Genomic DNA, 115,343 nt, shown 5'->3' on the forward strand with positions numbered 1-115,343 from the left:
CCCGGCACCCGGGTCAGCTCCACCGCTCGACGACGGAACTCCGGTGGCTTGGCAGCAGGCATCCCAGACTCCTCTCCGAGACGATCATCGCCTCAGCTCAGGTGTCCGGAAAAGCGGGTCAGGCTCCGACCCTCCAGTACCGCACGCCGCGCCCGCTGCTCATCATCTCGACGACCCATCACCACACCTCCACTCCCCAAAGCACCACCGCCCCCTCCCCGTGGACACCCAGCGCCACCCAACCTTCGCCGACGCTCGCGGCCGAAGTGCCGACCACCAGAACCATCCGACGACCCCGATCCCCAAAACGCCATCCACTGCACACCTCATGCATTCCGGGTCGTACCCGCCAGCGCGGCGGCGTCCACCGGGCGCCGGCGAGGTGCCTTTGGGCGGTGTGACCATGAGCCTGCACAAGCTCACCGCGGGCACCGGGTACACGTACCTGACCCGGCAGGTCGCCGCGCACGACCGCGCTCCCACCGCACGGGCCTCGCTCGCCTCGTACTACACCGAGCGCGGCGAGACCCCAGGCCGGTGGGTGGGCTCCGGGCTGGCCGGGATCGACGGGCTGCAAGTCGGGGACGAGGTCACCGAGGAGCAGATGCGGGCCCTGTTCGGGGCCGGGCTGCATCCCCTGGCGGCGGAGCGTTCCACCCGCCTTGAGGGCCCCGACCTGACCGGTCCGGCCCTGCGCGCCGCCACCCGGCTCGGGACCCCCTACAAGGTCTACACCCACGACACCCCGCACTTCCTCGTCGAGGTCGCCCGCCGCGTCGAGGAGCACGCGGCGACGCTCGGACACCCGCGTGACTACCCGGTGGACGCCGACACCAAGGCCGCCATCCGCAGCGCCGTGGCAGCCGAGATGTTCGCCGCCGAGCACGGCCGAGTGCCCTCCGGCGCACGGGAGCTCGCCGCGGCGGTCGCCCGCTACTCACGCCCCCGCACGCGGGCGGTGGCCGGATTCGACCTCACCTTCTCCCCCGTCAAGTCGGTCTCCGCCCTCTGGGCGCTCGCACCACCGGACGTCGCGGCGCAGGTCGAACAGGCGCATCACGACGCCGTCCGCGACGCCCTGAACTACCTCGAAGAGCAGGCCGTCTTCACCCGGGAAGGGGCCGACGGCGTCCGGCAGGTCGAGACCACCGGGCTGGTCGCGGCCGCCTTCACGCACCGGGACTCACGCGCCGGCGACCCCGACCTGCACACCCATGTCGCCGTCGCCAACAAGGTGCAGGCCCGCGGGTCCGGGTCGTGGCTGGCCATCGACGGGCGGATCCTCTACAAGGCGCACGTCTCCGCGTCGGAGACCTACAACACTGCCCTCGAAGCCCACTTGCGGCGCCGGCTCGGTGTCCGCTTCGCCGCCCGTCCCGGCCCCGGCGCAGACACTCGCCCGGTGCGGGAGATCGTCGGCATCGACCCGGCCCTCCTGGCCCGGTGGTCCAGCCGCCGGCAGCTCATCGACACCCGCCGAGAGGCGCTCGCGACGACCTTCCAGCACGACCACGGCCGCCCCCCAACGACCGTCGAGGCGCTGCACCTCGCCCAGCAGGCAACCCTCGAGACCCGCGAGGACAAGCACCCGCCCTGCACGCTCGACGAGCAGCGCACCGCGTGGCGGCGAGAGGCTGACGCCGTCCTCGGGGAGCACCGGGTCGACGCGATGGTCCGGGCCGCGGTGGCCCGGGACCGTGGACGCGGCGCCCCGCCGCCGGACCGGGTCTGGGTCGAGCGGACCGGGAAGTCGGTCCTCAACGAGCTGCAGTCGCGACGCTCGACCTGGCAGGTCTGGCACGTGCGGGCCGAGGCCCAGCGGCAGGTCCGCGCCCTCCACCTCGATCCGCACCTCCTCCAGAGTGTCGTCTCGCTCGTGACCGACACCGCGCTCGCCTGCTCGGTACGCATCACGCCCGACAGTGACGGGATCCCAGAGCCTCAAGTCCTGCGCCGCACCGACGGCAGCAGCGTCTACGAGGTGGCCGGCGAGACCCTCTTCACCAGCTCGGCGATCCTTGCCGCCGAGGAGCGGATCATCACCGCAGCCGGGGTCGCAGACCGTCCCGTCTGCAGCGAGGAGGCGATCTCGCTGATCCTGCTGGAGCACGCCGCCAACGGCGCCGCCCTCAACCCAGGACAGGCGGCCCTGGTGCGGAGCATGGCCAACTCTGGCGCTCGCATCCAGCTCGCCCTCGCCCCGGCCGGCGCCGGGAAGACCACCGCCATGCGGGCCCTCACGTCGGCCTGGACCGAGGGCGGCGGCACCGTGCTGGGACTGGCCCCCTCCGCCGCCGCCGCGTCGGTCCTGCGCGAAAGCACGGGAGCCCCCACCGACACCCTCGCCAAGCTGGCGTGGTCGCTCACCCACGAGGCCGACCGCCCCGCGTGGGTCGAGAACATCGGCCCCAAGACCTTGGTCATCGTCGACGAGGCCGCGATGGCCGACACCCTCACCCTCGACACCGTCATCACCCACGTCCTCGAGCGCGGCGGTCAGGTCCGTCTGATCGGCGACACCCGCCAGCTTTCCGCCATCGGCGCCGGCGGCATCCTGCGCGACATCGCCGACGTCCACGGCGCTGTGCACCTGCATCAGCTCATGCGCTTCACCGACCCCGCCGAAGGCCTCGCCTCGCTCAGCCTGCGCGACGGACGCCCCGAGGCGCTCGGCTTCTACCTCGACCACCACCGCGTCCACGTGGGCGACACCGGCGCCATCACCGAGGCCGCGTTCCTCGCCTGGGCAACCGACCGCTCGGCGGGACGGGACAGCCTCATGCTCGCGCCCACCCGCGAGCTCGTTGCGGCCCTCAACGAGCGCGCGCAGACGCATCACCTCGGCAACGTCCCGCGCGCTGGGGGCATCCCCTTGGCCGACGGTGCCTACGGTCACGTCGGGGACGTCGTCATCACCCGACGCAACGCCCGACGCCTCGCCCTCTCCAGCACCGACTGGGTCAAGAACGGCGACCGCTGGAACATCGTGGCCATCGCGGACGACGGGTCAGTCACCGTCCGGCACATTCGTTCCCACCACCCGGTCACGCTGCCCCCGGCCTACGTCCACGACAGTGTCGAGCTTGGGTACGCCGCCACCACCCACGCCGCCCAAGGCCTCTCCGTAGACACCGTCCACGGCCTCGCCACCGGCACCGAGAGCCGCCAGCAGCTCTACACGCTCCTGACTCGGGGCGCCGACGCCAACCACCTCTACCTCCAGCTCGCCGGAGACGGAGACCCCCACAGCACCATCCGACCAGACGCCATCCACCCACCCACCGCCACCGAGGTCCTCGAGTCAATCCTCGCCCGCGACGACGCCCCCTGCTCCGCGACGACCCTGCGCCGTGTCGCCGCCACGCCCGAATCGCAACTCCACGCGGCCGTCACGCGATACACCGACGCCCTCCACGTCGCGGCCAGCCACCACCTCGGCCGGTCCGCGATAGCGCAGCTCGACCGTGACGCCGATCGGCTCGTCCCCGGAATCCTCGACGAGGCCGCCTGGCCCAGCCTGCGCTCCCATCTCACCCTGATGGCCGTGGTCGGCACCGCACCAGCTGACGCACTTGCCGAGGCCATCGGCCAGCGGGATCTCGACAGCGCCTCCGACCGGGCCGCCGTCCTCACCTGGCGCCTCGACGACTGGCGGCTGCGGCTGAGCGGTCCGGGACCCCTCCCCTGGCTCCCCCCGGTCCCGTCCGCCCTGGAGGCGGACGGCGACTGGGGTGGCTATCTATGTGCACGTGGTGACCTGGTCCGTGCCTTGGCAGCACTTGTCCAGGACGTGCCAGCAACGGGACCACCTCCAGACTGGTGGCCGGCGGGGACGCGCGTCGAGCCCGATCTCCTGCAAGCAATCACGCTGTGGCGTGCGGCTCAGGGCGTGCCCGAGCACGACCTCCGACCCACCGGACCACCCATGCCGGTCAAGGCGGCCGCCCTGTGGCAGAACACGCTCGAGGCCCGGCTCGGCACCCGCTCTCCCGCCTTGGCTGAATGGGGTGACTTGTTGCGGAGGCTGGCTCCCAGAGCCTGCGGGGACTCCTTCACCCCTTTGCTCGCCCAACGGCTTGCGGCGGTGCACCGCTTTGGCTTGGACACCCTCAGCTTGCTCACGACCGCTGTCCTCGCGCCCCTGCCTGACAACCACGCCGCCGCCGCTCTCTGGTGGCGGATCAGCCGCCACCTCTCGCCCTCCGTCGCCCACCATGTCGAGAACACCCTGCCCGTCAGCACCGACTGGACGCAGTGGCTGACACGCGTCACCCCGTCACCCGACGGTGAGCCCTTCATCTCCAGCCCCTGGTGGCCTTCCCTCCTCACGCTCCTCGACGAGGCCACCGCTCGCGGCACCCGCTCCGCCGAGCTCGAGCAGCTCTGTGCTGACGCCCAACTGGTCGAACCCGAGGTCGACCCTTGCCAAGCCCTGGTCTGGCGCCTCAGCCTGTTGTCCGATCCACCCCCCACCGACGACCGACCACGGCCAGAGGACTTCGCCGACGACGAGGCCGAGCGTGAGCACCCCGGCCAGACCCCTCGCGGCGACCCGGCCCCCGAGACGCCCTCCTTCGACGAGCTGCAGACCCGCCTGACGGCGGCCGTCCTGGTTCGCCGCGCGACGGAACCGCTCCCTCGCGACGACCACGAGATCGAGCAGATGGTTCGACAGGCCGCCGCGTGGGACGACGCGCCCTTCACCCGGGTCCGCGCCGCAGCGCTCAACGCCCAGGCGCGCGACTACTACGCCAGCCTCCTCAACACTGCCTGGGCCGGGCCGTACCTACGAGAGCGTCTCCGTCTAGAGACCCCACCGCCGGGCGCCGGCTACGCGCCACCCGGCTGGACGCATCTCACGCGACGCTTGACTGACCTGGGCGCTACTCCGGACGAGCTCATCGCCATCGGCCTCAGCTGCCGAACCCAGAGCGGCGGTCTCGTCGACCGGTTCCGCGACCGACTCATCTTCCCCGTCACCGACGACGGCGTCGTGCTCGGCTTCGTCGCGCGCCGTCACCCCGAGGCTGATCACCACCGCGGGCCGAAGTACCTCAACACGTCGAGCACAGTCTTGTTCGACAAGGGCTGTGTGCTTTACGGGATGGACCGGACTATCTCTCGAGCGGGAGCCATCCCCGTCGTGGTCGAAGGGCCTCTGGACGCGGAGGCGATCACCGCGGCAGGGGCAGGCCGCTACCGTGGCGTGGCTGTCATGGGAACGGCCCTCACGCCGACCCAGGCTCGTCTCATCGCCAGCCTGCACGCGAGCCCAGTCGTCGCGTTCGACCATGACGCTGCCGGCCGCGCAGCGACGGAGCGGACATTCTGGCTGCTCGCAGCGCGTGGCGCGATGCCACGAGAGGTGTCATTGCCTCAAGGAGCAGACCCGGCCTCTTTCGTTCACGACCAGGGACCAGTGGCTCTGGCCGAGCTCCTCTCGAGAAGCACCCCCATCGCCGACCGCCTCACCCATGAACTCCTCAACCGTGATGACCCAGCGGCTTGGGCTGCCGCGTGCCGCGTGATCACGGCTGACGACCCGGCGGTGTGGACCGAGCGGGCACAGCAAGCACACCGGCACGGCACGCTTCCCCCGATCGAGGTCCTCCGCTCGCTGGTCGAGGCGGCTGAGGCTTGGAATGATCAGATCGCATCCGGACGCCCGTGGACTCCGAACACCACCACGCAAAATTGGGCGCGGAGGGCCACCGCACGTCCACTTGGCCAGAGAGCCGAAACTTCAGCGACGGCGCCTCGGTGGCGATAGGACCGCGGCGTCAGAGCTGACGGGCACAGACGGCTGGTCTCCGGATGATCGTCGTGCTGCGCGCGGGGAACGTCACCCCTCCCCGCGGACAACGGCGTCGACAAGGCCGCGTCGGACGAGGTCGAGCACCACTGCGAGGTCAGCCGAGCAGGCGCCTCATGGTGGCGATCTCCTGCTGGGGCTTGGTGATGGCCTCGGCGAGGGCACGCACCTCGGCGTTTTTGGTGCTGCTGAGGACGCCCTGGGCCATGGTGAGGGCGCCCTGGTGGTGGGCGATCATCATCGTGAGCCACCGGCGGTCGAAGTTGATGCCGGTGGCGGTCCGACACTCCTCCCGGGCGCTAACCTTTGCGCATGCACGCAAACATCGAACCTCCGGTCTGGGGTGAGGACGTGGTCACCCTCGCCGTCGAGGTCCTGCGGATGCTCGCCGACCCCACCCGCCTGCAGCTGGCCGGGCTGCTGCTCGACGAGGAGCGCTCGGTCAGCGAGCTCGCCGAGGCCCTCGAGCGTCCGGTCCCCGCGGTCTCCCAGCACCTCGCCAAGCTGCGCATGGCCCGTCTGGTCACCTCGCGTCGGCAGGGCCAGACCGTGCTCTACCGGGTCGAGAACGGTCACGTGCGCCAGCTCGTCGTCGACACCGTCGGGCACGTCGAGCACCTGCTCGAGAACGTGCCCGCCCACCACCGCAGCGAGGGAGGAGCGCGATGAGCCACACCACGCGCACCGTCGCCGCCGGCCACGGCCACGACCACGACCACGACCACGGTGGCTCGCCGGTGGGCCGGCTGCGGCACGCCGTCTCCGAGCTGCTCGGGGGTCACTCGCACGACGCGGCCGACCGCATCGACGACGCGGTGCAGGGCACCACCGCCGGCCGTCGGGCCCTGTGGGTCAGCCTCGCCGGCCTCCTCGTCACCGCGGCGCTGCAGGGCGTCGTGGTCGCCTGGTCGGGGTCGGTGGCGCTGCTCGGTGACACCCTGCACAACCTCGTCGACGCCGGCACCGCCGTCCCCCTGCTGTTCGCCTTCGCCCTCGCCGCCCGCGGCCGTTCGGACCGGATGACCCACGGGTGGGGTCGCGCCGAGGACCTCGCCGGCCTCGTGGTCGTCGTGATGATCGCCCTGTCCGGCGTCCTCGTCGCGTGGGAGAGCATCACGCGGTTGCTCGACCCGCGTCCCGTCGACCACCTCTGGGCCGTCGCCGCCGCGTCGGTCGTCGGCTTCGTCGGCAACGAGTGGGTCGCGCGCTACCGCATCCGCATCGGACGTCAGATCGGGTCCGCGGCCCTGGTCGCCGACGGCCTGCACGCGCGCACCGACGGCTTCACCTCGCTCGCGGTGCTCGTCGGCGCCGGCGGCGTCGCCGCGGGCTGGGACTGGGCCGACCCGGTCGTCGGCCTGCTCATCACCGCCGCCATCGTCGGCGTGCTGCGCTCGGCCGCCCGGTCCGTCGGCGCCCGGCTCGTCGACGCCGTCGACCCGGACCTCGCCCGCCGCGCTCGCGTCTCCGCCGCGGGCGTCGACGAGGTCCACGGCGTGGACGACGTCCGGCTGCGCTGGTCGGGGCACGCCCTCCTCGTCGACGCCTCGGTGACCGTGGACGCCACGACACGGCTCGACGTGGCCGACGCCGTCGCCGCCCACGTCGAGGAGCACCTGCGGGCCGACCTGCCCCACGTCGGTGCGGTCATGGTCCGGGTGCGCGGACAGGCGTCCCCAGCCCTCTGAGGCATGGTCCGCTCCTGGCGCTACGACGCCGTCGCCCGCCCGCCCTCGAAGGGGGCGGTTGCTGATGCCGAGCTGACCGCCACGATCCAGCGGGTGCACCTTGACTCTCGCGGCTCGTACGGCGCCCTGAGGGCGCACGCAAGGTGCGCCCGGGGCTCGGCCTCGCATGCGGCCCAAGTGCGTGGCCGGCTGATGCGTCAGGCCGGACTGGTCGGGGTGTGTCATGGCTGCACGCGTGGGCACCGCCCGGTACCGGCCACGCACGGGGACCTAGTGCAGCCGGTGTTTACGGCGGGTGGCCCAGATCGGGTGTGGTTCACCGACGTCACCCAGCACAGAGCGAGCGACGGGTGGGTGTACTGCTGCGCGGTGATCGACGCCCGTAGCCGGCGGGTCGGGAGCTGGTCGATCCCCGACAACACTCGCGCCGAGCTGGTCGTTGGCTCCTTGGAGGTGGCCGACTGGCAACGCTGGCCCGCGCCGGGCACGATCCTGCACGCCGACCGCGGATCCCGGCACGCCTCGTGGTTTTCGACCATCGCCAGCGCGACGCCGGCCTCCTCGGGTCGATGTGCAGGGCCGCCTCCAGAGTGGACAGCGCCCTGATCGAGTCGCTCTGGTCCACCACGCACCGCGAGCTCCTCGACCGCCGCGACTGGCCCTCACGGGTCGAACTTGCTGCCGCGATCTGCGGTTGGCCTGATGCAACGCCACTGACGACACTCTCGCTCGGCTACTGGTCCTCGCACGGGTACGAAGCCGTTGATACCACCGCCATCACCGCACCATGGTCACCGGGCCGAATTTGTCCGGGCACCATGAACAGGCTCCGGCCCGGGCGCGTTGACTCAGACGCCCCTAGGCTCCCCTGTGACTGCGGCGAGGGGCGAGCCAGGCACCCTTTTCCCGCCGATGTCACGAGCCGTGACGTGATGTTCAGTTCCATGAGCGTTGCCCGCGTCTCACCGATCATTGATCCATCTCGGGCGGCGTTGGCACGAACAGGGTGAACCGCGTGGGGGCTCGGTCCGACAGCACGAGACGCGCCTGGGCGGCCGACGCCATGGTCCGTGCCATCGAGAGGCCCACGCCGGATCCGGACCCCGTCGTGACCCCCCGCTCAAAGGGATCGCGCACGGCCACGTCCACCTCCCCCTCGTCGAGGACGTCCACGGCGAGCGCCCCGGCGACAGCGCGGGCGACGAGGCGCACCCGGCCGCGTCCGTGCGTGAGGGCGTTCTCGAGCAGCACGTCGACGACGTGGCCCACCGTCCGACCGGCGACCGGGACGGCGGCGACGTCGTCCGCGACCTCGGACTCGAGCCGTCGGCCGCGCTCGGCGAGGGGACCACGCCAGCGGTCCTCGGCGGCGGCGACCACCGCGCCTAGGGGCTCCGTCGGCGCGGCCGGGCCGGCCGTCGAGGCACCTGCCCGTGCGGCGTGGAGGACGTCGGCGACGGTGTCCTGCAGATGGGCGATGTCGGCTCGTGACTGCCGGACCCACTCACGGGTGACGGTTCCGGGGTCGGCCTCGGCGGCCTCGAGCCGCAGACCCAGTCGGGCCAGTGGGGTCCGCAACTGGTGGGAGGCGTCGGCGCTGAACCGACGCTCCCGATCGAGGACCTCGCTCAACGCGTCGACCATCGTGTTCTGGGCCGTGGCCAGCCCGTCGAGCTCGAGGACGTCGCTCCGCCGGGCCCGGACTCCGAGGTCGCCCTCTCCGATCCGGACGGCCGTGGCGGTGAGCTCCTCGAGGGGACGGACGAGCCGGCGCGACTGCCGCCGGGCGACCGCGACCCCGACCGTCAGGGCGAGCACCGCACCGGCCGTGAGCAGGCCCCAGGCGAGGGCCACCTGACGCCACACCTCCCCCCTCGACTCGCTCGCCTCCACGACGGCGACCACGCGCTCGTCACTGACGACAGGGACCGCGGCGACGACGCGGTCACCCTCCGGACCTCGGGTCGGGGTGCCGCGCAGCGCGGCGGTCACAGCGGTCCCGCCGCTCGTGGGGCCGTCCCCCGCGGTCCGCCGCCCGTCGGTCCCGTACACGGCGAGGGTCGTTACCTCGTCGGTCGGCGGCAGCTCGACCGGGTCGGTGGGGTCGGAGGTCACGGCCCGGGTGGCGGCGAGCGCCGTGACCTGCAGCTCTGCGAGCTCGCGCTCGAGGAGCAGTGACCGGCTGACAACCGCCAAGGGCACCGCGAAGAGGGTCATCGCGACGACCGCCGCGACGACGGCGACCCTCGTGACGCGTCTGCGCATGGCGCCCATCCTCGCGCGTCCGGGCCTTCCGAGCCCCCTCGTCCACGCCGTCCGCGAGGTTTTGCCGTCCTCTAACCCGCCTCGGAGGTTCGCTTCACCGAGCCCTCTCTAGCGTCGAGAACACGCCCGGCACAAGGGAACCCACCGACCGAGGAGAGCAGTCGTGAACACCCCCCTCCCCCGCACCACCACCCGCCGCCGCCTCGCCGCAGGACTCTCGATCCTCGCCCTCGGCACGGCCGTCCTCGCCGGTTGCGGCGCCGGCTCGTCCGCCGGCGCCTCCGGCGGGTCCGGGTCGGGCGGATCCGCCTCCGGCCCCGACCCCGTCGCGACGGAGGTGAACCCCCCCGGCGACATCCCGGACAACCAAGCCTTCGTGGCCTACCAGGTCCCGGGCTCGTCGGTGAGCGTCAAGGTCCCCGAGGGCTGGTCGCAGTCCGGGTCCGGGCAGGACACGACCTTCACCGACAAGCTCAACAGCGTCGAGATCGCCGTGTCCTCGGCCGCGTCCGCGCCGACGGTCGACTCGGTCAAGTCCTCCGACGTCGCGTCCCTGAAGTCCTCCACGTCCAACTTCGAGCTCCGGAAGGTCGAGACCGTCACGCGCAAGGCCGGCGACGCCGTGCTCCTCACCTACAAAGCCGACTCCAAGCCCGACTTAGTGACGAACAAGGTCGTGCGGGACGCCGTCGAGCGGTACACGTTCTACCGGAACGGCACCCGCGTCGACCTGACCCTCAGCGGGCCGGAGAACGCCGACAACGTCGACCCGTGGCGTATCGTCAGCGACTCGGTGACGCTGTGATGACCGCGGTCGCCACGCCGGCCCGTCCGGCCGACCCCGAGACCGCGGGTCCGGCCCTACGCGCCGACCACCTCTACCGGTTCTACCGGGCCGGCGAGGAGGAGACCCTGGCGCTTCAGGGCGTCACCTTCGAGGTCGCCGCTGGCGAGGTCGTCGCCGTCGTCGGCCCCTCCGGGTCCGGCAAGTCGACCCTCCTCGCCTGCCTCGCCGGTCTCGACGACCCGTCGGGAGGCACCGTCTCGGTCGCCGGGACCCGGATGAGCCACCGCCCCGAGCACGAACGGGCCGCCCTGCGCGCCGACCGGGTCGGAGTGCTTCTGCAGTCCGGCAACCTCGTGCCGCACCTCACCGTAACCGGCAACATCGAGCTCGCCCAGGCGGCCGCCTCCCCCGGACGCGACCTGCCCACAATCGCCGATCTCGTGGGGTCCGTCGGGCTCCAGGGCCGAGCGGGGGCACTACCGCGCGAGCTCTCCGGAGGCGAACAGGCCCGGGCGGGCCTCGCCGTGGCCCTCGCGAACGCGCCGGCTGCCCTCCTCGCCGATGAGCCGACGGGCGAGCTCGACGGCACCACCGAGGAGCGCGTCCTCGCCCTGCTCCGCCGCACCGCGGACGACGGCACCGCGGTCCTGCTCGTGACCCACAGCGAGGCCGCCGCGCACCTCGCCGACCGGGTCGTCACGCTCGAGGACGGGCGGGTGGCGTCATGACCCTGCCCGCCGCCCCCGCCCGTCCTCGTCCCACCGACTCCCTCGCGGTGGCCCGCTGCCGCGACGCCGCCCGCACCTACGGTCGCGGCCCGTCCGCCGTCGTCGCCGTCCACGGCGCAACCGCGGACCTGGACCCCGGAGACCGGGTCGCCCTCGTCGGCCCGTCCGGCTCCGGGAAGTCGACCCTCCTGCACCTCCTGGCCGGGCTGGAGCGCCCGACCTCGGGAACCGTGGAGTGGCCGGCGCTCGAGGCCCGGGACGGACAGCCGGATACGCCGTCAGTCCCGGGTGTGGCCGTCGTCTTCCAGGGGCCGAGCCTCGTCCCGACACTCGACGTCCTGGAGAACGTCCTCGTCCCGCTCCAGCTCAACGGCGTGCCCGACGCGCTGGCCGTTGAGCGCGCCCGGGCCGCCCTCGACGCCGTCGACGTGGGTGACCTCGCCGCGCGGCTGCCCGAGGAGCTGTCCGGCGGCCAGGCCCAGCGCGTCGCCGTCGCCCGAGCGCTCGCCACCGAGCCGCGGGCAATCCTCGCCGACGAGCCGACCGGCCAGCTCGACGCGAGCACCGGCCGCCACGTCGTCGACGCCCTCCTCGCCGCCGCTGACCGGGCCGGTGCAGCCCTGCTCGTCACCACCCACGACCATCGCGTCGCCGACCGATTCCGGACCCGCTGGGTCATGGAGGAGGGCCGACTGCGCACCGACCCCACGACGGGAGCCACCCGATGAGACGCCGCCTCTCCTTCCTCTGGCTCGGCGGGCTCGTCCGCCACCGCGCCCTGCTCCTCGCGGCCACCGCGAGCGGGATCGCTCTCGCCGTCTCACTCGTCACCGTGCTCGGCGCGTTCCTCACGACCTCGCAGGCCACGATGACGCAGCGGGCCCGCGCCAGCGTGGCCGCCGACTGGCAGGTCGAGGTCCAGCGGGGCGGCGACGCCGCCGCCGTGCACGAACAGCTCGTGCACACCCCCGGCGACGCCGCGGTCTCGGCCGTCCACCTCGGCCAGAGCACCGGGTTCGGGTCGACGACCGGGGGGTCATCGCAGACGACCGGCCCCGGCGTCGTCCTCGGGCTTGGACCCGACTACCGGTCCACCTTCCCCGACCAGGTCCGGCAGCTGGCCGGCAGCCCGTACGGTGTCCAGCTCGCCCAGCAGACCGCAGCGAACCTCAAGGTCGCACCCGGCGACACCGTGAGCATCGGGATCCAGGGCGGGAAGCCGGTCACCGTGACGGTCGCGGGGGTCGTCGACCTGCCGCAGGCCAACTCGCTCTTCCAGCGGGTCGGCGCGCCCCCGCAGTCCCAGCCCGTGGCACCACCGGACAACGTTCTGCTCCTGCCCGACGCCCGGTTCTCGCAGGTCTTCGGACCCGTCCCGGGCCAGGTGACCACCCAGTTCCACGTCCGCCGCGACGCGCCGCTGCCGAACGACCCCGCGGGGGCGTACACCAAGGACTCCGGTGCGGCCCGCAACGTCGAGGCGGCCTCCGCCGGCGCCGCGCTCGTCGGCGACAACCTCGGCGCGGCGCTCGACGGCGCCCGCGGGGACGCCGCCTACGCCCGGATGCTCTTCCTCTTCCTCGGCCTGCCCGGGGTGCTCCTCTCGGCGATGCTCACCGTCGCCGTCGTCGGGGCGGGCGCCGCCCGCCGTCGCTCCGAGCAGGCACTCCTGCGGACCCGCGGCGTCGCCCAGCGGGCCGTCGTCCGGCTCGCCGCCGCCGAGACGGCGCTCGTCGCCGTCGCCGGGAGCGCGGTCGGGATCCTCGGGGCGACCGTCCTGTCACGGACGGCCCTCGGGGCCGCCGTCACCGGGAGCGCCGGCACCCTCGCCGTCTGGGCCGGGGTCGCCACCGTCGTCGGGCTGCTCATCGCGGTCGGCTCGACCCTCGTGCCCGTGTGGCGCGACCTCCGGTCCGGCCGGGTCCTCGAGACCCGCCGCGAGTCACCGGCCGTCGGGTCCGTGCGGCTGCCCTGGTGGCTCCGTTCCGGGCTCGACGTCATCCTCCTCGTCCTGGCGGGCGTCGTCTTCTGGGCCTCGTCCGGCAACAACTACAGCCTCGTCCTCGCCCCCGAGGGCGTGCCGACCATCTCGGTGTCGTACTGGGCCTTCCTCGGCCCGGCGCTGCTCTGGCTCGGCGCCGCCGGCCTGCTCACCCGGGTCGTCCTGCTCGGTCTCCGGCACGGCCGGCCCGTCCTGGAGCGCGCCCTGCGTCCGGTCTCCGGGCGGCTCGCGGCCGCCGGCTCGGCGAGCATGTCGCGGCGCCGTCCGGCCCTCGCCCGGGCCGTCGTCCTCCTCGCCCTCGCCCTGTCGTTCGCCGCGTCGACCGCGACGTTCAACGCGACGTACGCGCAGCAGGCGGAGGTCGACGCCCTCCTGACGAACGGGGCCGACGTGACGGTCACGCTGCCCGCCGGTGCGAAGGCCGCGCCGGGCCTGGACGGCGAGCTCGCCGCGATCCCCGGGGTGAAGACGGTCGAGGGCATGCAGCACCGGTTCGCCTACGTCGGCGCCGACCTGCAGGACCTCTACGGGGTCCACCCGGACTCGATCGCGTCGGTGACCGCGCTGCAGGACGCCTACTTCACCGGCGGTACCGCGGCCGAGGTGCTGCACCGGATCCAGTCCCAGCCGGACTCGATCGTCGTCAGCGCCGAGACCGTCAAGGACTACCAGCTGCATCTCGGGGACACCCTCAAGCTGCGGCTGCCCGACCCGAACGGTGGCGCGGCCAAGACGGTGCCCTTCCGGTACGCCGGCATCGTCAACGAGTTCCCGACGGCGCCGAAGGACAGCTTTTTCGTCGCCAACGCCGACTACGTCGCGAAGGCGACGGGCAACGCCTCGGTCAACACCTACCTCGTCGACACCGGCGGGTCGAACCAGCAGGCGGTCGCGGCGCAGGCGAAGGGCCTCGTCGGGACGGACGCCACCGTCACCGACATCACCCAGGCCCGCGGCCAGGTCGGGTCCAGCCTCACCTCGGTGAGCCTCGACGGCCTGACCCGGATCGAGCTGGCCTACGCGATCGTCCTGTCCGTCGCGGCCGGCGCGCTCGTCCTCGGCCTCGGCATCGCCGAACGCCGCCGCAGCTTCGCAATCCTCTCCGTCCTCGGGGCGAAGCGGCGCCAGCTGTCCGGGCTCGTCGCCGGCGAGGGCGCGTTCCTCGTCACCGCCGGGATCCTCGGTGGTGGCGCCATCGGGGCGGGCCTGTCGGCGATGCTCGTCAAGGTCCTCACCGGGGTCTTCGACCCGCCGCCCTCGAGCGTGGCCGTCCCCGGCCTCTACCTCATCGGAACCGCCCTCGCGGTCACAGCTGCCGTCGCCGCCGTGGCCGGGGTCGGCGCCCGCGGCACGACCCGCCGACCGGCGGTCGAGGAGCTGAGGGAGCTGTGACCGCCACGCTGCCCGAGGGGCTTTCCTACCCTGGAGGCATGGTGCCCATGTACAACGACGACTGCCCCGACGTCCTCATCGTCGAGGACGACGAGGAGATCGGCCGCCAGGTCACCGACGGCCTGCGGGCCGCCGGCCACCCGACCCGGTGGAGCCGGACCGGACACGGCGGCATCGAGGAGGCCCGGCGGCGGCCGCCTCGGGTCGTCCTCCTCGACCTCGGCCTCCCCGACATCGACGGTGTCGACGTCGCCCGCCGGCTGCGGGCCGAGCACCCTGCGATGCTCGTCGTCGTCCTCACCGCCCGCAGCGACGACATGGACGTCGTCATCGGGCTCGACGCCGGCGCCGACGACTACCTCACGAAGCCGTTCTCGATGACGGTCCTGCTGGCCCGGTTGCGAGCGCACCTGCGCTCGCAACCGGCGCCCGCCGCCACGGCCGGGGCCAAACTGACGGTCGGACCCTTGCGAGTCGACGCGGCCGCCCGTCGCTGCGCCCTCGGCGACGTTGAGGTCGAGCTCCGCGCCAAGGAGCTCGACCTTCTCATCGCCCTCGCCTCGCGCGCCGGGTCCGCCGTCTCCCGCGAGAACCTCATGGCCGAGGTCTGGGACGAGAACTGGTTCGGATCCACGAAAACGCTCGACGTGACGATGGCAGCCCTCCGTCAGCGCCTCACGGCCGCCGCGGTTGCGGCCCGGGTGGCAGCGCCAGCAATCACGACCCTTCGCGGGCACGGGTACCGGCTCGAGCAGGCGGAAGTGCCAGAGGCGCTTCGGCTGGAGCGCTCGCCCATCACGGGCATGAGCGATCCCGGCTCGACGTCGATCTAGCCGGTCCCGGCGGTGACACCTCTCGGGCACTTGCCTGGACGACGCAAGCTCAGGTCTGCGGCACGCTCTTGCGCCCTGAGGCCACCCCAGACCCCCTCGTCGATGTCATGGTCGAGGGCGTAGTCGAGGCAATCCCGCCACACGGGGCACCCGAAGCACACTGCCTTGGCACGCTGGATGGCCGACGCCCGGTCACGGGATCGACCCTGCGGATGAAAGATCGCGGGGTCGTGCCCGGTGCACGCCGCCCGCTCCGCCCAGTGCAGCGGGTCTGGTCGGGATGCCGTGGGATCGAGAGCCCGCGGTGGTGACGCGGCACCGCCACGGGGCGCCGGCGCGTTCCCTCGCGGCGGGTCGGAGGGTCCCCACGGCGAGCCGTCGGACCTCGGTGGTGACGCGTGCAAGGCGCTCGGCCTCCCTTCGACTCCGGGGCTTCTGATGCGCTCATCGTGACCCGCGGAGGCTGAACAGGACCTGAGGGGCCGCCTGCTGCGGCGCTCACTGGCCCGGACGCATGTCCTCGCCCTCTGCGCCGGGAGGCTCGGGGCCGCCGGTGACGCGGTCGAGCACGTGGTGGAAGCGACGGACGTAGCGGTGGTCGAACCGGGCGGCCCGCTCTCTCGCGCGATCGGTCCGCGCCTGTGGGTACCGACCGGCCCACCACGAACCGGGTCGAGCGAGCCGGATCGCACCAATGACGGCGACAGGCGGAAGAAACACCCCGACCAGCGCGGTGCGGTACTTGCCCTTGGCGGCACAGACGAGCACCGCCGCCGTGGTGACGGCCACCAGGACCGACCCGGACCACCGCACCGTGAACTCGGTGTCATCGAGAGCGTCGACACCGAGTGGGTTGAGCCCTACCAGCAGCGCGAGCAGGCACACCACGGCAAGCCCGACCACGTGCGCCGAGGTCCGTCCCTGCTGCGTCCAGTACACGTCGTCGAGGTGGAGGATGTCCGCGAACTCGTCGAGGACCAGGCTCGACCCGGATCCGATGAGCGCAGCGGACACGAGGATCAGGCCGGGGTCCAGCGGGACCAGGGCCATGATCGCTCCGCTGATGAGGAGGCCGAGACCGGGCACGGCGTGGTGGACGTGAAGGCCCTCGGCGGTGACGGCGTTGCGCAACGAGCCGCGGCCGCTGCGGATGAGTCGGGTCAGGACGCGCACGAGGAGGTAGGTGGTGACGAAGGCGGCGAGACAGACCAGAAGTGGGAGCTTCCCGGGGATCAGAATGACCTCCCTCCACCAGTTGCTCACGAGGGGCCGCCCCTCGTCCCGGGCGCGGCGGGCCGGTCGAGTGCGCCCGAGCCAAGGGCGGTGTCGAGCACGGCGCGGGCCAGGAGGTCGTGCCCATCGGCGTCCGGGTGGTCCCCATCGTCCTGAAGGTCATCGGTCGGGTCTCGAGTGCCGTCAGGGCCGTCGAAGACGCCTCTTGTGTCCACGTACAGCGCCGCGTGGCGCCGGGCGACCCCGGAGATGACCGCGTCCACCGCCTCCGTCAGTCTGGCGCTGGCCGCGGTGAAGCCCGGTCCGCGCGCTGCCGCGACGGCTCCGTCGACGGAGACGTTCCAGTAGCCGATCAGGAGCACCAAGGGGTGTCGAGGAGACGCCATGGCCATCTGGGTGACCTGGTCCAGGTTCGCGCTCAACCGCTCGAGGTCGGCGCCCCAGCAGTCCTGCACCGCTGCCCGCTGGCACGACGGTGCGTCGAGCAGGTCGAGGTCGACGTCGTTCGCCCCGACCTGGACCAGCACGACATCGCTCGCGGCGAGATCCACGGCTGCCGAGTCGAGGACCGCGGCGACGACGTCCTCGCTGGTTGCGCCAGCGGCTGCGTCGTTGCGCACCGCCACCGCGCGGGAGGTGCGGGCCGCGAGGAGGTCGGCGAAGGTCTGAACGTAACCGGCGCAGTCGCAGCCGTAGCCGCTGGGAACGGAGTCACCGAGGGCCGTGACGGTCAACCGTGACGAGGCGGGAGCGCCGGCCGGGACCGTCGAGGCAGGCGCGCACCCGGCCGCCAGGGACGCGGCCGCGAGGACGAGCAACGGTCCGCGCCGCCGCGGCACTCGCGCGCTCTCAGGCATGGAATCCCGGCAGCGTCGCACCGAGCCAGGACATCGCCTGCGGGATGAGCGGCTGCCAGACCGCGTTGCGGTGGCCGCCACGGGGGAGCACTGCGGCCGTGACGTGGGTCGGGGGTCGCGCGGCGGCGAGGAACTGTGCCGAGCTGGGGTAGGAGAGCCGGTCCTCGCGGGAGGTCGCCATCCAGATGGAGACGGCCGCCGGCGTGCGCTTCGCGGCAGCGACGAGGTCGTAACCGCGCAGGTCGACCCCGGCCGGTGGAGCCGCCGAGCCGAAGTCGGGCCGGAAGTAGCCCTGGAGGACGATGGCGGCGCCGAAGACGTCCGGGTGTCGCATGGCGGCGGAGGCGGCGCACCACCCACCGAAGGAGTACCCCACTGCGGCCCAGGAACCGCGGTCGGTTCGCACCGGGAAGTGCTGAAGCACCCACCGGGGAAGGTCGCGGGTCAGCCAGGTCTCCACGTTGGGCGTCCCCGTGGCGGTGTCGACACACTCGGTGTCGAGCCCGCGAGGGACGTTGATCTGAGGGATGACGAGGATGCTGGGTGCCAGCAGCCGGCGCGAGGTGGCCTGGTCCTGTGCGTCCCCAAGGCCAGCGTTGAGGTAGGACTGCGGGCTGGAGGGGTAGCCGTGGAGACCGAGGACGACTGGGTACCTGCGGGGGGAGGCCGGGTCGTAGCCGACCGGCAGCTGCACGAGGACCTCGGCCGCTCCGGGCTGGGAGGGGGAGGTGACGCTGTAGCGCTGCAGCCGCTGACCGGGTCGCGGGAGCGGTGGTGGGATGGCGGTCGAGGCGCTGACGCCGAGGCCCGGTCCGCTCACAGGCCCGGCCAGCGCCGCCTTCGCGGTACCGACCGAGATGGTCTTGGCCGGCGCCGTCCCTCCGAAGAGGTCGGCCCAGGAGGTGTAGAACAGGAAGTGGTTGTTAAGGATCGTGCCGGTCAGGGCAAGAGTCAGGAATGCCACTAGCAGGGTCCGCACCGCTCGGACCGCGATCCGTTCGCCTGTGGTGGCGAGCGCGGGCCTGTCCAGCACTGACAGGACGGCTACGGCGAGCAGCAGCACGCCCAGGATCGTGGGCAGCGCGGGGCCGGTCAGGGACATCACTGCTCCTGGGTCTCGAGGGCGCGGCTCGCGGACGGCCGGACGAGGGGGAAGGCGAGCACAGAACGGATGGGCGTGTTGGTCAGCAACATCACGAGTCGGTCCATGCCGATGCCGAGACCGCCGGCGGGTGGCATGCCGAGTTCGAGGGCGTGCAGGAAGTCGGTGTCGAGCTGCATGGCCTCGGGGTCACCGGCGGCGGCGCGCCGCGACTGCTCGGTGAGCCTCTCCCGCTGGTCGACCGGGTCGGTGAGCTCGCTGTAGGCGGTGGCGACCTCCATCCCGGCGATGACCAGGTCCCAACGCTCGACCAGCCCCGGGGTCTGACGGTGCGGCCTGGTCAGCGGCGAGGTCTCCTGCGGGAAGTCGACGAAGAACGTGGGTGTGGTGGTGACCGGCTCGACAAGGTCGGCGTAGAGGTCCTCGATCATGGCGCCGGCCCCCGCGGCGGGTGCGAGCTCGATCCCGTGCAGCGCGCCCAGCCGACGAAGCTCCGCAGTCGGGGTGCTCAGGTCCACCGGCGCATCGAGGGCGGAGCTGACGGCTTCGAGGACGGGCACGACCGCCCAAGGGCCCGAGACGTCCATGAGGTTAACCCCGTCCAGGCCCCGTCGCAGCTGCCCGGGCTCGGGGCGGGGGATGACCTCGGCCCCGTGTACCGCGGTCGCCGCCTGCCGGACGAGGCGCTCGGTGAGCAGACGCATCTCGGTGTAGTCCGCGTGGGGGCGGTATGCCTCCAAAGCGGTGAACTCCGGGTTGTGGGTGGCGTCGGCTCCCTCGTTGCGGAAGTTCCGGCCGATCTCGAACACCGGGCCCATCCCGCCGACCAGGAGCCGCTTGAGGTACAGCTCGGGCGCGATCCGCAGGGAGAGCTCCATCCCGTAGGCGTTGCTCCACGTTTGAAAGGGCCGGGCGCTGGCGCCCCCGTGGACGGCCTGCAGGATCGGGGTGTCGACCTCAAGGTACCCCTCCGCCAGCAGACAGCCGCGCACGGCGCCCACCACGGCAGAACGTTGCCGCAGGAGAACCTGCTGCTCTGGATGGACCAGCAGGTCGGCGGAACGGTCCCGCACCCGCGCCTGTGGGGCATCCAGGCCGGTGAACGAGACAGGGCGCAGCGCCTTGGCCTCCGTGCGCCACTGCCCGGCGATGATGGAGCGGGTCCCGGTGCGCGACAGCCCGAGGGCTCCCCTGACCCGGACCAGGTCACCGACGTCGACAAGGGTCCGGAAGGCCCGACGAGAGGGCGGCCCGACGTGATCGTCGTCGAGCAGGACCTGGGCCCGCGCACCGCCGTCGGTCACCGTGGCGAACACCACTGCGCCGTGGTCCCGGATCGACTCGACCCGGGCGACCACCTCCACCGCCCGTCCGTCGGCCCACGCCAGGCCGAGCCCGGCCACAGTGTCCGATGGCTCACCCACTCCCACGGGGAACGGGTCGAGTCCGGCAGAACGCATCGCCGTCATCGCCGCGCGCCGGTTGCGTTCCTGTTGGCTGAGGCGCCGCCGGCCCGCGTCGGTGCCCGGCAGCACCTCCATCTCACGCACTCGGGCGAGGTGCTCGGCATCGAGAGGCCCGCTGCTCGGGGCGTTCCGCCAGGTCGGCACGAACCCTTCGGCGACCCCGCCGGCGAGCAGCACCTGGGGGAGAGCAGCGGGCTCGTCGTAGCAGTAGAAGCGAGGCACCCACGCCGGGTCGAACCGTCGGTTGAAGCGGTACAGCCGCTCCAGCTGCCAGAACCGGTCGAGCCGCGCGAGCAGCCAGGCCAGGCCGCGCAGGAAGGACCCGGCGGCCACCTGCTCGGCGCCCTCGAAGGTGTCGCGGAACATGCAGAAGTTCAGCGACACCCTCCGCACTCCGAGCTCCCGCGCGTTGGCCATCAGGTCGCTGACGAGCAGTTCGGTGACCCCGTTGGGCGCGCCGGGGTCGCGGCGCATGACGTCGAGGGACAGACCCGAGGTCCCCCACGGGAGGTAGGCAAGGAGACCGACGGGCCGCCCGTCGCGGTCCCGGGCCACCGAGTGCAGGATCCGGGCGTCGGCCGGGTCCGACGAGCGGTTGAGCGCCATCGAGAACCCACGGTCGGGTTCGCCGCCGCGCCAGGACTCGGCGTACGAGGCCAGCTCGGCGAGGGCCTCGGGCGCCAGATCACACTGGCGCACGTGGGTCACGGTGAGCCCGGTGCCACGCGCGTGGCGCGCCGCCCGCGTGACCTCCTTGAGGGCTGCCGCGGAGGGGTCCCATCTGCCGACCTCGAGGATCGCCTCGTCGCCCATCCGGCCGACCTTGAGGCCGGCGGCGGCGTAGGCCCGCGCCCCCCGCTCGCTGGCGCTGATCACCCCGGGGGTGAGTCCTCGGTCTCGGCATCCGCCGAGCCAGGCGCGCACGGCGCCGTCCCAGGAGTCGGGGTCGCCCACCGGGTCCGCGGCGGCCAGGGAGACGCCAGCCACGACCCGATGGGTCAGGGCCGCCTTCTGGTCACCCGAGAAGGTGACCTCCCGGTCGCGCCGCGTGGCGAGGTAGCCCAGCGAGTCGTGGCCGCCGTGTTCGCGCAGCAGCCGGCGGACGGCGACCTCAGTCTCGGGCCGCCAGGGTGTGCGGCGGAGGCTGGGGCGCAGTAACACCACGGCGGAGGCGAGCAGGGTCAGGGCAGCCAGTGCCGCCGTGGTGTGCACGAGCCATGGCGCTGTGCCCGACACCCCGGGGCGCGAGATGCCGGCGATCGCCGCGAGCACGGCACGCGTCACCGAGGCGGGGGTTGCGCCGTCGGCCTCGGTGGCCTCCACCAGGCCTGACGTGACCAGGACCGTAACAGCAGCACCGCCGCCCGCCGTGACGAGGGCCGCCGGGACGTGGCGTAGCCGCAGACGTCCCGTGAACCTGCCCCTGAGCCGCCACAGCCAGGCCAGGGCGATGGTGCCGGTGATGATGGCCAGGACGTCGAGGACCCTGCCGAGACCACCGCGCGACTGCCACAGCTCCACCCACCCTCCGGTCGGTCGGGGAAGGAGCGCCACCAGACCGACGGCGATCCCGACGACCTGGAAGGCGGCGGCGGCCAAGAGCCCGGCCCGCTTGCGGGCCAGCAGCGCCCGTGTGGTCAGCAGCAGGACCACCACGGACAGCAGGGTCGGTGCGACCGGGACGTTGACCAGGGCGAAGAGCCGCTCGACGGCCGACGGTCGCACGTCCTTGGTGACGAAGAGCACGAGGACGGTCGCACAGACGGTGGCCAGGGCCCAGGCCGAGGTGAGCAGCCGCGCGGCGGCAGGTGAGGCGAACCGTGCCGACTCGGGTGCGGGTGCGTCCCGACAGGGTGTACCTCCAAAGGTCATGGCTCGACAATCGCAGAAGACGGCCGCTGGGTCAGCGCGGCAGGGCGGCGACTCATCCGGCGTACACACCGACCCCGACGAGGGTCGCCCAGGCGGCTCCGGCGAGAAGGAGCGTGCGGTCGGTCATAAGGTCGCGCTCCGGAGCCTCCCCGCCGCCGTTGGCCACGAGGAGGCCGTAGCGCAGGAGGGCCACGAGGAAGGGACCGACCGACCCGGCGAGGGCCGGCACGAAGACGTCGGTGCCGACGTCCTGGAAGGCCCACATCGCGTAGGCGAGGAGGGCCCCCGTCAGGGCGACTCCGACGACCTGGTTGAGCCACTCCCGGGGGTACTGGGCAAGGACCGTCCGAGTCGTCCCGATCAGTTCCCGAGCGGCCTCGGCAGCTCGCTTGGCGGCCACGAGGTAGAGGGCGCCGAACAGGGAGACCAGGAGGAACCAGCTGGAGACCGTGACCTCGGTAGCGGTGGCGCCGGCTAGGGCACGCAGGACGAAGCCGGTGGCCACGACCACGATGTCGAGGACCGCCACGTGCTTGAGCTTCAGGGCGTAGCCGGCCGAGAGGGCGAGATAGGTGAGCACGACCACCAGGGTGGCCCAACCGGTGGCACCGGCCAGCACAGCGGAGAGGGTCGCGGCCAGGGCGGCGGTGGTCAAGGCGGTGCGTGGAGCGATGCGTCCGCTGGCCACGGGGCGCATCCGCTTGGTGGGGTGCTCGCGGTCGGCGGTGGCGTCGACGACGTCGTTCACGGCGTAGACCGAAGCCGAGGCCGCGGTAAACGCGAGGACGGCGACGAGGCTGCGCGCGACGCTGCCGCCTTGGTCGAGAACCCCGCCCGCGGCGGGCGCAGCGATCACGAGCAGGTTCTTGGGCCACTGCATCGGGCGGATGAGCCGCAGCAGGTCCATCGGTCGTCCGCGGACGTGGGCGGGTGCCGGATCGGCCGCGGTCGTGCTGAGGGTCGGGAAGGCCATGGCGGTCACCGCTGCGTGAGGTAGAAGTAGTCGCGCTGGTCCGGCACCAGGTAGCGATCGGGCGCGAGCGTCATGCTGGTGAGCAGCCGCCGCCCGGACCCAGCGGTGGCTTCCGCCGGAGTGGGGAAGACGTTGAAACCCACCATCGGGCTGTGGATGTCAAGCTCCATCCCGGTGACGATCCCCGCCTGCGCCATGGCGCGGGCGAGCACGTCGAGGGTGAGCCCCCTGCCCGCGACGTACACCAGGTCCCCGCCGGGCGTGGTGCCGATCCCCGATCGCCACGTGTACTGGAACTGGTTGCGACCGGTGCCGTAGAGGCCTTGGTTGTTGGTCGCGAGACCGTCCACCGGGCGCCCGCCGATGACCACCAGGTGGAGGTTCTGGCGCACCGCGAGGACCCGGGGGCTCATGGAGACGTCGACGTTCCATGCGCCGACCCGTGCCCGACCGTCGCGGTCGATGACCAGGGACGCGTACCCGTCGCGCAGGGGTAGGTACTCCCTCCCGTCGAGGTACCAGCCGCCTCCGGTGTCCCGCATCTTGAAGCCGGCATTGAACACCGCGACCAGCCGTGGTCGGAGGCTTGCCGGCACCTGGGCCAGCGGGGTGGCGAAAGCGCCCGGTGACGGTTCGCGGGTGCCGGGCCCCAGCGCGATGCGGTCGACGGCGCCGGGGGCGAGGGCAGCCGCGACGGTCACGGGCGGGTGTGCCGGGTCTGGACGGAACCACGTCGTCCACAGCGCGACTCGACCGCTTCCCGTCGAGCGCGCCGGTGCCCACCGTCCTTCTCCGGTGATCGGGGCCAGCACGGGGCGGACCGGGGCGGGGGCGCCAGATGCCGTCGCGGCCGGGTCGATGCTCGTGAGCCGGTCCTGTGGCCCGCCCCGCGTCGGGGGTGGGTTGCGGCTGTAGAGCCAGGTCTCGACCCGGTCGACGACCGGGCCGCCACCGTGGTCGCGCACCCACTCGACCGCGCGTACCGACATCGGCGCGTTTCCGGGGTAGGTCATCGCCCGTGCGAACGAGATGCCGGGAAGCAGGAGGATCATGACCAGCACCATGGCGACACGGAGCAGACGCCCCCGCCGGGTGGGAGCAGACCCCCGCCTCGTCCGCGCCAAGGACCTCGAGGCAATCATCGCAGGGCCTTCGGCAGCATGACCGGTGGGAGGACGGATAAGGCGGTGGTCAACGGAGCGAGAACGGCCGGTGACCACACCACCGGCCGCGAGGAGGCGACGGCGGCCCGGACCCGCTCCCCGACGTAGTCCGGTCCCGTGGTCAGCGGCACCGGTGGCAGCCCTCGGGTCATCCTCGTGCGGACTCGTCCGGGTCGCACCACCACGCAGCGGACGCCGCGACCCCTGACCTTACGGTCCAGGCCGCGAACCAGGGTGTCGAGCGCCTGCTTGGCCGCGGCGTAGCCGAGGATGTCGGATCGGGGGTGCACGGCAGCCGCTGAGGTGATGACGACGAGCGTTCCGTGGCCTCGGGCCGCCAGCTCCTCGGCCGCCGCGTTGGCCACCAGCGCCGGACCCACGAGGTTCACGAGGAGCACGCGCGCCAGGTCCGGTTCGACCCCGAGCCTGACCGGAGATGGTGGTCGGGTAGGCGCGGTGGGCATCGCGCCGACGGCCACGACGACGCAGTCGAGCTCGCCGACCGCGTCGTGCGCCCGGCGCATCAGGTCCGCCACGAGCTGCTCCCCGTCTGCCGCGTCGTAGTCGAGCGCGTGCACGTCATGACCGGCGGCCGTCAGGTGGCAGGCTGCGTCGGCGCGTCGGGGGCTGGGGCGACCGGCCAGGACCACCCGCCCGGGCTGCGGCCCGAGCAGGGCGCGGACCACCGCGTATCCGATGTCCGAGGAGGCGCCGACGAGCAGCACCGAGGCGAGGTGGGGAGGCGTCATGGCGTGGCCTTTCGTCGTCGGGGAGTCGCGGAGTCAGGGAGTCAGTCGGAGCCGTCGGGAGAGGTCGGAGGCGAAGCGGTGCCCGGGGTCCATCGCCTCCCGGACCCGCATCCAGGCGCCGTGCTGGGGGTACATGGCCCGGAACGTCTCGGCGGGAAGGCGCCGGTCTTTGGCGAGATAGACGCGCCCACCGGCCTCGACCACGACTCGGTCCAGGTCCCTCAGGGCGTGCTCGAGACCGGGCCAGCGGGTCGGAAGGTCGAGGGCCAGGGTCCAGCCATCTATGGCGAAGCCCAGCAATGCCGGGTCTGCCGGGCCGAGCCGCTTCAGGACCGCGAGGGCGGGGAGGAGGCCGTGGTGACGCAGGAGCGTCAGGCCGTCCTCGATCGCGTCGACGCTGCCGGTGGGCACCGCGAACTGGTACTGGGTGAGCCCACGTGCGCCGAACAGTCGGGGCCAGTGCTCGGCCCGGCGCATGGGCATCAGGGCCTCGGCGGGGCCGAGCTGCCGGCCTGACCGCACCGGCGCACGCCAGCGCAGCTCGGATGCACAACGGATGGACCCGCTGCCGATGAGTCCGGGGCCCGGCAAGGGCTTCCGCGCCCGCACCCGATCCCATGGAGCGGTGCGCGGCAATTGGAGGTGGCTACTGGGGTAGCCGGAGTTCTCGGGCGGCATGTCCGGCGAGGGGAGCTCGGTGACATCGACCAGGCCGCGTCCATCTGGGCTCGTGGGGTCGAGCCAGGCCACGACGTGCACGTCGCCGCTGCCCCGATGGCTGGCATCGACCAGCCCCATCAGGTCCACCAGGCTCGCCGCTCGGTGGCGCTGTGTGCAGGCGGGACCGGTGCCCACACGGCGCAACCGCAGGGCGACGTCCAGGATCGGGCCGGTTAGGCCGAGGCCCCCGACCGTGGCCCAGAACGGATCGGGGTCGCTGTCCGGCCGCAGCTCGCGCGGGCGCAGGTCTCCGTCGAGGACGGTCAGGTGCTCCACGTGGCGACCGATGGACCCCGCGGCCGGGTGGTTCTTGCCGTGGATGTCAGCGGCCACCGCTCCCCCGAGCGACACAGCCCCGGTGCCCGGGATCACGGGCAGCACCCATCCGTGGGGGAGGACGATCGCCAACAGCTCATCGAGGGTGATGCCGGACTGCGCGATGACCCGTCCCTCCACGGCGTCGAAGCGGATCAGCCGGTTCCGCTCCGTCATCAGGACAGTCGTTGACCCCGCACTCGACGCAGCGTCACCGTACGAGGAACCGCATCCACGAAACGCAGCGGAACTCGTTGCAGGCGAGCGAAACACCTCGGTCAGCGCGATAACGGAGGCGGGCGTCGCGACGTCGGTCAGCGATGAGTTCGCACGACCCCACCCCGTCAGCCTGACGGGGTTCGGGCGTCCGGTGCCGTCGGGATGCAGGCTCATGTCATGACGGTAGGCAGGCGCGCCTGAGCCGGACCTGAATGGACGTGTCGCCGGTCGAGCAGGAGCGCGTCGGGGAGGCGGATTCCTCGTGCCGCAGTGGAAGGGCTCGTTCCTGAAGGAGGGCTCAGGCCTGCTCAGCGACCGCGCAGCCGACGGGATGCATGGTCGATGCAGCCCCACCGACCGCGGTGGGCGAACCGAAAGGCAGTGATCTCCATGCGACGCACTCCCACCCCCAAGGTCCTCTGGACCGCGGCCGTGGCCGGCACCGTCCTCCTCCTCGGCAGCACCGGCGCGGCCATGGCGGCGGCGGCGACCCCCGCCGCGGCACCGGCCACGGGCACGACCGCCACGGTGCAGTCCGGTCCAGCCAAGACCGGAGCCCCGGCCGTGGACACCCCGACGCCCGGCGACGTGGCCGACTCCACGGCGGACACCCCCACCCCCGGTGACAAGCCCGACGGCGCCAAGGACACCGAGACCCACGACGGCGCCAAGGACACCGAGACCCACGACGGCGCCAAGGACACCGAGACCCACGACGGCGCCAAGGACACCGAGACCCACGACGGCGCCAAGGACACCGACAACGTCCAGCAGGGCGACCAGAACGGTCCGGAGCAGCCCGACACCGCGACCAACGGCTGACCGGGAGGGAACTCCGGTGCTCCAGGCGCTGCGGCAGGGTGGGGTGGAACCAACGGGTTCCACCCCACCTCCGCTCGCGCCGAGCCTCGCGGAGGATCGCGATCGTGCTCTGCTGACATGGACGGCGGTTTTCGCCGGCCTCTACCTCGTCCTCGTCCTCCTTCCCACAGGTCGATGGCTGGACCAGCGCGCGTTGGACGCCCTGCGCGGATTTCCAGGTCTGGCGGCACCGGCGTGGTCCCTCCTCGGGGCCCTGACCGTGACCAGCGCAGCGGCCGCGTGGGGCTCCCTCGTCGCCTGGCCCAGCATCCGGGCGCGCCGATGGGCCGCCCGGGGCCTTCGGGAAGGTGGGGCGGTGCTTGGCGCGGCCGTGTCTGCGGAGGTCCTCAAGCACACCCTGCCGCACACGGTCGACGGAGCCAGCCATCTGACCCGGGTTGGGTACGGCGGATTCCCCAGCGGTCACGCCACACTGGCCATGGCCTTCGCACTGGCCTGGCCATCCGTGCTCAGCGCCTCGTGGGGACGCCAGGTCAGAGTCCCGCTTCTCGCGTGGGCCCTGCTCACCGCCGTCGCCACGGTCCCCGCAGGCTGGCACCGCCCCGGGGAAGCCGCAGCCGGCATGGTTCTAGCCGTCATCTGGCACCTGGCGCTGCAGCCCCGAAGATCCCTTCTTCGCCCGTCCCGACGAACACCTAGCCTTCGTCCTCATCGTGAGGCGCTGCTCCCGAGGTGCGTGCCATCGACTCTTCGAGGCGGCGACGGCGGGGCTGCCTCGGGAGGATGTCCTTCCTCGGCGCCCCACGGGACCCGGCAACGTCTGGTCCGTGATCTGGCCAAAGGCCGACGCCGACGTCTCGGACGTGCGACCGCCCGGCTCGATGGACAGACAGTCCCCCCAGCGCCCTCATGAGAGATCCTCACGGCGGCCACCGCCCGGCCGTAGCCGTAGCGCCGGCACGCATGCTCGTCCTAGCCGCCTGCAGAGCGAGACCCGGGTGTCCGCTCTGGGGACGACCGCGAGAACATCGGTGAAGTCGGAGCCTGGAACGCCGACTTGGCGAGCGTGAGACGATTACCCGGGCGCTCTGCGCAGCCGAGCTGCCCCACCCGAGAAAGTTCGTCGCAGAGGCGAAGAGCACAGGCCTAGACCGTGGACAATCGACAGCGAACCTGTCTCCCGCGCGTGACGACGTCTGTTCCCCCTGGCGCGTTAAGTGTTGATCTTGGGGTGGCTGGTCGCGACATCGTCCCCTGGCATCCAGCCGAGCGAGGGCGACTCACGGATTCTCAGATCCTTGGCGATCGTCACATCAAAGCAGCTCCCTGTCGGGTCAGTTCGAGCGCCCGTCGCCGAGACTCCAAAACTTCACTGAAGGCATGTCGGATCCCCACCGCGATAGTCTCCGGCTCGGCTCACATGACCCGGACGAAGGGTCATACGTTCCCCTCCTGTCGGGGGTACGCCGCCGTTCCGTGCGGCGACTTCGGCGCTCACCTCGGCCACATCTACGGTCCTCTCAAGGTGCAGGAGCGAACAACAGCGGCCGAGATAGGGCGAAGGAGAACGACATCACGTGAGCGACGACCCCGGTGTGGCCCGGCTACGCAGGCGGTAACCCATGCCGCGGACCGTCTCGATAGAGGTGCGGCCGAAGGCCGTGTCCAGTTTCTTGCGCAGATATCCGACGTACACCTCCACGATGTTCTCGCTCCCGTCGAAGGCGGGGTCCCACACGTTGTCGAGGATCTCGGCTTTGGACAGGACCTGGTCCGGGTGGCGCATCAGATAGCTGAGCAGCGCGTACTGCTTCGCGGTGAGCGACACCGTCTCCCCACGGCACGTGACATGGCGAAGGACAGGGTCGAGGACGATGTCGCCGACCACCAGGGTGACGGGTCGCTCCGGCGCGCCCCGTCGCGCCAGGGCCCGAAGCCGGGCGACGAGGACGATGAAGTGGAAGGGCTTGGTCAGGTAGTCGTCCGCCCCGAGGTCGAAGGCGTCGGTCTGGTCGTACTCGCCGTCCTTGGCCGTGAGCATCAGCACGGGGGTCCAGATCTTCAGCTCACGCAGCCTGGCGAGCACCTCGTAACCGTTACGGCCGGGCAGCATGATGTCGAGCACGATCGCGTCGTACGGGTTTTCGGTGGCGTACCACTGTCCGGTGACGCCGTCATGCGCCACCTCGACGACCATCCCCTCGCCGACCAGCCCTCGCCTGATCGACTCCGCCAGTGTCGGCTCGTCCTCGACGACCAAGACGCGCATCATGCCTCCCGTTCTTCGTGGGCGACCATCGCGGAGCGACTAGGCGACCGGAGGGTGACGAGGACGGCCCCGACCGCTGTCGCGGCCAGGACGGCCAAGCCCGTACCGAAGCCGGCGAGGACGTCCGTCATCCAGTGATAGCCAAGGTAGATCCGACTCAGGCCGACGGCGCTGCTTGCGCCGATCCATCCGAGGGCGATGGCGGTCCGGTTCGCGACAGAGGTCGTCCGGGACCAGGCGATCGCCGCGACCAGTCCGAAGAACACGGTTGCGTTGAGGGTGTGGCCGGAGGGAAACGCGAAGGAGGAGTCGACCGGGCCAAGCACGGTGCCGGCCGGGGGGCGCACGCGGCCGGTGATGTCCTTGAGGGCGAGGGTCAGTGCGGCCGACGCGGTCATCGCTCCGGCAACCATCGCCGCGACGCGCCACCTGCGTTGTCGCAGGCCGACCCACAGCACCAGGGCCAGCGAGAGGACTCCCAGGCCTACGGTGCTGCCGATGAAGGTGAACGCCTCGGCCAGCGGGGTGACCACGCTGCTTCGCCCACCGACCATCTCCGCGGTCACAGCCGGGTCGTAGGCGGCGAGATCGCCCCCCTCGCGCACACCTTCGGCCAGTTCGGCGACCCCGAGCGTGGCCGTGGCAAGCACCAAGGAGGGCACCACCAGGCGCCACGACCGGCGGTCGAGAGCGGTTGCCACGGCCGAGTTCGTCGCTCCCGGCGCACGCCGCCGCACCTTGGCCGCCGCCACCGCACTGATCAGCAAGGCCACCGTCACCACTGCCCCCACCATGGAGAAGTTCCCCAGAACCTGCTGCGCGGCCACGACGGACCCTCCTGCGGCATAACCGATCCCGACAACCGTGGCCACCCACAGAATGCCGCCAACCGCGTTCGCCGCAAAAAAGCGGCGGTAGGGCATCTCGGTCATCCCCGCGACGGCGGGAACCAAGGCTCGGAGCACGCCCACCCAGCGCCCGAGGACAACTGCCCAGGCGCCGCGGGACCTCACGTACCGATGCGCCCGAGCCCACCGCTCGGGCCCGACCCACCGGCCGGCCCGGCTGCCCTCGATCGTGGGTCCGAAGCGACGCCCGATGGCGTATCCGAACGAGTCCCCACCGACGGCTGCCGCGGCCCCCAAAGCCAGGATGACCGGCAGCGAGACGTTGCCCCGCGCGGCCAGCACACCTGCTACGAGCATCGCCGTCTCGCCCGGGACCACGAGGCCCACGAAGGCTGCCGCCTCAAGGAAGACCAGCAGCGAGATGCCCAGGTAGACCCAGGGCCCCTGCAGGCTGAGCAGCCCCGAAAGGACCCCGTTCACGACCCACACCATAGGAGGCTTGCGGCCGAACCGGCTCGGGGGAGGAAGTCGCTCATGTCCTGATCATGTCGGCGTCAACCTGAGCCGAACCTGAGTCACGCGGACATCTCATCACCCGGGCCATACGCGCCGACGTCCAGCAGCCCCGCAGAGACCACCTGAACTAGTCCTGGAGTTCCGGTCAGGATACGGTGGCGCTCGAGAGCCGATGCGGCCACGATGATGTCGTGATCTCCGAGCGTCGGGCCGGGTGGCGCTGGGCGTCTTGGTCGATGCGCCGTCGCGTGGTCACCGCCTCGGCGATCGGTCTCACCCTCCTGTTCGCGTTGTCGGTCGCGGCCTTCACCCTCACCCTCGACTCCCTGTTGACCCAAGCCGCGCAGGGTGCTGCCCGCACACAGGCGGCGCAGCTCGCAGCCGTGATCCAGGCGGGCGAGTACACCCCCCAGGCTGCCGTCACCCAGCTGCCGGCCCAGGGCTCGATTATCCAGGCGCGCGACGCTGCAGGTGTCATCCTGGCCAGTTCGGACCCGTCGGTGTCCACGACCCCCCTCTCGACCGGAATCCCCCCAGTGGGAAAGGTGATCGAGGCCGAGGTCGACCGCCTCGGCGACGAGATCGAGCCGTTCGTGGTCGTGTCTCGGCGGGCGGCCATCCGGTCCGGCGCTCCGGTGGTCATCTCGGTCGCGGTCCCGCTGGCTGTGGAGTCCCGAACCCTGGGCCTGGCCACCTTCATGCTGTCCGCCGGCTCAGCCGTGATCGTCGCAGTGATGCTCCTGGTCATCGGCAAGGTTGTCACGACGGCACTTCGACCGGTGGCCACCATCACTGCCGAGGTGGGAGCCATCACGGCCGCGCGGACCGCCGAGCGGGTGACGGTCCCACCCTCTGCCGACGAGGTCGCCACCTTGGCACAGACGATGAACGACATGCTCGACCGGCTCTCCCGGGCAGACGCGGTGACGCGCAGGTTCGTCTCCGACGCCTCACATGAGCTGCGGAGTCCGCTGGCCACACTGCGCGCTCACATCGAGACCGCGCCGCCGGGTCCGGACGGAGCGGTGGTGGACCGAGAGCTGTTGGTGGCGGAGGTCGAGCGCCTGCACCGCCTGGTCGCCGACCTCCTGGTGCTGGCCCGTGCCGATGACCACGGGCTCCACCTACGCCTGGACGAAGTCGACGTCGACGACTTGGTGGACCAAGAGGTCCGCAGGCTGCGCGCCATTTCCTCCTCGCCCGTCTTTGCGACCGTGGTCGCGGCACAGGTTCGCGGAGACATCGGACGCCTCGAACAGGTGCTGCGCAACCTCACCGACAATGCCATCCGCCACTCCACCGGATGGGTGCGAGTGTCGATGGACCTCGACGAGCCGGGATGGGTGCGCGTCCACGTCGACAACGCCGGACGCCCGGTCCCGATGGACCTCCGCGAGGCGGTCTTCGACCGGTTCCGCCGCCTCGATGACGCCAGAACCCGCGACGCGGGTGGGAGCGGTCTCGGGCTGTCGATCGCGGCGACCTTCGCATCGGCACACGGCGGAACGGTCAGTGCCGGTGAGACCGCCGACGGTGACTGCCGCTTCAGCCTGCGGCTTCCTCGGCTGGACTGACCGGGCCGCCAACTCAGGGCCGTACTGCGCTGGACCTCGAAGCATCACAGAGTAGGGCGTGAACTTCAGGTTCGCAGCACGGCCGATGCCTCGCCGCAGCCGAGGTCGCGGCCTCGACCCTGCGCTGGTGCGGGAGGGCTCAAGCGGGCCCTGAACGAGCGGTCGAGCAGAATGCCGCTCCCGCGGCGTCGAACTTGTCCAACCAACGGTGCGAACGTGACGCGAGATGCCCATCGGCTTTACGACGTGGTCCTCCGCCCGAGCTCGTCGGCACCGCACCATGACACGACGAAATCATGGACGCTGAGACGGGCATTCGCGTGGGCCACGAGAACCTCCCGGCGGCGTAGGACCTCGATACCCCAACACCTCACCTAGAGGATTTGTCGTCGTCGACGCCCCGCGTCACCAACCTCCTGTCCGGCGACAGCCAGATCCTCGTCCGCTTCAACCCTCATGAAGGCCAAGCCCGTCGGAGACCCGCCGGATCATCGGCCCGACAACCGGTCGACCGTCAGAGTGGGCCTAAGTCGGGGCTAATTTGGCCCCGTTCCACTGGGAGCATGACGACCACCACCACACCGTCGGGGCGCGCCGCCTCGCTCTCACCGTTTCTCAACAAGGTCCCGGCCATCACCGCCACCTTCTGGGTGATTAAGGTCCTCTCGACCACGATCGGCGAGACCTTCGCTGACTACCTCGCCGTGCAGGTCGGCCTCGGCACGGCGGTGACCGACGGTGCCATGGTGACCGTCCTCGCCGTCACCATGGTCGCGCAGCTGCGCAGCCGCCGGTACACCCCGTGGCTCTACTGGCTGACCGTCGTCCTGGTCAGCATCGTCGGCACCCAGATCACCGACTTCTTCACCGACCAGCTGGGCGTCAGCCTCTACGTCAGCACCGCCGTGTTCGCTGTCGTCCTGACCGCCGTCTTCGCCATCTGGTGGGCCCAGGAGCGCACCCTGGCCATCACCGCCATCGACACCCCGCGGCGTGAGCGGTTCTACTGGGGCGCCATCCTGGTGACCTTCGCGCTCGGCACCGCCGGCGGCGACCTCGCCACCGAGGCGCTCTCCCTCGGGTTCCGCACCGGCGCAGTGATCTTCGCCGGTCTCATCGCGCTGGTCTGGGCGGCCCGACGCGTCGGGTTGGGTGCTGTCCCCGCCTTCTGGATCGCCTACGTCCTGACCCGACCGCTGGGGGCCTCGCTCGGAGACCTGCTCACCCAGGACCGCAGCTACGGCGGCCTCGGGCTGGGCGCGAGCACGACCAGCCTCCTCTTCCTCGCCGTCATCGTCGTCCTGGTGGCTCGCGAACAGGTCAACGTCGCCCGACACGGCGTGCGGGCCAAGGGCGAGAGCCACCCCGTCAGCGCCGTCCGCGACCTCACGTGGGCCGCCGGCGGCGCGGTGGTGGTCGCGCTTGCCGCGGCCGTCCTCACCCCGTCCGTGGCGACCGCGACCGGCACGACCACCGCCACCCGGCCGGCCACGAACCGGCCGGCGATCGAGACCGACACGACCTCGCCCCTGGGTGACCTCACCCCATTCGCGGTCATCGTCGACGACGTCGCCTCCTCCGCCTCCCGGGGTGACCTCGCCGGCGCCACCACCCGCGTCAAGGACCTCGAGGTCGCCTGGGACGACGCCGAGGCCGCGATCAAACCTGCCTCACCCGACGACTGGCATTCGATGGATTCGGCGATCGACGAGACCCTGACCGCGCTGCGGGCCGCGACGCCGACCCAGCAGGCCGACAGCGCGGCGCTCGCCCATCTGCAGCAGGTCATCGGCACACTGGAGCAGAAGAAGTAGCCCGAGAGAGAGGCAGCGCCGACCATGCGGGTCCTGCTCGTCGAGGACGACCCCATGGTCGGCGCTGCCCTCGTCGGCCGACTCGAGGACGAGGCCTACGCCGTCGACTGGGTGCGAGACGCCTCGGACGCCCTGGTCAGCACACGCACGCACCGCTACGACGTCGTGCTGCTCGACCTGGGCCTGCCCGACCGAGACGGGACCCAGCTCCTGCGCGACCTGCGCCGCTCGGGCCAGGCCGTCCCGGTCATCGTCGTCACCGCCCGCGACGACACCGGCACCCGGGTCAGCAGCCTCGACGGCGGAGCGGACGACTACGTGAGCAAGCCGTTCGAGCCCGCCGAGTTGCTCGCCAGGATGCGGGCGGTCCTGCGCCGGGGGTCTGACTCGACCGAGGCGCTCCTGCGCGCCGCCCCGGTCACCCTCGATGTCGCCCGCCACGTCGCCGTGCTCCCCGACGGTCGTGAAGTGCCCCTCGCCCGACGGGAGTTCGCCGTACTGCGTGCCCTGATGACCCGGCCCGGCACCATCCTCTCCCGCGAGGAGCTCGAGCACCGTGTCTACGGGTGGGGTCGCGAGGTCGAGTCCAACGCCGTCGAGTACGCCATCCACGGCCTGCGCGGCAAGCTGGGCGCCGAGACGATCCGCAACGTCCGCGGCGTCGGCTGGACCGTCCCCCCGGAACAGACCCGCTCGTGAGGCAGGCCTCGCTCTGGGCCCGGCTGTCGTGGGTTCTCGTGATCACCGCCTTGCTCGTGGCCGGTGTCGCCGGTGTGTGGTCCTACCAGGCGGCCTCGGCCCGGGCCCGCGACCTGCAGGACGACGTCCTCACCCAGGTGGCGAGCCTGGCCGCCTCCGCCGGACCGGGCCGGCTCACCACCGACACCGCACCGTTGACCAGCACCGTCGCGGACATCGACGTCGGCCCGCTCGCCGACGCGGGGCTCCCCGTGGACGCCTCCGCGGGGCTGCGCACCGTGACGCTCGACGGCGTGGTCGTCCGTGCGGCGGTCGCGCGCGGCCGCGGGGGCACGGCCGTCGTCGCCTCTCAGCCCGTGGCGGCCCGCGACCGGATCGCCCGCGACGCCGCCCTGTCCGCCGTCCTCCCCCTCCTGATCCTCATCCCGTTGATGACCGGCGCGATCATCGTGGCCGTGCGACGGGTTCTCGCTCCCGTCGGTGAGCTCGCCGACGAGGTCAGCAACCGGCCGGTCGCCGACCTGCGGCCGGTCGACGAGACCCGCGCGCCCACCGAGCTGCGCGGGTTCATCGCCGCCCTCAACGGCCAGACCCATCGCGCCGCGGAGGCCGTGGCGCACGAACGCCGTTTCATCGCCCAGGCCGCGCACGAGCTACGCACCCCCCTCACCGCCATGACCGTGCAGCTGGAACGAGCCCGTCACGCGCCGACGCCCCCTGCGGTGGAGGACCGGCTGGCCGACCTCGATGCCGGGATGATTCGCACGCGTCACCTGGTCGAGCAGCTGCTGGCCCTGGCCCGCGCCCAGGCGGACGACGACACTCCCGAGCGGACAGAGCCCTTCGAGGCAGTCCTGCGAGCCGTCGTCGCCGACGTCCTGCCGGCCGCCGACGCCGCCGGGGTGGAGATCTCGCTCGACCCGGGGTCCGACGACCACGCGAGCGTCCACTCCACCAGCACCGCGTCCGTCCTGCGTAACCTCCTCGACAACGCCGTGGCCCACGCCCGCGCCGGGGGGCTCGTCGTCGTCGCGACGCGGCGGGACAAGGGCCATCTCGTCGTCACGATCGACGACGCCGGTCCGGGCATCGACGACACCGAGGCGGTCGTGGCTCCCTTCGTGCGCGGCTTGGGCGCCGGGCCCGGAGGCAGCGGACTCGGTCTCGCGATCGTCACCGAACAGCTCCACCGGCACGGCGGCGCCCTCAGCCTCGGTCCGACGCCCCGGTTCCCCACGGGGACAAGGGCACAGATCCGCCTGCCGCTCGCGTCACAGGAGGTCTGAGTCGCGAATCAGGGTCAGGACAGGTCGTCGACGACGCGGGCTGCCGGCGTCCACGAGGGCCGGCGGTGACGCAGGAGGTCCACCGCGACGACGGTGAGGGCGAGTACCCCCATCCCCAGGACCAGACCGGCCACGACGTCGGTCGCCCAGTGGTAGCCCAGGTAGATCCGGCTCGCGCCCACCGCCACGCTGCCGAGCACCCACCCGCCCAGCGCGAAAGCCCGCACCCACCACGAGGACCAGCGCAGGACGACCAGGCCGGCCACGAGGCCGAGGAAGACGGTCGTGCCGACCGTGTGCCCGGACGGGAACGCCGGTGACGGGTCCGGCGGACCGTACACCGCCCACGCCGCCGGACGGACCCGGCCGACGAGGTCCTTGACCCCCACGATGAGGCCAGCCGTCACGGCCATCGACGCCGTCAGCACGGCGGCGAGCACGCGGTCCTTCCACTGTGTCCAGACCCAGAAGACCAGCACGGCCGCGAAGATCCCGAGGCACACCTCGCTCCCGAGGAGCGCCAGCACGTCCGCGACCACGTTGAGGACGCTGTCCCGCAGGGCTGGGACACGCTGCTCGACCACCGGGTCGATGACGCTCAGGTCACCCCTCTCCAGCACGCCGTCCACGAGCTGCGCGAACAGCCCGACCGAGACCAGCGCGAGCAACGCGCCGCCCGCGACCGCGGGACGACGCCACGCCGTCCTCCACCACGATCGTTCGGGCCTTCTCGACCTGCCTCCGTCCACGTCCATGCCGCCACCGTTCCTGTCCTGCCTGTGCCCGGGCTGTGGATCGCCCCTGCGGCCCGTGTGCTCCGCCGATCTGCGCATGGGCTCATTCAGGACCGGTCACCTCACCCGTCTCGAGGTCGACCAGGTCGCCGTCCACGAGCCGCAGCCGGTCACCCGGCGCCCACACCGATGACTGAGCCGGTGCCGCGTCCCTGCGGAACGCCGCCACCCGACGGCGGCGGTGGACGTCGCTGCTGTGGCGGACATGCCGCCCAGCGGACGGCCACGGCTGGTGCCCACTGTCGCAGTGGGACTTCACACGCTCACGCAGGCGATCACTGAACGCCGGCAGGGCGTACCGGTGCCAGTCCTCAAGCGCGTCCGAGGTGTGGGCCATCCCGGCCCGGCGGCGCTGATCGGCCAGCACGGCGAGATCGTGGACGAGGTGCGGGTGCTCGACCCAGCACTCCGGGATCAGCCCCGAGGGGTCCCACGTGTACTCGTGGTTGATCCATGTGACGACGGCGTCGAGCCACAGCCACACCTCGAGACGAAGGTCGGGATGCGAGCACGTGGACGGGTCCCAGGGTCGTGGCAGTCGGCGTAGGTCACCCAGGGCCCGGACCTGCTCCGGGGTGCCGGACGCCGCGATGTGCAGCTCCCAGTACGCATGCTCCACGAGACGTCCGGGCCGGGGGAAGCCCTGGACGACCTCGAAGCGCCCTTCGCGGCAAGCCTCATCCACGGTCGCTCCCCTGCGGTTCGTCCGGGGCACCCAGCCCTAGCGTCCGGGCTCGCGCGACGGACGCCGCCGTCCGCGCCGACAGCGGCAGCGTCGCGGCGTCAGCGCCGGCCATGGCCGCCCGCGCCTGTCGCCGCATGGTCAGCAGCGAGTCCCCGCGGGCCCCGTCGGTACAACGACGCAGCCGGGCGATCAGTGGCCTGCCCTGCTCGGCGATGACCAGGGCCTGACCCGGCGGCAGCTGCCGGATCTCCGGGCCGGTGAGGATGGGGATGTCCTCCCCGCTGACCGACCGCGAGGCACCAGCCGAGCTCCAGGTGGTGCGGGCCACCCGCACCCGTCCCAACAGATCCGATGCCTCCTGGTTGAAGCCGGCATCCTTGGACCCGCCGAACAGGACGAGCACGTTGGTCAGCCCGAGGACGGACCGTGCGGCGTGCTCCCCGAACACCTGCGTCAGCTGGGCCCGCGTCTGGGCCGCCCAGATGAACGAGACCCCGAGGGCTCGCTCGTTGGCCATGCGGGTCTGCAGAGTGGGCAGCGGTGTCGTCGAGGGCAGCTCGTCGAGACAGGCCAGCATCGGCGGACACAGCCGACCCCACGGTGACGTGTGGGCGAGCTCGAGGGCGGTGTCGAGCACATGCTCGGCGACCGCCGTCATCAACGGCGACGCGGAGTCGTAGGGACTGTCGCGACCCAGAAGGTAGATCGTGCCGCCGCGGGAGATGAGGTCCGCGATGTCCGTCGTGGGCCTGCCCGGGCCGGGGGTGCAACGGCGGCGGGCCCCTTCCTGGAAGAACAAGGTCAGCGCCTGCTGCACCGTAGTCGTCGTGTTGCCGGCGGTGCGTTCGTCGCCACGCAGTGCGCCGTGGAGCAGCCCGCGCCAGAATTGCGCGGCGTCGGGGTGGCCCCCCAGGATCTCCAGCGGTTCTGTCGCAGCCGCCGGCTGGGCCACCCAGCGCAGGACGTCGTCGAGGGTGCGCCCGGTCAGGGCGGCCGCATGCAGGTAGGCCTGGATGACCTTGGCCGCCTCCGCCGCATAGAAGCGCGCCGCGTCGTCGCCGTGGCCGCGCTCGCCCGCGGACCCGACGGTGCCGGCGGTGAACGCCTTCGCCCGACGCTCGGCGACGACAGGGTCGACGCACCCAGCCACCGGGTCCCACACCAGTTCGGGCGCACCGGGGACGAGACCGAACGGGTCGAGAACGGCGCACGGGCGGCCGTGGTGCGAACGCGGGGTGATGGTCAGGAGCAGGTCATCCGGTTTGGTCAACGTCACCAGCGCCGCTCCGGGCGCGCCGAGCAGGGCGGGGGTCAGCAGGTCCAACGTCTTGCCTGAGCCTTGCGGCCCGATCACCCCGGTGGTGCGATCCCACGGCACCCACAGCTCGCCGCCTCGCGGCTGGTGGGAACGACCCAGCCGCCACCCCACCTGCTCCGGGTCGAACCTGCTCATCGCCTCCCCCTGCGCGGGCGGAGGTCAGGGCGCACTAACGGCGCCGTGGCCCGCAGGTGCCGCAGGCCGAGCAGCCGCTCCATCTCGGCCCGGCTGGCCATCCCCTGGACCCGTCCGGGTCCCCACCGGCGCAGCAGGGACAGCGCGCTCCACAGCAGGCCGGCGCAGGTAAGGCTCTCGCAGAGCACGATCCAGGCATACAGGGCAGTCCGGGAGGCAGCGGGGCCCGGGGGCAGGCCTGCGCGGGCATCCCCGGCAAGCAGCGCCGGCAGGCTCGTGAACAGCCCCTCGCGTGGGGTGAACGCCCACTCCCCGACGGACGTCCCGTTGGCCAGGGCGCGACCGGCATGGACGGCGAGGACGAGCAGCACGGACACCGTCGTCAGGGCCGCGGCGGGGATCTCCCAGGTCCACGGGTACGGCGTGCTGCGGCGGCTGGTCTGCATGGTCCTTCTTCGTTCAGCGGGGTGCCCGACGGCGGTCGGTGGCTCGAGCGGATGCTTGGCTGACCTGACCGCGTGCGCGCTCTTGGCTCGCGGCCAGCCGCCCAGGGTCGCCACTGCGGCGGAGCGGTTCGGTGAGCACGTCGAGGTGCCCGCCGGCGTGCGCGTGGCGGCGCACGAGCAGGTGGTGCGCGTGATCCGTCAGCTCCTCGTCGAGGTGCCGTGGATCGGGTGGGCACTCCCAGTGGGCGGCGAGCTCCGCCAGGAGGTCCGGACGGCGCAGCGCGAGGAGCTCGACGCGGTGTCGCAGCGGTCCGAGCTCGTACTCCAGGCGGTGGGCGGCCACGAAGGGCGAGAGGGTGTGGGCGCTCGCGTGTCGGACCGCTGCCCCGAGGTCTCGGTTGACCAGGGCGATGACGCTCGGCTCGATGCTGTCGGGGGTGGTCACGGCGCTCCTCCTGCCGTCGTCGGGATCGGGCTGGCGCACACGGGTACCGAGCCGGATGTGGCGACCTCGTAGGCGTGGGCATAGAAGAGGACGTCGGCGACGTACCAGTCGGCGTGGTTGTAGGCGAACAGCGCCCGACGGACCCCGGCCGCGCCCTCGTTGGCACCTGACCGGGAGAGGTAGTGGGCCGCCGAGTGCACGCTGTCCGCGTCGTCGTCGATCACGGCGCGGCCGTCGCCGTCACCGTCGACTCCGTACGCCCTCCACGTGGCCGGCATGAACTGCATCAACCCGCGCGCTCCGGCGCTCGAGGTGGCCTTGACTGCTCCGTGCCGGGTCTCCTCCATCCCGATCCCCGCGAGCAGCGTCCACGGCAGGCCGTAGCGCTTCCCCGCGGCGACGTACAGGGCCCTCACCCGCGCGGGGATCGGTGCCGCTGGGACGGTGACGGACTGCAGCCGGACACCGGTCGCTGGAGGCCGGCCCCTGGTTCCGGTGGTTGCCGGACGTTTCGACGTAGTGGGAGCCGCGGTGACTGTCCCGTCCAGCGGTGCGCCGTGCGCGGCCATGAAGGGCACGGGGTCGACGGGCACTCCTCGCTCCTGGATCTCGAAGTGCAGGTGGACCCCGGTCGAGGTGCCCGTCGACCCCTCGAGCCCCAGCTGTTGACCAGCGCTCACGCGCACTCCGGGCCGCAGGCCCGGTGCGATGCGCGCGAGATGCCCGTAACGGCTCATGACGCCGTCGCCGTGGGCGAGGTCGACGCTCAAACCGACACCCGGCCGCCAGACCGCAGCCGTCACCGTGCCGGCGTGGGAGGCCACGACGGGACCAGGGCTGGGCACGCTGGCCAGGTCCACCCCGGAGTGCAGTCGCCACACGTGCTCGATCGGGTGCAGGCGCATCCCGAACGGGCTCGTGCGCACGTAGCGCTGGGTGAACGGTGCCCGCCACGCACCGGACGTCGAGCCGGCCGTGGGGCAGTCGGGCGAGTCCGCGGCGGCGGGGATGGCGACCGCACTGAGCAGCAAGGCGGCGTCCAGGGGGACCGCGGCGACGGGGGCGGTGACGAGGGCGACGGCGAGCATCACGGCGGTCGCGGGGCGGGGTGCACTCATGTCGGCTCCGCTCTCACGCGGCGCCGGTGATGGCGTCGTTGGTGAAGGTCAGCTGGGCCTCGAGCGGGTGCAGGACGGTCTGCACCTTGTAGTGCCGCTCCCCCACCCGCCACAGGGCCCGTCCCTTGCCCTGCATGGCCCAGCGGGTCACGACGTCGCGGGCCATCGGTGGTAGCCCGAGCAGGGTCTCCAGCTCGTCGGCGACACCGGCGTCCTGCCCGTGCAGGATGGTCGTGTCGGCGAGGTGGAGCAGGTCCTTGGCGATCGTCACGGCCTGTGAGCCGGCCGCGCCGACCGAGAGCAGGTCGGCCGGCTTGTGCGCATTGGCCCACTGGATGTCGCCGCTGCTGCGGGAGAGGCGCAGGTCGGCGTCGAAGGACTTCACCGCGTCCGGGCCGAGCCGCATCTGCTTCCACACCTCGTCCCGGACGGTGATCCGCAGCTCACCGGGTCGGGCCAGCTCGCGCAGGCCCCGTCCCCACGAGGACAGGCAGGTCAGGGCGATCCCGACGGCCTCGTCACCCAGGGGCAGCAGCCGCGACAGGGAGAGCGAGGCCAGCGGTGCGTCCCAGTCCAGGCGGATCGTCGTGGGGGCGTCGAACAGTCCCGCCAGGGCTCCGTCGACCAGCTGGCCGAGGGCGTCACGCAGCAGCCTCGTCTCATCCAGTAGCTGGCGGGCGCTGCCGTAGCGGCAGTCGGTCACGAGGGTGTCGCTGGGGTTGGCCAGCAGGTGCCAGAGGGCGGGGATCGTGGTCTCGCGCAGGCGGCTCGCGGCGCTGGCGTGACCGGTCAGCTCGCGCAGGGCCGTCTTGACGACCTGCTCCTCGACCGGCCCGAACGGGACGGGGTTCGCACCGACCCGCTGCGAGCAGACCAGCCCCCGCAGCAGGGTGAGCCAGCGGCCGAAGACGACACCGGCGCGGGCGTCGGCCTCGGCCCGCGAGAGCCGCTCCCACCCGGTCGCGAGCGGTCCGAAGTCCAGCGGGTTGATCCGGGCCGGCAGGCCCGGGCCGACCGCGATGGGGGTGACACCGAGGGCGCGCGCCAGCGGCTCGTACTCGTCCTTGGGGTCTCCGAGGATCAGCGCCTTGTAGCCGAAGTCGAGCATCCGCAGCAGGAACGCCTTGGTCGTCGCCGACTTGCCCCGGCCGGGCTTGCCGAAGCAGATGACGTTGGGGTTGGTCACGCCGACGTCGTCGCGCAGGACCCAGCCGAGCGGGTCGGCGTAGAAGGCGCCTCCCGCCAGGACGTCGATCCCGATCTGGGCCCCCGTGGGCGGCAGTCCGGGGGCCGCGACGAACGGCCACAGGGCGGGAGCCTGGTCGGAGGTCATCCGCCACGCCGACAGGGGCGGGTGGGGCGAGCCGACCCAGCCGCCATTGGCGCGGTGGGGTCCGCGCAAGGGAGACGGCTCGAACAGGCGGCCGGGACGGGTCACGGGTGCCGGCTCATCGACCGGCGGGAGCTCGTGGCCGAAGTCCGACAGCAACTGGGAGACGTCCCGCCCCGGGCTGTGGCGCAGGCGGCTCATCGTGCCCACCCAGACGTGCTCTCGCGGCGAGCCTGTTCGGTCACGGTCGTGGCGCCGGGGCGTGTCGCCCCGTGCGCGGCCTCGTCGAGGGCGCGGGCGTCGTCCGGGCGCCCTTCTCGGCGCAGGACGTCTGCGCTGGCTCGGCACGCCGTCGCCCAGCGCTCGAGCGCCCGGCGCCCGTCCCCGTAGCGGTGGGGGAAGTCGGCCATGTCAGACCCTCCCCCGGGTGAGGGAGACCCCGAGCGGAATCGTGGCCGCGGCGAACGCCGCGTCCTGCGAGAGGTCCATCCGCAGCGGCGCGAAGCCCGCGGCCCGGATCGAGGCGTCCAAGCGGCGTCCGTGCTCGGTGATCCGTGCGGACTTCGGCGCCGTCACGCAGACCAAAGCGTACGCGCGCACGAGGGCGTGGCCGCGGGCGAGCTTTCCGTCGAGGTTCCTCACCCGGGCCGTGTCGTGGGCCGACCGGGCGGACTGGCGCATTCGGGCTCGTGAGCGCAGCCCGTCGGCCATGTCCGCGCTCCACTCGCTGGAGGCGGTCTGCCGGTTCGCGGCCCGGGCGGCCGTGATCGGGTAGGCCACGAGGATGGAGCGGCGCTCCCCCGCCCCGGGAACCAGGACGGGTGCCAACGAGCCCATCAGGGCGCCGCGGACCGGCAGCAGCAGGGTGGCGGTGATCGAGTTCCACGCGTCGTGGCTGTAGTGACGCACCGCGCTGTCGGCTCCCGACGGTCCGGCCAGCGCCCACGGCACCTGCGCGCTCTCGCCGGAGTCCTCCGTCCGCAGGGCGTCGATGATCCCCGCGCGGTCACCGGGGGCGAACGCGGTCCGGCAGACCACGGCCAGCTCGGGAGAGGTCAGCCACGCCACGTCCGTCATCCCGAGACCGCCGCGCAGGTGGGTCTCGACCTCGGCCAGCACGCCGAGCAGGACCTGCGCGCGCCCTTCCAGGCCGCCCCCCGCCTCCCGGGCGGCCTTGCCCAGACGCGCCTCGGGGACCAGGACCGTCACGAAGCTCTCGGTGCGGACAGCAGCCGCGCTCAGGGCCGCCTGCAGCTCGTCGTTGACCCGCCGTGCCGCAGGCGGCGCCGCCGAGGAGCGGTGCCGGGCGGTCCAGCCGTCACGCTCCGCGCCGTCCTCGGGCACCGTGCGCACCATGAGCTGGATCTCGTCGACCAGCTCGGTGGCGCGGGCGGCGTCCAGCAGTGCCGTCAACCCGACGCCGTACAGGTCGCGCTGCGCCGGCTCGCTCAGCCCGATCCCCGGATGGACGACCGCGGCCGTCACCGCCCACGTTCGGGTGGCGTGGTGCTGGATCAGGGCCACGCGCCGACCCGACGGCCCCGCCGGCGGAGCCTCGTGCACGCGCGTCCCGGCCAGGACGCCCGGCAGGTCCGGTGTGGCGGCGGGGCCGGCCGCTCCCCGCGCGGCCTCCGCGGTGAACCGGCTCCAGCCGGTGGCCGTCCCGACGGCGTGCGCAGCCGCGGCCAGCAGCCACCCGGCGCTCGAGCGGCCCCGCACCGGGGTGACGACGAGCAGGGCCATCAGGGCCCAGGCCGCCAACAGGGCTCCCGCCGGTGCCCACCGACCGAGCGAGACCTCCCGCAGCGCCGGGAGCAGCCCGAGCGTCACGGTGGCCAGCTGCCACCCGGTCAGGCCGAAGAAGAACCCGAGGCGGGCCCGGGAGTAGTCACGGTAGGTGGTGGCATCCATGGGCGGTCTGTCCTCTCTCGTGCCTCAGGCGGGGATGACCGGGACGGCCCCGGCGGCCGCCCCCGCCTCGCCCATCCCGCCGGCGGCGCCGGGACCCGCGGGGCCTCCCGCCAGTGGTGACGTCGTCTCGGGGGCGGCGTCGGGCTTCGACCCGCGGGTGTCGGGGAAGGCGTGGACAGGCGGCCGGCTCTCGCGGGCGCCGCCGCGGGGGCCGGTGTCCGGGACGTAGGTGTTATGGCCCACCCCCATCTGGTTGGTCGCGTCGGCACCGATCGCGGCGGCCGTGGCGCCGAGCCCCGCGGCGGCGCCGACGGCCGACCCGGCCGTGGCGCCGATGACGCCACCGACCGTGCCGAGGAACCCGGTGGCCGACTGGGTGAAACGGGTCGTCGTCGCGGCCTCGCCCGCGCCCTCCCCCAGCGAGCGGCCGCTCCCGTCGTCGGCCGCAGCCGACCCGGACCCCGCCGCGGCCTGGTCGTCCCCGGAGCGCGTCCCGCCAAGACGGAGTCCGCCCAGTCCGCCGGCGCTCGTGACGCCGGCGCGCAACGCCGCGCCGGAGCTGGTGCCCGGGTCGACGAACGCGAGCAGCTTGAACAGGGCCAGCGGCGCCACTGTCGAGATGAGCAGCAGCAGGACCCCCGGCACGGCCGACCCGACGGCCGCCGAAAGTGACCTCGTCTGACCGGTGACGACGTGGGTGGAGAGCTGGGTGCCCGCGCCGAGGACCAGGGCCATCAGGGGCGGGGTCAGGGCGGCGGCGTGGGTCCAGCGGACGGTCTTCCAGAACCAGGCGTGGCCGACCTCGGAGACCAGCCCCGCCGCCGCGATCGGCGCCGTGACGGTGAGGATGACCAGGGCGGCGCCGCGCGAGAGCAGGACGACGAGGTGGCCGATCGCGGCGAGCAGCACCAGGACACCGAGGACCCCCAGCACCGTCGCGAGCGTGGCGTCGCCCAGGTCCTCCACCCGGACGTGGCCCCACGGCTGCCATGCCGTCCACGAGTCCACGCCCATGCTCGCCCGCATCACCGCCGACGTCAGGCCAGAGCAGGCCAGCAGCAGCGCCACCACGTAGGTCACCCAGCAGGCCCACACCATGACGAACTGGCCGGTCCCCATGAGCAGCCGCGCGAGGGAGCGTCCGTCCCGCCGCACCGCGGCCGCCCCGGTCTGCACCGCGATGAGCACGACGACGAGCGTGAGGGCAACCCAGGCGGTCAGCCGGTAGGTCGAGGCCAGCGGGCCGGACTCGGACAGGTCGGGGGTGAGGAACTCGTCCAGCAGGCCGAGGACGAGGCGCAGCAGCCACAGGCCGGCGTTCCAGATCCCCAGCATCGCCACCGTCCACGCGTCCGCCACGACCTTCCCGGCGGCGTTGCCCAGTGCGGTGAACGGTCCGGTCAGGTCACCCCACCCGTCAGTCGGAGCCATCGCGGCCTCCCGCGTCGGTGGTGCCCCAGTCCCGCCACCCGGCCTGCGCCGCCGCCCTCGTGCCGGGCACGACGTTCGGCACACGGGGCGGCTGCGTGCCGGGGGCGATCTGCCAGCGCCCGTCGACCCAGGCCATCCGCTCGCAGTGGCCGTCGGTAACCGCGGCCGTGGTCACGAGCGTGGCCTCGACGCGCAGCAGGACGCAGGCCAGCGTCCAGTCCGCGCCATCGACGCCCGCGACCTGCCCGGCAAGCGGGGTGACGGTGACCGTGGCCGGCCGTCCCGCGGCGGAGCTCGTCGCGGTCGCGGCCAGGAAGTCCTCGACGTTGACGGACATCACCCAGTCGGTGCCCGCCGGTGCCCCGGCCAGGGCCCACCGGGCGTGCACCCGGCTCACCGTCTCGGCGGTCATCGCCGTCAGCACGGTCACGTCGATCGCCGCCAGCTGCCCGACCGCGCCGGCCGGCGTGTGCGGGTACCCCGTCGGGACGCCGGCCGGGCCGAGCCCGGTCGGTGACGGCACCGCCAGCGCTGCGCCGCCCAGGCCCTGGCTGACGGGTGGGCCGCCCACGGGAGGGCGGGCCGTCAGCGGTGTCGCCGCCATCCGGTCCCGCACCGACGAGCCCCCGGCGGCGCCGGCCTCCACCGCGTCGCTCCTGACGGGCATCGGGCTGCGGGCGTCGGTGACGACGCCCCACAGCGCGTAGCCGAGTCCGACGACGAGCAGGAGCGCCGTCACGCACGCGGCGGCGAGGGCCGTGCCGACGCGGCGGCGGCTCCACGCGATGGTCGACCCCGGCATCACACACACCCCGACCCGGTCATGGCCCGCACGATCCCCGGCAGGACGAGGTAGCCGATCACCGCGACGAAGACCACGACGATGCCCACCACACTGGCCTTCGACGCGTGGGGCATCCCGAACACCCGTCCCGCGACCGCCCCGCCGATGCCGACGACCACGCCGAGGACGAAGAGCATCCCCACCGCCCACAGCACGTACCCCATCAGCTGGTCGGCGTACTGCTGGGCTCCGGGCGGCGCCTGGGGGCAGATCCGGGCCGGGAGCGTGTGCAGGACCCCAGCAGGTTGGGACGTGCTCACGGCTGCGTCCCCTCGAGTCGGAGGGAGCGCAAGACCTCGCCTCCGGAACGGACCAGACGAGCCGGCAGGGGACGGGAGTCCACCCCCCGGGCCAGCAGCCGTGCGTCCCACGGCAGCGTGACCACGCGTTCCGGACCGACGCCGTGCGCCCGCAGCACCTGCCGCAGCAGCATGGCCACCTCGCGTGGACGACGGTTCCGGCCGAGCAGGACGACGAAGGCTCTCGAGCGCGCCACCGACCGCAGGACGGCGTCGAGGCGGCGCGCGCCGGGGACGGAGGCCGGAGCGACGACGACCAGCGGTCCCGGCCCGTTGAGCAGCGGGGTCAGCCACGAGCGTCCCTCGCGGACGGCGCCCGCATCCCAGCCGACGTCCAGCACGAGGAGCTCGCCCTGGTGGCCCACCGGAGGGGTCGGGACGCCGTCGACGGCATGCACCGGGCCGGCCGGGCGCAGCAGTGTGACCTCGCCCCGCGCACCCCTGACCCAGCTGCCGTCCCGTCCGTGCTCCGCCGTGGCCGCCGACGTCAACCGGGACCGTGCGGGGTCGCCGCACTCGATGAGCGTGGCCCGCCCCGCCGCGGTGGCGATGGCCAGCGCGGTCGTCGACGAGCCGCACCCGGCGCAGGCCCCGAGGACCGGGAGCACCACACCGGCGGGCTGCCAGGACTCGACCCGCGTGGGCCGCCCGGGACGGAACTGACCGGAGAGCAGACCCCGGTAGGCGCGTTGCAGCTCGGCCACGCTGACCGGGCGAACAGGTGCGGTGACGGTCATGACGACCTCACCTGGGCAGTGGCGCCGGCCAGCGCGTCCAAGGCCCTGCCCGCGCGCCGGCGGACCTGCCGGTCGGAGAGGTGGAGCTGGTCGGCGAGGACGCGTCCGGCCCGCCGCGTGACCAGGCCGGCCCGCCCGCGAGTGCAGTCACCGGGGCGGCTCTGCGCGGCCAGGCCCAGCAGCAGCATCCGGTCGCCGTCGCTGATCACGCGGCGCGCCGTCGCCGCGTCCAGCACCGCCCGCAGCTCGCGCTCCGGGGTCGGCTCGCGGCCGGGTGCCGGCAGGGCGCTCCACGCCGGGTCGAACGGATCCATGACGCTCGCGGTGGCCCACGTCCGGTCCGTCGGCGTGGCCAGGCCGAGGTCGCGGCGGACCGCCAGCCGGACCCGGGCCAGGAGGTTGGCGGCGACCTTGTGGGTCGCCGTGAGCGGCAGTGTCCGCACCTCGATCCACAGCTGCGCCGCGACCAGCTCGTCGATGGTCGGCGACACGTGCCGCAGGCTGCGCGCCACGTTGACCGCTCCCGGCAGCAGCGCCCACGCGAGCACCGCCGCGGCCGGCAGCTCGTCCGCCCCGGCACGACTGCCGAGGCGGCCCAAGGCGCAGACGACGTCGTTGCGGGGGACGAAGTCCAGGGCGCGCATCCACTCGTGGAAGCCCTCCAGGGGCGGCGCCGCCGCGAGCGGCGGATGCGCGCGGGCCCACTCCCCCCAGCGCTCGCTGGCGATCTGCAGCAGGTCGGCGTCGAGGCTGTGCAGCCCCAGCTGGGTGGCGACGCTCATCGCTCGCTCCTTCCGTCGGTCATCGACGGCGACACCGTGGCGAGACTGCGTCTCCGACCTCGTACGCGGAACGTCGAACGGGAGGAGAGAGGAGCGCTCAGCGGCCCAGGTACACGGCCGTTGACCTGCACAGACGCTCGTACCTGAATTCGCGACAGATCATCGACCGCTCACCCCCACGGGGCGCACATCCCCGCGCCGGCACGGGATCCAGCGGATGCCCTTGGGGTCGACAGGCGCCGCCTCACTCCGTCCCTGGCGAGCGTTCCCCTCGACCGTGGACCTCGCCGGGGCCTCACCGGTGGTGGTGCCAGACTGCCCACGCACCCTCACCACAGCCCCCCGCTCAGCCGCTTAAGGAGACCCTGATGGCTCGCCGCACCGTGACGATCCTCTCCGACGACCTCGACGGGAAGGAGACCGGTGACATCCAGACCGTCTCCTTCGCCTACAACGGCACCTCCTACGAAATCGACCTGTCGAAGAAGAACCGGAAGTCCTTCGACCAGGCCCTGGCGCTCTACCTCGACGCGGCCCGCAAGGCCCCCGCACAGCGAGGCAGCCGTCGCTCCTCGACGCGAGCCGCGACCGTCACCAGCGCGGACCGCGAATGGCTGCGCGCCAACGGCTTCCCCGATCTGAAGGACCGTGGCCGCCTCTCGCAGGCCGCGACGCAAGCCCTCGCCGAGCGCTGAGGAGCGCGGCCACCCTGAGCTCAGCTCGCGGCGCTGCCCCGCCCCGTCCAGCCGCGTCGGCCCAGCACCTCATCCGTCCGCTCGGGTAGGTCGGCCGGGACCTCCTCCTCGCCCACATCGACGACCGCGGAGAGGTACGCCGCCCGGGTCCGGGCATCGCCGCGGGCGTCCGCCGCTGCCGCCAGATCGAGCAGCGGGATGTGCTCGTCCGGGGCGGCGAGGTGCGCGGTGCGTGCCGCCTCCTCCGCCACCTCGAGGTCGCCCTCCTGCAGGGCGCGCGTGGCCACCACGTGCGCGACGTCGACCACCGCGCACGTCAGGTGCTGGTCCAGGCGGTCGCCGTCGTAGAGCCAGCTCCATGCTCCCGGGCGGAGCCGACTGAACGGCTCGCCGGTCACCAGCTGCAGGGCGCGCACGAGGTCGGTGATGCCGTCGGCGCCTCGCGCCTGGCCTCGGGCACGCAGGCGGCGGAAGAGGTCGGCGTCGACGAGCACGTCCTGCACCTCGTAGACCGGCACCCCACGGGCGTGAGCGGAAGGGGCCAGCCGCGCGTCGGGCAGGTGCGGCTCCCGGGTGCGCGGGTTGGTCCCCAGCCAGTCGCGCACGATCCCGGCGTAGACCCGGGCCTTGGTCGCCGAGACCGAGAAGGTGTCCGCCAGCTCCTCCGGCGTCGCGCCGTGCGGGCGGGTGGCGAGGAAGGTCAGCACCGAGGTCATGTACGCCTTGCGCTCGCTCAGGGCCCGCCCGCGCGTGCGTGCCCGGACCGGGCCGAGCAGGGTCAACCGCGGCAGCGGGCAGTCGTCGGCGAACCACGCGGCCAGGTCGTCCTCGAGATCAGGGTCGGCCTCGGTCACCCGGGTTGTGGTCTCGGGTGGCACCCCGGGAGCCAGAGCGTCCAGGTCCTCGGACTGGGCGGCGCCGACCTCCAGGTAGGCCGCGTCCTGTTCGGGTAGCACGGTGCTCGCCTCGGCGCCCTCCCGCCCGGTCACGAGCTCGGCACGCAGGGCACCGGCGGTGTCGGTGAGCGAGCGCCAGCCGTCGGTGACCGTTTCGTCGGTCGGGACGGGTGCGTCGTTTAGACCCTTGCCGGCGGCCAGGAGCGCTGCACACCCCTGGGCCTCGTCGGGCGTCAGGCCCACCGCGACCAAGTCGAGGCCGGCACCGGGGACGAGGACTCGCCCCGTGTCGGTCAACTCGATGCTCACGCGCGCCCGGGCCTCGCACGACGGGCCGACCAGCACCAGCGAGGTCGCGGTCGCACCGGTGTTCTGCTCCAACAGCTCCCAGAGGACCGTGGCGTCCTGCGGCGGGACTGCGTCGTAGGCCACGAGCGCGAGACGCGCCGACCACGCCTCGGGCCCGACCACCCGCGCGCGGGCGGTCGCGCCGTCGAGCCCCTCCCTCTGGGCGCGGTCCGCGGTCGTCACGGCGTGCGCGATGTTCTCCTGCAGGGCGTCGGTGGCTTCAGAGGGTCGGGCACGCAACCGGTCGGGGTTGAGGGCGATGATCTCTTCCGCGATGCCCACGCAGTCCATCCGGACGGTCTCCGACCACGGGTTGCAGGCGATCTCGGCGGCGAGGTAGCGGGCGTAGTCGGCGGCGTAGAGCGGGTCGCCAGTCAGGGCGATCGTGAGGTCCTCGAGGTTGTACAGCCAGAGGGCGCCGGCCTCGCTCGTGCCGACGGTGACCAGGAGCGGGTAGGGCGCGGGCTGGTCCGGGCGCAGGTCGCCGACGTCCGAGGGCACACGCCCGGCCGGGAACCGCCACCGGATGGCTCCTTGCGCGTCCTGCCAGGGTGGCGGGAGCTCGCAGGGGGCGTCGAGGTGCAGCACCGTCCCCCCACTGTCGAGCTCCACGGCGGCCAGGGCCGGCATCGTCGCCCCCCGGTCGACCTGGCTGCTCGCGAGGTGCCTCAGGAGCAGGTCGAGCGCCTCGACGTCGACCTGCTGCGCCGGGCCGAGCGTCGCCAACGTCTTCTCGACCGGGACCAGCTCAGCCGGGGGCGGCGTCAGCGTCCGGCCCGGGCGGCGGTGCCGTGACTGCGCAGCGTGACGCCGGCGGCGGAGGATCCAGAGAGACCCGGCGAGCAGCCCTCCCCCGCTCAGGCCGGCCAGCAGCCACGGTGGTCTCGTCCCCTCGCCGATCTGGGGCGTGCGGTCGTGAGCCGCTGACCGCGCGAGGCCCGACGTGGCGATAGGGGCTGGGGACGTCGTGGGCCCGAGTTCGGATCCACGGGCAGAGGGTGATTCGGCCACGCCGGTGTCGGACGGCTGCTCGTCGGGCGTCGTGGGTTGCGCGGTCGGGGGGTTCCCGGGCGCGTCCTGCGTCTGGCGTGGCGACCCGTGCGACCGAGACTCGGTGGAGGGCAGGGTCAGGACCCAGCCGGGCCGGATGAGGTCCGGGTCCTGCAGTCGCTCGCCGTCCGGCTGGATCGTCGCAGCCGACGCATCGTAGATGCCCGGCCAGCGCTCGCTGTCGCCGAGCAGGTCCTGCGCGATGCTCGAGAGGCTCTCGCCGGGTCGCACCCGGTGACTCGCGGAGTCCCGGACGACTCCTTCGTCGGAGGGCAGGTGCAGGACTGTGCCTGTCCACAGCGTGTGGTCCGGTCCGTGGGTCCGTCCTGGGTTGAGCGCCTCGATCTCGATCCACCGCGCGCCGTCCCCCAGCTCGGTCTCGGCGATCGACCACAGGGACTCGCCGCGGGCGACCGTGTGCGAGTGGGTCTCTCCCTCGGGCTGGAGGGCACCGGCGGACTTTGTCGACGAGGGTGCCCCCGTGGCGGCGGTCGTCGTCACGGGGTCGAGCACGCCTGCAGTGACGGCGCTGCCGGGTGCGGCGGCTACCGTCCCCGGGCTGGTGGCGATGAGCAGGACGACAGCGCCGACGAGGCTGTGCGCCACGGACTGTGGCAGGCCCAGCCCCGGGAGCGAGGGCACCCGGGTGTCGCGGACGCGGGCTGCGACCTCGAGGACGATGCTCAGGGTGAGCACGACCCACGCCGCCCACGCCACCACCCCGAAGGCCGTCAACGCGAGCGCTCCGCTGTCGGGCGCGGAGAGGAACGTTTCGACGCTGTCCAAGTCGGTAACGGGCAGCGCGGATGGGACGGCGCCCACGGCGACCAGCGCCATCGGGAGGCCGCCGACCGCGGCGAGGATGCCGAGCGCGGCGAGGAGACCCACCCCCCGCGATGCTGCTCTGGTCTGATGGTGAGTGCTCATCGCTCGACTCCTTCCACGGACCGGGTGACCCGGGCGGTGCCCCGGCCGGACACGGGTAGCTGGTCCAGGCCGACGATGCCGAGGAAGAGGGTGCGGTAGGTGTCCCTGGCCTCGACGCGGATCGTCGTCCCGTCGGTGACCCGCACCGTGCCGGTGACCCCCGCCGCGGACAGGACGGTCCGAGCGGCTCGCGCCGCGCGGGTCGTGTCGGTCCTGACCGTGGCGCCGCGGACGGCAGCGGCGGTGTCGAGCTGCTCCCCGCCGGCGCGGGCTGCCTGTGCGGCGACGGCGCGCAGCTGTTGCTGGGCGCGGACCTGCCCACCGAGGTCGACCGCCAGGCCGACGAGGATGACCATGGCGACGCTCAGGGTGGCCAACCAGATGCTCACCGAGCCCTCCTCGGCCCGTGCACGCCGGGTCATCGCCGCTCCCGGAAGGTGTCGATCGGCGAGCGGGCCGTCGCGGTGACCGTGCGGGAGCCAGGGATGCCCGGGACGGCCAGATCCGCCAGTGGGACGCGGCAAGACACGGTGACCGTGACCGTCGCGGGCGTGCCGGGGCGGGAGCGGAACCCTATGGTGTCGGCGGTGACGCGGGGTGCGCCGCACTCCAGGTGCTGGCTGGCGACGGACGAGACTGCGGCGGAGGTCGCTGCCCGGTCGGCGCTGGTCTGGGTGCGGGCGATGGACGCGGCCCGCGCCGCGTCGGACGCGGCGGACTGAACCGTTTGGTGCGCGATGGCCAGGCGCCCTCCGACGATGACGAGCCCGACGAACAACATGAACGCCGGGACCCCGACGGCGGCCTCGAGCGTGGCCGACCCCCGGTCCCTCGCCGTCCTCGACCTCGTAGTCATGAGGTGATCCGCTCGACGGGCAGGGACGCGGACTGCGTGACCCGCGGATGCCAGCCGGGGATGACGGTGAGAGAGAGGCCTGTCACCGTCACGGTCGAGGTGGTCGGGCTCCGGTGGCCGTGCACGGTGCTGCGGCTCATGGCGTCACCGGCCGTGTCCGCGAGGAAGTCTCGTGCCGCCCGGACCCCCGCCCTGACGGTGCCGCGTTCCGCGCTCGTGGCGCGAGCGCCCTCCTGCGCGGCGGCCAGCGCCAACGTGCGGGCGTGGTACACCAGCGCCGCCTGCAGCCCGAGGAACATCACGGCGAACAGGGCGGGCATGAGCACGACCATCTGGACCGAGGTGGACCCTCGCTCGAGACGGCGCAGGCGCTCGCGCCGGTGGGTGGTCACGGGGGCTACTTGATCTTGGCGGCCTCGGAGGTGACGTAGCCCTTGATGGCGACGACGACGATCCCGACGATCGCGATCAGGGCGACGGCCCAGAGGACCTGCTCGATGGTGACCGAGCCGCGCTCGGGGCGGCGGTCTCGGGCGCGGAGGGTCTCGACGGCGTGGAGGCCGAGGAGGTGAAGGGTGACGGCGAGTCGTGTCATGGGAGGTTCCTTTGCGGACTGGAGGGGTCGGACTGGTCGACGGTGGCGGGGTCAGGAGGGTCCTCCCATCACGCGCAGCAGGGCGGGGGCGACGAGGATCGCGAGGAAGATGACGCCGAGCAGGCTCATGGGGATGGTCATGCGTTCGGCGACCTCGTTGGCGGCGGCCTTCTCCGCGGTCAGCAGGGCGGTGCGCAGGCCGGCGGCGCGGGCGCGGAGGTTGGTGTAGACCTGCGAGCCCTCCTCCCCGGACAGGCGCATGATGTCGGCGAGGTCGTCCAGCTCGGGCAGGCCCAGCTCGGCGGCGAGGGCGTGCAGGGCCTCCCACGGCGTCAGCCCGGACCAGCGGGTGCGGGCGAGCTCCTCGGCGAGCCGGGCGAAGACCCACGAGTCGCCGACGGCGGCGGCGGACTCCATCGCTTGGCGGGGTCCGGCGCCGGCCAGTCGTTCGAGCGCCACGAGGTCGATGTAGGCGCTCAGGGCGCGGGTGAACTCCGTGCGGGCGCGGCGGGCGTCGTCGTGGACGTTGTAGTTGGGCAGCCAGAACATCACGGCGGCCAGCGCGAGGCTGGCGGCGGCCGGGACGTAGACGGGCAGGCCGGCGCCGAGGGTGTTGAACAGGACCGTCAGGGTCGGCGGGATCGCCAGCGCGAGCAGCGCGAAGGTCACCTTCTCGCCGTAGAAGCGGGAGACCGGTCGCCGCAGGAGGGCCAGGTCTCGGGTCGGGACGGGCCCCCACACCCGGCTCGGCAGGGCGGTCATCCCCCACCGGCCCAGGCGGTCGGTCAGGTCGGCGGCGTCGGGGTGCGCGGCGGCGGGCGGGGTGCGCAGGTGCTGGTGGGGTGAGAGCCGGTCGAGGGCGTCGCGCAGGTCGGGGTGAATCGGGGTCAGGGCCCAGAGCAGTCCCGCCACGCCGAGCCCGGTCAGGCAGCCGGCCGCGACCACCAGCTGGAGCGTGGTGGGGCTCGTCATGGCTGCTCCGCGGTGGCGGGTCGCCCGACGAAGCGGGCCGGCGGGGTGCCGGTGGCCATCCGGCGCATCCACACCAGGGTGCTCACGTACAGCGCCAGCAGTGCGACGAGCAGCAGCTGCCCGGGGCCGGAGCGGTAGGGGGCGACGTACTCGCCGGTGACGGCCAGCACCGTCAGGACGCCGATGGTGATGAGAGTGACCCAGCGGGCCGTCGCCCGCGGTTTGGCGCGGTCGGCCTCGACCTCGCGGCGGGCGCGGACGTCGGCGGCGACGGACTCCGCGAGCGCGTCGAGCACGCTCGCCAGCCCGGCGCCGCGGCGCCGGGCGGCCAGCAGCAGGTTGGCGGCGATGACGTCCCCGGTCGCGTCGTCGAGATCGTCGGCCAAGGCCCGGATCGCGTGCTCGGTGCTCCACCGCGCCCGCAGGCGGGAGGCGAGTCGGGTGATCTCCGGTCTGATCGGTTCGGGCGCGGAACGCAGGGTCGCGACGAGGGCCTGCTCCAAACCGGCGCCGGAGGTCAGGACCCCGGCCAAGGACCGGGTCCACTCCTCCATCGCCTCCAGGCGGGCGATGGACGTCCCCACGGTGGGCGCGGACAGCAGGACCGGGAGGCCGGCGAGCGCCGCCGGCGCGACGAGGAGCGCGACCCACCACCCGGCCACCACGGCCACGACCATCCCGACGGCCAGACCCGCGCCGGCGAGCAGCAGGGTGCGTCGACTCACCTGCGGCGCCCGGTCGCGCCGCCGTCGCCGTGCGGGACGTGGGAGCGGGATCGACCGTCGCAGGCCGGCGACCACCCCGAGCAGCCCGGCGACGACCAAGGCTCCGGCGAGGGCGGGCACGACGGGGGTCACGGCGTCACCGTGCCGCTCCGGTAGAACCCCTCGAGGTCGAAGCCGTAGGAGGCCAGGTCGCGGTAGTCGTCGTCGAGGACGTATGGCGTCGCCTCGCGCTGCCCGGGCAGGGTGCGGAAGGCGTGCTGAATGGCAAAGCCGGTGCCCTGCTCGCCGGGGGTGAGGGTGGCGACCTCCGAGACCCAACGGCGGCGCTGCCACGCGCCGTCCGGGCTCGGGGTGGTCTCCAGGTGCACGTAGACGACGACGTCGATCGCGGCCGCGATCGCGCGGACGGCGTAGTCGTGCGTGACGTGCGGCCCGGCCTCCATCGCGCACGTGACGAGCTTGGCGATCGCGCCCTCCGCGGAGCGGGCGTGCGTGGTCGAGATGGAACCGGCCCCGGACTCCATCGCCTTGAGCATCGCGAGGATCTCGTGGCCGCGGACCTCGCCGACGATCTGACGGGAGAGGTTGAAGCGGAAGGAGTCGAACAGGGCCTCCGCGAGGGTGAACTCGCCAGCGGCCCGGCCGTCGGCGCCGCGCTCCCCCGACCCGGGTCGAGCCTCCCACGCAACGACGATCGGGTGCACGTCCGGCAGCTCGTGCAGGTGCAGCTCGTACTCGGTCTCGAAGGTGCCGATGGCCTCGTGCGGTGGAATCTCCGCGCACAGGGCTCGGACCAAGGTGGTCTTGCCGGCGCCCTGAGCCCCCGCGACGACGACCGAGCGGCGCGCCTTGACGGCAGCCGAGAGGAACGACGCCGTCACCGGTGACATCGCGCCGAGCCCGACGAGATCGGCCAACGTGACGCGGCGCAGCCGGTGCCGCCGGATCACGACCGAGGGGCGAGGGGTGACCCACGCCGCCGCCGCCAGGCGGGCCCCGCCATCCAGGCGCAGGTGCAGCCGCGGCTGCGCCTCGGAGAACGGTCGTGCGTTCGCCTCGCTGCGCGAGGCGAGGAAGACCAGGAAGTCGATCAGCTCGGCGTCGCTGTCCGCCACCGGCGGACCGGCCACGAGCCGCCCGTCGGTCAGCTCGAGCGTCACCCGGTCGTGGCCGGTGATGAGGATGTTCTCCACCGTGTCGTCGTCCACCAGCGGCTGCAGCCTGCCCAACCCGAACAGCGCGTTCTCGACCGCCCTGGCCATGAGCGTCCGCTCGGCGCCGGACCAGGCTGGTGTTCCGGCCGTCACCCGCTCGGCGGTCTCCGCCTCGAGCAGGTCCTCGATGATGGCCCGCCCGCTCTCGCGTTGCGCGCTCCCGTCGAGGTGAGTTTGGTTCTGACCGAGTGTGGCCGCCAACCGGTCTGACGCCTGCTGGCGCAGCGCCGCGACGACGCCCCAGTCGAGCTCCCCGGTGAAGGGCGCCGGCGAGGGGTGCGAGGCCACCAGCGAGACCGGGATAGTCGCCGCGGCCTGCCTTCCCCGCTGCGCGAGCGAGAAGGCGCCACGGACCCGCCCGGCGTGAGGGAAAACTTGCGCGGTGGGGGCGAACAGGGGCAGGTCGCTCGGGTCCTGGCCCGTCGCCTCGTGCGGTTCCGCGCTCATGCTCGGCTCCTGGTGAGCGCCCCTGCGCTCGCTGCTTGGCCTGTCAGGTCGTCCTTTGCGCGGGCGGCACTGGCGCGGAGGCTCTCGCCCGCTCGTTGCAGCGATCTCACATAGCCGGACGTCTCGAACCGAGAGGGACGCGGCTCACCTCGGGAGAAGACAGCTGCTGCCTTCTCGTCCCACGCCACCGACGCGGTCACAGGGTGCTCCAGCACGTTCGCGATCTCACGGGCCGAGTAGGGCCGCCCCTCCCCCACTGCCATCAAGGACAGTGCCCGCGCATCGCCTCGCGCCTCGAACTGACCGGCCAAGGTCGAGCACCACGATCTCGCCGCGGCCAACGCGACCAGGTCGGTGCGCAGGACCAGGAGACACCCATCCGCGGCCGCCAGCAGAGGCTCGGGCGAACCGGCCAGACCCAGGCGTCCCGCGTCCACGATGACGTCCTGACCGAGCGCATCCATGCGCCCCAGGGACGACGCCAGCGGCTCCCACAGGGAAGTGAGCGCCCGGGCCTGCCTGTGCGCGCGCGTCCCCGCCACAATCGACACCCTCGATCCCGGCACATTCATTGCGACTGCGGGGATGGCGTCGTCCAACCCGGAGGGATGCAGCTCGAGCGCGAGATCGACGAGCGACGCCGTCGGCTGCACCTGACCTCGGAAGTGCCCGGCCAGCAGAGCCGACCCACCGGTGGGGTCGGCCTCCACCAGCAGCACCGGTCGCGGCCACGTCATCGCCAGCCCGAGTGCCGTCGTGGTCACTCCCGGGGACCCCGCGGCCGAGCAAAGGACGAAGACGCTCATCAACGCTCCCGAGAGTCGAGCACCACGGCGACGTTGCCGGTCGACGCACGCGCCGCCAGCGTCGCGGCATCGGCCTGCGGGACAGCGACCGTCACAATGCGCATCCCCGTCACGTCATCCGCGTCCACCGACACGACCGTGGCCGGCGTCACCGGTGGCGGCCCGTCTGACACATCACCCTGCTCACCGGGCGTCGCGACGACCCGCACCGCGTCACCCGGCTGGAGGGGCTCGCCCGGCATCGACGTCGTCGGCAGCCCGATCCCCACCAACGACATCCCGGCGGCCGGAAGCACGGCCGCTGCCACCTGGGTGCGTGACACCAACGTCCCCGCAGCGATGTCCGCCGTGGCACGCTGCCCGACGATCGCCGCGATGTCGCTCGCCGGCACCGGTCGCAGCGCCGGGTCTGCGTTGATGCTGACGGTCATCAGGTTTCCCTCGGAGATCACCGCCCCCCGCTGCACGTTGGTCCTCGCCGCGAGCACGCTCACCGTCGAGCTGGTCGCTGACCATGCCCATGCCGCCAAGAGGCCGCCGAGGCAGACGAGCGCGAAGGACGCCGCCGCGAGGAGCGGCCGTCGCCGAGCCTTCGACCCGCTCGCGATCTGGACCGGCACAACGTCGTCGCGCACAGTGAGAGGAGAAGTGTCGGCCCGCTGCGGGTCGGCGGTCGTGGTCATGGCGACCCCTTTGCCTTCGAGCTGGGTGTTACTGGTTGAGAACCTGCACCTCACCGATCGTGATGGTGGTGCTGTCGGAGAACTGCAGGGGGATGGTGCCGCTCTGCCCCAGACCCGCCCAGTCGACGTGCCAGTACGAGGTGGCGCGCACCGTGTAGCGGCCCTGTCGGTCGTAGCGGTAGCCGCACGTCGGGCTGTCGTCATCGCCGAACGAGTCCCGGTAGGCGGTCCCAGGTGTCCGGCACACCACGACCTGACCGTCCCCCATGGACCAGACGACCTTGTCCACTTGCGCGGTGGCCGTCACGGAATACGCCCCGACGGCGGCGGTCTTCGTCACCGGACCCCAGGTCTCAGCGTCCTGGCTCGCGTTCCACATCCAGACGGGCAGCCCGACGAGCCCAATGGAGCCTGGCCGGCTCTCCGGGACGATCCCGATCGATACAGCACGCAGATTCATCGTGCGTACCGCTCTCGTCACCAGAACTTTCGGATCCGGTGGCGCTCCATTCGGCGGTTCCGCAAGCCAGACGAGGTAGACGACCCCCACCAAGCGAGGATCGAGCGAGCGAGTGCACTCGAAGATCTGACCATCCGTGTGTCCAGCCCAGGCTGGGTCGTCCATTGGCGGCTGCGGCGACGCGGCTCGGCAATACGCCTGCTCCGACTGTGACCACCAACCATCACTGCTCTGACAGGGCACCTTCTTCACCTGATCTGCCAACGCGTAGGTACAAGGGGACCCCTTGGGAGACGGCGATGCTCCAGTCTCATGTCCCGGGCCGCTCGGCTGTCCAGGCCCTTCGATGACGATCAAGCACTCCCCACTCCCCGGATCTGGGGTAGACCCCGGGGGACATGAAATGGGGGCTCCCTGCGCAGCCGCAGGGACAATGGCCAAGCCTGCGAACGCGAGCGCAGCTAGGCAAGCGGCTCTCACTCCACCACTCAGCACGACGACCCCTTGAGAGTGTCCCGGACCACAACGTAGGTCCCTGAGGATGCCTTCACCGAGTACGAGAAGCGCTGCTTGTCAAGGCGATTCGGATTCACTTGCGAACGTCCGAGATCGTCCAAGAAATCGATGCTGCTGACATCCACGCAGGCGGAGACCACGTAGGAACCGTCCGTCGGGCCATCAACCCGAAACTCCCCCAGCGTTGCGGATCCCGTTTGGTGCCACCCCTTCTCTCTGTAGGTGAGTAAGGCGACTCTCCGTTGCTCGAACGCTTGGTCGCTCGCCACTTCTCTGAGCTGGTCGATGGACCGAGCGGGGTTCGCAGCCAAGTCATCGAGCAGGGCCCAATAACGCACGATCGCCTCAGAGGCGAGCCGTTGAGCGGTGGGGGTCCCAGTCTCCGACGGTGGCGGCGATGACGTCGACGGCGTGCTCGGAACCGTGCTGCTGATGGGAGCAAATGTTGAGGGCGCCGGGCTAGCAGTGCCACTTTCGCAAGCCGTCATTCCCAAAGACATGAGCGCGACGCCAGCCACGCTGACCGCGCTTCGAGCACCAACCTTGATCCATGCCATCGGCCCCTCCGACGTGCTACCGCCTCATTGCTGGGGTGGTCCCATCACGATGGCACGAATAGGGCGCGCCGTCACTGCCTGCCGAGGCCTGTGGATAACTCGTTTAGGGGTGCACAGGGATCGCCGCATGGCACGGTGACCGCTACAGGGTGCTGCGAGCGCTGGTGACTCCTCTCCAGCGCTGGCTCGCGACGCCACCCAATGGTCTGACGAGTAGATGGAGGTTGGTGACATCAAGCGCGATTGCTCATCAACGGGGTCCCCGTACTCAACCGAGGGCCTAGTCTCGTCCGTTGCTCACTACGAGTAGGTGTCACTTGGCCCCTGCGGCCGCCCCACTCCGCCCACTGTGGGCTAGAGGCTAAGCCGTGCGGACAGAAGAGGAGTCGCTGCTCTCAACCGACCATCCCAGACACCACTCACCACTCAGACAGTCACTCCAGCGAAATCAACGGTCGGCTTAGGTGGCCGAAACGCGGTGTCCTCTAAGTAGCGAAGGGTGAGCTGATTCTCACTGCCAACAAGCCATTTTCGGACTGTGATTCCTCGTTCGCCCGCGGTAAGCCCCGCGTACGCTGCGATCCTGAGATGATGGGTCGTTGGAGAGGTCCGGACGGCCTCTCGGAGCGCAAGCCGGCAAGCGTCCGCGTCCCATGTTGAGAGTCTCTGTGCAGCCAACGCGAAGAGCGGCAGCGAACTCCGACCGTCTGCCAGCACTGATGTGAAGTAGTCCCTTGTTGCCTTGCGCGGAGGTCGACCACGTGACCGAAGTGCCGTGCCAAAGTTCGCGATCGCCCATGGATACATGGCCCAAGGCGACGCAGCGTAGTCGAGGAACCAGTCCTGATAGTCGGATACGCCAACGGAGTCGCGAAATAGGCGCGCGAGATGATCGGCGCCGTGAGGCATTCTGTGCGCGCGATCCAAGAATTCTGGCACTTTGGCGAACTTTGAGTAAGAGCGCATACGCGTAGTGGCGAATCGCAGGGTTGTTCGGTCGGTCTTTTCTGGCCCTGCGAGAATCTCGTCCAGGAGCTGGTTGAGTCGTGACGAATCCTTCTTTCGTTTACGACGCTGGCTGCCGGTCTTCATGTTGATGATCAACATCTCGAGGCTCAGTTCCCCGTCGATTGCACTGTGCTCCATCTCCAACGCCTTTTCGACTGCTTCGTTGCCTTCAAGCAGTTGAGTCTTATTCGCGTTGAGGTTGAGACCGAGACTCGCCGCCTCGGATTGCAATTCCACCTGCGCCTGGCGAAGGGCACCGGCGTCTGCTCCAAAAAGCCACATATCGTCCATCCAACGTGCCCAAGAAGAACTTCCAGGGGTTCCCTTCTTTGGCTTCTCAACCACGCGGGAGTGGCCATGCAGAATCAAATCGAGGTCTTGGAGAAAGAAATTGGCAAGCACGGCCGAGGCGCTCGATCTCTGCGGAATGCCCGATCGCCCAGATCCGCCCTCCCAAGAGACCAGAAAATTGATCAAGCGCTCCAGCGGAATGCCGCCAGGCAAGACGTTTGCCAACGCGTCAGCGAGTTGCGAAACGGGTATGCTCGCAAAGCAAGAGGTTATGTCACTCAGAAGAAGGGTCTCATACTTATCTGCCGAGCCCAGCAGATGCGAGCGAAAGCGGTCCCACTCGTCGCCATTGCGTTCATAATATCCACTGACAGGCTCGCTAGGATGCAAGCGCCAACCGAAAACATGACGGTCCAGTCCACCGATCAGCCGAGAACTGAAGAAGTCGACTAGCACGCTGTAGGCGACCCGGTCTAGCACATCCAAGACCATGGCTGGGCGGGCGGCGAAGTTCTCTTTTGGCACATCGACGCGCGCTACCGGTGATACGCCACTCGCGCTGAGGCAGTCAAACAGTAGCCGTGGCTGCTTCGCCAGGTAGCGGTATTCAGGCCATCCCCAGGGGTCTCTATGCCAATCGCCTATTGCCTCACCCTCAAGGTTGCTAAGCGTTCGGGGAAGGTCGAGCATGTTGGCCCAATCGGGGCCACGTTGCGCCATGGCTCAACGGTACCCGAGGACTCGGAGCGATCGAAGTGCGTTGGCCCACGGATAGTCAGCTCTTTACTCATGGGCGGTCACTAAGCGGGAGAAGGAAGACATTGAGCAAATGGCTAGTCCTCGAAGCCACGCGGCGCATGGGAACTTCGGCAAGCTGAGTCGTGAACGCACCCGCCTCATCGAGCAGCAAGTCAACCTCCTACTAGAACGCCTCGCTGAAAGGTTCGACGGCCCACGGAGCCTGACCCGCTTTTCCGGACACCTGAGCTGAGGCGATGATCGTCTCGGAGAGGAGTCTGGGATGCCTGCTGCCAAGCCACCGGAGTTCCGGCGTCGAGCGGTGGAGCTGACCCGGGTGCCGGGTGCGTCGGTCGCGACGATCGCCAAGGACCTGGGGATCAGTGAGTCGTGCCTGCGCCGCTGGATGGCCAAGGACGACGTCGACGCCGGTCGCCGCGAGGGCCTGACCTCGAGCGAGCACGAGGAGCTGGTCCGGTTGCGGCGGGAGAACCGCCGCCAGGCGATGGAGATCGAGATCCTCAAGCGCGCCTCGGCCTACTTCGCGCAGGAGAACGTGCTGCCCCCCAAAATGAGCGCCCCGCTGGTCCGTGAGCTGGCCGCTGATGGGTACCCCGTCGCGGTGACCTGCGAGGTGCTGGGCATCGCCCGCTCCAGCTACTACGAGGCCGTGGCCCGGCCGCCCTCGAAGAGGGCGGTGGCTGACGCTGAGCTGGCCGTCACGATCGAGCGGGTGCACACAGACTCCCGGGGGACCTACGGCGCCCCGCGGGTGCACGCCGAGCTCAAGCTCGGGCTCGGCATCGCGTGCGGACGCAAACGCGTGGCCAGGCTGATGCGCCGGGCCGGCTTGGCCGGGGTGTGTCACCGCCGCAAGCGCGGGCAGCGCCCTGCGCCGGCCACCCACGAGGACCTGGTGCAGCGGGTGTTCACCGCTGACGCCCCGGATCGGGTGTGGTTCACCGACTCCGTCGCTAACGCTCCTCCCAAGCCCAGCACCGCGCCAGCGACGGCTGGGTGAACTGCTGCGCGGTGATCGACGCCTACTCCCGGCGGGTCGTGGGCTGGTCGATCGCCGAACACATCCGCACCGAGCTCGTCGTCGATGCCCTAGAGATGGCCCGCTGGCAACGCCGCCCGACACCGGGCACGATCCTGCACGCTGACCGCGGCTCCCAGTACACCTCGTGGGTCTTCGGCCACCGGCTGCGCGACGCCGGCCTCCTCGGGTCGATGGGCCGGGTCGCCTCCAGCGTGGACAACGCCCTGATCGAGTCGTTCTGGTCCACCATGCAACGCGAGCTCCTCGGCCGACGCACCTGGCCCTCACGCGTGGAGCTGGCCGCGGCGATCTTCGAGTGGATCGAGGGCTGGTACAACCCCCGCCGCCGGCACTCCACCCTCGGATACCTGTCCCCGCACGAGTACGAAGCCCTTCACACCGCCGCCATCACCGCGGCATGATCACCACACCGAAACTGTCCGGGAAACCGGGTCAGGCTCCCGCCCTCCGAAGCCCAATGTGAGTTGGTGTACTCAAGCATCAAGGTCGGCGAGTGGGTGAGGAGCACCGTATGCGTGACGATGATCTCGGCAATGCGGATGAGCAAGCGGCCGAAGACACAGCAGATCGATCGGTCGGAACGCTGGAGTTGTTCTTCGACCTGGTCTTCGTCTACGCGATGTCGCAGGTCACTGTCCTGATGCTCGCGGACATCTCCTGGGCGGGGTTCGGCCGCGGGATCCTGGCGCTCGCTGCTGTGTGGTGGGCGTGGGCCTGCTACGCCTGGCTGACGAACACCTCCGACCACGACGGACCCGGGCCTCGCCTGCTGCTCTTTCTCGCCATGGCGGCCATGCTGATGGCCGCAGTCGCGCTGCCGCAGGCGTTCGGCGCGCGGGCGCTGGTCTTTGCGCTTGCATTCCTGGCGGTCCGACTGATCCACGTCGTGCTGCTGGCTCTTGACGTGCGGGGCGAGGCGGACGTGGGTTCGGCCGCGCTGCGACTAGTCCCCACCCTACTCGCCGGCCCGGCAGTGCTGGTGGCCGCGGCGTTCTTCGACACGCCAGCACGAGAGTTGCTGTGGATCGTGGGCGCGGTGATGGATCTGTCGGGGCCGGTCCTGGTCGGGACCACCGGTTGGAGCGTGACACCTGCCTACTTCGTGGAGCGGCACGGGCTGATCATCATCATCGCGCTGGGTGAGGCGATCGTCGGGGTAGGCGCTGGCGCCGAAGCCGCTCTTCCGCGCCCGAGTGTTGTGGCGGCCGTCCTCCTTGCCGTGCTGATCGCGGCGGGTCTGTGGTGGTCCTACTTCGGTTATCTGCGCGGCGGTGCCGAACGACGGCTGCGCGGCACCAAGGATCGGGAGCGGTCAAGGCTCGCGCGCGACTCCTACAGCTACCTGCATCTGCCGCTCGTGGTCGGGGTGGTGTTCTTCGCTCTCGGGGTGCACGAAGCAGTCGCGGCACCGGGGGAACCACTCCCCTTGTTGCCGGCCGTCGCCCTGGCCGCCGGCGTCGCGATGTTCTACGTCGGCGACGTCGCCTACCGATGGCGCGACCACCACCAGCTCGCCACCGGTCGCCTGGTGGCCGCAGTGGGGGCTGCTTCGCTGATCCCGGTCGCGGTGGTGGCGCCTGCCTTGGCGGCGCTCGCCGGGCTAACCCTGATCTGCTTGCTGCACACCAGCTGGGAACTCTGGCACCACCCGGCGATCGGTCCGGTCGACCACTCCTGATCGTCCAGTGCCATCGCCGTGCAGACTCTCGCAACTACGGCTTGGGACTACCTCACCGGACGGCGTTTCGCAGGGGCTCGCCGACGGAGGCACGGCGCAGTCGCCACGCGCGTGTCGCCAGGTGGAGGTTGAGTTGTGCCTCGACGTTGTTGAGGTCGTGGCCCGAGATCTCGGTGATGCGGCTGATTCGGTAGCGCAGTGTGTTGCGGTGAATGGTGAGCGTCCTTGACGTGTCTGCGTACTTGCCCCCGTGGTCAAGGTAGGCCGCTAGCGTGGGGACGAGCTCGGTGCCGTGGCGACGGTCGTATCCCAATAGGTCGCCAAGCCAGTCCCTGATGAGGCGCTCGACTTCCTCAGCGTTGCCGTCGAGGGCGAGCAGCCGGTCTACTCCCAAGTCGGCGTAGGCGATGAAGCCATACGGATTGTGGGACTGCTGACGAGCCCTGAGTGCTCGTTGGGCTTGCTCATACGCACGTGGGATCTGTACCGGCGAGTTGGCCGGCTCCCCCTTGGCGATCACACCGTTGGTGTCGCCGTAGGCGCGCGACAAGTCGTTGAACAAGCGGCCCATGTCGACACCTCGGTGGGCGAGGGCGACGACCAGTCCCCGGTTCCGCACGACCAAGCAGGGCAGTCGCTGACGAGCCATGGCCATCCGGAGGTGATCGACGTCGCGGTCGTGCCCGAGGTGACCCCGCTCGGAGGACCATGCGCACACGATCAGGTCGTGCGGAACGCCGAGGTCGTGGCCCTGAGCGGATGCCCGGTCCACGGCAACGTCGGCCGGGAGCCCTTCAAGAAGGTCGTCGAGGAGGTCTCGACTCAGTCGGTTCTCCAGTTCACTCATCGCTGCGGCCTTTGCCCTCAGCAGCCCCAGTGCGACGCCCGCGTACCGCAGAGCGAATGATGCGTCGTCTCGGTCTTTGTCCGATGGCACCTCCAGTTCGATCGTGCCGAGTTCGGGGCGTCCGCCGATGACCTCCTCGAGCGAGGTTCGCTCGAGGACCGGTTGGTATGGGCCGGCAACCGTGATCCGGGTCGTCTCGTGCCCGAATCTGTCCCTCAGCACGACAGCGGAGCCAGTGAGCCGACTGAGTGAGGTGGCCACGTCGAGCTCAGTCCCGGTCGTCGATAGTCGGGCGAACTCCTCGAGCACCCCCTCACGGTGCCGCAGCGCCGCGACGGTGCGCGCCATCCCGTTATTGGCTGCATCGAGTTCGTGGGCGCGTCGGCGGTGGCGCTCGTGCACCTGCGCGTCCGCGAGCGCCGTCCCGAGGAGATCGCCCAACCGTTCGATGACGAACAGTTGTTCGGGGTCGAGCCGGGCGAAGCTGCGAAGGACCAGCTGGCCCGGAGCGCCGTTCAAGACCGCCACAGCCGTCGTCGACGTCCAAGAGTCGCCGTCGTCCTGCACGAATACACGTTCACCGGTTGAGGGGCTCGGTTCCGCCGGCTTCGTCGGCTCCCCGGGGGGCATGGTGATCCACTCCCGGTCCCGCTGGAAGGTGACGTGAACCAACTGGCAGCCGGTCACCGACTCGACCTCACGCTTCAAGACGTTGATGACCTCGTCCACGTCGTGACGTTGCATCATCGCCATGGACATCACCAGCAGCCCATCGAGGCCGGTGAGGGCACGCCGCAGATCCAGCTCGCCGGTTGGCACAACGGTTCCGGTTGTGGCGGGCTCGCAGGCGGTCATCTCTTGATCCCTGGCCGGCCCGCCCGGGATCCCCCCGTGCCGCAGGGACCCCACAGGTCGTCGCGCTGAGCGGCGACGCCTCCGTACATGCAGCACGGATGCGTCCCGGGATCCAGTCCGAGTCCGTGTGAGCTCATCGGTCCTCATCAACTCTCCGGGGCAGCGTTCCGCTCACCGTACCCCTTGCCCAGCGCACCCACCCGCGGGGAGTTGTGCACTCGAACCAAACCATGCCCCGGGACTTGGCCTGGTGCGCCCATGACGTTCTGGTGGTCGGCGACGAGTGTGGACTGGTCGGAGTTGCCGACACAACGATTGGAGAATCGCTATGAAGGCTGTCGTCTATCAGGGACCCAAAGATGTTGCGGTCACGGACGTTCCGGACGCCGAGATCGAACGGCCCACCGATGTGCTGGTCAAGGTCACAACGACCAACATCTGCGGCTCGGACCTGCACATGTACGAGGGGCGGACCTCCTTCGAGAAGGGCCGGACGTTCGGCCACGAAAACATGGGAGAGGTGGTGGAGATCGGCAAGGGAGTGGAGAAGATCAAGGTGGGCGACCGGGTCGTGCTGCCCTTCAACATCTCGTGCGGGTTCTGCAAGAACTGCGAGCGCGGGCTCACGAACTACTGCCTGACGACGCAACCTGACCCGTCGGTCGCCGGTGCGGCCTACGGCTTCGCCGAAATGGGCCCCTACGGCGGGGGGCAGGCAGAGCTTCTCCGGGTGCCCTTCGGCGACCACAACGCGCTGCGCCTGGGTGAAGACGCGCAGGACAAGGAGAACGACTACGTCATGCTCTCCGACATCTTCCCCACCGGCTACCACGCCACCGAGATGGCCGGCGTGATCCCGGGCGACAGCGTCGTGATCGCCGGGGCCGGCCCCGTGGGACTGATGGCCGCCCTGTCCGCGACCATCAAGGGCGCCGCGAAGGTAATGGTGGTCGATCGCCACCCCGACCGGCTCGCGTTGGCCGAGCAGATCGGAGCGATCGCCATCGACGACTCCAAGGTCGACCCCGTACAGGCTGTGCTGGACGAGACCATGGGGCTCGGGGCCGACCGTGGCTGCGAGTGTGTCGGCTACCAGGCCCACGACCCTGAGGGAAACGAAGACCCGGCTGCCACCTTGAACATGCTCATCAACTCGGTCCGGTTCACCGGCGGGATCGGCACCGTCGGCGTGTTCGTCCCCGAGGACCCGGGGGCCAAGGGCGAATTGGCCAAGCAGGGCAAGGCGGCCATCGACTTCGGCACCCACTGGTTCAAGGGACAGACCATGGGCAACGGTCAGTGCCCGGTCAAGAGGTACAACCGCCGGCTGCGAGACCTCATCGCGGCTGACAAGGCGAAGCCGTCCTGGATCGTCTCCCACGAGATCTCGCTGGATCAGGCCGCCGACGCCTACAGGAACTTCGACTCCAGGTCCGAGGGTTGGACCAAGGTCGTCATCAAGCCCGGCATGTCGAACGGCAAGAAGGCAAACTGATATGGCAGCAGATCTTCAGGGCAAGAGGGTCGCGATCCTCGCCACCGACGGCGTCGAACGCGTTGAGCTCGAGCAACCCCGCGAAGTACTGGACCGCGCGGGCGCTCAGACCGAGGTCCTCTCGATCCACGACGGCGAGATCAAGGCCCGTAAGAACGACCTGGATGAAGCGGGCGCGTTCACCGTCGACGGGCTGGTCGCCGACGCCTCGGTGGGCGACTACGACGCCCTGCTGCTTCCCGGCGGCACGGTTAACCCCGACCAGCTCCGGGTCGACGAGGGCGCCGTTTCCTTCGTCCGCGACTTCGTCGAGAGCGGCAAGCCAGTGGCGGCGATCTGTCACGGGCCGTGGACGTTGATCGAGGCCGGCGTGGCCGCGGGTCGCACCCTGACGTCGTACCCGAGCATTCGCACCGACCTGCGCAACGCCGGCGCCGACGTCGTCGACCAGGACGTGGTGATCGACAAGAATCTCATCACCAGCCGCTCGCCGGAGGACCTCCCGGCGTTCTCCGAGGCAATAGTGTCCCAACTCGCGGGCACCACGATGAAGGAAGAGGAGAAGTCATGAGTGTGACCAAGGGATTGCTGGTCAGGTTTGACGCGTTGCCCGGCAAGGAGGATGACGTGAAGGAGTTCCTTGACAGCGGCCGTGCGCTTGTCGAGGACGAGCAGGCGACCACCGCGTGGTTCGCGATCCGCCTCGGGCCGACCTCGTTCGGGATCTTCGACGTGTTCCCCGATGACGCCGGACGTGACGCCCACCTGTCCGGCCCTGTTGCGGTCGCTCTCGGCGAGCAGACCGGCACGTTGTTCTCCGAACCGACGATCGAGAAGCTCGACGTACTGGGCTCCAAACTCCCCGCCTGACACCACAGACCGGGAGCTGGCCCAGACAGGAGGGGTCGCTGCACGCGGTGACTTCGGGCTTACACAGCCCGCTGACGTCGTGGCAGCGGCCCCTTCTGCTGCGTCCTATCGCAAAGCACCAACAGATCGAGGAACCGCGACGACAGGAACTGACGACAGCGTTGCCACGACACGTTCACCCGAGGTACCGATCTGGCCTTTGGTAGACGCTGTTCAACGTCTCGGTCACTGCTGCACCGTGACACGCGCGAACCTCGCAGGCCGGGTGATGGGCGACGTTACAGAGTTGCGCGCTGTGGCCGATGAGGGGTCCGGCCGAATAACCGCGCCGTTACTGAGGTGACGCGGAAGTTGGCTTGGAACGCGGCCATATCCGCGTCCTGCGTGAGTTCGCGCGTCATCACCGTGACGACGCGGAAGGGACTGCTGAAGGTTCGGTTGACACCATGACCTGCCCCCCGGTTTGGTTTCCAGTCGTGGTGGTGAGTCGAGGGCCTGACTGGAAGGCTCCGACAGTGCCTCGTCCCTACCCTCCGGAGTTCCGCGCGCGAGCGGTCGCGCTGGTCCGATCCGGCATGCAGGTCAAGCAGACCGCCTACGAGCTCGGCATCAGCGCCGGTTGCCTGCACGAGTGGCTCAAGCAGGACCGGATCGACCGCGGCGAGATCACGGGCGTCCCGACGAGCGAGTCCGCCGAGCTGCGCGCGGCTCGGAAGAGGATCCGCGAGCTGGAGCGCGAGCTGGCGATCATCCGACAAGCAGCAACGTTCCTGGCGGAGGACAAGGCCCACCCAAAAGGATTCACCCGGTGATCGACCGACTGGCCGACGCCGGGGTCCCCGGCGACAACAGCTGCACCGTCCTCGGAGTCTCCCGGCAGGGCTACTACCGGTACAAGCGCCGCGCCCTGTCCAAGACCGCGCTGCGCCGCCAATGGCTCACCGGCCTGATCCGAGAGATCCACATCGCCTGCCGCGGCACCTACGGCTACCGGCGGGTGCACGCCGAGCTGACCATGGCGATGGAGGTCCAGGTCAGCTCGCGCCTGGTCTCGGTCCTGATGACCCAGGCCGGCATCCACGGTCTCCCAGGCCCTGCCCGGGTCGAGCGCCTGCGCGGGGTCGTCACCTCCGATGATCTGGTCAACCGCAAGTTTCACCGGCTGCGACCCAACGAGCTGTGGGTCACCGACACCACCGAACACCCCACGCGAGAAGGCAAGGTCTACTTCGCCGCGGTCCTGGACGCCTTCAGCCGCCGGATCGTCGGCTGGTCCATTGACTCCCGCCAGCACACCACCCTGGTCATCAACGCCCTCGACATGGCCGTCCGCAACCGCCGCCCCGGACCCGGCGGCATCGTCCACGCCGACCACGGAGTCCAGTTCACCTCGTGGGCCTTCGGCGAGACGATCCGCTTAGCGGGCCTCATGCCCTCCTTCGGCAGCGTCGGCGACGGCCTCGACAACGCCATGATGGAGTCGTTCTGGTCCTCGATGCAGACCTAGCTGCTCAACCGCAAGAAGTGGACGACCCGCCTCGAGCTCTCGAACGCGATCTTCGAGTACATCGAGATCTTCTACAACCGCCAGCGACGGCACTCCGCCCTCGGCTACCGCACCCCGATCGAGCACGAACTACTCTCCGAGAAGACACCCCAACCCGCCTGAGACTCACCACCGAATCTGGAAACCAGGCTGTAGGGCAGGTCAAAGTGTCAACCAGACCTTCAGCAGTCCGATGTGCGTCATTCGTCGTGTGTCCCGTTCCCTGGGGACGCTCACTTTCGTGTCTCGTTCGTGGGTGAGGGGAGATCGAGCACGCGGGATCGGCGCAGCCGCCAGACGAGGTAGGCCGTACCGAGTCGCGGCTTGCCGAAACCGTCGAAGGGGTCGAAGCCGAGCAGGGCGGAGATGGTCTCGATGCGGGTCTGTATCGTGCTGTGGTGCACGCCCGCCAGCCGCGCCGCCTGACGCACGGACTGCGAGTGGATGACCGCCTCGATCGTCGCGACCCCCACCCGTGGACCTCGAGCTCGGCCAGTCGGTCGGCGTCAGGCTGGGCGCTCGCCGCCGGGGCGTCGGCGAGCAGGCCGACCAGGCCGCCGTACTCGTCGGCGTGGACCGTCGGGACACGTGGCGGGTCGCACAGACGGAGAGCCACGAAGGCGGTGCGGAACGAGTGATGGAGGTCCTGCGGTGTGGTGGCGACCCCTACCCCCACCGGGCTCGCCTTGAGTGTCTCGTCGACGGGCTGCGCAGGGACGATGACGGCGTGGATCGGCCCGTGGACGGTGGGCACGACGTCCTCGGGGCCGTGGGGGTGCCGCTCCCAGACGGCGAACAGGGGTGCCGTGACGAGCCGGTAGAGGCGGCTTGCGCCGAGCCCGAGGGCCCCGGCGGCCGCCATGCGTTCGTCGACCGGGGTGTCCCCGTCGACGAGGCGTCCGAGGTCTCGTCGGTGGTCGGACCCGGTTCGACTGCGGCCGTGTCGGATCCGCACTGCGAGGGCGAGCCGTTCCACGATGATCGCGTCGTTGGGCAGGGCGTCACCGACGCGCTCGAGCCAGACGGAGAGTCCGTCCGCGGTGGTGGCCGTCGCGGGGACGGGTGCGGTCGTGTCGCGGAGGACCTCGCCTCGGGGGTTCACTCGCAGAGAGCGAACCGGTTGGTCCTGGTGGAAGCCGGCCACGCAGCCCGCGAGCGATGCGGCGGCCGACAGCAGGGCGCGGGTGTTGACGTTCCCGACGACCAGCTCGTCGAAGCAGGCGATGACGCGCAGGCCGAGGCTGGCGCTGGGGTCGAGTCGGGCGATGCGGCCGAGGAGCTCTTGCACGTCGTCCCCCCTCAGTCCGCGAGGATGGTCTCGAGCCAGGTGTTGCGGGCCTTGATCATGCTCTGGCCCACCGCGGTGTGGGGCGCGAAGATGTCGCACGCGTGGAACGCACCGGACCAGACGTGCAGTTCGGCGTCGCCTCCTGCCCTCCACAGGGCGTCGGCGTAGGCGATCGCCTCGTCGCGGAAGACTTCCGCTGCCCCGACGTCGATGAAGGCCGGCGGAAGACCACGCAGGTCCTCGGCACGCGACGGGGCCGCGTACGGGGAGACGGCCTCGGTTCCACAGGTGTCCCCGAGCAGTGCCCGCCACCCCGTCTGGTTGCTGACCCGGTCCCACACCCCGACCCCGTCGAACTGGTGCATCGACGTCGTGATGCCGCGGTCGTCGAGCATCGGGTAGTCCAGGACCTGCCCGACCAAGGGTGGGCCGCCACGGTCACGTGCTGCCAAGGCCATGCCGGCGGCCAGTCCGCCACCGGCGCTCGCGCCGGCCACGACCAGCCGGTCCGGCCGGATGCCGAGGGCGTCCGCGTGGCTGGCGGTCCATTCCAGGGCCGCGTACATGTCTTCGCGGGGATAGGGGTCGGGGAACTCCGGAGCCAGGCGGTACTCGACCGTCACGAGGATGGCGCCCATCCGGTCCACCCAGTCGAGGACGAGGTCGATGCCGCTGAACCGGTCACCGAACATCAGCCCGCCGGAGTGCGCGTACACCACCGCGGGCCGTGGGCCGTCCTGGCCCGGTGGGCGCAGGACCGACACCTCGAGGGGGGCCCCGAGGTGCCCCGGGGCGACGTGCTCCTCACACGCGATGCCACGGTCGCGCAGAACGTCGTCCATCGGGGGCGAGGCATAGGAGACGCGCATGAAGTCGATGAGATCGGCGGTGATCGTCGGAGGGAACATGCCGCCGACGACGGCCAGCCCGGCGCGCAGCTCGGCGTCGAACTCGGGGCGCAGCACCGGGGCCACGGTCATCGCCACCTCCTGGTTCACGAGGGCGTCCGCGGTGCGGTGATGCCCGGTTCTCGCACGGTAGCCGCGGCGAGCAGCACTGGCCAGCGTTCCTGGCGGTCTCGTGGTGGCGCCACCGCCAGGTGGCGGGTTGGCGGCGCCGGACTGCTGACGTCCGTCGGTTTCCAGCCGGACGACGGTGGGGCAGCGTCATCCGTGACCGGACGCAACGGCGCGGACGGCCTGAACGAGGAGGGTCGCGATGACGAGGAGCATCAACGGCGAGGCGATCGACGCGGTGCTGGCGGCGGCGGTAGAGCGAGGTGCGGTCCCGCACGTCGCGGCCATCGTGGCGGACGCCGACGGGGTGTTCTACGAGGGAGGAGCGGGGGTCCGCATCCAGGGCGAGTCCGAGGACCCGGTGACGACATCGACCCAGTTCCGGATCATGTCCATGACGAAGATGGTCGCGACGACCTGCGCCCTGCAGCAGAAGGAACGCGGCGAGCTCGACTTCGCCGCTCCCATCGAGGAGTACGTCCCGGAGTGGGCCGACGTCCAGGTGCTCGACGGGTGGGACGGCGACACCCCCCGACTGCGGGCACCCGCGACGAAGGCGACGGTGCACCAGCTCGTCACCCACACCACGGGCCTGGGCTACTGGTTCTGGAACGAGGACCTGGTCCGGTTCGAGGCCGCCACCGGCACACCCAACGTCGTCCCCGGATCCATGGACGCCTTTAAGGCGCCCCTGACGACGGACCCCGGGACGGCGTTCGTCTACGGCATCAACACCGACTGGCTCGGACGGGTCGTCGAGGCGGTCGCCGGCGCGACGCTCGACGTCGTCGTCAAGGAACACGTCACCGAACCGCTCGGCATGCACGACACGATGTTCCGGCTAGACGCCGGCCGCACCGAGAACCTCGTGACGGTCCACGTGCCAGGAGACGGCGGCTGGACCTCCGCCGGCGAGATCCTCAACCAAGAACCGGACTGGTGGGCCGGTGGCCACGGCCTCTACTCGACGCCGCGGGACTACATCCGCTTCGAGCGGGCCCTGCTGCGCGGCGGGGAGCTCGACGGCACCCGAATCCTCCGCCCGGAGACGGTCGATGACGCCTTCCGCAGCCAGATCGGTGACATCCCGTTCCCCGAGGAGATCCCGACCGCCGATCCGGCCACCACCGACACCCTCCACGTCGGACCGGGCTGGACCTGGGGCTACGGACTCATGATCAACACCCAGGACGTGCCGGGGCGGCGCCGGGCAGGAAGCGGCGCCTGGGCCGGGCTGTTCAACACTCACTTCTGGGTCGACCGGACGACGGGCATCTGCGCCTCGATCTACACCAACTCCCTGCCCTTCATCACCGAGAACGACGCCTGGCGCACCTACGGCGAGTTCGAGGAAGCGGTGTACGCGGCGCTCTGACATCCAGCGACGCGCGCCGGCTCCCGGAGAACCCGTCGGGAGCCGGCGTGGCACTCGCGTCTGAAGCCTGGGCTCGATGTCGCCATCAATGGAGACAGCCGTGCCGATGCCTCGCGCACGACGGCGCCGCAGCCAGTACTCATCGGGATAAGCGCGCGGTTCGGCACGTGCCCCACTTCGCCGCGAGCCGACCTGCCTCACCGCGTCGCGGCCGGATACGAGGCGCGAACCGCGTGGGGTAGGCGGGGCCCTCCCCGGCGGCTTATGCGGGGTCGACGCAGTCCAGCTGTCTACCTCTGACGCCACCCGCCAAGATTTGGGCGTTCGGAGACCAAGGTGGCGAGAACCCGGGGGCCTCCTTCTCCAATCGTAAGAGGCCTGCGGTTGTCGTAGATCAGCCCACTGCGAGTTTGAGCTTGCCTTCTTGATCTCCGGCAAATGTCTGATACGACAACGTCCCGCCCAATCCAGTCTCGTCAAAAACATAGAGCGCGATCGCCTTGGTCCCGCCCTCAATCTCAGAGGGCGCGACCCAGCCAGACGCGGTGCGGCGCAGGCCGTCCTGGGCGACGTAGGCAGGCGCTTGGTCGACGGTCGCGTTACGACTGGCCGAGACCTCGACGACGACGTACAAGTTGCCATCACTCTGAGCGCTCGCTCCGAGGAGCGTTAGTTTCTGTCCCAAGCCTTTGCCGGTCGTTACCTTCGTTGCGATCGTCTGGTTCAGTGGCTTCCGGCCGACCCAGGTGAGGATCTTTCCGTTCTGGTCGTACTCGAACTTGGTCCACGTCGTCACCGTCCTGGTGCCTTCGACGAGCGAAATGACGCGCTTGACCTCGTTAGGCGCGGCAGTCGTTGCAGGGGCCGTGGGCAGTTCGACGCCATTGACCTTGTGTGCCTTAATGAAGGCTTGGTGGTAGTCGAGGTACCGGGCTGCGGTGCTCTTGGGCGACACGTAGGTACGGGCAGTCCCGTAATCGTCCTCGAGCACGGCGTTCACGAACGCGACCGTGTCACTCCAAGTCTCGTCCGGGGCCGCCGCAGCCTTCGCGGACGAAGCGCTCGGGCTGGCCGAGACCGTCACTGTCGCCGCGGGCGCGCTCGCACTTGGCCCGCTACAACTCGTGCTGGCGAGCATCAGTGTCATGCCGACGCCGAGAACGATGAGTCTGTGCATGTTTCCCCCTCACGCCCGATGCTATGCCGTCCCCGAGGCGGATGTGGCGATTTCCGCCTCGCGAGGGCGACCCCTGCATAACGCTGCCACCAGCGCGACGATCGGATGCTGCAGCAACTGAGATGCAAAGCGACGATGAATGGCCGCTCATCGACCGGCGCAGACGGAAGGATGCAGAGCCTTACAAGAGCTATCCACCTGCGGTGTCGGTGGGAACTGCAATTTTCAGACCATGACCGAGATTGCGTACATGGTGCGGGAAGACTGGGCCCAGCGAGGCACCGCCATGAGGGAGAGCAGCGACCGCGTCCGTTCGTGGCTCGGGGCCGCTCGACCCGCGTGGGTGGTCGGCAAGCCAGAGAAATTCGACGACAAGCTGCGCAGCGCCGACCGCGAAACATCCGTGTATATCAGCGGTGAACGTGCCCCGCGACCCGTTATCGATTTCTCCCAACTTGAGAAAATCTCGTCGCACGCTCATGCACCCCAGATCGCCGCAGTCGCGCTGCATCCATACGAAGAGGAGGACTGTGAGGCGCTTCGAACAGTCGTTGCCCGGGAAGCAGATCGGTAAGGTTTACGTGCAGATCTGGGCACGCAACGACATGGTCCGCCATTGGCTGGAAGGCATCTGCGCCACCGACCTGCACCATCCAGCGCCGTCCACGCCCCCAGACCCTCTGCATCGTGCGGCCTGCGAGTTGATAGTCAACGAGGAGTACAACGGTCTCTCCACGGGCAACGGCAAAGCCACCCTTGTCCAGCTAGTTCGGTTCATTGAGGTCGAGAGGTACGCGGCAGACATCGACGTTTGGCTCCGCGCCTACTTTGCCGCCGGGGGGTCCTTCCGGCATGCCGCGACGGTGAAGAAGTTCGTTGGCGAGATCCGGGACGGCAAGCGTCATCGCGCGCCTCAACGATTCCGCCATGAGATCGTCAGCATCCTTCGCGAGCAAGTTGAGCGGGAGCGTCCACTCCCATCTGAGTGATGCTTGCAGGTCGCGCTCGCGACCTCGGCCTGACGGAGAGACCGGATGTGCCCGCCCAGCCAGCAGCCCAGAGTGAGGGTTGGCTCTAAGTCAGCTGGGTGTCCTCCATGCGCCTGCTGGGCGACTGACGTCAAGGCGCGTCTATCCGCCGCGTACAGCGCGCAGCTAGCGGGCTGGCAACGGCTTGCGATTCGCGCGATGCCGCAAGAGTGCAACGGGCCCGACCGGGGCGAGGGCAAGCGCGACAAGGCATCCAGCTGCACCCACCCCAGGAAACTGCATTGGGTCGACAGGAACCGCGAGCAGCGCAAGCCCGAGCACCCACAGGAACCACACGCCTACCAAGCCTCGGCGCCAAGCCAACACTCCAAGACCGTTCAGAAGTACGGCCACCCCGACAAGTGCTGCAATCTCAGACCCGGACATCCCCATGGCCGAGTGTCCCAAGTCGCCAGAGCGATTGGAAGGGCCTCCTTCCGCCTGCGGCATTCCGCCGCGAGCCGGACGGCCCGGGCAGCAGCCCTAGGGGACGTTCCGAGGGAGGGCCCTGGCTGCCTCATTAACAGGGTCAACCATTGACGCAGTGACGTCGAGCACGAAGAGTGCGACACCGGTTTGCTGGGCGTAATCGATTGCGCTCTGAGAATAGCCAGCTCGAGCGTAGAAGACAGTCAGAGCGCCGTGCTGGTTCGCACCGACGAGGCGTTGCACGTCCGGTCTGCCAACCGGGGTCGTTCGGTATTTGACCTGGGCGACAACTCCACGGCCCTCGACGTCGAAACCACCATCGCTCCCAGAGGGTGCACGGTGAGCATTTCGGAACCCGAGGCTTCGGAGGTGGTCGGTGGCCAGATCTTCTGCAAGCTCCCAAGGCGCGAGGCCTCCTGTCGAGGATTCAAGATCCTCGGAGGCGTTTCGGTGCATCTGGGCGCCTAGCGCCCGCGCCCTGGTTTCGATGTCCTGGGACAACTCGCGAAGCAGTGCAGCAAGGTATTCTCGACGTTGCGTCTGTCGCGGTTTCAAGCGACTGATCTCATGCTGGATGTGTTCGATAGTGGCGGAGATGACTCCCTCCCCGGCGTCCTTGGCTGCGCGTCGGTACGCCTCGACTGCGTCCACGACTGCGCGTCGCAACTGCCACAGCCACTCGTCCACCTGGCTCAGGCCGTAGGCGAGCCGCAGCAGGTAGGTGCGCAGATTCGACACGCTGAGATTGACACTGTGATGTGCGGACCTCAAGTGGTCCGACAAGTGCTGAGGCGCTGACTTTGGGAAGCCGTTGCGGACAGCGCTAGGAAAAGGGGAGATAGCCAACGGTGTCAGCCTCGCCGTATCGCACACGAGTGCCTCCGCGTGCGAGAGAAGTGTTGCGATGCCGACGGTGGATCGAACGAGGGCGCGACTGCGCAAGTCGGCCCTCGCACAGATTTCAGCCGTCGTGTGCGCGATGACAGCGGGGTCGTGTTGCCAGAACTGCCAAGTGTTTGGGGCCGGCCCCCACTGGCGCGGAGGCTTCCAGCGATCGGGTGGTGACCATCCGCGAGGGGCGCTTGGCCAGTTTGGAGGAGCCACCCATACCAGCGGGATGGTGTCGAGATTGTCGAGACGCCAAAGGTTCGCTGTATCCGCACTCTCCGCGTGGAGGATCGCAACTGCATCAGTGAGTTCGGCGACAGCAGTTCCATCGTCGAGACCTACGGCGCTCCATAGGTCGGCGACGGGCTTCGGCCATCCCAGTGCTGGTTCCCACATCGGCGGGGGGTACCAACCCGGAGGCGATGGCGGCCAGTGGGCGTCCGCGACGAAGGTGAGCCTGACGGAATCGACCGTTGTTGCAGACCCGGGGAGGAGGCTCGTTTCCAGGGAAGGATCGCACCACTCGTTGCCATCCCACCAACGCAAGGCATCCTGCTGTCCGTCTCGATACCAGCCGGGTGGTACCAATGGAGCCTCCTCATTCGCGCTTTCAGGGGTGCCTTCAAGATGGGGCGGTGCGGATCCCCTCGGTCAGCCGGCAAGCCGACCCGGCCGGACACAACATCAAACATATGACCGTCCTCGGACACTCGAGACTGTTGAGGCCGCGAGTCGCCCACCTGCAGGGCCGTGCCGACATCCGCTAGTGGCGGGCGCAGTTGACATCAAGCCGCGCCACTCCACCGAAAGGCGACGAAACGCCCCCAAGGCTGCTCTCCGGTCGTTTGGCGCCACCTGCGGTGGTCGGGCCTGCGTGGTTCGGCCAGAGGGAGGACGGCCATGTCAACCCTTCAGATGGTTGGGCAGCCTCGAATATGCGTCACATCTCCAAGTGCTCGCAGGCCCGCTCGAGGGCCATCGAGGCGGCGCACTCGAGGTCTGGCACGACTCCGACCTGCTCCTAGTTGGTCGCCGTGACAGTGTTGACCGATCGGGCGACCGGGACCGTCACCTCGAGGTGCTAGGTGAGGCGAGATGCCTCCGCCGGGTGCGCTCCGCCAGCTGTCGTCTCGCCGACAATGGTGGCGCGGCGGTGTGCTTGCAAGTTGTAGGCGAGCGCCTCGCAACCGGAGAACATTCACGCACTGGTCAGGACGCAGATCGGCACCTCATCGGGCAGGCGCGCCGCTGCCGGGCTGGTCCAGAACTGCCGGGCGTCTCCCGCCCGGTCGATGAGGTCCTGCAAGTGGATCGGCCGGCTACCCAGCAAATACCCGCAAATGAGTGCCACCGTCTCCGGAGTTCCGCCGCGCCCCTCGCGCACGTCGATGACAAGCCGCTCGACTCCCCTCAACAACGCGAAGGCCGCGGCGACGTGCCCCTCAGCCATGTGCACCGGAGAGGTGTACGGAGCGATTTCCAACAACCCCGTCCGAGAGTCGAGCCGCCCGACCGAACGCATCCCTCCAGCGTTCTGAATCGCCTCAGCGGCACAGTGCGCCTCCCAGTCGCCTGAGCCGTCGGACACACCGGCAGTCGCACGACGCACGCGCAGATGGCGGTCGTTGTTGACCGACTGCATGCGCGCGGTCAGCTCGCCAGCGATCTCATCGTCCATGCCCTCCAAGCGAACGCCACGAAGCCTGTCGGCGATCTGCTCAGCCATCTCGGGAAACACGTATTGCTCCCGGTCGATCTCGGCGAGGCGGCCATTCAGTCCTGTGTGCAGCATGCCAAGCAGTGCAACAGCGATCCCGGTCGACCACAACTCAAAACTGCCTGGTCCAGTAGGTTGCAAGAAGTGCGCCGACCGCTCACCCACCGCAGCGGTGTCGCGTTGGGCTGCGGTGGGCATCGAGTCACGTGACACTGACGCCAGACAACTCGCCTCGCCGCCTCAGGTTTCGCAAACGATGCCGTTGTGGCCTCGGTCTCGATACCAGTGCGCGCCGGCGTAGGTCGGTCAGCCCGCGATCCGCTAAGCCAGTCATCTCAGTGCCAGCCGACTTGGCAGCAGGTGGGTGTTCGGGTGCGCGTTTGCGGACGCCCGGGGGGACCGAAGACACCTCGCAGCCCAGATGAAAGTCATTGCCAATAGCGCGCCAAGACAACCTTCTCGGCCTCGATGACACCGGCCAGTCCGTGGGTCAGTGTCTCCGGCTGCTCCCCGTGAGTGCTCAGCCAAGCAGATCTGCTCTCAACCTCGCTGGGCATCACTCATCGTCAGACAAGCTGCGAGCCCCACTCGAGCGGGTTCCCGGTGCGCCCGCGAACGTGCCGATCGTCGGGATGAGGACGAACAACGCATCGACGGCGCTCACCTCGACCCTGATCAGCCGACCGCTTCGATAGGCGGACAACTCTCCCGCCGCAACCCGTCGCCGCAGGGTCTTCACGCTCACCCCCGTCCGCCGAGCTGCCGACGCCAGCGACTCAAGGTGTCGCTCCATGGTGACCGACATCTGACCACCTCCTCGATGCCCAAGGGCCACATGCGGGACCCGGTGGACCTATCTGTCTGCACGAAAGGCCGGCGCGCACCCTCCTCGATGACCAGCGTTCTGGCCGATGAATCGGTCCATCCCCGCTCGCGGCGTCCTCGCGGGGTGTCAGGCTCAGGGAACGCTGGCTGACAGCCCACGTCCCTCCCGTCGCGCACACACGGCTGGAACGAGTGATCTGTCTCCCCCTTCTCCTGACGGCTACAGGCCGATGGCGACTTCGCACACAGGTTGAGGTCGATCGCCGACGCCGGCTGGGGCGCTCCGAGTACGGACGCGAGGCGTGGGCCGAGGTCGACGGGCGCCGCTCCTTCAGGCTGCCCGCGCGACGGCCGTCGGCACAGCCATGGACGACCAACCTCGTTAACGGCCCGAGCCTGCCCCGCCGGGCCCATGGTCCGCTCCCCCAGTTGCCCGGCATCGCACGCGCACCGCACGACCCCGACAACCAACGGATGCTGTCCGTGGTCTGCCACGGCCGCCCCCGGCGCGGCAATTCAGTTCGCGCCTCCTCACGCGCTGCGCCGAGGTCTCGACCTCGGGGCGGTGCCACCTCGAAGCATCGCCCCGCCGGTGCCGCAGACCCTCGGCAGCGTAAAGAGCTCGGCGATGAGGGGCTGATCAGGCCCTCGGGGCGACCCCTGGTTCCCGCTTGGCCGTGGGCGCAGGACGGATGACGGCGACCAGGTGCGTAACGTCCTGGTGACGACGATGTCTACACGGCTTGCGGCCACGAACGATTGGGCCCACGACGACCGTCGGCACCAGCAGCGCTGCTGCCAGGACGATCAGGCGGTGGTCCGGCGCACCCGGGCGACGAAAAGCCAAGACCGGCCCCAGGAGCGCAGCTGTCGGACCGCTTCCGGCCGCGGAGGTCGACGGTGTGGTGGTCATGGGATTCATCCCTGCCGGCGGTGGTCGCCACCACAGCCAGACTCATCCAGTCCGTAGTCGCCCGGCCCCTCGACGCGTGCCACGCTCGCCCTCCCCAGCAGTCCGTACTCGGATCGTGAACCGCCCCGGCTGCTCAACACTCGATCACGTTAACGGCCAGACCACCACGTGCCGTCTCCTTGTACTTGACTTTCATGTCGGCTCCGGTCTCACGCATGGTCTTAATGACCTTGTCGAGTGACACGATGTGCGTGCCGTCCCCGCGCAGGGCGGTGCGGGCCGCAGTGATGGCCTTCACGGCTGCCACCGCGTTGCGCTCGATGCACGGAATCTGCACCAGTCCGCCGACGGGGTCACACGTCAGACCTAGGTTGTGCTCCATCGCGATCTCGGCAGCGTTCTCCACCTGATGCGGCGTCGCACCGAGCACTGCCGCGAAGGCGCCGGCGGCCATGGAGCACGCCGAACCGACCTCACCCTGACAGCCAACCTCGGCTCCCGAGATCGAGGCCGTCTCCTTGTAGATGACGCCAATGGCCCCAGCCGTCAGCAGGAAGCGGCACACCCCCTCGTCGTCCGCGCCGGGCACGAACCGCGTGTAGTAGTGCAGCACCGCAGGGATGATGCCGGCCGCTCCGTTGGTCGGTGCCGTCACGACGCGGCCCCCGGCAGCGTTCTCTTCATTCACCGCCAGCGCGTAAAGCGTGATCCAGTCCATCCCCTGCAGCGGATCCGGGCGATGCTCCTCGAGCAGCAACTTGCGCGAGAGCTGCGGCGCCCGCCGCCGCACCCGCAGGCCGCCCGGCAGCGTGCCCTCCGTCGCCACGCCCTTGGCGACGCACTCCTGCATCACGTCCCAGATGTGCATCAGGCCGGCGCGGACATCCGCTTCGCTCCGCCACGACAGCTCGTTCTCGAGCATGATGCGCGAGACCGACTGGCCCGTCGACTCACACAGGGCGAGCAGCTCATCGCCGGTGCGGAACGGATGCGCCACGGCGGTCGTGTCGGCGACGATGCTGGTGTCGCCGGCCGAGTCCTCGCCCACGACGAAGCCGCCGCCGACAGAGTAGAAGGTCCGCTCGGCGAGCACCCCGAGATCGTCGTCGAGGGCGGTGAAGGTCATGCCGTTCGGGTGCAGAGGCAGTGAGCGACGCCGGTGCAGGATGAGGTCGGCATCGGGCTCAAAGTGGATCTCGTGCTCACCCAGCAGCGAGAGACGCCGGGTGTCGCGCACCTGCCCGAGCAGTCCCTCGACGGCGTGCGGGTCGCACAGCTCCGGCCGCTCGCCGGATAGGCCGAGGAGGACCGCCTTGTCCGAGCCGTGCCCGTACCCGGTCGCGCCCAGCGAGCCGAAGAGCTGGACCAGCACCCTGGCGGTGTCCTTGAGCCGCCCCGCGTCGCGCAACCCCTCCGCGAAGAGGACCGCTGCGCGCATGGGCCCGACCGTGTGCGAGCTGGACGGGCCGATCCCCACCGAAAACAGATCGAAGACGCTGAGGGCCATCGTCAGGCTCCCTTCGCGGCGGCGACTGCGCGCACCGCCGCGGCGTGCAGGCGGCCGGCCCGGTAGGAGGAGCGCACCAGCGGTCCGCTCATGACGCCGGCGAACCCGAGCTCCCGTGCCACGACGGCCAGCTCGTCGAACTCCGCAGGCTCCACCCACCGCGACACGGGGTGGTGACGCAGCGACGGGCGCAGATACTGCGTGATGGTGACCAGGCGGCAACCGGCGGAGGCGAGATCGGCGAGAGCGGCGTCGACTTCGTCACGCTCCTCCCCCATGCCGAGGATGAGGTTGGACTTGGTGACCGCACCCCGCTCGGCGGCGTGCCGGATGACGTCGAGGCTGCGCTCGTAGCGGAAGCCCGGTCTGATCCGGCGGAAGATCCGCGGGACGGTCTCGATGTTGTGGGCGAAGACCTCCGGTGCCGCCTCGAGTACCTGATCGACGAGGTGCGGTCGACCGCTGAAGTCGGGCACGAGGATCTCCACGCCCACGCCCGGTGCCCGGTCGTGGATCTGCCGCACGGTCTCCGCCCACAGCCACGCGCCCTCGTCCTCGAGGTCGTCACGGGTGACCCCGGTGACCGTGGCGTAGCGCAGGCCCATGGTCACGACCGACTGCGCCACCCGGCGCGGCTCGTCCAGGTCGAGCGGCTGCGGTCGGCCGGTGGCGATCTGGCAGAAGTCGCACCGACGCGTGCACTGGTCGCCACCGATGAGGAAGGTGGCCTCGCGGTCCTCCCAGCACTCGAAGATGTTGGGGCAGCGCGCCTCCTGACAGACGGTGTGGAGGCCCTCGCGCTCCACGGTCCTGGCCACGGCGGCGTACCCCGGGCCCGTCCGTAGCTGTTGGCGCATCCACGGCGGCTTGCGACCCACCGGCGTCACCGCGTTGCCGGCCTCGACGCGCAGGAGCCGGCGCCCGTCCGGGGCGACCGCGGTCACGACGACAGCTCCGGCACCGCCGGGTACAGCGGGTGCTTGGCGGCGAGTGACTCCACACGCGAGCGCAGGCCAGCGGCTGCGTCGTCGGACAGCTCGGGCTGCAGGGCTGCGACGATCACATCCGCGACCTCCTCGAAGTATCGTGCATCGAAGCCCCGGGTCGCCAGCGCCGAGGTGCCGATACGCAGGCCCGAGGTCACCATCGGGGGACGTGGGTCGTTGGGGACCGCGTTGCGGTTGACGGTGATGCCGATGCGGTGCAGCCGGTCCTCGGCCTGCTTGCCGTCCAGCTCGGAGGCCACCAGGTCGACGAGCACCAGGTGCACGTCGGTCCCACCACTGAGCACCTTGAGCCCGGCCTGCGCGGCGTCCTGACGCATCAACCGGTCCGCCAGGATCCGGGCGCCCTCGAGAGTCCGGCGCTGCCGGCCCTTGAACTCCTCGCCCGACGCCACCAGGAACGTGACGGCCTTGGCCGCGATGACGTGCTCGAGCGGGCCGCCCTGCAGGCCCGGGAAGACCGCCGTGTTGAGCTTCTTGGCGATGGCCTCGTCGTTCGTGAGGATGATGCCGCCGCGCGGACCGCCCAGGGTCTTGTGGGTCGTGGACGTCGTAACGTGCGCGTGGGGCACCGGGTTCGGGTGGAGGCCCGCGGCCACCAGACCGGCGAAGTGCGCCATGTCGACGAAGAGGAAAGCCTCGACCTCGTCGGCGATCTCCCGGAAACGCGCGAAGTCGAGCGTGCGCGGGTAGGCCGACCAGCCGGCGATGATCATGCGGGGCCGGTGCTCGTGGGCCAGACGGGCGACCTCCTCCATGTCGACGAGGCCGTCCTCCCCTACGTGGTAGGGCACGACGTCGAACGTCTTACCGCTGTAGTTCAACCGCATGCCGTGCGTGAGGTGCCCGCCGTGCGCCAGGTCGAGCCCGAGGATGGCGTCGCCGTGCTGCAACAGGGCGAAAAACACCGCCGTGTTGGCTTGAGCGCCGGAGTGCGGCTGGACGTTGGCGAAACCGGCGCCGTACAGCGCCTTCAGACGGTCGATGGCGAGCTGCTCGACGACGTCGACGTGCTCGCAGCCGCCGTAGTACCGCCGACCGGGGTATCCCTCGGCGTACTTGTTGGTCGCGACCGATCCCTGGGCCTCCATGACCGCGAGGGGCGCGAAATTCTCCGAAGCGATCATCTCCAGGGTCGACTCCTGCCGGCGGAGCTCGGCGTCGAGCGCTGCGGCAACCTCAGGGTCGACCTGTGCGAGGCGCTGGTTGAGCAGGTTGTGGTCCGTCATCGCTCCTCCTCACCCCTGCTCAGCGAGCCGGGCGTAGGCGTCGGCGTCAAGCAGGCCATCAGGCGAGGCGACGCGCAGGCGCAGCAGCCATCCGGCACCGTACGGGTCGGTGTTGACGAGGCTCGGGTCCTGGACGACGGCGTCGTTGACCTCGAGCACCTCCCCGTCGGTGGGGGCGTACAGGTCGCTGACGGACTTCGTGGACTCGATCTCGCCGCAGGACTCGCCGGCGGTCACGGCGCTGCCCGCGTCGGCCAGGTCGACGAAAACGACGTCGCCGAGCGCCTCGGACGCGAGCTCGGTGATGCCGACGGTGGCGACGTCACCGTCGACGCGCAGCCACTCGTGGTCCTTGGTGTAGAGCAGGTCGGTGGGCAGATTCATGCTGAGCTCCTTGAGATGACGGGTGTCGGGATCGCTGGTCAGCGCGGCCGGCTATAGAAGGGCAGGGAGACGACGTCAGCCGCGACCTGCTGGCCGCGGACGTCGACGAGGAGCCGGGTGCCCGGCTCGGACAGGGCGGTGTCGACGTAGGCCATCGCGATGGGGTGGCCCAGGGTCGGGGACGGTGCTCCGCTGGTCACGAAGCCCACGGGTGACCCGCTCGCGGGGTCCAGCACGGTATACCCCGACCGCGGGGCGCGGCGTCCGTCGGGCCGCAGCCCGACCCGCACCCGGGTGATCTCGTGGTCGACACGCTCCTCGAGCGCGGCGCGCCCGACGAAGTCGCCCGGCTTCTCGAGCTTGACCACGCGACCCAGGCCCGCCTCGTAGGGCGTCAGGTCGGCACGGAGCTCGTTGCCGTACAGCGGCATCCCCGCCTCCAGGCGCAGCGAGTCGCGGCACGCCAGGCCGGCGGGGACGAGGCCGTGTGGGGCACCCGCCTCGGACAGCGCCTCCCAGATGCCGACGGCGTCCGCGGGGTCGCAGAAGATCTCGAACCCGTCCTCGCCGGTGTAACCGGTCCGGGCCAGGCGCACCGGGCGGCCGGCGACGCTCGCCTCCTGGATGGCGTAGTACCGCAGGGCGCCGAGGTCGGCGTCGGTCAGCCCACCGAGGATCGTCGAGGAGCTGGGCCCCTGCACGGCGATCAGCGACCAGTCGTCGCAACGGTCCTGGACCTCGGCGTCGAACCCGCAAGCGCGCTGCCGCAACGCGTCGAGGACGACTGCGGCGTTCGAGGCGTTGGCGACGACCATGTAGCGCTCACCAGCCAGCCGGTACACGATCAGGTCGTCGAGGATGCCGCCGTCCTCGTTGCAGATCATCGTGTACCTCGCCTTCGCGACGGCAAGGGCGCTGATGTCGCCGACGAGGGCGTGGTCGAGCAGTGCGGCGGCGTGCGGTCCGACGACCTCGATCTCGCCCATGTGCGAGAGGTCGAACAGGCCGGCAGCGGTCCGCACGGCGCGGTGCTCCGACAGCTCGCTGCCGTAACGCAGAGGCATCTGCCAGTCGGCGAAGTCGGTGAAGTGAGCGCCTGCGGCGTGGTGGACGGCGTGCAGGGCGGTGGGCTTGGACATCTTGGCCTTTCTGGGGTTCGGTGGACCGGGATTGAGGCGCTCAGACCTCGAACGACTCCGGTGGTGGGCATGAGCACACAAGGTGGCGATCACCGTGGCTTTGGTCGATGCGGCGCACCGGCGGCCAGTACTTGTTCGCCGTTGTGCCGGCGGGGTACACCGCCTCGGCGCGGGAGTAGGCGCGGTCCCACTCGCCGACCAGCAGCCCCGCGGTGTGGGGGGCGCCCCGCAGGGGGCTCGACTCCGCCGTGAAGGTGCCGTCGGCCACCGCGTCGATCTCCGAGCGGATCGCGATCATGGCCTCGATGAAGCGGTCGACCTCCCGCAGGTCCTCCGACTCGGTCGGCTCGACCATGAGGGTGCCGGCCACCGGGAAGGACATCGTCGGGGCGTGGAACCCGTAGTCGATGAGCCGCTTGGCGACGTCGTCGACCGAGACGCCGGTCGCCTTGGTCAGGGGCCGCAGGTCCAGGATGCACTCGTGCGCCACGAGCCCGGCGGAGCCGGTGTAGAGGGTCGGGTAGTACGGCGCCAGGCGCTTCGCGACGTAGTTGGCCGCAAGCACGGCGACCTTCGTGGCCTGGGTCAGGCCCTCGGCGCCCATCAGGCGCACGTAGGCCCAGCTGATCGGCAGGATCCCGGCGGACCCGCACGGTGCAGAGCTGACCGGACCGACCCCGTCGCGGCGGTTGAGGTCCGGGTGCATCGGGTGCGACGGGAGGAAGGGCGCCAGGTGCGCGCCCACCCCGACCGGGCCGACGCCCGGCCCGCCACCACCGTGCGGGATGCAGAAGGTCTTGTGCAGGTTGAGGTGCGAGACGTCACCACCAAAGGCCCCGGGCGCCGCCAGACCCAGGAGGGCGTTGAGGTTGGCGCCGTCGACGTAGACCTGGCCGCCATGCGCGTGCACCACCTCGCACAGCTGGGTGATGCCCTCCTCGTACACGCCGTGCGTCGACGGGTAGGTCACCATGATCGCCGCGAGCTGCTCGGTGTGCTGCTCGCACTTGGCGCGCAGGTCCACGAGGTCGACGGTGCCGTCCTCGAGGCTCTTGACCACCACGACCCGCATGCCGGCCATGACCGCCGAGGCGGCGTTCGTGCCGTGCGCGGAGGAGGGGATGAGGCAGACGTCGCGTGCCTCGTCGCCGCGTGACTGGTGGTAGGCACGGATGGCCAGAAGCCCAGCGAACTCGCCCTGGCTGCCGGCGTTGGGCTGGATCGACACCTTCGCGTACCCCGTCACCGCGGCCAGCCAGGACTCCAGCTGGTCGACCAGGGTGGTGTAGCCGCGCGCGCTCTCGGCCGGCACGAAGGGGTGGACGTTCGCGAACCCGGGGAAGCTGATCGGCTCCATCTCGGTCGTCGCGTTGAGCTTCATGGTGCAGGAGCCCAGGGGGATCATGCCCCGGTCGAGGGCGTAGTCCTTGTCCGACAGCGAGCGGAGGTAGCGCAACATCGAGGTCTCGCTGTAGTGGGTATTGAACACGGGGTGGGTGAGGAACTCCGAGGTACGCAGCAGCGCCCGCGGCAGACGATCGCTGCCGCCGTCCGGCGCCGCGCCGCCGGCACCGAACGCCTCGAGCACGACGGCGACATGGCTCGGCGACGTCGTCTCCGAGCAGCTCACGCCCACGTGGTCCTCGTCGACCCGCCGCAGGTGGACCCCGCCGGCAGCAGCCTTCCCGAGCACCTCCGCGGCCCGACCCGGCGCCCGGGCCAGCAGGGTGTCGAAGAAGGAGTCGTGCAGGAGCTCCACACCGGCCGACTCCAGGCGGTCGGCCAGGACTGCAGCGGTGCGGTGGACGCCCCGTGCGATGGCGCGCAGGCCTTCCGGACCGTGGTACACGGCATACATCGACGCCACGACGGCGAGCAGTACCTGGGCGGTGCAGATGTTGGAGGTGGCCCTGTCGCGGCGGATGTGCTGCTCGCGGGTCTGCAGCGCCAACCGGTACGCCGGGTGGCCGTCGGCGTCGATGCTGACCCCGACAAGCCGGCCGGGCAGGCTACGCTCCAAGCCTTCTCGAACGGCGATGTAGCCAGCGTGAGGGCCGCCGTAGCCGAGCGGGACGCCGAAGCGCTGAGACGAGCCCACCGCGATGTCGGCGCCCCACTCGCCCGGCGCGACGAGCAGGGTGAGGGCGAGCAGGTCGGCGGCCGCGGTGACCAAGGCCCCGCGCTCGTGTGCCGCCTCGACGAGCGCGCGGTGGTCGGAGACCGCCCCGGACGCACCGGGGTACTGGACGACCACGCCGAAGAGGTCTCCGTCCGGGAGTCCGTGACCGAGGTCGGCCACGACCACCTCGACACCGATGGCGCGGCACCGGGTCTGCAGCACCGCCAGACTCTGGGGCAGCAGGTCCGAGTCCACGACGACGCGTTCGGCCTTGACCCGGCTAGCGCGGCGCATCACGGTCACGGCCTCGGCCACCGCCGTTCCCTCATCCAGGAGCGAGGCGTTGGCGGTGGGGAGCGCGGTGAGGTCGCCGATGAGGGTCTGGAAGTTGATGAGGGCCTCGAGCCGGCCCTGACTGATCTCCGGCTGGTAAGGCGTGTAGGCGGTGTACCAGGCCGGGTTCTCGAGGACGTTGCGGCGGATCACACCTGGCAGCACTGTGCCGTGATAGCCGAGACCGACCATCGGCTCACCGGGCTCGTTGCGGTCAGCCAGACCACGCAGCTCCGCGAGCACCTCCTCCTCGCTGGCCGCGGCCGGCAGTCCGAGCAGCTCGGCTGACCGCAGGCCCTGGGGCACGGCAGCATCGACGAGCGAGTCGAGGGATTCGTACCCGAGCTCGGCCAGCATGGCGGCCTGGTCAGCGTGCGCGAAACCGATGTGTCGGGCGACGAAGGCGCCGTGGGCAGGGTCGATGGAGTCGACGGACATGGGCGGGAGGCTCCCTGGGTCGGGTGTCCGCACTGAGGACACCGTTGGATAGGTGACCTCCCCGCTCTGTCATGGGCCTGAGAGCTTCACCGTCACGTGGGGCGGCTTGCACCGTGGGCGCAGGCCGATGTGGCCTGACTTTTCAGAGTTCGCCTCATTGCAGCGGTCATGGGGGCCTGAGAGATTCGTGGGGAGATTTGCTCCTTCGGCGCCCGACCGTGGTGTCGGCCGGGACTCTCCCGCTGCAGTTCGAACGGCGATGATGAAATTGTTGGAATGGATGTTGGCATACCCGGACATCCAGTGTGGGTGGCGCAACGCGTGCGCCACCCACACCGTGACGTCACACGGAGGCCAGCGCTTGGGCGGGTAGGCCCGGTGCGTTGCCGATCTCGTGGTTCGCCATGAGGGTGACGAGGTCGTACACCACGGTGGCCGCCGCGACGGTGGTCGTTTCGGCATGGTCATAGTTGGGCGCGACCTCGACGACGTCGGCACCGACGATGTTCAGTCCGTTGAGCTGACGCAACATTGCCAGGAGCTCGCGACTGCTCAGCCCACCCGCCTCGGGTGTACCCGTTCCTGGGGCGAAGGCCGGGTCCAGGACGTCGATGTCGATGGACAGGTACACGGGGGTGTCTCCGACCCGCTGCCTGACCTGCTCAACGGCAGCGTCGATGCCGATCCGGTCGAGGTCGCTAGCGCGGATCGTCTTGAAACCGAAGTCTGCGTCTTCCTTGAGGTCAATCCGGTCGTAGATCGGACCGCGAATGCCGAGGTGCATCGAGTGGTCCTCAGCGAGAAGGCCCTCCTCGAAGGCCCGGCGCAGCACGGTGCCATGGGTCACCGGTGCATTGAAGTAGGTGTCCCACGTGTCCAGGTGCGCGTCGAAGTGAACCAGGGCGACGGGTCCGTGCTGTCGGACGACGGAGCGCAGCATGGGCAGAGCGATGGTGTGATCACCGCCGACGGCGATGACCCGTCGGTCGCCGCTCCCCCCCTGCACGTCGTGAGCATGCGCCTCGATCTGCTGGATGGCCTCGTCGATGCTGAAGGGCGTGCACGCTACATCTCCGGCGTCGACCACCTGGACCCGTTCGAAGGGAGCCACATCAAGCTCCACGTGAAAGGCAGGGCGGAGGTGGCGTGAGGACTTGCGGACCTCCAGGGGGCCAAAACGAGCACCGGGCCGGAACGATGTGCCGCCGTCGAAGGGCACCCCCAGGACAGCGATGTCGTAGTCGCTGACCGTGTGGATCTCGGGAATGCGGGCGAAGGTGGACAAGCCGGCGTAGCGCGGGACCTCCGTGCCACTCACAGGCCGGACGGGGTTGGGAACGCGGGTGCTCATGGCTTTGCCTCCAAGGCTGAAAGGGTCGTGTTCGTAGGTGTCGTGGAGTCGTTTTGAGATCGACCGGAGGCGTCAGACAGGCTGCGACCCGCCGTTTCCACACCCCAGGCAATCGTGACTGCGAGGCCGACGACGGAGATGGCCGCTCCGGCAAGCAGCACCCAGTTGACCCCGTGATCGAGGGCAAAGGGCATGAGGTACACCGCGACGGCCGCACCGATCCGGCTGGCCGCCGTGCCGATACCCACGGCCGTCGCACGGACCTCCGTCGGGAAAAGCTCGTTGGGGTACACGATCTCGAGGAAGTTGGATGCGCCCGAGAGCAAGGCAAACGCGCAGATCGCGCCGAAGACAAGAATGAAAGGCAGCCCGGGGACCAAGCCGGCGACCCCCCAGATCAGCGCGATCCCGGCGAACGTGTAGACGAGGAGCGCCTTGCGGCCGATCTTGTCGACCAGGAACAAGCCCGGCACACCGCCAACCACGAAGAGGGCCGCCAGGAAGACCTCCGCGCCGTTTCCAGTCAGGCCCACCTTCGCCAAGATGTCGAAGGAGAATGAGTAGATCGAGAGCAGCGGGATGACCTGGCACATCCAGAAGAGGCTCACGAAGAGTGTGCGAGTCAGGTACGGAGGGCGAAACACCGATGCGAGAGTCACTCGATGCTCCGGCTCCGGCTCGCCGAGATGCTCAACTCCGTACTCGGGGCCGTAGACCTGCTTGATTGACCGGTCTGCTTCTTCAACGCGGCCCTTGTTGATGAGCCACCGGGGAGACTCGGGCGTACCCAGCCGCATGATCAGGGTGCCAACAGCAAAGACCGCCGCGCTGGCCAGCATCCAACGCCAGGCAGCATCACCAGCCAGGTTCGTACAGATGATGGCGACGACCGGCGCGGCGGTGGCGCCGACGGCCCACACGACGAACGTGGCCCCGAGCATGCGTCCTCGGTACCTGGACGGAAGGTACTCCGCCAGCAGTGACGTCGCGATCGGGTAGTCGGCGCCGATCGCCATCCCGATGAGGAACCTCAACACGATGAGGTGCCACACCTCAGTGGCGAAGAAGCTCAGCACCGAGAAGAGGGCAAGGGCTAAGAGGTCAAGGATGTACATCACATGACGACCCACCCTGTCGGTGACCCACCCAAAGACACCGCCGCCTACGAAGATGCCGACGAGGACCGCGGCCGCAATCATCCCCTTGTCCGCGCTGGTGACCGTGAAGGACTTCCCCATGGTTGCCCAGGTGAAGCCAATGATCGCGATGGCGAACCCGTCGATGAATGGGCCGCCCGAAGAATAGAGAGTGAGCTTCTTGTGAAACGCAGTCAGTGGGGCCTCGTCGATGAGACCACTGGATGAGGACATCTTGAGCTCCTTCCCGCAGCGCGGGTGGTGCGGAGGTGGTGGCAACTGCCTCGGGCGGGCCGATGCAGAGGAAGAGCTGCTCTGTGTCGAAGAGACTCCGCTCTCGCGACCCTCTTGGGAAGGATGACGGCGCTCGAAGATTGATCTCGGTCGCTGTGCAATCGCACAATAGGTCTATGGCGATTGCCCATCTCGGGCGTATCTTGACCGTCATGGGCATCACCGTCGGCGAACTGCTCGACATGCCGCACCTCCACCTGCGCCTGCACTCGGGAAGCGCCGGCTTGGTGCGGGAGACGACGTGGACCCATACGTCCGATCTCCCACAGCCGTGGCAGTGGCTGACTGGAGGGGAGCTGTTGATGACCAACGGCATGTCCTTCCCTCGCAGGGCATTGGATCAGGTCCACCTGCTGGAGGAGTTGGACCGAGCAGGGGCGTCAGCGCTGGCCATTGGGGAAGAGATGTACTGCCCTAGGCTGACCCGACGGTTCACTGAGACGAGCGACCAGTTGGGCATCCCCGTCCTATGGATTCGCTACCCGATGCCCTTCGTGGCGATTTCCCGCGCCGTTGCCGAGGCAACCCTGCTCGAGCAGTCTCAACGCCTCATGCGCACCGCACGCATCTACGACGTCATCCGGCGTACCACCACCGGCGGTGGTGACAGGTCAAGGGTGGCGCAGCTGATCGGTCAAGAATTGCGCTGCCCGGTCTTCATCTGCGACCGCTTGACCGGCCGCTCTTACCACCCCAGTAGTGCCAGCCCTCCGCCCGCCGTCAGTGAGGCGGTACGACGGGCATCGGCCGAAGGCGTCATCACAGCGGGAGGCCGTTCGTTCACTTCATCCGACGGTGCTGACGTGTTGGTGTTGGAGGTTCCTACGCATGAGCAGGCCCTGCTTGTCGTCGTCCGCGAGGGGGGAGCGGCGCTGGACGCCATCCTGCTTCAGCATGCGGCCACCGTTGCAGCGCTGGAGCTGTCCCACCTGCATCTAGCACTTGAGCATGAGCGTCGCGCCGGCGCGGAGTTGATGGCACAGCTGCTCGAGGGCCGGATCCAAGAGCGGGCGGCCCTGGACCAGTTGAGGGTGTTCAACCTCGAGGCCCGAGAGAGCGTTGCCGTCTCTGCCACGGCCGCTGACATCGACCAATTGCGCGACCTGCACGTCGCTCTCTGGCGCATGGGAATTCCACACGTTGTAGCGCTTCGTGGTGACATCGCGCATGGGCTGATCCCCTCTGGTGAGAACGTCGTCCCTGACCTGATGCGTGCCTTGGGCCCATCCGGACGGCTCGGGATCAGCAAACCGCTGGTCACGGCCAGCGGTGCCGCCGATGCTGCGCGAGAGGCGACTTGGGCGCTTGGCACCACACGAAACTCGACCGAGCGGGTGGCGCGATATGGGAGCGTGAGTTCTTGGGGAGGGCTGCGAGATGTGGATGATGCCCGAGCCTTGGTGGAACAGTGGCTAGGACCGCTTTTGACCCACGATGCCCAGCACCACAGCGACCTCGTGGCAACACTCTCTTCATTCCTCAGCAACGGTCGGAGCTGGCAACGGACCGCCAGCGACCTTAATGTCCACCGGCAGACGGTCCTCTATCGCATCCACAAGGTTGAGGAGCTCACGAACACCAGCGTGAGCCAGACCGCTCATCTTGCACAGTTCTGGTTGGCCCTTGAGGCGCGCTCACTGCTCGGCGGCGAGCTAGCGCCATAGCCGGCTTCTCCGTTCCGAGTTCACACCATGTCCGTCCGTCCAGGGCTCGACCGGACGCCTCGGCGAAAGACCGGGTTCGCGCACGCGACCAACATCGACTGTCGGCCGGGTGACGAATGCGCACACAGCCGCGGAGACAGGCCATGGCCACCGCTCGTCGTGCAACGCGCAGAATCACAGCGCGACGGCTTCGCGCCACTCTGAGTAAGGCCAGCACCGGGGCCGCCCGCACACGCACCGAATCTGCCTCGCGACGCCGCGACGGACGTACGACGTGGCCTTCACCGGCCCACAACCACCTCTCCCCCGGGGTCGATGAGCGCTTGGCCCATCCCGGAGCCTGCATCTGAGACCGCGGGGGCTCACCGAAGCAGGGCACCGGGGCCGCGACAACGCGACCGGTTGGGCGCCTTCACGCCGTTCGGAGCGGGTCCGCAAACGATGCATATCCGATGCAACCGCGCAGCCAAAGGGCCTCTGTCCGGCGTTTCCGCTGGTCAGAGGCCCTTCGCGTGCGCTCCCCCGGTTGGACTCGAACCAACAACCTGCCGATTAACAGTCGGCTGCTCTGCCAATTGAGCTACAGGGGAAAGTGCTGCCGCAGGGTCGCCGCAGCAGCGCCGCAACGATAGCAACACCTGGGCCGCCCGCCGAAATCGGGGTCAGTCCAGCCCGACCTGCTCGCGCACGCGGTCGATGCCGGCCTGGACGTCGTCGGCGACACCGGGGTCGGAGATGCGGACGCCACGCCCCAGGACGGCCTGGCTGAGCAGCGCGTTCGTCGCGAGGTCACGCCGCACGACGACCTTGGCCGTGCCCTTGCGACCGACCTCGATGGTCTCGGCGAGGACCACCGACGCCTGCACCCGCTCCCGCAGGGTCTCGGGGAACATCCCCGGCTCGGTGAGGGCGACACGCAGCGGCGGTTCGTCGTCGACCCACGTGATGCGCAGGACGCCGTCGTCGCTCCACAGGCCGGCGTCGACGAGGTGCCAGGGGCGGGCGCTCCGCAGGACGGGCGCGGCCCCCTCCCCCTCGCCGGAACCGACGACGTACAGGCGGTGGCGCCCGGCGACGAGCGTCGTGCCGAGGCCGTCCGTGGCCCAGGCGAGCAGCTTCTCGCCGCCGGAGGCGTCGACGGCGGCCGCCACGTCGGCGGGGACGGCGGGGGCGCGCAGGCCCGTCCAGCGCAACCTCACGACGACACCCCCTGCCGCAGGCGGACCCGTTCCAGCTCAAGAGCGTGCAGGGCCGTCGTGCGCTCGCGCAGCGCCTCGGCGTCGACGTCGGGATCGTTCTGCACCCGCCGCAGCGAGGCCATCGCGTCGGCGATGCGCCGCGTCAGGTGCGCGTCCCGCACCCCCGTCGCGAGGCTGTCGAGGTAGCGCTGAGGGGGCATCCCGGTGGAGGCGTCGTAGCGGACCGGCAGCGGCGCGACGGACAGCTCGGCCACGAGCGGACGCACCGGCGCGGCGACGGCCTCGCCGACGGCGGCGACCCAGCCGGCCGTCGAGCCGGTGCGGTGGCCGGCGGCCGCGGCGATGCGCACGCCGTCGAGCACCGCCCGGTGCGCGGGCGCGGTGAGCGCCTCGGTGGGCAGCCCGTCGAGCACGGACTCGGGGTACTGCGACGGGTACTGGAGCATCGTCTGGAGCAGCTGCCGCTCGGCGGCCACCACCGGGTCGCGCAGGTCGGGCATCGGCATCGCCGGGCCGCCCTCTCCCGGACCGGGTTCGGCGACCTCGTCGGTGCCCGTCTGCCGGCGCTCCGGCCCGTCGTCGGGGACGGCGAGCTTGCCAGCGCGGCGCACCGCGTCGGCCACCTGCTCGACCTCGACGCCGAGCCAGCCCGAGACCGTCCGGACGTACTCGGGGCGCAGGCTGGTGTCGCGGATCGAGCCGATGATCGGCGCCACGGCCTTCATCGCCTGCACGCGCCCCTCGGCGGTCTCGAGGTCGAAGCGGCGGATCGTCGTGCGGACGGCGAACTCGAACATCGGCACGGCGTCGTCGACGAGGGCGCGCACCTCGGCGTCGCCACGCGCGAGGCGCAGCTCGCAGGGGTCCATCCCCTCCGGCGCGACGGCCACGAACGACTGCGCGGCCCAGCGCTGGTCCTCGCCGAACGCCTTCATCGCGGCCTTCTGCCCGGCGGCGTCGCCGTCGAAGGTGAAGACGACGCGGGCCGGGGCGTGGTCGGCCTCGTCGCGCATGATGCGGCGCAGCAGCTTGACGTGGTCGACGCCGAACGCGGTGCCGCACGTGGCGACGGCTCCCCCGACGCCGGCCAGGTGCGCCGCCATGACGTCGGTGTAGCCCTCGACGACGACGGCGCGCCGGTCGGTGGCGATGGCCTTCTTCGCGAGGTCCAGCCCGTAGAGCACGGTCGCCTTCTTGTAGATGGGGGTCTCGGAGGTGTTGAGGTACTTGGCGGCGATGCGGTCCTCGTCGAAGAGGCGGCGGGCGCCGAAGCCCACCGTGTCGCCGGTCGTGTCGCGGATCGGCCAGACCAGCCGGCCCCGGAAGCGGTCGTAGAGGCCACGGCTGCCGCGACCGCTGAGGCCGGCCGTCGTCACCTCGTCGTCGGTGAAGCCGCGCTGCAGCAGGTGCCGCGTCAGCGCGTCGCCGTCGGCGGGGGCGAACCCGACCCCGAAGGTCTCGACGGCCTTCGAGTCGAAGCCTCGTTCGCGCAGGAAGTCGCGTCCGACGCGGGCGTCGGCGCGGCCGCGATCGAGCAGCATCCCCGTGTAGTACTCCTCGGCCACCCGGTGGGCCTCGACGAGCCGCGAGCGCTTGCCGAGCGAGACGCCGCCCTCGCGCGGGCCGCCGCCCTCCTCGTAGCGCAGCTCCATGCCGACCTTGGCGGCGAGGCGCTCGACGGCCTCGGAGAACGTGAGGTGCTCGACCTTCTGGACGAAGCTGATGACGTCGCCGCCCTCGCCGCAGCCGAAGCAGTGGTAGCTGCCGACCGCCGGACGCACCGTGAAGCTCGGCGTCTTCTCGTCGTGGAAGGGGCACAGGCCCTTGAGGGACCCGACGCCGGCACCGCGCAGGGTGACGTGGTCGCGCACGACGTCCTCGATGGAGGACCGCTCCTTGACCGCGGCGATGTCCTCCGCCTTGATGAGACCCGGCACCCGACCTCCCTTCGTCCGCTGCCGAGTCTAGGTCGTGCCGGCGTCAGGCCGTCGGGCGGCGGCACCACGCCCGGTGCAGCGCGAGCGCGCGGACGTCCGTCAGCGACGCGACCTGGTCGACGACGACCCGCAGGGCGGCCGCGTCGTCGCTCGCGGCGTCGTGGTCGGCGCGCAGGTCGGCGTCGAGCCGGGCGGGGTCGGTGCGGTACGCGTGGACGAGCTCGGCGACGACCTCGCGCTGCATCTCGTAGACGGCGACCCGCTCGGCGGCGAGCATCACGTAGTGCGCGGCGACGGCCTTGAGCACCGCGCACTCGGCCCGCGCCTCGGGCGGCACGACGAGGGTCGCGCCGTGGCGGGCGAGGGCGGCGTCGCCGTGCGCCGCCCTGGTCGCGACCTCGACGGCGACGGCGAACCGGCCGATGAGCCGCGAGGTCATGTCCTTGAGCGCGGCGAGGGCGGCGCGGGAGCCGTCGTGGATCTCGGGCACCGCCCCGGTCGCGAGGACGCGCTCGAGCGCGGCGCCGAGGACGTCGGCGCCGAGGCCCGGCTCGTAGACGCGCCCGGCGACCTCGAGCACGGCGTCGACGTCGGCGCCGTCACGCAGCCGGCGCGGGTCGAGCCAGCCCGAGGCGATGGCGTCCTCCACGTCGTGCACCGAGTAGGCGACGTCGTCGGCCCAGTCCATCACCTCGGCCTCGAACGCGCGGCGGCCCGCGGGGGCGTCGGCGCGGAACCACGTGAAGACGTCGAGGTCGTCGTCGTAGACACCGAACTTGGTCGTCGGCGTCGGTCCGTCGCCGCGCCGCCAGGGGTACTTCGTCGTCGCGTCGAGGCTGGCCCGCGTGAGGTTGAGCCCGGCCGGACGGCCGTCGGCGTGCGAGCGCTTGGCCTCGAGGCGGGTCAGCAGCCGCAGGGTCTGGGCGTTGCCCTCGAACCCGCCGATGCCCGCCGCCACGGCGTCGAGCGCCGACTCGCCGTTGTGCCCGAACGGCGGGTGGCCGAGGTCGTGCGCGAGGCAGGCGGTGTCGACGACGTCGGGGTTGCAGCCGAGCGCGGCGCCGATCTCGCGGCCGATCTGGGCGACCTCGAGCGAGTGGGTGAGCCGGTTGCGCACGAAGTCGTCGGACGACGGCGCGACGACCTGCGTCTTGGCCGAGAGCCGTCGCAGGGCCGAGGAGTGCAGGAGGCGGGCCCGGTCGCGGGCGAAGTCGTCGCGGTCCGAGCGCTTCTGCGCCGGGTCCTCGGCGACCCAGCGCTCACGGTCGTGCGCGGAGTAGGTCACCCGCCGGAGCCTACGACCCGCGCGCCGCCTCGGCGGCGGCAGCGGCCCGGGCCACCCAGGACGGCGGCGTGCCGTAGCGCTGGAACTTGACGAGCCGGCCTGCGGCGCAGTCCTCGACGAGCTCGGCGAGCCGTTTCTCGCGGGTGGCCTGCTGCTTGGCGTCCTGCAGCCAGTGCGTGACGATCTTGCGGTAGCCGGGGGTCGCGACGGCCCAGAACGCGGCGGCCGCCGGGTCGGCGGCGAGGGCGGCCTCCTGCTCGGGCGTGAGGACGGCCGCGGGCTGCTCGAAGGAGTAGGTGCCGGTGCGGTCCTCGCGGCGCAGGGCGAAGGCGGCGAGGCCGCTCGGCTGCATCCGGCCCTGCGCCGTCAGCTCCTCGACGGCGCGGACGTTGACGGCGCTCCAGGTGCTGCCCTTGCGGCGCGGGGTCCACCGCTGGCGGCGGGCCTCGTCGTCGATGCGCTCGGCGCGGCTGTCGATCCAGCCCCAGCAGAGCGCCTCGCGCACGGCCTCGGCCCACGTGATGCCCCCGCGGCCGGAGTCCTTCTTCCACAGCCCCATCCAGAGCTCGGGCGCGGTGTCGTGGTGCGCGGCGAGCCAGCGCCCGAACTCGGCGGCGTCCGCGAAGAACAGCGCCGGCCGCTCGGCCGTGCCACCAGGGGTCCCCGTCGACTCGCTCACGCGGGCCATCCTGCCGCGCCCCACCGACACCGCGCAGCCCCGAGCCGGCACGCAGGACCTCCCACGCCGCCGCGCAGCCCCTGCGTGCCGCGGGAGCTTCCGGGTGTGGCGCCCCACCGGCCGGGCGGTGGACCCGGCGGTGGACCCGCCGGTCCACCTCCCGGTGGACCCGGCCGCGACGGGGCCGCCCGTAGGGTCGAAGGCATGAACCGCCGCTACCTCTCGTTCGCCGCCCTCGCCATCACGCTGCTCTACGGCGCGAGCTTCGCGCTCTTCGAAGACGGCGCCCCCAAGGGCTACGCCGCGATCGGCGGCGTCGTCGTGGCCCTGGCCTGGATCGCCGTCGGCGTCTTCGGCCGCGACACCGACCGCGCCTGACGCGCAGCCGGACCCGGGCTCAGCCTCCGGAGACCGACAGCTCGGCCTGGGCGACCTGCGCGCGCTGGGCGTCGTCGAGCTCGCGCGAGAGCAGCCAGTTCTCCGGCAGCGCGACGGCCCGGGGCGAGCCGGCCCGGCCGCGCGGCCCCTCGGCCGGCTCCCCCGGCCACGGCGCGTCGAGGTCCATCGTCGCGATGAGGTCGTCGAGCGCGGCGAGCGAGTCGACGAGCGCCAGCTGGTTGCGCACCGTCGAGCCCGCCGGGAAGCCCTTGAGGTACCAGGCGATGTGCTTGCGGATGTCGCGGCAGCCGCGCAGCTCGTCGCCGTCGTAGAAGTCGACGAGGTACTCGGCGTGCCGACGCAGCACCGACGTCACCTCGCGCAGACCGGGCTCGACCCGGTAGTCGGACCCGGCGAACGCCGCGGCGAGGTCGGTGAACAGCCACGGACGCCCGAGGCAGCCGCGCCCGACGACGACGCCGTCGCAGCCGGTGCGCCGGACCATCTCGAGCGCGTCCTCGGCCGACCAGATGTCGCCGTTGCCGAGCACCGGCACCGTCGTGACGGCCTCCTTGAGGCGCGCGATCGCCTCCCAGTCGGCCTGCCCGGAGTACGACTGCGCGGCGGTGCGCCCGTGCAGCGCGACGGCCGCGACGCCCTCGGCCTCGGCGATGCGCCCGGCGTCGAGGTAGGTGACGTGGTCGGCGTCGATGCCGATGCGCATCTTGACCGTCACCGGCACGTCGTACGGCGCCGCCTCGCGGAGGACCGCGCGGACGATGCCGCGGAACAGGTCGGTCTTCCACGGCAGCGCCGAGCCACCGCCCTTGCGCGTCACCTTGGGCACCGGGCAGCCGAAGTTGAGGTCGATGTGGTCGGCGCGGTCCTCGGTGACGAGCATCCGCGCGGCCAGGCCGGCGGTCGCGGGGTCGACCGAGTACAGCTGCACCGACCGGGGCTGCTCCTGCGGGTCGTGCGAGATGAGGCGCATCGTCTCGGGGGTGCGCTCGACGAGCGCGCGCGAGGTGACCATCTCGGCGACGTAGAGGCTCGTCGCCCCGGACGCCCCACCGGCCTCGAGCCCGGCCGCGCCGTACTCGCGGCACAGCCGCCGGAAGGCGCGGTTGGTGATGCCGGCCATCGGCGCGAGGACGACGGGCGACTCGACGACGTGCTTCCCGATGCGCAGCGGCGGCAGCACGGGAGCGGGCGTGGTGGGGGCGGTGGTGGCGGTCATGGCGCCGTCCATTGTCACCGAGGGAGGGCGGGATGCGTGAATCGGCGGCTACGGTGACGCGATGGCGCACCCGCCGATGTTCGACGAGGACGACCCGCTGCTGCACCGTCTGCGTGCGGTGGCGCTCGCGCTGCCGGACGCCGCCGAGAAGGTCAGCCACGGGCACCCGGCGTTCTTCACAACCATGGTCTTCGCGTACTTCGGGGGCTCGCGGCGCGTCGACGGCACCTGGGAGAGCCACGAGCAGGCGGTGCTCGTGCTCCCCGACCCCGCCGAGCGCGAGGCGCTCCTCCACGACCCGCGCGTGTGGGTGCCGGCCTACCTCGGGCCGTCGGGATGGCTCGGGCTCGACCTGGACGCCGGCACCGACTGGGACGAGGTGGCCGAGCTCGTCGAGACCTCGTACCGGCTGACGGCCGGCGTGCGGCGGGTCAGGGCGCTGGACGCTCGCTGACCTCGTCGCCCACGGACTCGCGCCGGGCCCAGGAGACCAGTTCCCACAGGGCCGCGACCGTCTCGGCCGGGTGCGTCAGCGGAAAGACGTGCAGCCCACGCGGCACCGTGACGACGTGGACCCACGGGGCCGAGCGCGCGGCACGGCGGAAGCGCCGGGCGTCGACGCGCAGCTGGTCGAGCTGCCCGTTGATCAGCAGCACCGGCGCGGTGACCTCGGCGAGCATCGAGGGGCGGCACTCCCCCATGACGCCGGCCCACGCGGCGGGGATGCCGTCGAACCCGTAGCCGGCCTCCTTGAGCAGCGCGGCGAACGCCGGCGGCAGCATCGTGTCGAACTGCCGGTCGAGCGCGCGCGACATCCGGTCGGCGCCCAGCCGCTGCTCGACCCCGGCGATCGCGCGGTACAGCGCGGCGCCCGGGCCGGCCGGCACCGCCGACGCCCCGAGGAGCGCCAGCCCGGCAAGCCGGTCGGGATGCCGTGCGGCCCAGGCCATCACGAGGTAGCCGCCGAGGCTGTGACCGGCGAGGACGACGGGCACGTCGGGATCGCCGGCCTCGACGGCCTCCCCGATCACCGCGAGCGCGCCGTCCCAGGTGAACGGCTCGCCGCGGCGGGCCCCGTGCGCCGGCAGGTCCGGCAGGACGAGCTCGACGTCCGGGCCGAGTAAGGCCTCGTAGCGGGCCCACATCGCGTGGCTCAGCTGCGAGCCGTGGACGAGGACGAGCCGGACGGGACGAGGCACGACGTCATCCTCGCGCACCCGCCCGACGCCGCGGACCGGTGGTTGGATGGCCGGGTGAGCGCCCTCATCACCGCCGACGACCTCGCGACCGCGCTGGCCCGCGGCGAGGTCCGCGTCCTCGACGTCCAGTACGCGCTGACCGGGACGCCCGGGCGCGAGCTGTACGCCGCCGGCCACGTGCCGGGGGCTCCGTTCCTCGACCTCGACACCGCGCTCGCCGGCCCGCCCGGCGCGCAGGGGCGCCATCCCCTGCCCGACCCCGACGTGCTCCAGGCCGCGCTGCGGGCGTGCGGGGTCGGCGACGACGACGCCGTGGTCGTCTACGACCAGCGCACGTCGCTCTCGGCGGCGCGCGCGTGGTGGGTCCTGCGCTGGGCGGGGCACCCGCAGGTGCGCGTCCTCGACGGCGGCCTCGCGGCCTGGCAGTGCGCCGGGCAGCCCGTCACGACGGACGTGCCGTCGCCGGAGCCGGGCGACCTCGTCGTCCGCGCCGGGTCCGTGCCGGTGCTCGACGCCGACGGCGCGGCCGCGATGGCCCGCCACGGGGTGCTCCTCGACGTGCGCGCCCCCGAGCGCTACCGCGGCGAGGTCGAGCCGATCGACCCCGAGGCCGGCCACGTACCCGGGGCCGTCAACCTGCCGATGACCGAGATGCTCGCCGCGGACGGGACGTTCCTGCCGCCGGCGCGCATCCGCGAGGTCGCCGCAGCGGCCGGCGTGCACCGCGACACCCCCGTCGGCACGTCGTGCGGCTCGGGCGTGACGGCCGCGCAGATGGCCCTCGCGCTGCACGAGGTCCGCATCGACGCCGTGCCCTACGTCGGGTCGTGGAGCGGCTGGATCGCCGACCCGTCGCGGCCACGGGCGACCGGCCCGACCCCCTGAGCCCCTGGGCGCGTCAGAGCGCCCAGGCCCCGGTGAACGGTTGTGCGTCAGGCGAGTAGCGTTCGACCGCGTCGAGCTCGGCGACCCGGTACATCCGTCCTTCGATGACGTCCCACGCCAGCAGCCGGCGCACCGGCCCGAACCGGCCGACCGAGCGCGACTCGAGCAGCACGGTGTCGCGCGGGCCCCACCCGAGCGGCCGGTAGGCGAAGAGCGGCGCGTCGTTCGGGGCCGCGAGGATGCGCGGCTGCGGGCGCACGTCGGACTGCGCCGCGATCAGTCCCTGCATCCGGCCGAGGGTGGCGTTGGAGGCGCCGAAGAACGTCGCGCGGCACGCCCATCCCTCGATGTTGGAGATGGCCTCGCCGTACGCGTCGATCTCCGGGCCGTCGAGCGAGCGCAAGGAGAGCAGGCGACCGGCGCCGGAGAACGTGCGGATCATCGGCCGCCCTCCCGAGACCCCGATGTCGGCCCAGCCCGGCACGACCTCGCCCCCCGCCCGCACCACCGTCCCGCGCCGGGTGTCGACGAGCCACCGGCCGGTGCTGCTCGTCGCGACGACCGTGTGCCCGTCGGGGGCCCACCCGGCGGTCACGAGGTTCTCGTCGCGCACCGGGATGCGGAAGGTCCTGGCGCTGCGCACCTCGAGGATGACGACAGCACCCGGCTGCGCGAAGACCAGCCGGTGCCGGTCGGTGTCGATGGTGCGCGGCCCGAGCGGGACCCCACGGGCGCCGGCCGTGTCCGCGGTGGGGCGCAGCGGCGCCATCGGCACGAGGAGTCCGTCCGGCGTCTGCCGCGGCAGGAAGAGGACCGGCTGGTAGCGGGCGGGCTCGACCTGGACGAGGAACGCGGCGCGCACCGACGCCCTCGAGCCCGCTGCCGAGAGGAGCTCGAGCGGGCGGTCGGTGCCCGGGCCGAGCCGCCCCGGCAGGGCCAGCTCCGGCGCGTCGGGGTAGGGCGGCAGCAGCTCCTCGTCGACGGGGGCGAGGTAGACCCCGATCCCCGCGACCTCGAGGCGGGTCAGGCGCCCGTCGCCCTCGCTCGTCGTCGGGCTCGGGCGGGGCGCCGGCGGCTCGGGGTCGCCGCCGAGCGCCACCGCCCCCGCCGCGCCGGCGACGAGCACCGCTCCCCCGAGCAGCGCGCCGCGCCGTCGGACCCGCCGGCTCCGTACCGCGGTCTCCTCCGCGGCCGCGGCGAGCGGCGGCTCCTCGACCTCGTCGGCGACGAGCGCGAGCAGCGCCCACGGCCGGGCGTCGTCACCGGCCACCCCGACGGAGGCGCCGCGCAGGGCGTCCTCGGCGGTGTCGAGGTCGGCGTGCACGTCCTCGAGGGGACGGCCGACGACGGTCGCGACGTCACCGGGGTGGCGGTCCTCCAGCCACGTGAGCACCGCGACCGAGCGCTGCCGCGGGGTGAGCGCGGCGAGCACCCGTCGGACGGAGGCGCGTCGGGCCTCGACGGCGTCCCCCGCGTCGTCCGGCACCGGGACCGGCTCGAGGTCCCCGTCGTGCGCCGGTCGGTGCTCGGCGGCCGCGACGGCCCGGCGGTGCAGCTCCCGGCGCAGGGCGGCCTCGGGTCCCTCCTCGCGGGCGACGGCCCAGTCGCGCGCGACGGCGGTCAGCGCCTCCAGCGCGACGCGCTCCCCCGCCCGCGCGTCACCGCAGACGAGCACGGCCGAGCGGACCGCGAGTCCCTCGTGGGCGGAGGCGAACTCCGCGAACCCGGCTCGCGCCGCCGCCCGCCCGGCCTCCTCGCCCGACATCCGCCACCTCCTCGCGACATCGTCGCACCGATCTGGTTGCATCGAGCCCATGGCGCAGGCATCGCAGGTCCGGCTCGGCACCGACCGCGCGGAGGTCGACCGGGCGCGGGCGAGCGCCCTCGACGCCGAGGCCGCGGCCCGAGCCGGCGACCTCGACACCGCCGTCGCGGGCTGGCGCGCGGCCTGGCCGGTGCTCGCCGCGACACCAAACGACGGCGTCGGCCTCGCCGCGTGCCTGCGCACCGTCGTCCTCATGGGCAACACCGACCGGGCCCTCGACCTCCTCCTGCCGCGCGTCGACCGCGTCGAGGCGCTGAGCGACCCCACCGAGCGCCGATGGCTCGCCGCGTCCGCCGCCTGGACCCTCGGCCACGGCATGCGCCTCGGGATGGTGCCGTCGCGCGTCGCGCACGACGACGTCGACGCCGCCCGCACCCGGCTCGACGACCTCGCCCGCGGGCTCTGCGCCGACGACGAGGACCGAGCGGCCCTCGAGCGGGCCCACGACGACCGGGCCGTCTACCCCGGTCCGGCCCTGCCGCCCACCCGGCTGCCGCTGCCGCCGGGTGGGCGGCAGGGCCGCCAGCGCGCCGCCGCGAGCGGGGGCGAGGTCGTCGCGCTGGCCCAGCGGGCCCGGGACTGGCGCCGCACCCTCGACCCCGCGCTCGAGCGGCTCCTCCACGGCTGGCTCGAGACGCGGGAGCGGACGCTGCCGCTGCTCTCCGAGCCGGCGCACCGGGCCGCGGCGGCCCTGCTCGACCGCAGCTCCGTGCACCTGCTGCGCGACCCGGTGCGCGAGCGCCTGCGCCTCGACGAGGCGCTCGCCGCGGCCGGGCGCGGGCTCGACGACGAGGGCGTCGCGCACGCCCGCTGCGAGCTGCTCGTCCTCGACGCCCGCGAGGCCGCCGCCTCCTTCGGCGCCGGCGCCCCCGAGGTGCAGCGTGCGCAGCGCCGCGTCCTCGACGCGCTCGACGCGCTGGAGGCGCGCGGCTGGTCCGAGACCGCTGCGGCGAGCCGTCGCTGGTACGCCCTCTCGGCACGACCCGCCGATGCCGCCGACCACCTGCTGCGCGCCGCCGACGCGTACGCGGGCCTCGGCCAGCCGGCCCGCCGGGCCCTCTGCCTGCTCGACGCGACCCCCCTCGTCCTCGCCCGTGATCTCCCGGCCGGGCACCGGCTGCTCGACGCCGCCGGGGAGCTCGCGGCGGGGCATCCCGTGCTCGAGGTCCAGGTCCTCGACCTGCGCGCCCGGGTCGCCCGCGCGGCCGGGGACCTCGAGGCCGCCGACCGCCTCTACGCGCGAGCGGCCGCCGCACCCGGCGTCCCCGACGGCGCGCGGACGGCCGTCCTCTTCGCGTGGTGCGACCTGCTCGTCGACCGCGCCGACTGGGAAGGCCTGGAGCCGCGCGCCGCGGACGCCCTCGCCCTCGCGGTGCGGCTGCGCGACCCCGTCTCGCTCGCCGTCGCCCAGCGGCACCTCGGCCTCGCGTGGGTCGAGCAGGGTCGGCCGGCCGAGGCCGTGGAGCTGCTCGCCGCCGCCCTGCCCGTCGTGCGGCGGGGAGCACCGGAGCTCGTGGGGCCGACGGCCTGGGCGCTCGGCAACGCCTCCCTCGCGCTCGGCGCGTGGGAGCCGGCGCGCGGCGCGTTCGTCGTCGCCGGCGACGCGTTCGAGGACGCGGGCCGGATCGAGGAGGCAAGCCACGCGCGCTACCGCGCCGGCACCGCGGCCTGGGACGGAGGCCACCTCGACGTCGCCGCGACCGACCTCGACGCGGCCGTCGCCCTGGCCCGCCGCAGCGAGACCCTCCCCTTGCTCCTCGAGGCGCTGCGCTCGCGGGCCGCGGTGCGTGCGGAGTCCGGCGACGTCGACGGCGGCCTCGCCGCGCTCGACGCCGTGCTCGCCGACGTCGCGGTGCTCGCCGCCCGGCTACCCGAGGAGCGGCACGGCGAGGAGCCCTTCGACGCCGAGGTCCTCGAGCCGGACGTCCTGCGCGAGGGCGCCCACGTCCTGGCCGGCGCCGGCCGGTTCGACGAGGCGCTGGCCCGGCTCGACGCCGCGGCGGCGCTCGTCGGCGGCGACTTCGCGCTCGTCCTGCACGCCGAGCGCGGCGTCCTCCTCGCCGAGGCCGGCCGGCTCGCCGAGGCCGAGCCCGTCCTGCGCGGGTCGCTCGACGCGCTCGGCGAGGCCGGGATGCGCGAGGAGCAGGTCGAGGTCGCGGCGGCCCTGGCCCGGGCCCTCGACCGCGCCGGGCGCGTCGAGGAGGCCGAGTCCGTCTGGGCCACCTGGGGCGACGAGGACTGAGCCCGCTCACCGCGAACGCGTGTGAAACCGCCGGGCTTCCCCGGCGGTTTCACACGCGTTCGCGGGAGGTGAGGAAGGAACGACCGGGTCAGGTGGGGCGCAGGAGGCGGACCCGGCCGATGCGGTGGCCGTCGACGTCGAGGACCTCGATGACCCTGTCCTGCACCGGGACCCGGTCTCCGGCGACCGCCACCCGCCCGAGCTGCGCGAGGACGAAGCCACCGACCGTCTCGTAGGCGCCGGTGTCGGGCAGCTCGACCCCCGTGCGCTCGGCGAACTCCTCGAGCGTCGAGCGGGCGTCGAGCACCTCGCCGTCGGGGTCGACGGCCTCGCGCGGCACGACGTCGCGCTCGTCCCAGATCTCGCCGACGAGCTCCTCGACGAGGTCCTCGAGCGTGACGATGCCGTCGGTGCCGCCGTACTCGTCGACGACGACGGCGATGTGCGCCCGCTCGTGCCGCAGCGTGGTGAGCGAGGGCAGCAGCCGGTTGGTGCCGGGCAGCGCGACGATGGGCCGCGTCACGTCGCGCACCGTCCGCGCGTCGCCGCCGGACGCCTCGTGCAGGTCGCGGACGTGGACGAAGCCGAGCACGTCGTCGAAGTCGCTGCCGATGACGGGGTAGCGCGAGTGCGGCCGACCCGCGACCTCGGCGACGGCCTCGGCGAGCCCGAGGTCGGCGTCGAGGAAGGCGACCTCGTGACGCGGCGTCATCACCTCGGTCATCGTGTGCTGGGACGCGCTGAAGACCTCGGAGAGCACCGCGCGCCGGTCGGCGGGAATCGCGTCGGTCGAGGTGACGAGGTGCTGGAGCTCCTCCTCCGAGATCTCCTCGCCGGAGGCCTTGGGGTCCAGGCCGAGCAGGCGCACGACGCCGTCGGTCGAGACCGACAGCAGCCGGATGACCGGCCGCATCAGCGCGGCGAACCGGTCGACCGCCGGCGCGACGAGCAGCGCCACCGCGGTCGAGCGCTGGAGCGCGATCCGCTTCGGCACGAGCTCGCCGAGCACGAGCGAGACGTAGGCGATGGCCACGGTCAGCCCGACGAGCGAGACCGTCGCGGCCGCGCCCTCCGGCAGCCCCCACCCCTCGAGCACGGGCGTGAGGTACGGCGAGATCGTCGACGCGCCGAACGCCGCCGAGAGGAACCCGGCGAACGTGACGCCGATCTGGACGGCCGCGAGGAAGCGGTTGGGGTTGCGGGCGACGCTGGCGACCTTCGCGCCCCGTCCGCCCTGCCGCTCGAGCTGGACGAGCTGGCTCTCGCGCAGCGACACGAGCGCGAGCTCCGTCCCGGCGAACACGCCGCCGACGAGGACGAACACCACGACGAGGGCGATGTCGCCCAGCACGGCCGGCACGGTCGGTCAGCCCCTCTCGACCCGCGTCAGCAGCCGACGAGGCGCTGGGCGAGCCAGCCCTCGACCTGGTCCAGGGCCACCCGCTCCTGCGTCATCGTGTCGCGCTCGCGGATGGTCACGGCGTGGTCCTCGAGGGTGTCGAAGTCGACCGTGATGCAGAACGGGGTGCCGATCTCGTCCTGGCGACGGTAGCGGCGGCCGATGGCGCCGGCGTCGTCGAAGTCGATGTTCCAGTTCCGGCGCAGCGTCGCGGCGAGGTCGCGGGCCTTCGGCGAGAGGTCGGCGTTGCGCGAGAGCGGCAGCACGGCGGCCTTGACCGGTGCGAGGCGCTTGTCGAGCTTGAGCACGACGCGCTTGTCGACCCCGCCCTTGGTGTTCGGGGCCTCGTCCTCGGTGTACGCGTCGACGAGGAAGGTCATGAGCGAGCGCGAGAGGCCGGCCGCCGGCTCGATGACGTACGGCGTGTAGCGCTCGCCGCTCGCCTGGTCGAAGTAGACCAGGTCGGTGCCCGAGTGCTTGCTGTGCGTCGTGAGGTCGAAGTCGGTGCGGTTGGCGATGCCCTCGAGCTCGCCCCACTCGCTGCCGGCGAAGCGGAAGCGGTACTCGATGTCGACGGTGCGCTTGGAGTAGTGGCTCAGCTTCTCCTGCGCGTGCTCGTAGTGCCGCAGGTTGTCCGGGTCGATGCCGAGGTCGACGTACCAGCGGGTGCGCTCGTCGATCCAGTACTGGTGCCACTCCTCGTCCTCACCGGGCTTGACGAAGAACTCCATCTCCATCTGCTCGAACTCGCGGGTGCGGAAGATGAAGTTGCCCGGCGTGATCTCGTTGCGGAAGCTCTTGCCGGTCTGGGCGATGCCGAACGGCGGCTTGCGGCGCGCGGACTGCATGACGTTGAGGAAGTTGAGGAAGATGCCCTGCGCGGTCTCGGGGCGGAGGTAGTGCAGGCCCGACTCGTCCTCGACGACGCCGAGGTAGGTCTTGAGCAGGCCGGAGAACTGGCGGGGCTCGGTCCACTGGCCGCGGGTGCCGCAGTTGGTGCAGGCGACGTCGGCGAGCCGGACGTCGTCGGGGTTCTCGATGCCCTTCTTCTCGGCGACGGCCTCCTGGAGGTGGTCGGCCCGGAAGCGCTTGTGGCAGGAGAGGCACTCGACGAGCGGGTCGGAGAACGTCGCGACGTGGCCGGAGGCCTCCCACGTCTGGCGCGGGAGGATGACCGAGGAGTCGAGGCCGACGACGTCGTCGCGGCTCGTCACGGTGCTCTTCCACCACTGCCGCTTGATGTTCTCCTTGAGCTCGACGCCGAGCGGCCCGTAGTCCCAGGCCGACCGCGTCCCGCCGTAGATCTCGCCGCACGGGAAGACGAAGCCCCTGCGCTTGCAGAGGGAGACGACGGTGTCGACGACGGAGGTGGGGGCAGCCATGGCGCCAAGGCTATACAGGGGCGTCGGGGTGCTCCGAACCGGTTTGCCGCGGGCCCGTAGGCTGGTCCACCGTGTCGACCCTCCGCGAGTCCTTCGAGCGGGCCAGCCTGCCCGCGCTGCGCCGGCTGGACGCCCTCCCCCGGGCGGTCCCCTTCCTCCTCGTGCTCGTGCTCGTCGTCGCCGGCATCCTCCTGCCCTCGCCCGGCTGGCTGCTCATCGGCGTCGTCGTCCTGCTCCTCGCGTGGATCCTCGCGCTGGCGTGGCCGCGGCTGTCGTCGGCCGAGCGCCTCATGCGCCTGGCCGTCGTCGCGGTGATGGTCGCGATCCTCCTGACCCAGGCCTTCCCCCGCACCTGACCGCCCGGCACCGTCCGTCAGTTTGACAACGGTTCTCATCTTGAATGAGAATCGTTGTCATGAAGCGCGCTCTCGTCACCCTCGCCGCCGCCCCCCTCCTCGTCCTCGCGGGCTGCGGGAGCAGCGACCCCGGCTCCGGTGGCGCCGGCGACAAGGCCCTCGAGGTGTCGGCCGCGTTCTACCCGCTCCAGTGGGTCTCGCAGCAGGTCGGTGGCGACCTCGTCGACGTCCGCGCGCTGACCAAGCCGGGCGCCGAGCCGCACGACCTCGAGCTCACCCCGAAGGACGTGGGCGAGCTCGCGCAGTCCGACGTCGTCCTCTACCTCGAGGGCTTCCAGCCGGCCGTCGACGACGCCGTCGCGAGCCAGGCGAAGGACGCCGCCTTCGACGTCTCGGCCGACGCCGACCTCAGCCTCACCGCCACCGAGGACGGGCACGACCACGCCGGCGAGAGCGCGCAGGAGCACGCCGACCACGCCCACGAGGGGAGCCAGGACCCGCACTTCTGGCTCGACCCGGTGCGCTTCGAGAAGGTCGCCACCGCCGTCGGCGAGCGCTTCGCGACGGCCGATCCCGAGCACGCCGCCACCTACCGGGCGAACGCCGAGACGGTCGTCGGCGAGCTGAAGGCCCTCGACGGCGAGTTCCGCACCGGCCTCGCGCAGTGCGAGAGCAAGGAGCTCGTCACCGGGCACGCAGCCTTCGCCTACCTCGCCCAGCGCTACGGCCTCTCGCAGGAGGGCATCGCGGGCATCTCCCCCGACGCCGAGCCCGACGCCGCCACGCTGCGCGACCTCGCGACCCACATCGAGGAGCACGGCGTGAAGACCGTCTACAGCGAGACGCTCGTCTCCCCCGCCCTCGCCGAGACCCTCGCCCGCGAGACCGGGGCCACCGTGCAGGTCCTCGACCCCATCGAGGGGATCACCGACTCCTCGGCGGGCACGGACTACCTTGAGGTGATGCGCAGCAACCTCGCGACGCTCGAGAAGGGCCAGCAGTGTCGGTGAGCGACGTCCCCCTCATCGACCTGCGGTCGGCGGCCTTCGGGTACGCCGACCGCACGGTCGTCTCCGGCGTCGACCTCACGGTCCGGGCGGGCGAGGTCGTCGCCCTCCTCGGCCCCAACGGCTCCGGCAAGTCGACGCTCGTCCGCGGCCTCCTCGGCCTGACCGAGCACCAGGGCGGCGAGGTCCGCCTGCTCGGGGTGCCGCGCGCGGAGCTGCACGACCACACGCGCATCGGCTACGTGCCGCAGCGCCACTCGCTGTCGGCCACCGTGCGCGCCACCGTCGCCGAGATCGTCGCCGTCGGACGCCTGCCGCACCGCCCGTGGTGGAAGCCCGCCGGGCGCACCGACCGCGACGTCGTCGCCGCCTCGATCGCCGCCGTCGGCCTCGCCGACCGCGCCGACGAGGAGGTCGCCTCCCTCTCCGGCGGGCAGCAGCGCCGGGTCCTCATCGCCCGCGCCCTCGCCGGGCACCCCGACCTGCTCGTGATGGACGAGCCGACCGCCGGCGTCGACCGCGCGAGCCAGGACGCCCTCGCCGCGACCCTCCGGGACCTGGCCGCCGACGGCACCTCGATGCTCATCGTCACCCACGAGCTCGACGCCCTGCGCGACGTCGTCACCCGCATCGTCTGCATGGACGACGGCCACCTCGACTTCGACGGCACGCCGCCCGAGTACGCCGCCCACCTCGCGGCGCACGCCCCCGGCGCCGGTCACCACCACGACGACCACCACCACCCGACGCGCCCCACGCCGGTCGGCGGCCCCTTCGACGCCCCCCGGGAGGTGCACCCGTGAGCGAGATGCTCGCCCTCGACTTCATGCGCCAGGCGTTCCTCGCCGCGCTGCTCGCCGGCATCGCCGCGCCGCTCGTCGGCACCTTCCTCGTCCAGCGGCGGATGTCGCTCATCGGCGACGGGATGGGCCACGTCGCCCTCGCCGGCGTCGCGGTCGGCATCCTCACCGGGTCGCAGCCCGTCCTCACCGCCCTCGTCGCCGCAGTGCTCGCCGGTGTCGCCATCGAGCTGATCCGCGCCAGCGGCCGCACGAGCGGCGACGTCGCGCTCGCCGTGATGTTCTACGGCGGCATCGCCCTCGGCGTCGTCCTCATCGCCCGCTCGTCCGCGAGCAACCCCTCGAACCTCACCGCCTACCTCTTCGGGGCGATCCTCACGACGAGCGGCGGCGACCTCGCCCTGCTCGCCGCCCTCACCGTCGTCGTGCTCGTCGTGACCACCGTGCTGCGGCAACGGTTCTTCGCCGTCGCCAACGACGAGGAGTACGCGCGCTCGGCCGGCCTGCCCGTCCTCGCCTACAACCTCGTGCTCGCCGTCCTCACCGCCGTGACGGTCGTCGTCTCGATGCGGATCGTCGGGCTGCTGCTCATCAGCGCGCTGATGATCGTCCCCAACGCCACGGCCCAGCTGCTGGCGCGCAGCTTCGGGGCGAGCGTCCGCTGGGCGGTGCTCGTCGGCGTCGTCTCGAGCGTCGGCGGCGTCGCCGTGTCGTACGAGGCGAGCACGCCGTCCGGCGGCACGATCGTCCTCATCGCCATCGGCCTGTTCCTCACGGTCACCGTCGCCACCGGGCTCGTCGGGCGAGCGCGCCGCGCCGCGCATCGGCGGGCCGAGCGGCACGACCACGAGCACGGGCCGCGCTGCGGCCACGACGCCGTGGAGCACGACGACCACGTGGACTACCTCCACGACGGCCACCGGCACGCCGCCCACGAAGGGCACTACGACGAGCACGGCCACCACCACGCACCCGAGCACGACCGGCCGCAGGAGGCAGGGACCCGATGACCGAGCAGACGCAGGCCGCCCGCCGGCCCACCCGCCAGCGCGCGGCCATCGCCGAGGCGCTCACCGGCACCGTCGAGTTCCGGTCCGCCCAGGAGATCCACTCGTCGATGGCCGGCGACGGCACCCGCGTCGGGCTGGCCACGGTCTACCGCAACCTCCAGGCGATGGCCGCCGACGGCGAGGTCGACGTCATCCGCACCGCGGACGGCGAGGCGGTCTACCGCTCGTGCGCGACCGACGACCACCACCACCACGTCGTGTGCCGCTCGTGCGGTCTCGCGGTCGAGGTCACCGGCGACGCCGTCGAGCGGTGGGCCGAGGCCGTGGCCGCCGAGCACGGCTTCACGCAGGTGCGCCACACGGTCGAGATCGACGGTCTCTGCGCGCAGTGCGCCGCACGCCGCTGACGGCCGTCGGGCGAGGTCAGCCGGCCGGGGCCTCCGGCAGGCCGGGTGCGTCGACGGCGCCGCCGTACCGCCGCTCGCGGTCGACGTAGGACTCGACCGCGGCCCAGAGGTCACGCCGGTCGTAGTCGGGCCACAGCCGGTCCTGGAAGACCATCTCGGCGTAGGCGCTCTGCCACAGGAGGAAGTTGCTCGTGCGCTGCTCGCCGGAGCTGCGGACGAAGAGGTCGACGTCCGGCATGTCGGGCTCGGGCAGGTAGCGCGCGACGGTGCGCTCGTCGACGCTGCGCGGCTTGAGCCGGCCCGCCGCGACGTCCTGGGCGAGGCGCTGCACGGCGTCCCCGATCTCGGCGCGGCCGCCGTAGTTGACGCAGAAGTACAGCGTCAGGCCGGTGTTGTGCCGCGTCATCTGCTGCGCCGTCTCGAGCTCCTTGATGACCGAGCCCCACAGGCGCGGCCGCCGGCCGACCCAGCGCATCCGCACGCCCCACGCGTGCAGCTGGTCGCGGCGGCGCCGGATGACGTCGCGGTTGAAGCCCATGAGGAAGCGGACCTCGTCGGGGCTGCGCTTCCAGTTCTCGGTGCTGAAGGCGTACGCCGACAGGTGCGTGACGCCGACCTCGATGGCGCCCGCGACGACGTCGAGGAGCGCGGCCTCGCCGGCCTCGTGGCCCTTGGTGCGGGCGAGCCCGCGCTGGTTGGCCCAGCGGCCGTTGCCGTCCATGACCACGGCGACGTGGCGCGGCATCCGCGACGCCTCGATGACCGGGGCCTGCGCGCCGCTGGGGTGCGGGAAGGGGCGCTCGTAGGGGGTGGGGCCGCTCACCGCTCCACCATACGGAGGCTGCGGATGCCGCGTTCGAGGTGCCACTGGAGGAAGGCCGCGGTGAGGCCGCTGCCCTCGCGGCGCTGCCGCTGGTCGGCGTCGTCGGCGAGCGCCCAGTCCCCGGCGAGGAGCGCGGCGAGCAGGCGCAGCGTGTCGGGGTGCGGGGCGGTCGAGCCGGGCGCGCGGCAGACCGGGCAGACCGCGCCGCCGGCCGCGACGTGGAAGGCGCGGTGCGGGCCGGGCGCGCCGCACTTGGCGCAGTCGTGGAAGCTCGGGGCGTAGCCGCCGATGGCCATCGCCCGCAGGAGGTAGGCGTCGAGGACGAGGCCGGGGTCGTGCTCGCGGTGGGCCAGGCTGCGCAGCGCCCCGGCGAGCAGGAGGTACTGCTGGAGGGCGGGCTCGCGCTCCTCGGTCAGCCGGTCGCAGGTCTCGAGCACCGCCGTGGCCGCCGTCCACGCGGGGTAGTCGCGGGCGATCGCCTCGCCCCACGGGTCCATCGTCTCGACCTGGGTCACGGTGTCGAGGGTGCGACCCTCGTAGCACTGGAGGTCGATGTGCATCCCCGGCTCGAGCCGCGCCCCGAACCGGGAGCGGGTGCGGCGCACGCCCTTGCCGACGACCCGGAGCTTGCCGAGGCGCCGGGACAGGACGGTGACGATGCGGTCGGCCTCACCCAGCTTGTGGGTGCGCAGCACGATCGCCTCGTCGCGGTAGAGGGGCACCGCACCATCATCCGCCCCCGCACCGACATCCCCGACGCCGCCCCGCCGACGACCTCGCACGTGCGGGGTTATCGCGGTCCATCCCCCTCCCAGCGCACGACAAGCCCGCACGTGCGCGGTTATCGCGGTCCGACCCCCTCCCAGCGCACGACGACCTCGCACGTGCGGGGTTATCGCTGTCCGACCCCCTCCCAGAACTCGACAAGGCCGCACGTGCGCGGTTATCGCGGTCCATCCCCAGACCGAGGCACGACAAGCCCGTCCGCGACCGAGGCGCGCCTCGTGGCGCGGGACGTGGGGTGATCACCCCCGGTCTCGCGCCACGAGGGACGCCACGATCCCCGCCCCGACGTCCGCCGGCGTCAGCGTGGGTCGAGGGCGTGGTGGGTCCACAGGTGCACGACGGCGAGGCTGCGGTGCGGCGCCCACGCCTCGGCCAGGCGGGCGGCCTCGCGGGCCGCGACCCCGCCCAGCGCCTTGCGCAGGACGAGGTCGCCGGGCAGGAAGACGTCGGGGTCGCGCAGGCAGCGCATCATCACGAGGTCAGCGGTCCAGGGGCCGACCCCCGGCAGCGCGAGGAGCTCGGCCCGTCGCGCGGCCCGGAGCACGGGGTCGGGCTCGGGCTCGAGCGACAGCCCCCCGGCCACCGCGGCCCCGAGGGCCACGAGCGTGCGGGCGCGGGCGCCGGTGACGCCCACCGCTCGCTGCAGCTCGTCGGGGTCGGCGGCCGCGAGCGCCACCGGCTCGACGGGCAGCAGCGCCGCCAGCCGGGTCGCGAACACCCGGCCGGCCGCGAGCGACACGTGCTGCCCGAGGACGACGTTGACCGCGGCCGCGAACGGGTCGGGCGCCCCCGGCACGCGCACGTGGGGCCGCACCCGGACCAGCGCCCCGAGGACG

At 71.4% G+C, this 115,343-nt stretch carries 100 protein-coding genes, 1 tRNA gene, 2 pseudogenes and 2 riboswitches (1 of these 105 running past the window's edge); of the genes and pseudogenes, 35 read left to right on the forward strand and 68 right to left on the reverse strand.

What is annotated here, in order from left to right:
• Positions 1-43 precede the first annotated feature (43 nt).
• Positions 44-5,770 (forward strand): MobF family relaxase, encoded by a 5,727-nt coding sequence (mobF, locus tag KMZ30_RS16255; protein WP_215520065.1) that lies wholly within the window; start codon positions 44-46, stop codon positions 5,768-5,770.
• 139 nt (positions 5,771-5,909) lie between these two features.
• On the opposite strand, the gene KMZ30_RS16260 is transcribed toward mobF, so the two are convergent.
• Entirely contained in the window at positions 5,910-6,134 is a 225-nt protein-coding gene (locus tag KMZ30_RS16260) for a DUF305 domain-containing protein (RefSeq protein WP_215514550.1), read from the reverse strand.
• On the opposite strand from KMZ30_RS16260, the gene KMZ30_RS16265 reads away from it, so the two are divergent.
• From KMZ30_RS16265 to KMZ30_RS22645, 3 genes are all read left to right on the forward strand, one after another.
• Positions 6,125-6,481, forward strand: coding sequence for an ArsR/SmtB family transcription factor (locus KMZ30_RS16265; protein WP_215514549.1), 357 nt, complete (start codon positions 6,125-6,127; stop codon positions 6,479-6,481). The two genes, KMZ30_RS16260 and KMZ30_RS16265, sit on opposite strands and share 10 nt — an antisense overlap.
• Complete coding sequence (locus KMZ30_RS16270; protein ID WP_215520066.1) at positions 6,478-7,500, forward strand: cation diffusion facilitator family transporter; 1,023 nt, start codon at positions 6,478-6,480, stop codon at positions 7,498-7,500. The genes KMZ30_RS16265 and KMZ30_RS16270 overlap by 4 nt, the downstream gene beginning before the upstream one ends.
• Positions 7,501-7,692: 192 nt before the next feature.
• Complete coding sequence (locus KMZ30_RS22645) at positions 7,693-8,106, forward strand: DDE-type integrase/transposase/recombinase (protein ID WP_226903461.1); 414 nt, start codon at positions 7,693-7,695, stop codon at positions 8,104-8,106.
• Positions 8,107-8,469: 363 nt separating this feature from the next.
• Here KMZ30_RS22645 and KMZ30_RS16280 read toward each other — a convergent pair whose 3' ends face one another.
• Positions 8,470-9,765, reverse strand: coding sequence for a sensor histidine kinase (locus KMZ30_RS16280; RefSeq protein WP_215514523.1), 1,296 nt, complete (start codon positions 9,763-9,765; stop codon positions 8,470-8,472).
• A gap of 163 nt (positions 9,766-9,928) precedes the next feature.
• Between KMZ30_RS16280 and KMZ30_RS16285 the strand changes: the two genes are divergently transcribed.
• Genes KMZ30_RS16285 through KMZ30_RS16305 form a run of 5 tightly spaced genes read left to right on the forward strand, consistent with a single transcriptional unit; the run spans position 9,929 to position 15,507 of the window.
• The gene (locus KMZ30_RS16285; RefSeq protein WP_215514522.1) at positions 9,929-10,570 is read left to right on the forward strand and encodes a hypothetical protein; all 642 of its coding nucleotides are present in this window, start codon (positions 9,929-9,931) and stop codon (positions 10,568-10,570) included.
• On the forward strand, positions 10,570-11,280 hold the full coding sequence (locus KMZ30_RS16290) for an ABC transporter ATP-binding protein (protein ID WP_215514521.1): 711 nt from the start codon (positions 10,570-10,572) through the stop codon (positions 11,278-11,280). Before KMZ30_RS16285 ends, KMZ30_RS16290 begins: the two co-directional genes overlap by 1 nt.
• On the forward strand, positions 11,277-12,008 hold the full coding sequence (locus KMZ30_RS16295) for an ABC transporter ATP-binding protein (protein ID WP_215514520.1): 732 nt from the start codon (positions 11,277-11,279) through the stop codon (positions 12,006-12,008). Before KMZ30_RS16290 ends, KMZ30_RS16295 begins: the two co-directional genes overlap by 4 nt.
• Positions 12,005-14,674, forward strand: a complete 2,670-nt coding sequence (locus KMZ30_RS16300) for an FtsX-like permease family protein (RefSeq protein ID WP_215514519.1) — start codon at positions 12,005-12,007, stop codon at positions 14,672-14,674. Before KMZ30_RS16295 ends, KMZ30_RS16300 begins: the two co-directional genes overlap by 4 nt.
• Positions 14,675-14,712: 38 nt before the next feature.
• Positions 14,713-15,507 (forward strand): response regulator transcription factor, encoded by a 795-nt coding sequence (locus tag KMZ30_RS16305; protein ID WP_215514518.1) that lies wholly within the window; start codon positions 14,713-14,715, stop codon positions 15,505-15,507.
• Here KMZ30_RS16305 and KMZ30_RS22650 read toward each other — a convergent pair.
• The 9 genes from KMZ30_RS22650 to KMZ30_RS16350 all read right to left on the reverse strand — a co-directional run bounded on the left by KMZ30_RS22650 (position 15,504) and on the right by KMZ30_RS16350 (position 26,350).
• Entirely contained in the window at positions 15,504-15,911 is a 408-nt protein-coding gene (locus KMZ30_RS22650; RefSeq protein WP_215514517.1) for a WhiB family transcriptional regulator, read from the reverse strand. The two genes, KMZ30_RS16305 and KMZ30_RS22650, sit on opposite strands and share 4 nt — an antisense overlap.
• Positions 15,912-16,005: 94 nt before the next feature.
• Positions 16,006-16,557, reverse strand: coding sequence for a hypothetical protein (locus KMZ30_RS16315; protein WP_215514516.1), 552 nt, complete (start codon positions 16,555-16,557; stop codon positions 16,006-16,008).
• Positions 16,558-16,766: 209 nt separating this feature from the next.
• Positions 16,767-17,597, reverse strand: a complete 831-nt coding sequence (locus tag KMZ30_RS16320) for an SGNH/GDSL hydrolase family protein (RefSeq protein WP_215520067.1) — start codon at positions 17,595-17,597, stop codon at positions 16,767-16,769.
• Complete coding sequence (locus KMZ30_RS16325; protein ID WP_215514514.1) at positions 17,590-18,561, reverse strand: alpha/beta hydrolase; 972 nt, start codon at positions 18,559-18,561, stop codon at positions 17,590-17,592. The genes KMZ30_RS16320 and KMZ30_RS16325 overlap by 8 nt, the downstream gene beginning before the upstream one ends.
• A gap of 137 nt (positions 18,562-18,698) precedes the next feature.
• Complete coding sequence (lysX, locus tag KMZ30_RS16330) at positions 18,699-22,037, reverse strand: bifunctional lysylphosphatidylglycerol synthetase/lysine--tRNA ligase LysX (protein WP_215514513.1); 3,339 nt, start codon at positions 22,035-22,037, stop codon at positions 18,699-18,701.
• A gap of 52 nt (positions 22,038-22,089) precedes the next feature.
• Positions 22,090-23,010, reverse strand: a complete 921-nt coding sequence (locus KMZ30_RS16335; RefSeq protein ID WP_215514512.1) for a decaprenyl-phosphate phosphoribosyltransferase — start codon at positions 23,008-23,010, stop codon at positions 22,090-22,092.
• Between the two features lie 5 nt (positions 23,011-23,015).
• Positions 23,016-23,711, reverse strand: coding sequence for a phosphodiester glycosidase family protein (locus tag KMZ30_RS16340; RefSeq protein WP_215514511.1), 696 nt, complete (start codon positions 23,709-23,711; stop codon positions 23,016-23,018).
• A 437-nt stretch (positions 23,712-24,148) separates the two neighbouring features.
• Positions 24,149-24,922 carry an SDR family NAD(P)-dependent oxidoreductase gene (locus KMZ30_RS16345; protein ID WP_215514510.1) on the reverse strand — a complete coding sequence of 258 codons (774 nt, stop codon included), beginning with the start codon at positions 24,920-24,922 and terminating at the stop codon, positions 24,149-24,151.
• A 33-nt stretch (positions 24,923-24,955) separates the two neighbouring features.
• Positions 24,956-26,350 (reverse strand): FAD-binding protein, encoded by a 1,395-nt coding sequence (locus tag KMZ30_RS16350; protein ID WP_215514509.1) that lies wholly within the window; start codon positions 26,348-26,350, stop codon positions 24,956-24,958.
• Positions 26,351-26,566: 216 nt separating this feature from the next.
• Between KMZ30_RS16350 and KMZ30_RS16355 the strand changes: the two genes are divergently transcribed.
• Together KMZ30_RS16355 and KMZ30_RS22655 are read left to right on the forward strand one after the other, a co-directional pair.
• Entirely contained in the window at positions 26,567-26,998 is a 432-nt protein-coding gene (locus KMZ30_RS16355; RefSeq protein ID WP_215520068.1) for a hypothetical protein, read from the forward strand.
• Between the two features lie 370 nt (positions 26,999-27,368).
• Entirely contained in the window at positions 27,369-27,911 is a 543-nt protein-coding gene (locus KMZ30_RS22655) for a phosphatase PAP2 family protein (RefSeq protein ID WP_372449524.1), read from the forward strand.
• A gap of 660 nt (positions 27,912-28,571) precedes the next feature.
• Here KMZ30_RS22655 and KMZ30_RS16365 read toward each other — a convergent pair.
• Positions 28,572-29,267, reverse strand: coding sequence for a response regulator transcription factor (locus KMZ30_RS16365; protein WP_215514527.1), 696 nt, complete (start codon positions 29,265-29,267; stop codon positions 28,572-28,574).
• Positions 29,267-30,595, reverse strand: coding sequence for a bifunctional DedA family/phosphatase PAP2 family protein (locus KMZ30_RS16370; protein WP_215514506.1), 1,329 nt, complete (start codon positions 30,593-30,595; stop codon positions 29,267-29,269). The genes KMZ30_RS16365 and KMZ30_RS16370 overlap by 1 nt, the downstream gene beginning before the upstream one ends.
• Before the next feature lie 227 nt (positions 30,596-30,822).
• Between KMZ30_RS16370 and KMZ30_RS22430 the strand changes: the two genes are divergently transcribed.
• The 4 genes from KMZ30_RS22430 (at position 30,823) to KMZ30_RS16390 (ending at position 36,004) form a co-directional block, all read left to right on the forward strand.
• Positions 30,823-32,205, forward strand: coding sequence for a sensor histidine kinase (locus KMZ30_RS22430; protein WP_215514505.1), 1,383 nt, complete (start codon positions 30,823-30,825; stop codon positions 32,203-32,205).
• Positions 32,206-32,768: 563 nt separating this feature from the next.
• Positions 32,769-34,019, forward strand: a complete 1,251-nt coding sequence (locus KMZ30_RS16380; RefSeq protein WP_215514504.1) for a COG4705 family protein — start codon at positions 32,769-32,771, stop codon at positions 34,017-34,019.
• A 24-nt stretch (positions 34,020-34,043) separates the two neighbouring features.
• A complete protein-coding gene (locus KMZ30_RS16385; RefSeq protein WP_215514503.1) occupies positions 34,044-34,718 on the forward strand; it encodes a response regulator in 675 nt (224 codons plus the stop codon).
• A complete protein-coding gene (locus KMZ30_RS16390) occupies positions 34,715-36,004 on the forward strand; it encodes a sensor histidine kinase (RefSeq protein ID WP_215514502.1) in 1,290 nt (429 codons plus the stop codon). The genes KMZ30_RS16385 and KMZ30_RS16390 overlap by 4 nt, the downstream gene beginning before the upstream one ends.
• 14 nt (positions 36,005-36,018) lie before the next feature.
• On the opposite strand, the gene KMZ30_RS16395 is transcribed toward KMZ30_RS16390, so the two are convergent.
• From KMZ30_RS16395 to KMZ30_RS16460, 14 genes are all read right to left on the reverse strand, one after another.
• Complete coding sequence (locus KMZ30_RS16395; RefSeq protein WP_215514501.1) at positions 36,019-36,672, reverse strand: phosphatase PAP2 family protein; 654 nt, start codon at positions 36,670-36,672, stop codon at positions 36,019-36,021.
• Between the two features lie 169 nt (positions 36,673-36,841).
• Complete coding sequence (locus KMZ30_RS16400; RefSeq protein ID WP_215520069.1) at positions 36,842-37,483, reverse strand: hypothetical protein; 642 nt, start codon at positions 37,481-37,483, stop codon at positions 36,842-36,844.
• Positions 37,476-38,936, reverse strand: coding sequence for a type IV secretory system conjugative DNA transfer family protein (locus tag KMZ30_RS16405; RefSeq protein WP_215514499.1), 1,461 nt, complete (start codon positions 38,934-38,936; stop codon positions 37,476-37,478). Before KMZ30_RS16405 ends, KMZ30_RS16400 begins: the two co-directional genes overlap by 8 nt.
• Positions 38,933-39,382 carry a hypothetical protein gene (locus KMZ30_RS16410; RefSeq protein WP_215514498.1) on the reverse strand — a complete coding sequence of 150 codons (450 nt, stop codon included), beginning with the start codon at positions 39,380-39,382 and terminating at the stop codon, positions 38,933-38,935. The genes KMZ30_RS16405 and KMZ30_RS16410 overlap by 4 nt, the downstream gene beginning before the upstream one ends.
• A 13-nt stretch (positions 39,383-39,395) precedes the next feature.
• Positions 39,396-39,827, reverse strand: a complete 432-nt coding sequence (locus KMZ30_RS16415) for a hypothetical protein (RefSeq protein ID WP_215514497.1) — start codon at positions 39,825-39,827, stop codon at positions 39,396-39,398.
• On the reverse strand, positions 39,824-40,945 hold the full coding sequence (locus KMZ30_RS16420; protein ID WP_215514496.1) for a peptidoglycan DD-metalloendopeptidase family protein: 1,122 nt from the start codon (positions 40,943-40,945) through the stop codon (positions 39,824-39,826). Before KMZ30_RS16420 ends, KMZ30_RS16415 begins: the two co-directional genes overlap by 4 nt.
• A gap of 13 nt (positions 40,946-40,958) precedes the next feature.
• Complete coding sequence (locus tag KMZ30_RS16425) at positions 40,959-42,278, reverse strand: putative type IV secretion/conjugal transfer ATPase (protein ID WP_226903441.1); 1,320 nt, start codon at positions 42,276-42,278, stop codon at positions 40,959-40,961.
• Positions 42,279-42,472: 194 nt separating this feature from the next.
• On the reverse strand, positions 42,473-42,685 hold the full coding sequence (locus KMZ30_RS16430) for a hypothetical protein (protein ID WP_215520070.1): 213 nt from the start codon (positions 42,683-42,685) through the stop codon (positions 42,473-42,475).
• A 1-nt stretch (position 42,686) separates the two neighbouring features.
• A complete protein-coding gene (locus KMZ30_RS16435; protein ID WP_215514495.1) occupies positions 42,687-44,186 on the reverse strand; it encodes an SCO6880 family protein in 1,500 nt (499 codons plus the stop codon).
• 24 nt (positions 44,187-44,210) lie between these two features.
• Positions 44,211-45,617 carry a hypothetical protein gene (locus KMZ30_RS16440; RefSeq protein ID WP_215514494.1) on the reverse strand — a complete coding sequence of 469 codons (1,407 nt, stop codon included), beginning with the start codon at positions 45,615-45,617 and terminating at the stop codon, positions 44,211-44,213.
• Complete coding sequence (locus tag KMZ30_RS16445; RefSeq protein ID WP_215514493.1) at positions 45,604-46,419, reverse strand: hypothetical protein; 816 nt, start codon at positions 46,417-46,419, stop codon at positions 45,604-45,606. The genes KMZ30_RS16440 and KMZ30_RS16445 overlap by 14 nt, the downstream gene beginning before the upstream one ends.
• Positions 46,419-46,721: a hypothetical protein gene (locus KMZ30_RS16450; protein WP_215514492.1), complete on the reverse strand. Its 303-nt coding sequence runs from the start codon at positions 46,719-46,721 to the stop codon at positions 46,419-46,421. Before KMZ30_RS16450 ends, KMZ30_RS16445 begins: the two co-directional genes overlap by 1 nt.
• On the reverse strand, positions 46,718-47,497 hold the full coding sequence (locus KMZ30_RS16455) for a hypothetical protein (RefSeq protein ID WP_215514491.1): 780 nt from the start codon (positions 47,495-47,497) through the stop codon (positions 46,718-46,720). Before KMZ30_RS16455 ends, KMZ30_RS16450 begins: the two co-directional genes overlap by 4 nt.
• Positions 47,494-48,279, reverse strand: a complete 786-nt coding sequence (locus KMZ30_RS16460) for a hypothetical protein (RefSeq protein WP_215514490.1) — start codon at positions 48,277-48,279, stop codon at positions 47,494-47,496. The genes KMZ30_RS16455 and KMZ30_RS16460 overlap by 4 nt, the downstream gene beginning before the upstream one ends.
• 368 nt (positions 48,280-48,647) lie before the next feature.
• On the opposite strand from KMZ30_RS16460, the gene KMZ30_RS16465 reads away from it, so the two are divergent.
• Positions 48,648-48,974, forward strand: a complete 327-nt coding sequence (locus tag KMZ30_RS16465) for a histone-like nucleoid-structuring protein Lsr2 (RefSeq protein WP_215514489.1) — start codon at positions 48,648-48,650, stop codon at positions 48,972-48,974.
• Positions 48,975-48,994: 20 nt separating this feature from the next.
• Here the strand turns inward: KMZ30_RS16465 and KMZ30_RS16470 are convergent, their stop codons facing one another.
• From KMZ30_RS16470 to KMZ30_RS16525, 12 genes are all read right to left on the reverse strand, one after another.
• A complete protein-coding gene (locus KMZ30_RS16470) occupies positions 48,995-52,156 on the reverse strand; it encodes a LysM peptidoglycan-binding domain-containing protein (RefSeq protein WP_215514488.1) in 3,162 nt (1,053 codons plus the stop codon).
• A 35-nt stretch (positions 52,157-52,191) separates the two neighbouring features.
• Entirely contained in the window at positions 52,192-52,584 is a 393-nt protein-coding gene (locus KMZ30_RS16475; protein WP_215514487.1) for a pilus assembly protein TadG-related protein, read from the reverse strand.
• A gap of 29 nt (positions 52,585-52,613) precedes the next feature.
• Complete coding sequence (locus tag KMZ30_RS16480) at positions 52,614-53,051, reverse strand: TadE family protein (protein WP_215514486.1); 438 nt, start codon at positions 53,049-53,051, stop codon at positions 52,614-52,616.
• Complete coding sequence (locus KMZ30_RS16485; protein ID WP_308279905.1) at positions 53,048-53,443, reverse strand: TadE family protein; 396 nt, start codon at positions 53,441-53,443, stop codon at positions 53,048-53,050. Before KMZ30_RS16485 ends, KMZ30_RS16480 begins: the two co-directional genes overlap by 4 nt.
• Positions 53,444-53,448: 5 nt before the next feature.
• Positions 53,449-53,646 (reverse strand): hypothetical protein, encoded by a 198-nt coding sequence (locus tag KMZ30_RS16490; protein WP_215514485.1) that lies wholly within the window; start codon positions 53,644-53,646, stop codon positions 53,449-53,451.
• A gap of 51 nt (positions 53,647-53,697) precedes the next feature.
• Entirely contained in the window at positions 53,698-54,618 is a 921-nt protein-coding gene (locus KMZ30_RS16495; RefSeq protein ID WP_215514484.1) for a type II secretion system F family protein, read from the reverse strand.
• Positions 54,615-55,475: a type II secretion system F family protein gene (locus KMZ30_RS16500; RefSeq protein WP_215514483.1), complete on the reverse strand. Its 861-nt coding sequence runs from the start codon at positions 55,473-55,475 to the stop codon at positions 54,615-54,617. Before KMZ30_RS16500 ends, KMZ30_RS16495 begins: the two co-directional genes overlap by 4 nt.
• Entirely contained in the window at positions 55,472-57,004 is a 1,533-nt protein-coding gene (locus tag KMZ30_RS16505; RefSeq protein WP_215520071.1) for a TadA family conjugal transfer-associated ATPase, read from the reverse strand. Before KMZ30_RS16505 ends, KMZ30_RS16500 begins: the two co-directional genes overlap by 4 nt.
• Positions 57,001-57,810: a MinD/ParA family ATP-binding protein gene (locus tag KMZ30_RS16510; protein ID WP_215514481.1), complete on the reverse strand. Its 810-nt coding sequence runs from the start codon at positions 57,808-57,810 to the stop codon at positions 57,001-57,003. Before KMZ30_RS16510 ends, KMZ30_RS16505 begins: the two co-directional genes overlap by 4 nt.
• A complete protein-coding gene (locus KMZ30_RS16515) occupies positions 57,810-58,493 on the reverse strand; it encodes an SAF domain-containing protein (RefSeq protein WP_207025278.1) in 684 nt (227 codons plus the stop codon). Before KMZ30_RS16515 ends, KMZ30_RS16510 begins: the two co-directional genes overlap by 1 nt.
• A gap of 28 nt (positions 58,494-58,521) precedes the next feature.
• Positions 58,522-59,043, reverse strand: a complete 522-nt coding sequence (locus tag KMZ30_RS16520) for a hypothetical protein (RefSeq protein WP_215514480.1) — start codon at positions 59,041-59,043, stop codon at positions 58,522-58,524.
• 1,409 nt (positions 59,044-60,452) lie between these two features.
• Positions 60,453-62,045: an RNA-directed DNA polymerase gene (locus KMZ30_RS16525; RefSeq protein WP_215514479.1), complete on the reverse strand. Its 1,593-nt coding sequence runs from the start codon at positions 62,043-62,045 to the stop codon at positions 60,453-60,455.
• Positions 62,046-62,346: 301 nt separating this feature from the next.
• On the opposite strand from KMZ30_RS16525, the gene KMZ30_RS22090 reads away from it, so the two are divergent.
• The 3 genes from KMZ30_RS22090 (at position 62,347) to KMZ30_RS16540 (ending at position 64,804) form a co-directional block, all read left to right on the forward strand.
• A complete protein-coding gene (locus KMZ30_RS22090; protein WP_215520072.1) occupies positions 62,347-63,084 on the forward strand; it encodes an IS3 family transposase in 738 nt (245 codons plus the stop codon).
• An 11-nt stretch (positions 63,085-63,095) separates the two neighbouring features.
• Positions 63,096-63,527, forward strand: a complete 432-nt coding sequence (locus KMZ30_RS22095) for an IS3 family transposase (RefSeq protein ID WP_215514297.1) — start codon at positions 63,096-63,098, stop codon at positions 63,525-63,527.
• A gap of 110 nt (positions 63,528-63,637) precedes the next feature.
• The gene (locus KMZ30_RS16540) at positions 63,638-64,804 is read left to right on the forward strand and encodes a low temperature requirement protein A (protein WP_215514298.1); all 1,167 of its coding nucleotides are present in this window, start codon (positions 63,638-63,640) and stop codon (positions 64,802-64,804) included.
• 52 nt (positions 64,805-64,856) lie between these two features.
• Here KMZ30_RS16540 and KMZ30_RS16545 read toward each other — a convergent pair whose 3' ends face one another.
• Entirely contained in the window at positions 64,857-66,506 is a 1,650-nt protein-coding gene (locus tag KMZ30_RS16545) for a PucR family transcriptional regulator (RefSeq protein ID WP_215514299.1), read from the reverse strand.
• A 328-nt stretch (positions 66,507-66,834) separates the two neighbouring features.
• Here KMZ30_RS16545 and KMZ30_RS16550 point away from each other — a divergent pair, with 328 nt between their 5' ends.
• The 4 genes and pseudogenes from KMZ30_RS16550 (at position 66,835) to KMZ30_RS16565 (ending at position 70,540) form a co-directional block, all read left to right on the forward strand.
• Positions 66,835-68,001 carry a glutathione-independent formaldehyde dehydrogenase gene (locus KMZ30_RS16550; protein WP_215514300.1) on the forward strand — a complete coding sequence of 389 codons (1,167 nt, stop codon included), beginning with the start codon at positions 66,835-66,837 and terminating at the stop codon, positions 67,999-68,001.
• A 1-nt stretch (position 68,002) separates the two neighbouring features.
• Positions 68,003-68,572: a type 1 glutamine amidotransferase domain-containing protein gene (locus tag KMZ30_RS16555; protein ID WP_215514301.1), complete on the forward strand. Its 570-nt coding sequence runs from the start codon at positions 68,003-68,005 to the stop codon at positions 68,570-68,572.
• Complete coding sequence (locus KMZ30_RS16560; RefSeq protein WP_075818624.1) at positions 68,569-68,871, forward strand: putative quinol monooxygenase; 303 nt, start codon at positions 68,569-68,571, stop codon at positions 68,869-68,871. The genes KMZ30_RS16555 and KMZ30_RS16560 overlap by 4 nt, the downstream gene beginning before the upstream one ends.
• A gap of 515 nt (positions 68,872-69,386) precedes the next feature.
• Positions 69,387-70,540, forward strand: a pseudogene (locus tag KMZ30_RS16565) (IS3 family transposase).
• Positions 70,541-70,650: 110 nt separating this feature from the next.
• On the opposite strand, the gene KMZ30_RS16570 reads toward KMZ30_RS16565, so the two are convergent.
• Both KMZ30_RS16570 and KMZ30_RS16575 read right to left on the reverse strand, forming a co-directional pair.
• A complete protein-coding gene (locus KMZ30_RS16570) occupies positions 70,651-70,890 on the reverse strand; it encodes a helix-turn-helix domain-containing protein (protein WP_215520073.1) in 240 nt (79 codons plus the stop codon).
• 826 nt (positions 70,891-71,716) lie between these two features.
• Entirely contained in the window at positions 71,717-72,685 is a 969-nt protein-coding gene (locus KMZ30_RS16575; RefSeq protein ID WP_215514303.1) for an alpha/beta hydrolase, read from the reverse strand.
• Positions 72,686-72,923: 238 nt separating this feature from the next.
• Here KMZ30_RS16575 and KMZ30_RS16580 point away from each other — a divergent pair, with 238 nt between their 5' ends.
• Entirely contained in the window at positions 72,924-74,096 is a 1,173-nt protein-coding gene (locus tag KMZ30_RS16580; protein WP_215514304.1) for a serine hydrolase domain-containing protein, read from the forward strand.
• Positions 74,097-74,490: 394 nt separating this feature from the next.
• Here KMZ30_RS16580 and KMZ30_RS16585 read toward each other — a convergent pair whose 3' ends face one another.
• Positions 74,491-75,273, reverse strand: a complete 783-nt coding sequence (locus KMZ30_RS16585) for a hypothetical protein (protein WP_215520074.1) — start codon at positions 75,271-75,273, stop codon at positions 74,491-74,493.
• Between the two features lie 530 nt (positions 75,274-75,803).
• Between KMZ30_RS16585 and KMZ30_RS16590 the strand changes: the two genes are divergently transcribed.
• The gene (locus KMZ30_RS16590; protein WP_215520075.1) at positions 75,804-76,262 is read left to right on the forward strand and encodes a hypothetical protein; all 459 of its coding nucleotides are present in this window, start codon (positions 75,804-75,806) and stop codon (positions 76,260-76,262) included.
• A 522-nt stretch (positions 76,263-76,784) separates the two neighbouring features.
• Here the strand turns inward: KMZ30_RS16590 and KMZ30_RS16595 are convergent.
• From KMZ30_RS16595 to KMZ30_RS16650, 12 genes and pseudogenes are all read right to left on the reverse strand, one after another.
• Positions 76,785-77,468, reverse strand: a complete 684-nt coding sequence (locus KMZ30_RS16595) for a restriction endonuclease (protein ID WP_215514308.1) — start codon at positions 77,466-77,468, stop codon at positions 76,785-76,787.
• A 669-nt stretch (positions 77,469-78,137) separates the two neighbouring features.
• Positions 78,138-78,206: pseudogene (locus tag KMZ30_RS22660) on the reverse strand (DUF2510 domain-containing protein); the annotation flags it as partial.
• 610 nt (positions 78,207-78,816) lie between these two features.
• Positions 78,817-79,533, reverse strand: coding sequence for a S41 family peptidase (locus tag KMZ30_RS22435; RefSeq protein ID WP_215514310.1), 717 nt, complete (start codon positions 79,531-79,533; stop codon positions 78,817-78,819).
• A 358-nt stretch (positions 79,534-79,891) separates the two neighbouring features.
• Complete coding sequence (locus tag KMZ30_RS16610; protein WP_215514311.1) at positions 79,892-80,140, reverse strand: helix-turn-helix domain-containing protein; 249 nt, start codon at positions 80,138-80,140, stop codon at positions 79,892-79,894.
• A 1,066-nt stretch (positions 80,141-81,206) separates the two neighbouring features.
• On the reverse strand, positions 81,207-82,580 hold the full coding sequence (locus KMZ30_RS16615; protein WP_215514312.1) for an L-serine ammonia-lyase: 1,374 nt from the start codon (positions 82,578-82,580) through the stop codon (positions 81,207-81,209).
• Positions 82,581-82,582: 2 nt separating this feature from the next.
• A complete protein-coding gene (gene lipA, locus KMZ30_RS16620) occupies positions 82,583-83,524 on the reverse strand; it encodes a lipoyl synthase (protein ID WP_215514313.1) in 942 nt (313 codons plus the stop codon).
• Positions 83,521-84,813 (reverse strand): serine hydroxymethyltransferase, encoded by a 1,293-nt coding sequence (gene glyA / locus KMZ30_RS16625; RefSeq protein WP_215514314.1) that lies wholly within the window; start codon positions 84,811-84,813, stop codon positions 83,521-83,523. Before glyA ends, lipA begins: the two co-directional genes overlap by 4 nt.
• 9 nt (positions 84,814-84,822) lie before the next feature.
• Complete coding sequence (gene gcvH / locus KMZ30_RS16630; protein ID WP_215514315.1) at positions 84,823-85,197, reverse strand: glycine cleavage system protein GcvH; 375 nt, start codon at positions 85,195-85,197, stop codon at positions 84,823-84,825.
• 38 nt (positions 85,198-85,235) lie between these two features.
• Positions 85,236-86,336: a glycine cleavage system aminomethyltransferase GcvT gene (gcvT, locus tag KMZ30_RS16635; protein WP_215514316.1), complete on the reverse strand. Its 1,101-nt coding sequence runs from the start codon at positions 86,334-86,336 to the stop codon at positions 85,236-85,238.
• A gap of 40 nt (positions 86,337-86,376) precedes the next feature.
• The gene (gene gcvP / locus KMZ30_RS16640) at positions 86,377-89,226 is read right to left on the reverse strand and encodes an aminomethyl-transferring glycine dehydrogenase (protein WP_215514317.1); all 2,850 of its coding nucleotides are present in this window, start codon (positions 89,224-89,226) and stop codon (positions 86,377-86,379) included.
• Positions 89,227-89,282: 56 nt separating this feature from the next.
• Positions 89,283-89,379: riboswitch (glycine riboswitch) on the reverse strand.
• Positions 89,380-89,478, reverse strand: a riboswitch (glycine riboswitch).
• A gap of 91 nt (positions 89,479-89,569) precedes the next feature.
• Positions 89,570-90,577, reverse strand: coding sequence for an agmatinase (speB, locus tag KMZ30_RS16645; protein ID WP_215514318.1), 1,008 nt, complete (start codon positions 90,575-90,577; stop codon positions 89,570-89,572).
• Positions 90,574-91,947: an MFS transporter gene (locus KMZ30_RS16650; RefSeq protein ID WP_215514319.1), complete on the reverse strand. Its 1,374-nt coding sequence runs from the start codon at positions 91,945-91,947 to the stop codon at positions 90,574-90,576. The genes speB and KMZ30_RS16650 overlap by 4 nt, the downstream gene beginning before the upstream one ends.
• A gap of 212 nt (positions 91,948-92,159) precedes the next feature.
• Here KMZ30_RS16650 and KMZ30_RS16655 point away from each other — a divergent pair, with 212 nt between their 5' ends.
• Positions 92,160-93,671 carry a PucR family transcriptional regulator gene (locus KMZ30_RS16655; protein WP_215514320.1) on the forward strand — a complete coding sequence of 504 codons (1,512 nt, stop codon included), beginning with the start codon at positions 92,160-92,162 and terminating at the stop codon, positions 93,669-93,671.
• A 517-nt stretch (positions 93,672-94,188) separates the two neighbouring features.
• Here KMZ30_RS16655 and KMZ30_RS16660 read toward each other — a convergent pair.
• The 5 genes from KMZ30_RS16660 to KMZ30_RS16680 form a co-directional block, all read right to left on the reverse strand.
• Positions 94,189-94,261 (reverse strand) — tRNA-Asn (locus tag KMZ30_RS16660).
• Positions 94,262-94,333: 72 nt separating this feature from the next.
• On the reverse strand, positions 94,334-94,870 hold the full coding sequence (locus KMZ30_RS16665; RefSeq protein ID WP_215514321.1) for a hypothetical protein: 537 nt from the start codon (positions 94,868-94,870) through the stop codon (positions 94,334-94,336).
• Positions 94,867-96,807 (reverse strand): DNA primase, encoded by a 1,941-nt coding sequence (dnaG, locus tag KMZ30_RS16670; RefSeq protein ID WP_215514322.1) that lies wholly within the window; start codon positions 96,805-96,807, stop codon positions 94,867-94,869. The genes KMZ30_RS16665 and dnaG overlap by 4 nt, the downstream gene beginning before the upstream one ends.
• Positions 96,808-96,850: 43 nt before the next feature.
• Entirely contained in the window at positions 96,851-98,092 is a 1,242-nt protein-coding gene (locus KMZ30_RS16675; protein ID WP_215514323.1) for a deoxyguanosinetriphosphate triphosphohydrolase, read from the reverse strand.
• Between the two features lie 10 nt (positions 98,093-98,102).
• Positions 98,103-98,771 (reverse strand): YdeI/OmpD-associated family protein, encoded by a 669-nt coding sequence (locus KMZ30_RS16680; protein ID WP_372447533.1) that lies wholly within the window; start codon positions 98,769-98,771, stop codon positions 98,103-98,105.
• Positions 98,772-98,975: 204 nt separating this feature from the next.
• On the opposite strand from KMZ30_RS16680, the gene KMZ30_RS16685 reads away from it, so the two are divergent.
• Positions 98,976-99,149 carry a hypothetical protein gene (locus KMZ30_RS16685; RefSeq protein ID WP_215514325.1) on the forward strand — a complete coding sequence of 58 codons (174 nt, stop codon included), beginning with the start codon at positions 98,976-98,978 and terminating at the stop codon, positions 99,147-99,149.
• Positions 99,150-99,168: 19 nt separating this feature from the next.
• Here the strand turns inward: KMZ30_RS16685 and dusB are convergent, their stop codons facing one another.
• On the reverse strand, positions 99,169-100,386 hold the full coding sequence (gene dusB, locus KMZ30_RS16690; RefSeq protein ID WP_215514326.1) for a tRNA dihydrouridine synthase DusB: 1,218 nt from the start codon (positions 100,384-100,386) through the stop codon (positions 99,169-99,171).
• Between the two features lie 61 nt (positions 100,387-100,447).
• Here dusB and KMZ30_RS16695 point away from each other — a divergent pair, with 61 nt between their 5' ends.
• Positions 100,448-100,840 carry an MmcQ/YjbR family DNA-binding protein gene (locus KMZ30_RS16695; protein ID WP_226903319.1) on the forward strand — a complete coding sequence of 131 codons (393 nt, stop codon included), beginning with the start codon at positions 100,448-100,450 and terminating at the stop codon, positions 100,838-100,840.
• On the opposite strand, the gene KMZ30_RS16700 is transcribed toward KMZ30_RS16695, so the two are convergent.
• Positions 100,818-101,585, reverse strand: a complete 768-nt coding sequence (locus KMZ30_RS16700; protein WP_215514327.1) for an alpha/beta fold hydrolase — start codon at positions 101,583-101,585, stop codon at positions 100,818-100,820. The genes KMZ30_RS16695 and KMZ30_RS16700 overlap by 23 nt on opposite strands.
• Before the next feature lie 54 nt (positions 101,586-101,639).
• On the opposite strand from KMZ30_RS16700, the gene KMZ30_RS16705 reads away from it, so the two are divergent.
• Complete coding sequence (locus KMZ30_RS16705; protein ID WP_215514328.1) at positions 101,640-102,470, forward strand: sulfurtransferase; 831 nt, start codon at positions 101,640-101,642, stop codon at positions 102,468-102,470.
• A gap of 13 nt (positions 102,471-102,483) precedes the next feature.
• Here KMZ30_RS16705 and KMZ30_RS16710 read toward each other — a convergent pair whose 3' ends face one another.
• Complete coding sequence (locus KMZ30_RS16710) at positions 102,484-104,235, reverse strand: RNA polymerase sigma factor (RefSeq protein WP_215514329.1); 1,752 nt, start codon at positions 104,233-104,235, stop codon at positions 102,484-102,486.
• Positions 104,236-104,284: 49 nt separating this feature from the next.
• Between KMZ30_RS16710 and KMZ30_RS16715 the strand changes: the two genes are divergently transcribed.
• Positions 104,285-106,537, forward strand: coding sequence for a hypothetical protein (locus tag KMZ30_RS16715; RefSeq protein WP_215520076.1), 2,253 nt, complete (start codon positions 104,285-104,287; stop codon positions 106,535-106,537).
• Between the two features lie 88 nt (positions 106,538-106,625).
• Here KMZ30_RS16715 and KMZ30_RS16720 read toward each other — a convergent pair whose 3' ends face one another.
• Positions 106,626-107,897 carry a hemolysin family protein gene (locus tag KMZ30_RS16720; RefSeq protein WP_215514331.1) on the reverse strand — a complete coding sequence of 424 codons (1,272 nt, stop codon included), beginning with the start codon at positions 107,895-107,897 and terminating at the stop codon, positions 106,626-106,628.
• Positions 107,898-107,923: 26 nt separating this feature from the next.
• Complete coding sequence (locus KMZ30_RS16725) at positions 107,924-109,318, reverse strand: glycine--tRNA ligase (protein WP_215514332.1); 1,395 nt, start codon at positions 109,316-109,318, stop codon at positions 107,924-107,926.
• 71 nt (positions 109,319-109,389) lie between these two features.
• Here KMZ30_RS16725 and KMZ30_RS16730 point away from each other — a divergent pair, with 71 nt between their 5' ends.
• The 5 genes from KMZ30_RS16730 to KMZ30_RS16750 are packed head-to-tail and all read left to right on the forward strand — an operon-like array spanning position 109,390 to position 112,898.
• On the forward strand, positions 109,390-109,674 hold the full coding sequence (locus KMZ30_RS16730; RefSeq protein ID WP_215514333.1) for a DUF6703 family protein: 285 nt from the start codon (positions 109,390-109,392) through the stop codon (positions 109,672-109,674).
• Between the two features lie 59 nt (positions 109,675-109,733).
• Positions 109,734-110,684, forward strand: coding sequence for a metal ABC transporter substrate-binding protein (locus KMZ30_RS16735; protein WP_226903323.1), 951 nt, complete (start codon positions 109,734-109,736; stop codon positions 110,682-110,684).
• Positions 110,681-111,484: a metal ABC transporter ATP-binding protein gene (locus tag KMZ30_RS16740; RefSeq protein ID WP_308279886.1), complete on the forward strand. Its 804-nt coding sequence runs from the start codon at positions 110,681-110,683 to the stop codon at positions 111,482-111,484. Before KMZ30_RS16735 ends, KMZ30_RS16740 begins: the two co-directional genes overlap by 4 nt.
• Positions 111,481-112,491 (forward strand): metal ABC transporter permease, encoded by a 1,011-nt coding sequence (locus KMZ30_RS16745; protein WP_215514336.1) that lies wholly within the window; start codon positions 111,481-111,483, stop codon positions 112,489-112,491. Before KMZ30_RS16740 ends, KMZ30_RS16745 begins: the two co-directional genes overlap by 4 nt.
• Positions 112,488-112,898 (forward strand): Fur family transcriptional regulator, encoded by a 411-nt coding sequence (locus KMZ30_RS16750; protein WP_173029179.1) that lies wholly within the window; start codon positions 112,488-112,490, stop codon positions 112,896-112,898. The genes KMZ30_RS16745 and KMZ30_RS16750 overlap by 4 nt, the downstream gene beginning before the upstream one ends.
• A gap of 16 nt (positions 112,899-112,914) precedes the next feature.
• Here KMZ30_RS16750 and KMZ30_RS16755 read toward each other — a convergent pair whose 3' ends face one another.
• From KMZ30_RS16755 to KMZ30_RS16765, 3 genes are all read right to left on the reverse strand, one after another.
• On the reverse strand, positions 112,915-113,721 hold the full coding sequence (locus KMZ30_RS16755) for an isoprenyl transferase (protein ID WP_215514337.1): 807 nt from the start codon (positions 113,719-113,721) through the stop codon (positions 112,915-112,917).
• The gene (gene recO, locus KMZ30_RS16760; protein WP_030529316.1) at positions 113,718-114,443 is read right to left on the reverse strand and encodes a DNA repair protein RecO; all 726 of its coding nucleotides are present in this window, start codon (positions 114,441-114,443) and stop codon (positions 113,718-113,720) included. Before recO ends, KMZ30_RS16755 begins: the two co-directional genes overlap by 4 nt.
• A gap of 362 nt (positions 114,444-114,805) precedes the next feature.
• A protein-coding gene (locus KMZ30_RS16765; RefSeq protein ID WP_215514338.1) for a DNA-3-methyladenine glycosylase family protein crosses the window boundary here: on the reverse strand, positions 114,806-115,343 show its 3' portion. 299 nt of this gene lie beyond the right edge of the window; only the last 538 of its 837 coding nucleotides appear in the window; the start codon falls outside the window, past its right edge — the gene reads right to left on this strand; it ends in the stop codon at positions 114,806-114,808.

Source organism: Phycicoccus mangrovi (genome assembly GCF_018729305.1).
In the GTDB taxonomy this organism is placed as follows: Bacteria; Actinomycetota; Actinomycetes; order Actinomycetales; family Dermatophilaceae; genus Phycicoccus; species Phycicoccus jejuensis.

Bases quoted from the DNA above. Each gene is read 5' to 3' on its own strand.
- KMZ30_RS16265 (WP_215514549.1), top strand. From the start codon at position 6,125: ATGCACGCAAACATCGAACCTCCGGTCTGGGGTGAGGACGTGGTCACC.
- KMZ30_RS16270 (WP_215520066.1), top strand. From the start codon at position 6,478: ATGAGCCACACCACGCGCACCGTCGCCGCCGGCCACGGCCACGACCAC.
- KMZ30_RS22645 (WP_226903461.1), top strand. From the start codon at position 7,693: ATGCGTCAGGCCGGACTGGTCGGGGTGTGTCATGGCTGCACGCGTGGG.
- KMZ30_RS16280 (WP_215514523.1), bottom strand. From the start codon at position 9,765: ATGCGCAGACGCGTCACGAGGGTCGCCGTCGTCGCGGCGGTCGTCGCG.
- KMZ30_RS16290 (WP_215514521.1), top strand. From the start codon at position 10,570: ATGACCGCGGTCGCCACGCCGGCCCGTCCGGCCGACCCCGAGACCGCG.
- KMZ30_RS16295 (WP_215514520.1), top strand. From the start codon at position 11,277: ATGACCCTGCCCGCCGCCCCCGCCCGTCCTCGTCCCACCGACTCCCTC.
- KMZ30_RS16300 (WP_215514519.1), top strand. From the start codon at position 12,005: ATGAGACGCCGCCTCTCCTTCCTCTGGCTCGGCGGGCTCGTCCGCCAC.
- KMZ30_RS16305 (WP_215514518.1), top strand. From the start codon at position 14,713: ATGGTGCCCATGTACAACGACGACTGCCCCGACGTCCTCATCGTCGAG.
- KMZ30_RS16315 (WP_215514516.1), bottom strand. From the start codon at position 16,557: ATGGCCCTGGTCCCGCTGGACCCCGGCCTGATCCTCGTGTCCGCTGCG.
- KMZ30_RS16320 (WP_215520067.1), bottom strand. From the start codon at position 17,597: ATGCCTGAGAGCGCGCGAGTGCCGCGGCGGCGCGGACCGTTGCTCGTC.
- lysX (WP_215514513.1), bottom strand. From the start codon at position 22,037: ATGACCTTTGGAGGTACACCCTGTCGGGACGCACCCGCACCCGAGTCG.
- KMZ30_RS16335 (WP_215514512.1), bottom strand. From the start codon at position 23,010: ATGGCCTTCCCGACCCTCAGCACGACCGCGGCCGATCCGGCACCCGCC.
- KMZ30_RS16345 (WP_215514510.1), bottom strand. From the start codon at position 24,922: ATGACGCCTCCCCACCTCGCCTCGGTGCTGCTCGTCGGCGCCTCCTCG.
- KMZ30_RS16350 (WP_215514509.1), bottom strand. From the start codon at position 26,350: ATGAGCCTGCATCCCGACGGCACCGGACGCCCGAACCCCGTCAGGCTG.
- KMZ30_RS16355 (WP_215520068.1), top strand. From the start codon at position 26,567: ATGCGACGCACTCCCACCCCCAAGGTCCTCTGGACCGCGGCCGTGGCC.
- KMZ30_RS16365 (WP_215514527.1), bottom strand. From the start codon at position 29,267: ATGCGCGTCTTGGTCGTCGAGGACGAGCCGACACTGGCGGAGTCGATC.
- KMZ30_RS16380 (WP_215514504.1), top strand. From the start codon at position 32,769: ATGACGACCACCACCACACCGTCGGGGCGCGCCGCCTCGCTCTCACCG.
- KMZ30_RS16385 (WP_215514503.1), top strand. From the start codon at position 34,044: ATGCGGGTCCTGCTCGTCGAGGACGACCCCATGGTCGGCGCTGCCCTC.
- KMZ30_RS16405 (WP_215514499.1), bottom strand. From the start codon at position 38,936: ATGAGCAGGTTCGACCCGGAGCAGGTGGGGTGGCGGCTGGGTCGTTCC.
- KMZ30_RS16410 (WP_215514498.1), bottom strand. From the start codon at position 39,382: ATGCAGACCAGCCGCCGCAGCACGCCGTACCCGTGGACCTGGGAGATC.
- KMZ30_RS16420 (WP_215514496.1), bottom strand. From the start codon at position 40,945: ATGAGTGCACCCCGCCCCGCGACCGCCGTGATGCTCGCCGTCGCCCTC.
- KMZ30_RS16425 (WP_226903441.1), bottom strand. From the start codon at position 42,278: ATGACCTCCGACCAGGCTCCCGCCCTGTGGCCGTTCGTCGCGGCCCCC.
- KMZ30_RS16430 (WP_215520070.1), bottom strand. From the start codon at position 42,685: ATGGCCGACTTCCCCCACCGCTACGGGGACGGGCGCCGGGCGCTCGAG.
- KMZ30_RS16435 (WP_215514495.1), bottom strand. From the start codon at position 44,186: ATGGATGCCACCACCTACCGTGACTACTCCCGGGCCCGCCTCGGGTTC.
- KMZ30_RS16440 (WP_215514494.1), bottom strand. From the start codon at position 45,617: ATGGCTCCGACTGACGGGTGGGGTGACCTGACCGGACCGTTCACCGCA.
- KMZ30_RS16445 (WP_215514493.1), bottom strand. From the start codon at position 46,419: ATGCCGGGGTCGACCATCGCGTGGAGCCGCCGCCGCGTCGGCACGGCC.
- KMZ30_RS16455 (WP_215514491.1), bottom strand. From the start codon at position 47,497: ATGACCGTCACCGCACCTGTTCGCCCGGTCAGCGTGGCCGAGCTGCAA.
- KMZ30_RS16460 (WP_215514490.1), bottom strand. From the start codon at position 48,279: ATGAGCGTCGCCACCCAGCTGGGGCTGCACAGCCTCGACGCCGACCTG.
- KMZ30_RS16465 (WP_215514489.1), top strand. From the start codon at position 48,648: ATGGCTCGCCGCACCGTGACGATCCTCTCCGACGACCTCGACGGGAAG.
- KMZ30_RS16480 (WP_215514486.1), bottom strand. From the start codon at position 53,051: ATGACTACGAGGTCGAGGACGGCGAGGGACCGGGGGTCGGCCACGCTC.
- KMZ30_RS16490 (WP_215514485.1), bottom strand. From the start codon at position 53,646: ATGACACGACTCGCCGTCACCCTTCACCTCCTCGGCCTCCACGCCGTC.
- KMZ30_RS16495 (WP_215514484.1), bottom strand. From the start codon at position 54,618: ATGACGAGCCCCACCACGCTCCAGCTGGTGGTCGCGGCCGGCTGCCTG.
- KMZ30_RS16505 (WP_215520071.1), bottom strand. From the start codon at position 57,004: ATGAGCGCGGAACCGCACGAGGCGACGGGCCAGGACCCGAGCGACCTG.
- KMZ30_RS16510 (WP_215514481.1), bottom strand. From the start codon at position 57,810: ATGAGCGTCTTCGTCCTTTGCTCGGCCGCGGGGTCCCCGGGAGTGACC.
- KMZ30_RS16515 (WP_207025278.1), bottom strand. From the start codon at position 58,493: ATGACCACGACCGCCGACCCGCAGCGGGCCGACACTTCTCCTCTCACT.
- KMZ30_RS16525 (WP_215514479.1), bottom strand. From the start codon at position 62,045: ATGGCGCAACGTGGCCCCGATTGGGCCAACATGCTCGACCTTCCCCGA.
- KMZ30_RS22090 (WP_215520072.1), top strand. From the start codon at position 62,347: ATGCCTGCTGCCAAGCCACCGGAGTTCCGGCGTCGAGCGGTGGAGCTG.
- KMZ30_RS16540 (WP_215514298.1), top strand. From the start codon at position 63,638: ATGCGTGACGATGATCTCGGCAATGCGGATGAGCAAGCGGCCGAAGAC.
- KMZ30_RS16545 (WP_215514299.1), bottom strand. From the start codon at position 66,506: ATGACCGCCTGCGAGCCCGCCACAACCGGAACCGTTGTGCCAACCGGC.
- KMZ30_RS16550 (WP_215514300.1), top strand. From the start codon at position 66,835: ATGAAGGCTGTCGTCTATCAGGGACCCAAAGATGTTGCGGTCACGGAC.
- KMZ30_RS16555 (WP_215514301.1), top strand. From the start codon at position 68,003: ATGGCAGCAGATCTTCAGGGCAAGAGGGTCGCGATCCTCGCCACCGAC.
- KMZ30_RS16560 (WP_075818624.1), top strand. From the start codon at position 68,569: ATGAGTGTGACCAAGGGATTGCTGGTCAGGTTTGACGCGTTGCCCGGC.
- KMZ30_RS16575 (WP_215514303.1), bottom strand. From the start codon at position 72,685: ATGACCGTGGCCCCGGTGCTGCGCCCCGAGTTCGACGCCGAGCTGCGC.
- KMZ30_RS16580 (WP_215514304.1), top strand. From the start codon at position 72,924: ATGACGAGGAGCATCAACGGCGAGGCGATCGACGCGGTGCTGGCGGCG.
- KMZ30_RS16585 (WP_215520074.1), bottom strand. From the start codon at position 75,273: ATGCACAGACTCATCGTTCTCGGCGTCGGCATGACACTGATGCTCGCC.
- KMZ30_RS22435 (WP_215514310.1), bottom strand. From the start codon at position 79,533: ATGCCCACCGCAGCCCAACGCGACACCGCTGCGGTGGGTGAGCGGTCG.
- KMZ30_RS16610 (WP_215514311.1), bottom strand. From the start codon at position 80,140: ATGTCGGTCACCATGGAGCGACACCTTGAGTCGCTGGCGTCGGCAGCT.
- KMZ30_RS16615 (WP_215514312.1), bottom strand. From the start codon at position 82,580: ATGGCCCTCAGCGTCTTCGATCTGTTTTCGGTGGGGATCGGCCCGTCC.
- glyA (WP_215514314.1), bottom strand. From the start codon at position 84,813: ATGACGGACCACAACCTGCTCAACCAGCGCCTCGCACAGGTCGACCCT.
- gcvH (WP_215514315.1), bottom strand. From the start codon at position 85,197: ATGAATCTGCCCACCGACCTGCTCTACACCAAGGACCACGAGTGGCTG.
- gcvT (WP_215514316.1), bottom strand. From the start codon at position 86,336: ATGTCCAAGCCCACCGCCCTGCACGCCGTCCACCACGCCGCAGGCGCT.
- gcvP (WP_215514317.1), bottom strand. From the start codon at position 89,226: ATGTCCGTCGACTCCATCGACCCTGCCCACGGCGCCTTCGTCGCCCGA.
- speB (WP_215514318.1), bottom strand. From the start codon at position 90,577: ATGAGCACCCGCGTTCCCAACCCCGTCCGGCCTGTGAGTGGCACGGAG.
- KMZ30_RS16650 (WP_215514319.1), bottom strand. From the start codon at position 91,947: ATGTCCTCATCCAGTGGTCTCATCGACGAGGCCCCACTGACTGCGTTT.
- KMZ30_RS16655 (WP_215514320.1), top strand. From the start codon at position 92,160: ATGGGCATCACCGTCGGCGAACTGCTCGACATGCCGCACCTCCACCTG.
- KMZ30_RS16685 (WP_215514325.1), top strand. From the start codon at position 98,976: ATGAACCGCCGCTACCTCTCGTTCGCCGCCCTCGCCATCACGCTGCTC.
- dusB (WP_215514326.1), bottom strand. From the start codon at position 100,386: ATGACCGCCACCACCGCCCCCACCACGCCCGCTCCCGTGCTGCCGCCG.
- KMZ30_RS16695 (WP_226903319.1), top strand. From the start codon at position 100,448: ATGGCGCACCCGCCGATGTTCGACGAGGACGACCCGCTGCTGCACCGT.
- KMZ30_RS16710 (WP_215514329.1), bottom strand. From the start codon at position 104,235: ATGTCGGGCGAGGAGGCCGGGCGGGCGGCGGCGCGAGCCGGGTTCGCG.
- KMZ30_RS16715 (WP_215520076.1), top strand. From the start codon at position 104,285: ATGGCGCAGGCATCGCAGGTCCGGCTCGGCACCGACCGCGCGGAGGTC.
- KMZ30_RS16725 (WP_215514332.1), bottom strand. From the start codon at position 109,318: ATGGCTGCCCCCACCTCCGTCGTCGACACCGTCGTCTCCCTCTGCAAG.
- KMZ30_RS16735 (WP_226903323.1), top strand. From the start codon at position 109,734: ATGAAGCGCGCTCTCGTCACCCTCGCCGCCGCCCCCCTCCTCGTCCTC.
- KMZ30_RS16750 (WP_173029179.1), top strand. From the start codon at position 112,488: ATGACCGAGCAGACGCAGGCCGCCCGCCGGCCCACCCGCCAGCGCGCG.